The organism is Streptomyces sp. NPDC054813, assembly GCF_053611365.1.
Map to the genome: position 1 here is coordinate 121,390 of NZ_JBSHAF010000016.1, position 111,985 is coordinate 233,374.

The 111,985-nt window shown below is 70.2% G+C and carries 95 protein-coding genes, 8 pseudogenes and 1 riboswitch; of the genes and pseudogenes, 38 read left to right on the forward strand and 65 right to left on the reverse strand.

Going from position 1 to position 111,985, the window contains the following annotated elements:
* Both ACWGJB_RS29740 and ACWGJB_RS29745 read right to left on the reverse strand, forming a co-directional pair.
* A pseudogene (locus tag ACWGJB_RS29740) lies at positions 1–256 on the reverse strand (hypothetical protein); the annotation flags it as partial.
* Positions 257–324: 68 nt separating this feature from the next.
* Positions 325–963: an HD domain-containing protein gene (locus tag ACWGJB_RS29745; RefSeq protein WP_453383144.1), complete on the reverse strand. Its 639-nt coding sequence runs from the start codon at positions 961–963 to the stop codon at positions 325–327.
* Between the two features lie 136 nt (positions 964–1,099).
* Here ACWGJB_RS29745 and ACWGJB_RS29750 point away from each other — a divergent pair.
* A pseudogene (locus ACWGJB_RS29750) lies at positions 1,100–1,931 on the forward strand (GlxA family transcriptional regulator).
* 413 nt (positions 1,932–2,344) lie between these two features.
* Here the strand turns inward: ACWGJB_RS29750 and ACWGJB_RS29755 are convergent.
* The 5 genes from ACWGJB_RS29755 to ACWGJB_RS29775 form a co-directional block, all read right to left on the reverse strand.
* A complete protein-coding gene (locus tag ACWGJB_RS29755) occupies positions 2,345–2,989 on the reverse strand; it encodes an RraA family protein (protein WP_453383145.1) in 645 nt (214 codons plus the stop codon).
* Between the two features lie 12 nt (positions 2,990–3,001).
* On the reverse strand, positions 3,002–3,610 hold the full coding sequence (locus ACWGJB_RS29760; RefSeq protein WP_453383233.1) for an IS3 family transposase: 609 nt from the start codon (positions 3,608–3,610) through the stop codon (positions 3,002–3,004).
* A 136-nt stretch (positions 3,611–3,746) separates the two neighbouring features.
* Positions 3,747–5,105: a MocR-like pyridoxine biosynthesis transcription factor PdxR gene (gene pdxR, locus ACWGJB_RS29765; RefSeq protein ID WP_453383234.1), complete on the reverse strand. Its 1,359-nt coding sequence runs from the start codon at positions 5,103–5,105 to the stop codon at positions 3,747–3,749.
* A 125-nt stretch (positions 5,106–5,230) separates the two neighbouring features.
* A complete protein-coding gene (locus ACWGJB_RS29770; protein ID WP_453383146.1) occupies positions 5,231–5,614 on the reverse strand; it encodes an MmcQ/YjbR family DNA-binding protein in 384 nt (127 codons plus the stop codon).
* Positions 5,615–6,456: 842 nt separating this feature from the next.
* Positions 6,457–7,128, reverse strand: a complete 672-nt coding sequence (locus ACWGJB_RS29775; protein ID WP_453383147.1) for a TetR/AcrR family transcriptional regulator — start codon at positions 7,126–7,128, stop codon at positions 6,457–6,459.
* A 396-nt stretch (positions 7,129–7,524) separates the two neighbouring features.
* Here ACWGJB_RS29775 and ACWGJB_RS29780 point away from each other — a divergent pair, with 396 nt between their 5' ends.
* Positions 7,525–9,537 (forward strand): SpoIIE family protein phosphatase, encoded by a 2,013-nt coding sequence (locus tag ACWGJB_RS29780; protein ID WP_453383148.1) that lies wholly within the window; start codon positions 7,525–7,527, stop codon positions 9,535–9,537.
* 98 nt (positions 9,538–9,635) lie between these two features.
* Here the strand turns inward: ACWGJB_RS29780 and ACWGJB_RS29785 are convergent, their stop codons facing one another.
* Entirely contained in the window at positions 9,636–10,253 is a 618-nt protein-coding gene (locus tag ACWGJB_RS29785; RefSeq protein ID WP_453383149.1) for a TetR/AcrR family transcriptional regulator, read from the reverse strand.
* A gap of 959 nt (positions 10,254–11,212) precedes the next feature.
* Here ACWGJB_RS29785 and ACWGJB_RS29790 point away from each other — a divergent pair.
* The 5 genes from ACWGJB_RS29790 (at position 11,213) to ACWGJB_RS29810 (ending at position 16,317) form a co-directional block, all read left to right on the forward strand.
* The gene (locus ACWGJB_RS29790) at positions 11,213–11,734 is read left to right on the forward strand and encodes a carboxymuconolactone decarboxylase family protein (RefSeq protein WP_453383150.1); all 522 of its coding nucleotides are present in this window, start codon (positions 11,213–11,215) and stop codon (positions 11,732–11,734) included.
* A 295-nt stretch (positions 11,735–12,029) separates the two neighbouring features.
* Positions 12,030–12,854 carry an isocitrate lyase/PEP mutase family protein gene (locus ACWGJB_RS29795; protein WP_453383151.1) on the forward strand — a complete coding sequence of 275 codons (825 nt, stop codon included), beginning with the start codon at positions 12,030–12,032 and terminating at the stop codon, positions 12,852–12,854.
* A gap of 60 nt (positions 12,855–12,914) precedes the next feature.
* Entirely contained in the window at positions 12,915–13,562 is a 648-nt protein-coding gene (locus tag ACWGJB_RS29800; protein ID WP_453383152.1) for a nitroreductase family protein, read from the forward strand.
* Between the two features lie 450 nt (positions 13,563–14,012).
* The gene (locus ACWGJB_RS29805; RefSeq protein WP_453383153.1) at positions 14,013–14,912 is read left to right on the forward strand and encodes an alcohol dehydrogenase catalytic domain-containing protein; all 900 of its coding nucleotides are present in this window, start codon (positions 14,013–14,015) and stop codon (positions 14,910–14,912) included.
* Between the two features lie 463 nt (positions 14,913–15,375).
* Positions 15,376–16,317 (forward strand): NADP-dependent oxidoreductase, encoded by a 942-nt coding sequence (locus ACWGJB_RS29810; RefSeq protein WP_453383154.1) that lies wholly within the window; start codon positions 15,376–15,378, stop codon positions 16,315–16,317.
* Between the two features lie 405 nt (positions 16,318–16,722).
* On the opposite strand, the gene ACWGJB_RS29815 is transcribed toward ACWGJB_RS29810, so the two are convergent.
* The 3 genes and pseudogenes from ACWGJB_RS29815 to ACWGJB_RS29825 form a co-directional block, all read right to left on the reverse strand.
* On the reverse strand, positions 16,723–17,181 hold the full coding sequence (locus ACWGJB_RS29815; RefSeq protein ID WP_453383155.1) for an SMI1/KNR4 family protein: 459 nt from the start codon (positions 17,179–17,181) through the stop codon (positions 16,723–16,725).
* A gap of 129 nt (positions 17,182–17,310) precedes the next feature.
* Positions 17,311–18,045, reverse strand: a pseudogene (locus tag ACWGJB_RS29820) (IS5 family transposase).
* A gap of 162 nt (positions 18,046–18,207) precedes the next feature.
* Positions 18,208–18,973 (reverse strand): annotated as a pseudogene (locus ACWGJB_RS29825) (transposase).
* 28 nt (positions 18,974–19,001) lie between these two features.
* On the opposite strand from ACWGJB_RS29825, the gene ACWGJB_RS29830 reads away from it, so the two are divergent.
* Both ACWGJB_RS29830 and ACWGJB_RS29835 read left to right on the forward strand, forming a co-directional pair.
* Complete coding sequence (locus ACWGJB_RS29830; RefSeq protein ID WP_453383156.1) at positions 19,002–19,202, forward strand: hypothetical protein; 201 nt, start codon at positions 19,002–19,004, stop codon at positions 19,200–19,202.
* Positions 19,203–19,346: 144 nt separating this feature from the next.
* Positions 19,347–21,053, forward strand: coding sequence for an IS1182 family transposase (locus tag ACWGJB_RS29835; RefSeq protein ID WP_453383157.1), 1,707 nt, complete (start codon positions 19,347–19,349; stop codon positions 21,051–21,053).
* Positions 21,054–21,087: 34 nt separating this feature from the next.
* On the opposite strand, the gene ACWGJB_RS29840 is transcribed toward ACWGJB_RS29835, so the two are convergent.
* Both ACWGJB_RS29840 and ACWGJB_RS29845 read right to left on the reverse strand, forming a co-directional pair.
* Positions 21,088–21,693, reverse strand: a complete 606-nt coding sequence (locus ACWGJB_RS29840) for a hypothetical protein (protein ID WP_453383158.1) — start codon at positions 21,691–21,693, stop codon at positions 21,088–21,090.
* Positions 21,694–21,707: 14 nt separating this feature from the next.
* Positions 21,708–22,922: a helix-turn-helix domain-containing protein gene (locus ACWGJB_RS29845; RefSeq protein ID WP_453383159.1), complete on the reverse strand. Its 1,215-nt coding sequence runs from the start codon at positions 22,920–22,922 to the stop codon at positions 21,708–21,710.
* A gap of 454 nt (positions 22,923–23,376) precedes the next feature.
* Here ACWGJB_RS29845 and ACWGJB_RS29850 point away from each other — a divergent pair, with 454 nt between their 5' ends.
* Positions 23,377–24,594 (forward strand): IS256 family transposase, encoded by a 1,218-nt coding sequence (locus tag ACWGJB_RS29850; RefSeq protein WP_453383235.1) that lies wholly within the window; start codon positions 23,377–23,379, stop codon positions 24,592–24,594.
* 163 nt (positions 24,595–24,757) lie between these two features.
* Here ACWGJB_RS29850 and ACWGJB_RS29855 read toward each other — a convergent pair.
* The 5 genes and pseudogenes from ACWGJB_RS29855 to ACWGJB_RS29875 all read right to left on the reverse strand — a co-directional run bounded on the left by ACWGJB_RS29855 (position 24,758) and on the right by ACWGJB_RS29875 (position 29,368).
* Positions 24,758–26,186 (reverse strand): annotated as a pseudogene (locus ACWGJB_RS29855) (IS1182 family transposase).
* Between the two features lie 135 nt (positions 26,187–26,321).
* The gene (locus ACWGJB_RS29860; RefSeq protein ID WP_453383160.1) at positions 26,322–26,954 is read right to left on the reverse strand and encodes a flavin reductase family protein; all 633 of its coding nucleotides are present in this window, start codon (positions 26,952–26,954) and stop codon (positions 26,322–26,324) included.
* Between the two features lie 362 nt (positions 26,955–27,316).
* Positions 27,317–27,682 carry a nuclear transport factor 2 family protein gene (locus tag ACWGJB_RS29865; RefSeq protein WP_453383161.1) on the reverse strand — a complete coding sequence of 122 codons (366 nt, stop codon included), beginning with the start codon at positions 27,680–27,682 and terminating at the stop codon, positions 27,317–27,319.
* Positions 27,683–27,736: 54 nt separating this feature from the next.
* Positions 27,737–27,976 (reverse strand): annotated as a pseudogene (locus ACWGJB_RS29870) (alpha/beta hydrolase); the annotation flags it as partial.
* Positions 27,977–28,159: 183 nt separating this feature from the next.
* Positions 28,160–29,368 (reverse strand): RNA-guided endonuclease InsQ/TnpB family protein, encoded by a 1,209-nt coding sequence (locus ACWGJB_RS29875; RefSeq protein WP_453383162.1) that lies wholly within the window; start codon positions 29,366–29,368, stop codon positions 28,160–28,162.
* Positions 29,369–29,580: 212 nt separating this feature from the next.
* On the opposite strand from ACWGJB_RS29875, the gene ACWGJB_RS29880 reads away from it, so the two are divergent.
* Complete coding sequence (locus tag ACWGJB_RS29880) at positions 29,581–29,760, forward strand: hypothetical protein (RefSeq protein WP_453383163.1); 180 nt, start codon at positions 29,581–29,583, stop codon at positions 29,758–29,760.
* Between the two features lie 13 nt (positions 29,761–29,773).
* Here the strand turns inward: ACWGJB_RS29880 and ACWGJB_RS29885 are convergent, their stop codons facing one another.
* Positions 29,774–30,514, reverse strand: coding sequence for an SDR family oxidoreductase (locus ACWGJB_RS29885; protein WP_453383164.1), 741 nt, complete (start codon positions 30,512–30,514; stop codon positions 29,774–29,776).
* A gap of 349 nt (positions 30,515–30,863) precedes the next feature.
* Here ACWGJB_RS29885 and ACWGJB_RS29890 point away from each other — a divergent pair, with 349 nt between their 5' ends.
* Both ACWGJB_RS29890 and lnt read left to right on the forward strand, forming a co-directional pair.
* Complete coding sequence (locus ACWGJB_RS29890) at positions 30,864–31,349, forward strand: nuclear transport factor 2 family protein (RefSeq protein ID WP_453383165.1); 486 nt, start codon at positions 30,864–30,866, stop codon at positions 31,347–31,349.
* A gap of 76 nt (positions 31,350–31,425) precedes the next feature.
* Positions 31,426–33,006, forward strand: coding sequence for an apolipoprotein N-acyltransferase (gene lnt, locus ACWGJB_RS29895; RefSeq protein ID WP_453383166.1), 1,581 nt, complete (start codon positions 31,426–31,428; stop codon positions 33,004–33,006).
* Here lnt and ACWGJB_RS29900 read toward each other — a convergent pair.
* Positions 32,924–33,835 (reverse strand): Gfo/Idh/MocA family protein, encoded by a 912-nt coding sequence (locus ACWGJB_RS29900; RefSeq protein ID WP_453383167.1) that lies wholly within the window; start codon positions 33,833–33,835, stop codon positions 32,924–32,926. The two genes, lnt and ACWGJB_RS29900, sit on opposite strands and share 83 nt — an antisense overlap.
* 95 nt (positions 33,836–33,930) lie before the next feature.
* On the opposite strand from ACWGJB_RS29900, the gene ACWGJB_RS29905 reads away from it, so the two are divergent.
* Together ACWGJB_RS29905 and ACWGJB_RS29910 are read left to right on the forward strand one after the other, a co-directional pair.
* A complete protein-coding gene (locus ACWGJB_RS29905) occupies positions 33,931–34,443 on the forward strand; it encodes a DinB family protein (protein ID WP_453383168.1) in 513 nt (170 codons plus the stop codon).
* Between the two features lie 112 nt (positions 34,444–34,555).
* On the forward strand, positions 34,556–35,023 hold the full coding sequence (locus tag ACWGJB_RS29910; RefSeq protein ID WP_453383169.1) for a hypothetical protein: 468 nt from the start codon (positions 34,556–34,558) through the stop codon (positions 35,021–35,023).
* A 135-nt stretch (positions 35,024–35,158) separates the two neighbouring features.
* On the opposite strand, the gene ACWGJB_RS29915 is transcribed toward ACWGJB_RS29910, so the two are convergent.
* The 8 genes from ACWGJB_RS29915 to ACWGJB_RS29950 form a co-directional block, all read right to left on the reverse strand.
* Positions 35,159–35,662, reverse strand: coding sequence for a hypothetical protein (locus tag ACWGJB_RS29915; protein WP_453383170.1), 504 nt, complete (start codon positions 35,660–35,662; stop codon positions 35,159–35,161).
* Positions 35,663–35,866: 204 nt separating this feature from the next.
* Positions 35,867–36,553 carry a uracil-DNA glycosylase gene (gene ung, locus ACWGJB_RS29920; protein ID WP_453383236.1) on the reverse strand — a complete coding sequence of 229 codons (687 nt, stop codon included), beginning with the start codon at positions 36,551–36,553 and terminating at the stop codon, positions 35,867–35,869.
* 92 nt (positions 36,554–36,645) lie between these two features.
* On the reverse strand, positions 36,646–38,223 hold the full coding sequence (locus tag ACWGJB_RS29925) for an ABC transporter substrate-binding protein (protein ID WP_453383171.1): 1,578 nt from the start codon (positions 38,221–38,223) through the stop codon (positions 36,646–36,648).
* A gap of 232 nt (positions 38,224–38,455) precedes the next feature.
* Positions 38,456–39,217 (reverse strand): SDR family oxidoreductase, encoded by a 762-nt coding sequence (locus tag ACWGJB_RS29930; RefSeq protein WP_360493238.1) that lies wholly within the window; start codon positions 39,215–39,217, stop codon positions 38,456–38,458.
* Between the two features lie 53 nt (positions 39,218–39,270).
* The gene (fabG, locus tag ACWGJB_RS29935; protein WP_351706229.1) at positions 39,271–40,032 is read right to left on the reverse strand and encodes a 3-oxoacyl-ACP reductase FabG; all 762 of its coding nucleotides are present in this window, start codon (positions 40,030–40,032) and stop codon (positions 39,271–39,273) included.
* A 152-nt stretch (positions 40,033–40,184) separates the two neighbouring features.
* Positions 40,185–40,601, reverse strand: coding sequence for a DUF3037 domain-containing protein (locus ACWGJB_RS29940; RefSeq protein ID WP_453383237.1), 417 nt, complete (start codon positions 40,599–40,601; stop codon positions 40,185–40,187).
* 32 nt (positions 40,602–40,633) lie between these two features.
* On the reverse strand, positions 40,634–41,407 hold the full coding sequence (locus tag ACWGJB_RS29945) for a HipA family kinase (protein WP_453383172.1): 774 nt from the start codon (positions 41,405–41,407) through the stop codon (positions 40,634–40,636).
* Positions 41,408–41,851: 444 nt separating this feature from the next.
* Positions 41,852–42,229 (reverse strand): aquaporin, encoded by a 378-nt coding sequence (locus ACWGJB_RS29950; protein ID WP_453383173.1) that lies wholly within the window; start codon positions 42,227–42,229, stop codon positions 41,852–41,854.
* Positions 42,230–43,323: 1,094 nt separating this feature from the next.
* On the opposite strand from ACWGJB_RS29950, the gene ACWGJB_RS29955 reads away from it, so the two are divergent.
* The gene (locus ACWGJB_RS29955) at positions 43,324–43,827 is read left to right on the forward strand and encodes a Rieske (2Fe-2S) protein (protein ID WP_453383174.1); all 504 of its coding nucleotides are present in this window, start codon (positions 43,324–43,326) and stop codon (positions 43,825–43,827) included.
* An 8-nt stretch (positions 43,828–43,835) separates the two neighbouring features.
* On the opposite strand, the gene ACWGJB_RS29960 is transcribed toward ACWGJB_RS29955, so the two are convergent.
* The gene (locus ACWGJB_RS29960) at positions 43,836–44,480 is read right to left on the reverse strand and encodes a cysteine hydrolase (RefSeq protein ID WP_453383175.1); all 645 of its coding nucleotides are present in this window, start codon (positions 44,478–44,480) and stop codon (positions 43,836–43,838) included.
* A 78-nt stretch (positions 44,481–44,558) separates the two neighbouring features.
* Between ACWGJB_RS29960 and ACWGJB_RS29965 the strand changes: the two genes are divergently transcribed.
* Positions 44,559–45,023, forward strand: a complete 465-nt coding sequence (locus ACWGJB_RS29965) for a pyridoxamine 5'-phosphate oxidase family protein (protein ID WP_450763314.1) — start codon at positions 44,559–44,561, stop codon at positions 45,021–45,023.
* A gap of 12 nt (positions 45,024–45,035) precedes the next feature.
* Here the strand turns inward: ACWGJB_RS29965 and ACWGJB_RS29970 are convergent, their stop codons facing one another.
* Positions 45,036–46,223 (reverse strand): MFS transporter, encoded by a 1,188-nt coding sequence (locus tag ACWGJB_RS29970; protein ID WP_453383176.1) that lies wholly within the window; start codon positions 46,221–46,223, stop codon positions 45,036–45,038.
* 99 nt (positions 46,224–46,322) lie between these two features.
* On the opposite strand from ACWGJB_RS29970, the gene ACWGJB_RS29975 reads away from it, so the two are divergent.
* Positions 46,323–47,408 carry a DUF5937 family protein gene (locus ACWGJB_RS29975; protein ID WP_453383177.1) on the forward strand — a complete coding sequence of 362 codons (1,086 nt, stop codon included), beginning with the start codon at positions 46,323–46,325 and terminating at the stop codon, positions 47,406–47,408.
* 51 nt (positions 47,409–47,459) lie between these two features.
* Here ACWGJB_RS29975 and ACWGJB_RS29980 read toward each other — a convergent pair whose 3' ends face one another.
* On the reverse strand, positions 47,460–48,362 hold the full coding sequence (locus ACWGJB_RS29980) for a LysR family transcriptional regulator (protein WP_453383178.1): 903 nt from the start codon (positions 48,360–48,362) through the stop codon (positions 47,460–47,462).
* 139 nt (positions 48,363–48,501) lie between these two features.
* Positions 48,502–49,836: an aminotransferase class I/II-fold pyridoxal phosphate-dependent enzyme gene (locus tag ACWGJB_RS29985; RefSeq protein WP_453383179.1), complete on the reverse strand. Its 1,335-nt coding sequence runs from the start codon at positions 49,834–49,836 to the stop codon at positions 48,502–48,504.
* 36 nt (positions 49,837–49,872) lie between these two features.
* Between ACWGJB_RS29985 and ACWGJB_RS29990 the strand changes: the two genes are divergently transcribed.
* The gene (locus ACWGJB_RS29990; RefSeq protein ID WP_453383180.1) at positions 49,873–50,571 is read left to right on the forward strand and encodes a pyridoxamine 5'-phosphate oxidase family protein; all 699 of its coding nucleotides are present in this window, start codon (positions 49,873–49,875) and stop codon (positions 50,569–50,571) included.
* 91 nt (positions 50,572–50,662) lie between these two features.
* Here ACWGJB_RS29990 and ACWGJB_RS29995 read toward each other — a convergent pair whose 3' ends face one another.
* Together ACWGJB_RS29995 and ACWGJB_RS30000 are read right to left on the reverse strand one after the other, a co-directional pair.
* The gene (locus tag ACWGJB_RS29995) at positions 50,663–51,634 is read right to left on the reverse strand and encodes an EamA family transporter (protein ID WP_453383181.1); all 972 of its coding nucleotides are present in this window, start codon (positions 51,632–51,634) and stop codon (positions 50,663–50,665) included.
* 52 nt (positions 51,635–51,686) lie between these two features.
* On the reverse strand, positions 51,687–52,262 hold the full coding sequence (locus tag ACWGJB_RS30000; RefSeq protein WP_453383182.1) for a Clp protease N-terminal domain-containing protein: 576 nt from the start codon (positions 52,260–52,262) through the stop codon (positions 51,687–51,689).
* A gap of 199 nt (positions 52,263–52,461) precedes the next feature.
* Here ACWGJB_RS30000 and ACWGJB_RS30005 point away from each other — a divergent pair, with 199 nt between their 5' ends.
* Together ACWGJB_RS30005 and ACWGJB_RS30010 are read left to right on the forward strand one after the other, a co-directional pair.
* Entirely contained in the window at positions 52,462–52,656 is a 195-nt protein-coding gene (locus ACWGJB_RS30005) for a hypothetical protein (RefSeq protein WP_360493190.1), read from the forward strand.
* Between the two features lie 115 nt (positions 52,657–52,771).
* On the forward strand, positions 52,772–53,200 hold the full coding sequence (locus tag ACWGJB_RS30010) for a type II toxin-antitoxin system Rv0910 family toxin (protein ID WP_453383183.1): 429 nt from the start codon (positions 52,772–52,774) through the stop codon (positions 53,198–53,200).
* Between the two features lie 75 nt (positions 53,201–53,275).
* On the opposite strand, the gene ACWGJB_RS30015 is transcribed toward ACWGJB_RS30010, so the two are convergent.
* Positions 53,276–53,872, reverse strand: a complete 597-nt coding sequence (locus ACWGJB_RS30015) for a PadR family transcriptional regulator (RefSeq protein WP_453383184.1) — start codon at positions 53,870–53,872, stop codon at positions 53,276–53,278.
* Between the two features lie 155 nt (positions 53,873–54,027).
* Between ACWGJB_RS30015 and argG the strand changes: the two genes are divergently transcribed.
* Together argG and ACWGJB_RS30025 are read left to right on the forward strand one after the other, a co-directional pair.
* Positions 54,028–55,476, forward strand: coding sequence for an argininosuccinate synthase (argG, locus tag ACWGJB_RS30020; protein ID WP_453383185.1), 1,449 nt, complete (start codon positions 54,028–54,030; stop codon positions 55,474–55,476).
* Between the two features lie 379 nt (positions 55,477–55,855).
* The gene (locus ACWGJB_RS30025; protein WP_453383186.1) at positions 55,856–56,668 is read left to right on the forward strand and encodes a PhzF family phenazine biosynthesis protein; all 813 of its coding nucleotides are present in this window, start codon (positions 55,856–55,858) and stop codon (positions 56,666–56,668) included.
* On the opposite strand, the gene ACWGJB_RS30030 is transcribed toward ACWGJB_RS30025, so the two are convergent.
* Positions 56,658–57,398: a CPBP family intramembrane glutamic endopeptidase gene (locus ACWGJB_RS30030; protein ID WP_453383238.1), complete on the reverse strand. Its 741-nt coding sequence runs from the start codon at positions 57,396–57,398 to the stop codon at positions 56,658–56,660. The genes ACWGJB_RS30025 and ACWGJB_RS30030 overlap by 11 nt on opposite strands.
* 559 nt (positions 57,399–57,957) lie before the next feature.
* Positions 57,958–59,478, reverse strand: a complete 1,521-nt coding sequence (locus ACWGJB_RS30035) for a glutamate--cysteine ligase (RefSeq protein ID WP_453383187.1) — start codon at positions 59,476–59,478, stop codon at positions 57,958–57,960.
* Positions 59,479–60,036: 558 nt separating this feature from the next.
* Between ACWGJB_RS30035 and ACWGJB_RS30040 the strand changes: the two genes are divergently transcribed.
* Positions 60,037–60,621: a hypothetical protein gene (locus ACWGJB_RS30040; protein WP_453383188.1), complete on the forward strand. Its 585-nt coding sequence runs from the start codon at positions 60,037–60,039 to the stop codon at positions 60,619–60,621.
* Between the two features lie 350 nt (positions 60,622–60,971).
* Entirely contained in the window at positions 60,972–61,178 is a 207-nt protein-coding gene (locus ACWGJB_RS30045; RefSeq protein ID WP_089105610.1) for a DUF5999 family protein, read from the forward strand.
* Between the two features lie 107 nt (positions 61,179–61,285).
* Here the strand turns inward: ACWGJB_RS30045 and ACWGJB_RS30050 are convergent, their stop codons facing one another.
* The 12 genes and pseudogenes from ACWGJB_RS30050 to ACWGJB_RS30105 form a co-directional block, all read right to left on the reverse strand.
* Positions 61,286–62,338: an endo-1,4-beta-xylanase gene (locus ACWGJB_RS30050; RefSeq protein ID WP_453383189.1), complete on the reverse strand. Its 1,053-nt coding sequence runs from the start codon at positions 62,336–62,338 to the stop codon at positions 61,286–61,288.
* Positions 62,339–62,370: 32 nt separating this feature from the next.
* A complete protein-coding gene (locus ACWGJB_RS30055; RefSeq protein ID WP_453383190.1) occupies positions 62,371–63,204 on the reverse strand; it encodes a carbohydrate ABC transporter permease in 834 nt (277 codons plus the stop codon).
* Positions 63,201–64,196, reverse strand: a complete 996-nt coding sequence (locus tag ACWGJB_RS30060) for a carbohydrate ABC transporter permease (protein WP_453383191.1) — start codon at positions 64,194–64,196, stop codon at positions 63,201–63,203. Before ACWGJB_RS30060 ends, ACWGJB_RS30055 begins: the two co-directional genes overlap by 4 nt.
* Before the next feature lie 8 nt (positions 64,197–64,204).
* Positions 64,205–65,500 carry an extracellular solute-binding protein gene (locus ACWGJB_RS30065; RefSeq protein ID WP_453383192.1) on the reverse strand — a complete coding sequence of 432 codons (1,296 nt, stop codon included), beginning with the start codon at positions 65,498–65,500 and terminating at the stop codon, positions 64,205–64,207.
* 148 nt (positions 65,501–65,648) lie between these two features.
* Positions 65,649–67,115, reverse strand: a complete 1,467-nt coding sequence (locus tag ACWGJB_RS30070) for a glycoside hydrolase family 43 protein (protein ID WP_453383193.1) — start codon at positions 67,113–67,115, stop codon at positions 65,649–65,651.
* A gap of 102 nt (positions 67,116–67,217) precedes the next feature.
* Complete coding sequence (locus ACWGJB_RS30075) at positions 67,218–69,035, reverse strand: amino acid permease (RefSeq protein ID WP_453383194.1); 1,818 nt, start codon at positions 69,033–69,035, stop codon at positions 67,218–67,220.
* Positions 69,036–69,162: 127 nt separating this feature from the next.
* Complete coding sequence (gene kdpA / locus ACWGJB_RS30080; protein ID WP_453383195.1) at positions 69,163–70,812, reverse strand: potassium-transporting ATPase subunit KdpA; 1,650 nt, start codon at positions 70,810–70,812, stop codon at positions 69,163–69,165.
* 4 nt (positions 70,813–70,816) lie between these two features.
* Entirely contained in the window at positions 70,817–71,653 is an 837-nt protein-coding gene (locus tag ACWGJB_RS30085; RefSeq protein ID WP_453383196.1) for a potassium-transporting ATPase subunit C, read from the reverse strand.
* 21 nt (positions 71,654–71,674) lie between these two features.
* Positions 71,675–73,821: pseudogene (gene kdpB, locus ACWGJB_RS30090) on the reverse strand (potassium-transporting ATPase subunit KdpB).
* Positions 73,821–73,910 (reverse strand): K(+)-transporting ATPase subunit F, encoded by a 90-nt coding sequence (kdpF, locus tag ACWGJB_RS30095; RefSeq protein ID WP_360493140.1) that lies wholly within the window; start codon positions 73,908–73,910, stop codon positions 73,821–73,823. The pseudogene kdpB (ACWGJB_RS30090) and the gene kdpF (ACWGJB_RS30095) overlap by 1 nt, the downstream one beginning before the upstream one ends.
* Positions 73,911–74,022: 112 nt before the next feature.
* Positions 74,023–75,357, reverse strand: a complete 1,335-nt coding sequence (gene lysA / locus ACWGJB_RS30100; RefSeq protein WP_453383197.1) for a diaminopimelate decarboxylase — start codon at positions 75,355–75,357, stop codon at positions 74,023–74,025.
* Between the two features lie 23 nt (positions 75,358–75,380).
* Positions 75,381–75,728 carry an SAV_915 family protein gene (locus ACWGJB_RS30105; protein WP_453383198.1) on the reverse strand — a complete coding sequence of 116 codons (348 nt, stop codon included), beginning with the start codon at positions 75,726–75,728 and terminating at the stop codon, positions 75,381–75,383.
* A gap of 300 nt (positions 75,729–76,028) precedes the next feature.
* Here ACWGJB_RS30105 and ACWGJB_RS30110 point away from each other — a divergent pair, with 300 nt between their 5' ends.
* Positions 76,029–76,568, forward strand: a complete 540-nt coding sequence (locus ACWGJB_RS30110; protein WP_453383199.1) for a universal stress protein — start codon at positions 76,029–76,031, stop codon at positions 76,566–76,568.
* A 32-nt stretch (positions 76,569–76,600) separates the two neighbouring features.
* Here ACWGJB_RS30110 and ACWGJB_RS30115 read toward each other — a convergent pair whose 3' ends face one another.
* The 7 genes from ACWGJB_RS30115 to ACWGJB_RS30145 all read right to left on the reverse strand — a co-directional run bounded on the left by ACWGJB_RS30115 (position 76,601) and on the right by ACWGJB_RS30145 (position 86,525).
* Entirely contained in the window at positions 76,601–79,141 is a 2,541-nt protein-coding gene (locus tag ACWGJB_RS30115) for an ATP-binding protein (protein WP_453383200.1), read from the reverse strand.
* Position 79,142: 1 nt separating this feature from the next.
* Entirely contained in the window at positions 79,143–79,826 is a 684-nt protein-coding gene (locus tag ACWGJB_RS30120) for a response regulator (protein ID WP_453383201.1), read from the reverse strand.
* Positions 79,826–80,494, reverse strand: coding sequence for a potassium-transporting ATPase subunit C (locus ACWGJB_RS30125; RefSeq protein ID WP_453383202.1), 669 nt, complete (start codon positions 80,492–80,494; stop codon positions 79,826–79,828). The genes ACWGJB_RS30120 and ACWGJB_RS30125 overlap by 1 nt, the downstream gene beginning before the upstream one ends.
* Positions 80,495–80,499: 5 nt before the next feature.
* On the reverse strand, positions 80,500–82,593 hold the full coding sequence (kdpB, locus tag ACWGJB_RS30130; protein WP_453383203.1) for a potassium-transporting ATPase subunit KdpB: 2,094 nt from the start codon (positions 82,591–82,593) through the stop codon (positions 80,500–80,502).
* Positions 82,594–82,622: 29 nt separating this feature from the next.
* A complete protein-coding gene (gene kdpA, locus ACWGJB_RS30135) occupies positions 82,623–84,287 on the reverse strand; it encodes a potassium-transporting ATPase subunit KdpA (RefSeq protein ID WP_453383204.1) in 1,665 nt (554 codons plus the stop codon).
* Between the two features lie 7 nt (positions 84,288–84,294).
* Positions 84,295–84,384, reverse strand: coding sequence for a K(+)-transporting ATPase subunit F (gene kdpF / locus ACWGJB_RS30140; RefSeq protein ID WP_016434100.1), 90 nt, complete (start codon positions 84,382–84,384; stop codon positions 84,295–84,297).
* 299 nt (positions 84,385–84,683) lie between these two features.
* Positions 84,684–86,525: an APC family permease gene (locus ACWGJB_RS30145; protein ID WP_453383205.1), complete on the reverse strand. Its 1,842-nt coding sequence runs from the start codon at positions 86,523–86,525 to the stop codon at positions 84,684–84,686.
* Positions 86,526–86,846: 321 nt separating this feature from the next.
* Between ACWGJB_RS30145 and ACWGJB_RS30150 the strand changes: the two genes are divergently transcribed.
* Positions 86,847–87,365 carry a hypothetical protein gene (locus ACWGJB_RS30150; protein ID WP_453383206.1) on the forward strand — a complete coding sequence of 173 codons (519 nt, stop codon included), beginning with the start codon at positions 86,847–86,849 and terminating at the stop codon, positions 87,363–87,365.
* Between the two features lie 6 nt (positions 87,366–87,371).
* Here ACWGJB_RS30150 and ACWGJB_RS30155 read toward each other — a convergent pair whose 3' ends face one another.
* The 3 genes from ACWGJB_RS30155 to ACWGJB_RS30165 all read right to left on the reverse strand — a co-directional run bounded on the left by ACWGJB_RS30155 (position 87,372) and on the right by ACWGJB_RS30165 (position 92,403).
* Positions 87,372–89,171 (reverse strand): NAD-binding protein, encoded by a 1,800-nt coding sequence (locus tag ACWGJB_RS30155; protein WP_453383207.1) that lies wholly within the window; start codon positions 89,169–89,171, stop codon positions 87,372–87,374.
* Between the two features lie 404 nt (positions 89,172–89,575).
* Positions 89,576–89,908, reverse strand: coding sequence for a hypothetical protein (locus ACWGJB_RS30160; protein WP_453383208.1), 333 nt, complete (start codon positions 89,906–89,908; stop codon positions 89,576–89,578).
* On the reverse strand, positions 89,905–92,403 hold the full coding sequence (locus tag ACWGJB_RS30165; RefSeq protein ID WP_453383209.1) for an ATP-binding protein: 2,499 nt from the start codon (positions 92,401–92,403) through the stop codon (positions 89,905–89,907). The genes ACWGJB_RS30160 and ACWGJB_RS30165 overlap by 4 nt, the downstream gene beginning before the upstream one ends.
* Positions 92,404–92,585: 182 nt before the next feature.
* Between ACWGJB_RS30165 and ACWGJB_RS30170 the strand changes: the two genes are divergently transcribed.
* A complete protein-coding gene (locus tag ACWGJB_RS30170; protein WP_453383210.1) occupies positions 92,586–94,145 on the forward strand; it encodes a Na+/H+ antiporter in 1,560 nt (519 codons plus the stop codon).
* Between the two features lie 7 nt (positions 94,146–94,152).
* Here ACWGJB_RS30170 and ACWGJB_RS30175 read toward each other — a convergent pair whose 3' ends face one another.
* Positions 94,153–95,694 carry a hypothetical protein gene (locus tag ACWGJB_RS30175; RefSeq protein ID WP_453383211.1) on the reverse strand — a complete coding sequence of 514 codons (1,542 nt, stop codon included), beginning with the start codon at positions 95,692–95,694 and terminating at the stop codon, positions 94,153–94,155.
* 187 nt (positions 95,695–95,881) lie between these two features.
* Between ACWGJB_RS30175 and ACWGJB_RS30180 the strand changes: the two genes are divergently transcribed.
* The 5 genes from ACWGJB_RS30180 (at position 95,882) to ACWGJB_RS30200 (ending at position 100,962) form a co-directional block, all read left to right on the forward strand.
* Positions 95,882–96,121: a hypothetical protein gene (locus tag ACWGJB_RS30180; protein WP_453383239.1), complete on the forward strand. Its 240-nt coding sequence runs from the start codon at positions 95,882–95,884 to the stop codon at positions 96,119–96,121.
* 361 nt (positions 96,122–96,482) lie between these two features.
* Positions 96,483–97,292, forward strand: coding sequence for an SDR family NAD(P)-dependent oxidoreductase (locus ACWGJB_RS30185; RefSeq protein ID WP_453383212.1), 810 nt, complete (start codon positions 96,483–96,485; stop codon positions 97,290–97,292).
* A gap of 448 nt (positions 97,293–97,740) precedes the next feature.
* Entirely contained in the window at positions 97,741–99,696 is a 1,956-nt protein-coding gene (locus tag ACWGJB_RS30190; protein WP_453383213.1) for an APC family permease, read from the forward strand.
* 115 nt (positions 99,697–99,811) lie between these two features.
* Positions 99,812–100,333 (forward strand): hypothetical protein, encoded by a 522-nt coding sequence (locus tag ACWGJB_RS30195; protein ID WP_453383214.1) that lies wholly within the window; start codon positions 99,812–99,814, stop codon positions 100,331–100,333.
* A gap of 233 nt (positions 100,334–100,566) precedes the next feature.
* Complete coding sequence (locus ACWGJB_RS30200) at positions 100,567–100,962, forward strand: TOBE domain-containing protein (protein ID WP_453383215.1); 396 nt, start codon at positions 100,567–100,569, stop codon at positions 100,960–100,962.
* Positions 100,963–101,038: 76 nt separating this feature from the next.
* Here the strand turns inward: ACWGJB_RS30200 and ACWGJB_RS30205 are convergent, their stop codons facing one another.
* Positions 101,039–101,209: a PucR family transcriptional regulator gene (locus ACWGJB_RS30205; protein ID WP_453383216.1), complete on the reverse strand. Its 171-nt coding sequence runs from the start codon at positions 101,207–101,209 to the stop codon at positions 101,039–101,041.
* Positions 101,210–101,345: 136 nt separating this feature from the next.
* On the opposite strand from ACWGJB_RS30205, the pseudogene ACWGJB_RS30210 reads away from it, so the two are divergent.
* Positions 101,346–102,040: pseudogene (locus tag ACWGJB_RS30210) on the forward strand (xanthine dehydrogenase family protein molybdopterin-binding subunit); the annotation flags it as partial.
* Here the strand turns inward: ACWGJB_RS30210 and ACWGJB_RS30215 are convergent.
* Positions 101,955–102,443 (reverse strand): molybdopterin-dependent oxidoreductase, encoded by a 489-nt coding sequence (locus ACWGJB_RS30215; protein WP_453383217.1) that lies wholly within the window; start codon positions 102,441–102,443, stop codon positions 101,955–101,957. The pseudogene ACWGJB_RS30210 and the gene ACWGJB_RS30215 overlap by 86 nt on opposite strands.
* A gap of 207 nt (positions 102,444–102,650) precedes the next feature.
* Between ACWGJB_RS30215 and modA the strand changes: the two genes are divergently transcribed.
* Genes modA through ACWGJB_RS30230 form a run of 3 tightly spaced genes read left to right on the forward strand, consistent with a single transcriptional unit; the run spans position 102,651 to position 105,534 of the window.
* On the forward strand, positions 102,651–103,478 hold the full coding sequence (modA, locus tag ACWGJB_RS30220; protein WP_453383218.1) for a molybdate ABC transporter substrate-binding protein: 828 nt from the start codon (positions 102,651–102,653) through the stop codon (positions 103,476–103,478).
* Positions 103,475–104,323, forward strand: a complete 849-nt coding sequence (gene modB / locus ACWGJB_RS30225) for a molybdate ABC transporter permease subunit (RefSeq protein WP_453383219.1) — start codon at positions 103,475–103,477, stop codon at positions 104,321–104,323. The genes modA and modB overlap by 4 nt, the downstream gene beginning before the upstream one ends.
* Complete coding sequence (locus ACWGJB_RS30230; protein WP_453383220.1) at positions 104,320–105,534, forward strand: ABC transporter ATP-binding protein; 1,215 nt, start codon at positions 104,320–104,322, stop codon at positions 105,532–105,534. The genes modB and ACWGJB_RS30230 overlap by 4 nt, the downstream gene beginning before the upstream one ends.
* Before the next feature lie 63 nt (positions 105,535–105,597).
* Here the strand turns inward: ACWGJB_RS30230 and gcvP are convergent, their stop codons facing one another.
* Positions 105,598–108,483, reverse strand: a complete 2,886-nt coding sequence (gene gcvP, locus ACWGJB_RS30235) for an aminomethyl-transferring glycine dehydrogenase (RefSeq protein WP_453383221.1) — start codon at positions 108,481–108,483, stop codon at positions 105,598–105,600.
* A 174-nt stretch (positions 108,484–108,657) separates the two neighbouring features.
* Positions 108,658–108,752: riboswitch (glycine riboswitch) on the reverse strand.
* Between the two features lie 114 nt (positions 108,753–108,866).
* Between gcvP and ACWGJB_RS30240 the strand changes: the two genes are divergently transcribed.
* On the forward strand, positions 108,867–109,247 hold the full coding sequence (locus ACWGJB_RS30240; RefSeq protein ID WP_453383222.1) for a PRC-barrel domain-containing protein: 381 nt from the start codon (positions 108,867–108,869) through the stop codon (positions 109,245–109,247).
* Positions 109,248–109,496: 249 nt separating this feature from the next.
* On the opposite strand, the gene ACWGJB_RS30245 is transcribed toward ACWGJB_RS30240, so the two are convergent.
* Both ACWGJB_RS30245 and ACWGJB_RS30250 read right to left on the reverse strand, forming a co-directional pair.
* Positions 109,497–110,855 carry a DNA polymerase IV gene (locus ACWGJB_RS30245; RefSeq protein ID WP_453383223.1) on the reverse strand — a complete coding sequence of 453 codons (1,359 nt, stop codon included), beginning with the start codon at positions 110,853–110,855 and terminating at the stop codon, positions 109,497–109,499.
* 101 nt (positions 110,856–110,956) lie between these two features.
* On the reverse strand, positions 110,957–111,640 hold the full coding sequence (locus tag ACWGJB_RS30250) for a MerR family transcriptional regulator (RefSeq protein WP_453383224.1): 684 nt from the start codon (positions 111,638–111,640) through the stop codon (positions 110,957–110,959).
* Between the last annotated feature and the right edge of the window lie 345 nt (positions 111,641–111,985).

The window sequence follows — 111,985 nt, forward strand, 5'->3', positions numbered from 1 at the left end:
AAAACTCCCTCGCGCCCTCACAACACCTCCGAGCGGGGGTCGGGTGGGGTGGCGCCCCCCCCCCCCCGGGGCGGCGACCCAGCTGGTCGCTCAGCGATCCGACCATCAGCAGGGCGCCGAGCAGACCCACGACATACACGGCGAAGATCACTGTCAGCATCGTGACCGACAGGCCCCAACGTTCCCGGTACAGCGGGTAGATCGGTGACGGTGCGCTTGCCGTGGCCATCATCACCACATTGGCGCAGGCCAGCACGGCGAAGGCCGCACCTCGCCCGAGACGATGCCCGTCGCGAGGGCCAGTCACACGTTTCATCACGTTGATCAGCTCGGCCAGGGAGCACCCATGATGCGCTCGACCGTGGTCGTGCGCTTGAAACCGGGAATGAAGTGCTCCAGCACATCCGAATTCACGGTTCCGTTCGTGGTCTCCGGGCGGTGCTTGAGTCCGTCGACGAAGGCCTGCAAAAACTCGTTCTTGAAGTCGCCCCGCGGATGGACGGCGGTGATCTCGTCCACCTGGCTGCGATCCAGCTCGTCCAGGCCCAGGCCGAGCACGTCGGTCAGAACCCCGAAATTCGTGATGGCGATCTCCGGGCCCATCCGCCCGGGAATTCCCGGGGTCGTGTGCAGCGCGATCGCCGTCCACACCACGTCGGCGGCCGTGGCCGGGAAACCGCGGTCGAGCATGAACGTGCGTGCATGGTCGGCTCCATCGACCTCGAAACGCTGCTCCACGTCGGAAAACGGCGTCAAGAGGCCGGTGTCGTGGAACATGGCGGACAGGTAGAGAAGCTCCGGGTCGGGCTCCAGGCCGAGCCTGTGAGCATGCATGACGCCGAAGACGAAAACGCGCCGGGAGTGATGGTAGATGAGGGGGCTGCTCATCTCCTGCATGAGACGGGTGGCCTCGGCGACCGCCGCCGTTTCGGGAATCTCCACGCCCGCGATGATCTCGCTCATGACCTCTGCTCCTTCCGATATCGGTGTGTTACGAATGGACGGTGCGTCCGTCTTCCACACTGCCGAGCAGCCCCCGTTCGGCGCTGCCTCGGTCCGGCCATGAGTCACCCGAATCCGGACATGCGGGCAGCGGGGTGTGGGCTCCGCCACGCATAGGGTCACGATCCTCGTCTATGACGGGGTCAAGCTTCTGGACATGGCCGGCCCCGCAGAGGTATTCGCGGAAGCGAACCGGCTCGCTGCCGACTACAAGATCGTGCTGGTGTCACCGACGGCTGGCGGGCCGGGCCGACCGGGTCGCGTCCATCTGCACCGGAGCATTCATCCTCGGCGCCGCCGGCCTCCTGGACGGCAAGCGTGCGACCACGCACTGGAAGGTCACGCACGAGCTCGCCGCCCGCTGCCGGGCCAGCCGCGTCGAACCCGACGCGATCTACGTCCGTGACGGCACCACCTACACCTCGGCGGGCGTGACCGCCGGCATCGACCTGGCACTGGCACTCGTCGAGGAGGATCACGGCCCTGATCTAACCCGCGATGTCGCCCGCGCCCTGGTGGTTTATTTGCAGCGTTCGGGCGGCCAGTCACAGTTCTCCGCCCCACTGCAAGGACCGCCGCCCCGATCTCCGGCCCTCCGCAGAATTACCGACTTGATCACGGCGAATCCGGGGGGAAACCACTCACTCGGCGAACTCGCCCAGCACCTTAATGTGAGCCCTCGGCATCTCACGCGGCTCTTCCATAACGAGCTGTCCACCACGCCAGCCCGGTACGTGGAGATGATCCGGTTCGACATGGCGAAAGCTCTACTCGACCAAGGGCACACCGCAACGCAGACGGCATCCCTTGCCGGGTTCCCGAATTACGAGAGTATGCGGAGAGTTTTCGTGAGGAAATTGTCGCTCAGCCCTGCCGCCTATCAGCGCCGCTTCAGCACAGCGCGCCGAGCCAATACGGAGGAGCAGTAAGGCGAAGTTATCACTGTACGGACACCGATGCGTCATAGGCGGTTGCGCTACCTGGGCGCGATTTTGTTCCACACGACGGGTTCGTCCACCGCATCCGCGGCGCCTCGCGACAGCACAGCTTTCCCAGGCGAGCTCAGGGAGTACGTCCCCCGACTGGCCTGCTCACCAGAGCCCGCGGCGACGGCCGACTGGTCGTCGCGTGCACCGTGACGCTGGGTCCCGACCACTTGGCAGTCTGGGCTTTCGCGAGTGAAGTCGCCGTCGTCGGCACCGCGTGGGCCCTCGTTGCAGCGCCAACGGGACGCACCGGGCCCAGGAGAGGGCGCCCAGCTCGGCAGGGTGCTGATCTCGCATGCGTGGGCACGACGGGAAGGGGGCCTCCAGCAGCCGCCACTTCCCGCGGGTCTGCGCCGCTACTCACCTGGCTGCGCCTGTTCACTTCTGATGCCCTTCGCGGCCTCCGCTTCCTCGGCTGAGATGTCCTCCGCGATGGCAAGCACCCGCCGCAGGCTGGCGGAGGGAATCACGACGCCACCGGCGCTGTCCATGTAGATGTAGTCACCGGGACTCACGCACACACCGGAAATCTCAACAGCCACAGCGCAGGCGTATGGCATCACCGTGTCGCCGCCCCATCGGACCGCCTCCCCCCTGCACCAGGTAGCGAAGCTGTAGCCACGCAACTGGCCGAAGTCACGTAGCCGGCCGTCGGCGAGGACACCGGCCAGCCCGGTGCTGTCTGCCCTGGCAAGCTTTGTGCCCCCGCCGTGGGACACGTCGGCGTGCCCTCCGCTGGAGAGCACGAGCACCTGGCCGGCCCCGGGCGGGTTCCCGAGTGCTCCGTAGAAGTAGTACCGGAAGTCATGGCCCTCTGCTACCAGGTCCTCGCGGTAGGGGAGATAGGAGATGGTGGCTGCAGGCCCGAAGAGATAGCGGAGAGGGTCGGGGCTCGACATGGCGGGTATGTGCGTTCGGTGGCCGTGGACCCGGTTCATGGCGTCGACGAGCGTGGCGCACCCCAGGCGGGCTGCCTTCCGAGCGAGTGTCTCGTCCCCCATCAGCTTCCTCTTTCAAAGGGCCATGGGCTCTGTCCGGCGTACCGCCGGGGCGCCGTCAGGTACCTCGGCTGGGCCGGAGCCGCGTAAAGGCTGCGCGTGCCCGGCTTTCTGCGTGCTGTATGCCAGAGCCTCCGTCCGCCGGGCCGGAACCCGAACCGCCGGCACTCCTCCGCGCTGGCCAGTGACGAATAGGTATGCCAGAGAACTGCGCCCAGCGTGTGAGCCATTCTCACTGTCACTAACCCTTTCAGTGTCGCGTTCACAGGCTTGCAGGGCATCTTGGCCACCGTTCTCGCCCCGCCGCCCTGTCGGGGCCGCGTTGCGTCCTCTTGCCTCTATGTCGATCAGGCTGCTTGCCGAAATGAGTCGTCGTGAGTGCCGATGTGGGCGTCGTTGAGGAGGGCGCGGTAGACGACGGCGGAGAGTGTCGGGCCGGACGGCGGCCCGCGGGTCGGGGATCGTCGTCAGCTGCCGTCGCCTGCGGTGGCGGCCCTGCAGCCCGGCGCCTCGCATCAGTCTGGCGATCCGGCGGCGTCCGCAGCCGTCGCCCTGTCGTAGCAGGACGGCGTGGATAGGCGGGGACCCGTAGGTCCCGCGGGACCGCTCGTGGACTTTGGTGATCTTCTGAGCTGGTCGATCGGCGCCTCGGGAGGAAGCGCGCGACTGTCTCGAAGCCTGCGCAACAGGCCGGCCAGCCTAATCTGCGAGTGCATTCCTGACGGCGCACCCCAGGCTGCTGTGACGTGAGACGTCGCACCTAGAAAGAGACGCCTTCGAGTGCCCGGCCACTTGGGGGCGCGTCAGGAAAGGATCCGCAGGAAAGGATCCGCATGAGCACGGAGAGCGCCTGAGGCCATACAGCGTCGGAGGGCGCCCCGTATCCCACGACGAGGGCATCGGTCATGACGTTCAGGGACCGTTCATGGCGGTATCGAGACAGTCCCGCCACTTTGAGTCCCTGCCTGGTCGCCGACTGAAGGACGCGCTGCTCGGTCCCGGGCGGCAGACTGAGCACGGTATGCAGGCCAGCCGCTGTCCCTGTGACGCGCACCTTCGGGGCGTGCCGGGCCAGGGCTGTGACCAGAGAGTCCCGCCGATCGCGGTAGCGCCGACGGGCAGCACGTACCTGACGGCTGTAGGCGCCGGAAGTGATGAATTCCGCCATGGTCAGCTGGCTCAATACCTCGGACGAGTCGGTCTGTCCCTTGGCCGCGACAGCTTCCTCAGCGAGCACGGGAGGCAGCGCCATCCAGGCCAGCCGCAGGCCAGGAGCAAGGGTCTGGCTGGCGGTACCCAGGTAGACCACGCAGTCTGGAGCGAGTCCCTGGAGCGCTCCGACAGACTGGTGGTCGAACCGGAACTCACCGTCGTAGTCATCCTCCAGGACCAGCCCGCCTGTCCGTCTGGCCCAGTCCACGACGGCCGTCCGGCGATCGCGCTGCAGCGTCGTGCCCACAGGGAATTGGTGAGCCGGCGTGAGCAGGACCGCATCGGTGCCGTCAGGCGGGACCGGGTCGGTCCCGTGAGTATCCAGGGGGAGCGGGAGGGTCTCCAGCCCGGCAGCCGCCAGCAGGCCGCGGTGCCTGTCTGGGCCGTAGGACTCGACGGCGACATTCCTTGCCCCGCGGCCGGCCAGGACTTTGCTCAGGATCTGCAGGCCGTGGGAGATGCCGGCGCAGATCAGTATGTGCTCCGGACTCGTGTATACGCCCCGGGCTCGTGCGAGATGGTCGGCGAGTGCGGCCCTTAGCTCCGGCCGGCCGCGGGGGTCACCGTAGCCGAACGCGTCGTCGGGAGCCGCGGCCAGGGCGCGGCGTGTGGCCTTCAGCCAGGCGGCACGAGGAAACGCGGTGAGGTCGGGGTTGCCTGGGATCAGGTCGTAGCAGGGTTCACCGGACGGCTGGGCGGACGAGTGGACCGGGACCGGTCGAGTGATCGTTCTGTCTGCCACGATTGTGCCCGAGCCTCTGCGGGCGGTAAGCCATCCCTCGGCGACGAGGTCGCCATAGGCGCCAGCCACCGTGTTGCGGGCAAGTCCGAGGTCGGCGGCGAGCTGGCGGGAGGAGGGCAGCCGTGTGCCGGGTGCCAGGCGGCCGCTGCGGACGGCTTCGCGCATGGCTGCGGCCAGCGCGCGTCGCACACCCCGTCCAGCTCGAATCAGATCACTCTCAAAGGCCTGCCGTAGCCGCGCTGGACTGGTCGTACCGCGGGCGGCCAAGGGCTCGACGTGCATGGTGGAGGTCAGGTCCGGTGGCCATAGATGTGCGGATCCACAGGCTGCTCGGATTTGGGAAGTCCGCCGACCACGAGACGGTAGGAGTCGATCACGAGTTCCTTCATGAACTCCTCGTCGACGGTGCCCCCGCCTTCCACCGTGATCCAGTGCCTCTTGTTCATGTGATAGCCGGGGGTGATGTCTGCGTGCCGCTCCCGTAGGGCTGCGGCGTCGTCCGGATCAGCTTTCAGGATCACGACAGGGTGCCCCGGCATGTCGGTCATGAGCATGAAAACCTTGCCGCGCACCTTGTAGAGGTCCCAGTCGGGACCGAAACGATGCTCCAGGTCGGCGCCGGGCAGTTCCACGGTGCAGTCGCCCGCGATCTTCTGCAGCTCCTGTCCGTCCATAGTGATCAACTCCTCTGTCAATCGAGTGCCCCGGCCGACCGGCCAAGGCCCCAAGGTGGGTTCCGGCGACCGCCTGACGGTGCGGCATTGGCGCTCCCGAGGTCCTGGGCGAGAAGGCCCGCCACGGGTGCGAGGCCGTCGGCGCTGCGGGCCTTCCACGCTCTTGCCGTCGCCTCCGTGAATCTGTTCAGGTCCAGAGCGTCCCGTTGGCTCTGCCGTGGGCAGCCCCCGTCGACCAGGCTCAGGGAACTGTTGCTGTGCTCACTCAGTGCCTGTCTGGGGCGGTAGACGTACGCGCGAACGTAACCCGCGGCGGCCGGAGGGGCGTCGCCGCCCGGCACGCGCTCCGCCGGTTTCGAGGCGCTCACCGGTTTGCCTGGCCTGGGCAACAGCGCAGCCAGGACAGCGCGCTGCCTCGGCTGGCCGGCTCCGGCCTCGACCCCCTGTTCGCGTAGCCGGACGGGACCGACCATTGAGAACTGGACGTCCACGTGCATGGTGCTTACCCGCCCTGGAGATCCCTGTGAGGCTTGACTGCTCAGCTGTCCGCGGGAGACCGCTCTCTCCAAACGTACCGCAAGTCGGCTATTTTTTGGGACTAAATAGTCCTCTCCTGGGGAGATGGCCTCCGCTTTTGACTGGAGGATGGGCTACATCACAGGCGCAGATGGGGCTACGCCGGGCACAGAATGGGAGGACAGCCGCCTCGTTCTGACGGCAAACCCCCGTCCGGCCCGCCTATGGATGTCGGGAAGCGGGGAAGGTCCGGCGCCGGAGACTGCGACGTCGACCGCCCGCGGTGCGGCACCAGGATTTCCCGGTGCCGCTCTGCCGCAGACGGCTTAGTGCCCTGAAGGGCCTTCCACCGGCGGACTGGCGTCCTCGGCAGGCACGGCATAGGCCTTGACGTGACCGATCGCCATGTCCAGGGCGATCCTCATGGGTTTGACGTCCTGGGCTGTCTGCGCAAGGAGGTAGCCACCCTGAAGGGCGGCCATGAGGCCGGTGGCCAGCTCTTCGGCATCTGCGTCGGCCCTGAGGACTCCCGAGTCCTTCATTCGCTCGAGCCCGGCCTCGAGTAGTCCCTCCCAGCTGTCGAAGTGCCGGGCGAGCGCCTCGCGTGCCTCTTCGTCCTGATCGGCCAACTCGCTTGCAAGGGATCCGAGCGGGCAGCCGTACGCCCCGTTTCGGAGCCCGTTGTGCTCGATCAGCACGTCCCGCCAGCGTTCCAGCCCGCGGAGGGAGTTGAGCCGCTGAAGTAGCTGGTGCTGACGTTTGAGCAGTTCAGCAGCCTGCAACGCGACAACGTCCCGCACCAGTGCATCCTTGTCGGGGTAGTGGCGGTAGAGCTGGGATTTGCTCGTTCCGCTGGCCGCCCTGACCTCGTCGAGGGTCGTGGCAGACACGCCCCTGACGTACATCATGTCGGCGGCAGCCCTCAAAATGCGCTCCCGAGTCGCCCGCCCGCGCTCAGTCAGCCGGGAGTCGTTTCTGTCGCGCGCCTGTTCCGCCACATAGGCCAGATTACCGCTGTGTAGGCTAGCAGGATTAAAAAGGGACCTCAAGGTCCTTTTTTCTGAACACCTCCCGGGCGGCGGGACCGGCCGGGAGACGCACCCGGCCGAGTGCGCCTGGGTTCCGGACCGGCACTACCGCGGGACGATCCAGGCCCGCGGCGCCGCCTCTGAGGCCGAAGCGGTCCCCGCCCCTCTGTTTGTCCCCTCCCCATTGACCAGGCGCACGGGACCATCGGCAACGTCCCGAACGCGATGACGCCGCCGTCGCCTTCGATCCGACCGAGCGGATCACCGGGAGGACGATCGTCCGCGTTCGTCGATACACGCAGTCGGCCGGTGCCGCCCCAGAGTGACCGGCCGCGTGGACGAGGCCTGCTCTGCGGCAGATAGTTGATGAAGGACGACGAGGTCATATCGCTCGACGATGAGGGTGAGCGGCAAATGGACGCCTCGGACGAACTTCTTCAGACGGCTACACCGTCGGCTCTTTTGACCCTGGACGGAACGATCCGCAGCCTCAACGCGGCAATGGCCAGGACACTGGGCAGGTCCGTGGAGCAGTGCGTGGGTCGTGGCTTCGGTGATCTGTTGCCCGCAAGCCAGCTGACGGCGGTCAAGAGTCTCGTGGCCCACGCCGCCACGACGAAGACGGTTGCGATGCGGGTGCTGGAGTTCCCCGGGCCAGGTACAGCATCTGTCGTCTGCCTTGTCGAGGCACGACCAGTGAATGATCCCGCAGGTGGCGAGTCGCTGGTGTGGGTGCACTCATTGAACGCGGGAAACGACTTGGGCGCCTTGCTGATCCCGTTCCGCCTGGCAGCCAAGGCCGCCAACCTCGGTCTGTGCATGTACTCACCCCAGGAGCGCGAGCTGGAGTGGCTGGGTGGTGCACCCGCCTTGGCGGCGCTGTTCCCGCAGGCCTCCATGTCGCTGTCCGAGGTGGTTCGGCGAGTCCACCCCGATGACCACGGGGCGCTGCGGCGGCTCGTGCGCTCGACGGCCGCCCGGTCCCCCTGGATCAGGTTGCGGTTCCTTACCGAGCGCGATGGCTGGCACCTTCTGGTCTGCCGGGCCCGTCGGATCATTCTGGGGTCTGGCGGCCCTGAGCGGGTCTTCGGAGTGATCCGCGATGACACCAAGAGGGAAGCGCGCAGACGCAGAGCGAAGGACGCGCTGAGTGCTGAGCGTCAGCGCGCCGACGAGATCGCGGCCTTCTCTTCCGCCGTGATGACTGCAGTCACGGAGCAAGAAGTACGGCAGGTCGTCCTGACCCGGCTCGCCGCGACATTCGGTGGTACCGGCGCCGCGCTAGCGTTCCTCACGCAAGGCCGCCTACGCGTTTCCTCCGATGCCGGGATCCCGATACCGGTGGCCGCCCTGCAAGGCCTGCCGCTAGACGCCCCCAGCGCGCTGCCCCATGTGATCCGCACTGGCGAGCCGCAGTTCATTCCCAACAAGGAGGACTACATCCGCCGCTGGCCGCACGGGGCCATGGTGCCCTACTTCGACCAGCTCGACTCCGGCTTCGCCATCTCGATCACCTCCCTCAGCCCGATCGGCGGTCAGCCGCTCGGGGCCTGGCTGGTGACCTACGACAGCGAACATCACTCGTCCCCGGACGAGCGCGCCCTCATGGGTACTCTTGCCGATCTTGCAGGCCAGGCACTGAAACGCGTCAGCTTGCAAGAGGCACGAGTCGAACTGGCCACGGCGCTCCAGCAGACCATGCTCCCCACGCTGCCCGAGCACCTCCCCGGCCTGGAGGTCGCCGCCCGATACCGACCAAGCCGCGATGGGCTCGACATCGGCGGAGACTGGTACGACGCCTTCGTCATGCCCGACGGTGCCATCGCCCTGGAGATCGGCGACGCCCAAGGGCACGACGTGGACGCCGCCGCCTTCATGGGACAGGTGCGCGCATCCATGCGCGCGATCGCCGCCCACGAACCGGGTCCCGCAACCGTGCTGGCGCGCACCAACGAGCTGCTCGTCACGATGGGCTCAGCACGATTCGCCAGCTGCACCATGCTGCGTATCGACCCAGGCGACGGACGGGTCACCGGTGCGAGCGCCGGCCATGTGCCGTTGCTGTACGCACGCGACGACGGCAGCCACAGCATCCACGAGTTGCCGGGAGGCCCGGTGCTAGGAGTCGTGCTCGGCACCGAGTACGGCGAGGAGACCTTCGCATTGCACGAGGACAGCGCGCTGGTCATGGTCACCGACGGCGTGGTCGAAGGACCGGGCCTCACATTGGAGGCCGGACTGGAACGGGCCGGAACACTGGCCGGCGCGGCCCTCCACGACGGGCTGAATGCCGAGGAGACCGCTGACCGCGTCCTCGACGCCGCTGTCGCGGTAGACCACCTCGACGACGTGGCTGTGCTGGTCATCCGGCGCGCATGAGACTCGATGCGTCCGTGCGCCGGGCAAGGTCGTACAGGTAGCTGCTCCAGACAGGTGGCGGCGGAGCCGAACGCGCTCCTCGAACCGCGAAGGTGGGCTCAGTTGCGAGCGAAGAACGCGATGTGGTCCAGCGCCATGTCCAGCGCGACGGCCATCGGCTCGGAGCTGTGCGCGTTCTGTGCAAGCACGTAACCTCCCTGCAGAGCGGCCAGCAGACCCGTGCCCAACCGTTGTGGGTCGGCGTCCTCGGAGAGTACGCCGAGGACGCGGAGCCGGGTCAGTGTCTCGACGAGCATCCGTTGCCAGGCATCGAGTGATGCGTTGAGCGCTTGGCGGGACTGCTCATCGTTGTCGGACAGCTCAATCGACATCGCTCCCAGCGCGCACCCGTACGAGCCGTCCTGCAATGAGTTGGCGTGGACCAGGGCGTCGCGCCAGCGACGCAGACCGGCGAGGGTCTTCACACCGCGCAGGCGCTGTTCCTCGCGGGCGAGGACGAACTTCGACTGCACGTCGATCACGGCGTGGATCAGCGCGCGTTTGTCCTCGAAGTGGTTGTACAACTGCGACTTGCTCGTTCCGCTCGCCAGCCGGACGTCATCGAGCGTGGTGGCGTTGACGCCCCTGACATAAAACAGCTTGGCCGCCGAATCAACGATCCGTGAATGGGTCTGCAGGCCGCGTGGCGTGCGGCGAATATCGCTGGTCGCGGACACGGTGTCTCCCTCAGGCACGTTACTCACTCGTGCTGCTCAGCCGTTCAGCGCATCACAAGCGCGGTGGCCCCGATCTCCAGGCCGATCAGTTGTGGCACCGATACGACCATAAAGGCCGACCGGCGAGAGATGACGCCCTTGTGATTCTTCACGCAGGTGTCGACGACGTCGCGGCCTGTAAGCCAGGACCGGACCTGGCCGACGTCACCCTGTTCCGCGGCCGCCCGCCACGGCGCCCCCGGGGTCCGGGGCTTGCCGGGCCTCCTCGGCGAAAACCACCTGCAGGGTTCCGTCCTGACGCAGCGACGGAGAGGGCCGGCGCGGTGCCGCCCGGGGTCGTGACGCATCGAGGTAGGCGCCGAGGCGGCGCGACACCCTGGCGTCGATGACCTGTGCTGCGACAGCCGTGTCAACCAGTACCTCCTCGTGACGGATGCGAGATGGAGGTGCAGGCAGAGCCGGCAGGTCTTGTCGTTGTTCCTGCCGAGCCCCCACTCAATCATGGACTAAATAGTCCACTCAGTCAATCGGTCCGGATCGAGTCACGCCGACACGAGCCCGCGCGGTCCGACTGACACAGTCGCTCGCAACGAAAGCTCACCTGTGGCTTTGAGCTGCACATTTAATGACGACGCCCGATCTCGACCCGCCCGCAGGAATCCTGGCGGACCCTTCCCTTCCGAGAGAGGGGTTGCACTGACATTTCTGGTCTGTATAGTCCTTTCTATGTGGTGTCCGAGGTGATGAAGAGATCCGCAACTCGGCACCCACGGAGTCACCCGTCTCTACGCAGGCCACCGGGCGCAACCGACGCAACCGTCGAGGTTGCGGCCGGCGCAGGCAGAGCCTGCGGCGGGGCTCCGAAGCACTGCGAGCCCGGCTCGGGCTCGACAACTATTCACACCCTGATCGGAGGTCGATTCGCCATGTCACGACTTAATGGTCCCGCTCCAGAGGACGTGCCTGCCGGCGCACAGCAGATACTCGGCAACGTTGGTGCGCAGCTGGGCTTCGTCCCGAACATGTTCAAGACCCTCGCGGCCAACCCGGCCGTTCTTGAGGTCGTCACGACTCTGCAAGGCACCCTGAGCCGGGTTCTCGACGGAAGGACGCGGCACAGCATCGCCCTGGCCGTGTCGCAGGCCAACGGCTGCAGTTACTGCTTGGCGATGCACACCCACGTCGCGACCGAATTCGGCGGCATGTCGGACGACGACATCAAGCTCGCCCGCCTCGGGAGCTCGGTCGATCCCAAACGTGCCGCGGCCGCCCGCTTCGCGCAGCAGGTGGTCGAGAGCCGCGGGCAGGTCAGCGACACCGACCTCGCGGAGGTACGGGGCGCCGGATACACCGACGCGCAGATCCTCGCCATCGTCGCGGTCGCGGTGCAGTTCCTGCTCACCAACTTCATCAACAACGTCAACCAGACCGACCTCGACATCCCCGCCGTCGACTCGGGCGATACGACCGTGCCCCAGTGAACCCGTGCCCCGGACCGCCGCCCCCCGGCGGCCCGCGGAGAGACCCACCGCCGTGCTGCGGGATACATGGGAACTCCGGTGGGCGAGGGCACGCGCCGGACCCGCCTCGTCGAGTCCGCAGAATCGTCCACGGTCCGCGTCATCGCGTCTGTTGAGGCCCGAGCGGCGTCAGGAAGCGCCACGCGGCCCCCGGCAACGCCCCCGCCCGCCGGTTGTTCTTTGGAACCCTGGACGCGGCCCGGGCACGCAGTCGGCAACCCCCCACTGAGTCAACGATCATTCAGGAAGGCTCGTCATGCCGGGCTCCGAACTCTATGAGCAATTCATGGCGCTGCACACCCGCGACGGTGGCCTCGTCATGCCCAACGCCTGGGACGGACTCTCGGCGCTGATGCTGGCCGATGCCGGCTTCGAGGCGATCGCGACATCGTCCGCGGCGATCGCCGCCACGCTCGGCCGCCTCGACGGGCGTCACCAAGTCACCCGCGAAGAGCACCTTGAGCACGCGCGGCTGCTCGGCCGCCTCACGGGGCTGCCCGTCAACGGAGACTTCGAGGACGGATACGGCGACACGCCTGAGGACGTCGCCGCGACCGTCGAGGCCGCCGTGGAGTTTGGCCTGGCCGGTATCGGGGTGGAGGACACCTCGGGCGATCCCGAAATGCCGATCCGCGACTTCGACGAAGCAGTCAGTCGCGTACGGAGCGCCGTTGACGCTTCGAAGGGACGCATCGTCGTTACCGGCCGCACCGACAACTTCATCCAGGGGCGACCGGATCTCGACGCCACCATTCGGCGTCTGACGGCCTTCGCCGAGGTGGGCGCAGATGTGGTCTACGCGCCGTTCCCACCCGACCGCGACGCACTCGTCGCGATCGTCACCGCGGTCGCCCCGACACCGGTCAACGTCCTGGTGTCTCCGTCGGACAAAGTGCTCACCGTCGCCGAACTGCAGCAGGCAGGGGTCAAGCGCATCAGCTTGGGTCCGTTGCTCTACGCCCACGCGATGGGGGCGGTCGAAGAGGCCGTGAAAGCACTCCTCGCGGGCGACCTCGCCTCGGCGACGACGGGCATGAGCTTCGCCCGCGTCAACGAACTGCTGGCCCACGGCAAGAACTAACCCGATCAGCACGAATCACTGACTCTTCAACTCGTGATCACAAAACAAAGGCAGGATGACATGGATCTCGGCAAGCTCATGAACAAGCACCTCACCAGGTACTTCGACCCCAGCAAGACGATCCCCGAGGAGACACTCCAGCAACTGCTGGGATTCCTGCGCTCGACGCCGTCGTCGACGAACGTGCAGCCCAACCACTTCTACGTCCTCGCCACGCCCGAAGGCAAGGAGCGGCTGGCGGCCAACCTCGGCGAACGATTCCAGGACAACAGCGAGAAGATCCTGAACGCCTCACACACCGTCATCCTCACCACCAGGGCGGATCTTCCCGAAGGCCACCTCCAGGCGGTGTTCGACAAGGAGCGGGCCGACGGCCGGTTCCCCGACCCGGCCAAGCAGGCGCGGTGGGAGTCCATGACCCGCGACTTCCTCAACCTGCGCAACTACGGCTACAAGGACCTGAACCACTGGATGGAAAAGCAGACCTACCTCGCGATGGGTCTGACCATGATGGCGGCTGCTGAGCTCGGCGTCGAAGCCATGCCCCTCGAAGGGTTCGACCCGACCAGCGTCGACAAGGCGTTCAAGATCCGCGAAACCGGACACACCACGACCGTGCTGCTGGCGCTCGGTTACCCCGATCCCGAGAAGGTGTACAGCAGCCCGGTTTCACGCTTCGAAACCGACCAGCTGTTCACGTTCGTCTGACCAACGACGGCACGGGGAACGACCGGGGCCGAAGTCCGCAGGCTGCGGACGCCGCTGGTCCTCGAGGCCGGCTCACCCCGGAGAGCCAGACCGGCGGCCGGCGCCGCCGGTCACCGGTCGGCGCCCCCGGTCGTCGGTGATCCGAATGATCCAGCGGCGTCGGCGGACCTCCGGCTTGCCCGGCAACGGCTTCTCCGACCCGCACCGTGCCGGTTGTCGAACGGCGCAGCGCGAAGCGGCGCGGAACCTGACGTCGGCGGCAACGCTGCTGCCTGAAGCGCTGGGGACCTGGAACCAGTCGGTCGAACTGAGCGCGAGGACAAAGATCTACTCTGAAGACGTGCGGAATGTCCCTATTCGACACCGCCGCCGGATTTAGTTTCCCGGCCCGTACCTCCTGGTCGGCCGGACCGAGTGAGAGGACAAAGATCCACTATGAAGGCGTGCGGAGTGTCCAGGGCAGAGACGGAAGTCGCGCTGCTGGAACTGCCCGAACCGTCATCTCCCGAGCCGGGCCAGATCCTGGTCGCGGTTGAGGCCGCCGGGGTCGGACCGTGGGACCAACTGGAAATCGACGCTCGTTGGGACGTGGGGCTGCGCCTCCCGGCGGCGCTGGGAGTGGAGGGCGCAGGCAAGGTGCTGGCCGTCGGTGCGGGTGTCACCCAGTTTGCCGTGGGTGACCGGGTGCTCGCGCACGAAGCCCCGCTGCCCGGAGGAAGCGGCTTCTGGGCCGAACGCGTTCTGATCAACGCGGATCACGCGGCGGCCTGGCCAGCAGGCTTGGACGCCGCACACGCAGCGGCCCTGCCTGTCAATGGGCTCACCGCGCTGCAGGCTTTGGAGAAGCTGGACCTCAGCCGAGGACAGCGGCTCCTGATCACCAACGGAGGCGGGGGCACCGGAGCCCTGGCCGTCCAACTCGCCGCGGCCCAGGGCATCGAGGTAACCGCGACCGCATCTGCAACCGCTGCAGAGCGTCTGCTCGGTCTGGGAGCGATGGAAGTTGTCGACTACCACGATCCGCACTGGTCGACCGAGGTACGCGGCGGGTTCGACGCTGCCCTCATCATCGCCGCCGGCACCGCGGCCGCAGCCCTGCCTTTGGTGCGTGACGGCGGCCGGCTGTGCTCCCTGACCTCGGACGCGTCTGCGGAGGAACGAGGCATCACGAGTTGGGACCTCTACATCGAGCCCAACGCCGCGCAGCTTGCCCAGCTGGCGGAGCAGGCTGCGGCTGGAACCTTGAAACTCGCACCAGAACCCCTGCCGCTCAGCGAAGGACCGGCCGCATTCACCCGGGTGGTTGCCGGACGGGCCGGCGGTAAGAAGTTCGTGCTCATGCCAGCATGATGCGCCCTGCCACGGAGCGATCCCGATGGTGGGCCACGGTGCGCGCGGGGCACGAGCCGCGAGACTGCGCATCGGCGTGGCCATGCAGTGAGGGGGGACTTGGACGCGTCCCATCTGTCGGCCGCCTCGACCGAAACGGAGCCGTTCCTGCGCCCGCTGCCCACTAGCGCCGGGCAGTAGTGAGCAGCGGCGGGCCGGAGCAGCTACGCACGCGACGGAGTGGGTGGCGATACCGGCGAAGCTCATCACGAGATCGGACCAGCGAGGCCAGCGGCCTCCCAACCACTGCCTGCAGTGGCAGCCGGGCTTTCCCATCGACGCGAACATGACCCTACGGGGTCTGCGCCACGGCCGCGACGACCCTGCCCAACCGGCCGGACACGTTGTGGCGCCCGGCACGCACACCGTTCCCGTCCACATCGCGACGGGAACGGGCAGAGCTTGTACAGAAGGAGAAACACAAATGGAAGCGATCGTGGTCACGGACCCCGCTGCAGGAACCGCGGGGATGACGCTGGCTGAACGGCCCGATCCGGAGACGGCGCGGCTCGCCAGTCTTGACGGCGCGAACTATGGCGACGTCGTCGTCGAAGTTCATGCGTCGGGTTTCACCGGGGACGAGCTGGAGTGGCCCTCGACCTGGGTCGATCGCCTCGGCCGGGATCGGACGCCCTCGATCCCCGGACACGAGGTAGCGGGCGTGGTCACCTCTCTCAGCTATGGAACGGCAGGGCTGTCGGTCGGGCAGCGCGTGTTCGGCCTCACGGACTGGACCCGCGACGGCACCCTCGCGCAGTACGTCGTCGTCGAGGCGCGCAACCTCGCGCCGCTGCCCGGTGACATCGACTTCACGGTCGGCGCGAGCGTCGCGATGACGGGACTGACTGCCTGGCAAGGGCTGTTCGAGCACGGGCACCTCTCGGTGGGGCAGAGCGTGCTCGTGCACGGCGCCGCCGGCGCGGTCGGATCGATGGCGGCTCAGCTCGCGCGGGAGGCCGGTGCGTACGTCATCGGCACCGGACGCGCCGCCCACCGCCAGGGCGCACTCGACTTCGGCGCACACGAGTTCGTCGACCTCGACAACGACACGCTGGAAGACGTCGGCGGCGTCGACTTCGTCTTCGACGTGTTCGGCGGCGACATCGGCGCTCGGTCGGCCCGGCTGGTGCGAGGTGGCGGAACATTCGTGACCGTCACCGGCCCGCCGGAGGTGCGGCCGGCCGACGGCCTGGCGGTCGACTTCGTTGTCGTCTCCGACCGCGCCCAGCTGGGCGAGATCGCCCGGCGGGTACGGGAGGGACGTCTGCGGACGCATATCGGCCAGGTCGCGAACCTCGACGACGCTGTCGCCGCCTTCAACCCGTCCCAGAAAGTCAACGGAAAGACGATCATCCGCATGCAGTGAAGCCGCGGACGACATCTCACGCAAGCCGAGGTGACCGGGGTGTCGTCGCGGGACAGCCCCGGCGACAGCACCCCGAATTGCGTCAGGTTCAGACCGCGCTACCAGCTGTCGCGGGTGCTCTTCATCTCATCGATGCCGTGAGCTGAGGTGGCCGCCCCTGCCCGCGGCGATCAGGTGCCCGGCGCGATCGCGCACGCTGACACGCAGACCCAGGTCCCCCCACGCTTCTGATACGTGTCCGTGTACAGGCTTCTTGCTCAGCTCCATCAGCGAGCACGGTGTACGTGCTGCGGCCATGGATTAGCGCAACGTCACTGAGGATTCGGATCTTGACGTCATGTACCGAAAGATCCTTGAAAGGACGTGGCTTACAACGCCTAACAAAATGGGCGCTGGAGCCTGCGCTTACAGGTATCCCGGATCACCGTCGGTGTTGAACCTTGCCAGGGAGCGCTCCAGCAGCTCCAGGAACTGTCGTAGGTCATCGGCCACCTTGTCGACCTGCGGTTCGTCCAGCGACGCCGTCCGCGTCCGGTAGACGGCCCCATCGGGCCCCGCGACATAGATCAGGCCGCCGCCGTTCGAGCCGATGACCAGGCCATGGGCCTTTTGGTCCGTGCCGACGTCGACAACGCCGTACTCCTGGACCCGCAGCAGGACGTCACCGGCCGGATCGAGGAAGTAGCCGTTGCCGACGTCCGCCCAGGTGACATCGCCGATGCTTTCGTAGAAGGTGACCAGGTCAGCTGGTGTAGGGGTGACTTGGGCGAGCGTGCGAGCCGCGGCTTGATCGTCGTGGTCGGCCGGCCGGACCTGGTTGGTCCCAGGTGGGAAGCCGTGCCGATGCTCGAACTCGCCTGTCATGGCCGTGAGAATCCCGGAGACTCTGTCTGTCCACGAGGCCAGCCAGGCAGGTGAAAGCGATCGGTCACTCATGAGGCCGGATCATGGCATGAGCCATGGACATCCATGGGGTGCCCAGCGTTTCCGGTGTCAGCACAATGCCCTGAGTTGCCGATGGGTGATGAGGCAGCAGGCGAGTTTGAGGAACGCTTCGTGGATGTCGGCTCGCCGTTCCCAGCGGATGCGCAGGCGTCGGAAACCGTGCAGCCAGGCAAAACTCCTCTCCACAACCCAGCGGTAGGTGCCCAGTCCGGTGCCGTGCAGGGTGCCGCGGCGGGCGATCGCGGGCACGATGCCTCGGGCGCGGACCTGGTCGCGGTAGATGTCGTGGTCGTAGCCGCGGTCGGCGAACAGCGAGTCCGGCTTCCGTCGAGGATGACCAACCCGGCCGCGGACCGGCGGGATCGCGTCGAGCAGGGGCAGGAGCTGGGTGACGTCGTTGCGGTTGCCGCCGGTCAGCAGGACCGCGAGCGGGGTGCCGCGCCCGTCGGTGATCAAGTGATGCTTGGAGCCGGCCCGGCCCCGGTCGACCGGCGACGGGCCCGTGTGCTGCCCCCTTTTAGCGCCCTGACGTGCGAGGAGTCGACCACACAGCGGGACCAGTCCAGACGTGCGGCCGCGTTCAGTTCTGCCAGCAGGACCTCGTGCAACCGCTGCCAGACGCCAGCCTCGTTCCAGTCCCGCAGGCGTCGCCAGCAGGTCATGCCCGAGCCGAAGCCCAGCTCCTTCGGGAGGTACTCCCACTGGATCCCGGCCCGGGTACCGGAAGCGCCGTTCACGCTGCGGCAGCAGCGGCTCCAGGCGATCCCACCGCTCATCCGGCACGACCTACGGCGAAGTCCCCACACTGAGCCGAACGCTCAACTCCCGCCCCGGACACGGCAACCGGGGACGATCCACCTCATTGTGTTAGCCGCTGTAAGGGCTGTCCCGTAAATGATCTCTGAGTGGTCTCGGGCATGGCGGGCTGCTGTTTCGGCTGGTGGTCTATTCGGCGAGAGCGAGGTTGTGCATCCGCGATGCCGAGCATGGCGTGGTGCACTCCGTCGCGTTTGAGGCGGCAGTCGCGCAGGATCTTCCAGGTCTTCATGCGGGCAAAGACATGCTCGACGCGGGCGCGGACCTGCTTGTGGGACCTGTTGTGTGCCTGTTTCCAGTCCGGCAGCTCCTCGGCCTTGCGGCGCCGGTGGGGCATCACCAGCCCTGTGCCCGGGTAGCCGCCGTCGGCGATGGTCATGGTCGTGCCGACGGCGTCCTTGGCGCCGGATTCTTCCCATGCCTTGCAGTCGTTGCGGTTGCCGGGCAGGGGCCGGCCGACGACTACGACGAGGCGGGTGTCGGCGTCGATGACGACCTGGTGGTTGGTGGAATATCGGTAGTTCTTCGACTGCTCGGCGACGGTGTGATCGCGGGTGGGCACCAGGGTGCCGTCCACGATGAGCACGGTGTCCTTGGCGAACCGTTTGCGGGGCTGGAGGGCGAGCATCGGCCCGATGTCGTCAATGATCCGGTCCGCCGCTGACTTCGAAACGCCCAATAGCGGGGCCAGTTGGCGCATGGTCAGGTTCGTGCGCCAGTAGGCCGCGACCAGCAGTGCCCGGTCTTCCAGCGGAAGGCTCCACGGCCGGCCCTTGCGGACCGCGTCCGCACCCTCGCGCCGCAGCACCGTCACCAGCTTGCCGAACTGCCGCGGACTCAGTCCGCTGAACGGGGCTATCCAGGAGGGCTCCGACGCCGTGATCACACTAGCCACAACACCATGAAGCCGTACCATCCCGGCCATGACCATCGATGTCCTCGCCGAGGACCTCCAGCCTGGTGACCTCCTGGAGCTCTCGACCGAGTCGGGCACCCAAGTCCTCCGGTTGACTCATGTGGAGCGGCGTACCCGAGGCATCAAGTTCATGGGTCGAAATCACCAGGGGGTTCTCTACTCCAGCGGCATGAAGTACGGCGAACTGGCGCGGTGCGTCCGTCCGTAGACCGTCGCGCGGACTGCCGATGGCAGTTACGGGACAACCCTTAGCTTGACTCTGTCGGGGATCTTGGAGTTGCCCGGTGCGCCGGCGTGATCGGTGGGCATGCTCGGGGTGTTCCGAGAGCCCATGCAGTTGTCGAGGTGTTCGTTGTCGCTCCGTCCTCGTTCCGGTGAGCAAGTCCCGCTTCTGACCGCGCAGATCGCGCGGGCGAGCAACCCGGACGGTACGGCGGCGATGTGGGTGAGAGACCGCCTGGACGGGCTGTGGCGTGACGAGGACTTCGCGGACTGGTATCCGCGTGACGGACGTCCGGGCCTCTCGCCCACCCAACTGGCCACCGTTTGTGTGCTGCAGTTCGTGCTCGGCCTGTCGGACCGGCAGGCCGCCGAGGCGGTGCGCTGCCGCATCGACTTCAAGTACGCGATGGCCATGGAACTGGATGATCCCGGCTTCCACCACAGTGTGCTGGCCGACTTCCGCGATCGTCTCACCGAGGGCGACCGCGCCGACCGCCTCCCCGACCTCGCGCTGGCCCGCCTGAAGGAGGCCGGCCTGGTGCGGGAGCGCACCACACAGCGCACCGACTCCACCCATGTCCTGGCAGCGGTGCGCGACCTGACCCGGCTGGAGTTGGTCACCGAGGCGGTCCGCGCCGCGCTGGAGGAAGTCGCCGGCACCGCTCCGCACCTGCTGGACGGGCTGGTCGACGAGGACTGGGGGCGCCGCTACGGCCGTCCGGTCCGCCTGGGCAAGAACCCCACCAAGCCCAAGACCAGGATTCTCGCCACCGGCGACGACGCCGTCCGGCTCCTGGAGCACCTCTACCGGCACGGGGGAGAGCGCGCGTCGGGCCCTCGTGTCCAAGCCCTGCGCCAGATCATGGTGCAGAACTATCACCGCGACGCCGCGGGACGCCTGCGCTGGCGCACCGCCGAGTCCGAGGACGGACCCGGGCTGCCGCCCTCGTCCCGGGCGATCGTCTCCCCCTACGACACCTCGGCCCGCTATGCCCGCCACGGGCACATCATCAGCTGGAAGGGGTTCTCCGCCCATCTGACGGAGACGTGTGCTCCGGACGGCCCCAACGTGATCACGGACGTGGCCACCACCGCGTCCACCACCCATGACAGCAAGGTCCTGCCCGGCATCCACACCCGCCTGCACCACCGCGGCCTGCTGCCCGCCGAGCACCTGGTCGACAGCGGCTACACCTCCCTGCCCCACCTGGAACAAGCCGCACGTGACCACCAGGTCACCGTCTCCGGGCCACTCCGCAGCAACCCCACCCGGCAACACCGCCGCGGCGAGGGCTTCGCCCGCGACGACTTCCACATCGACTACGACCGCCGACAGGTCACCTGCCCTCAGGGCCAGGTCAGCCAGGGCTGGCACGGCCCCTACCCGACCTCCTCACCCACCGCGGCCCCGCTGATCGTGGCCAGGTTCACCAAGAGCCAGTGCCGCCCCTGCCCGGCCCGCGCCCAGTGCACCACCTCCCGCGAAAGCACCCGCACCGTCGGCTTTCCCCCACGAGAACTCCGCGACCTGCAACTCCGTGTCCGTGCCGAGCAGCAGACTCCCGACTGGAAGACCCGCTACGCGGTCCGCTCCGGAGTGGAGGGTACGGTCAACGAGTTCGCCCACGGCCACGGCATGCGCCGCTGCCGCTACCGAGGACAGAGCAAAGCCCACGTCCAGCACGTCCTGACCGCCATCGCCATCAACATCGAGCGTCTCAGCGGTCTCCCACCGACCGAGGAAGCACCCCCTCGCCGCCGACCGACCGCCTTCCAGAACTACCTCGACCAGCGCGAAATCCCCCGGCCAAAATCCTGGCGCACCCTGGGCACCTGACCTCGGCAACTCCAAGATCCCCGACAGAGTCAAGTTAGGGCTGGCCCACACGTCCCAATCGGCCGGATATGAACTCCCCGGCCGTATAGTCGTTCCCTCGTTCAGCAGTCTGGAGAGCATCGGCGAAATTAACCGCTTTGTCAGCGGCGAGGCGATCACCTTGGCCCATGCGAGCCAGTAGCTTGTGGATGCTGAAGGGCGTGAATTTGTGGTGGAGTGATTCAACGCGTGCGTTGTAGTCCTCGCACAGCATGTACGGGTCCATCTGCTGAAGCCGCTCAGCCATGGCCATGATCACTGACTCTGCCCAGTGTTCCGCCGGGTGTCTCAGGCTCCTACCGCTGCGCATGATGTCCTGAATCTCCACGACCCGCTCCGCCGCGACAAGTTCGTCGGTGTCTACGGGTCCTCCGAGCCAGTCGAGTTGCCGCAGCGCTGCTACCGCCAGGTCTTTGATGCCCGGTGGGCCCTGGCTTGCCAGGCGTTCCAGTTCGCCGACGACGACGTCCAGCAAGACGCGGCGCTGCGATACCAGTTCACCCTGGACCGTCTGGCGCAAGTTGTCATCAGCGGCAAGGGACAACAGCGAGGAGGCGCCGACGAACCACAGGGCAGGCTTGGCGGGCGCGGGAGTCGTCACCGCGCTGGCCGGCGTCAGACGAGCACCTCGGGATCAGCTTCCATCACCGCATCCCACAGAGCATCGTCGTCCTCGCGTTGCAGCAAGGTCGCCACTACGCCCAGGCCCACGTGCTGGTTGCGTGCTGCGTCTACCGCGGCGCTCAAGAGACGCTCGGGCGCGCGGACTGTCTGCCGAACCGTGATCCCCGCACCAGTGGGAGCCACCGAGGCGTGGCGTGTGACGAGATCTCCAACCCTCTGGCTGCGCAGGCGCTTGCTCTGATCGTAGGTGATCAAGCCCATGACGCAGAGCTGGTAGACCAGGGCCGCCAGGGAGACACCGAACTGCTCCATGAGTGCAACCAGGCTGCGCTCGGTGACACGTCCGGCACTTAGCCATTTCAGGGTCTCGCGAATGCCCTCCTCGGGCATCAGCAAGTGGCCCGCAAAGGCGTTGACACGCCTTTCTTGCAGATTGTCCGCGAACATGTCCCGCTCGCCCTCGTTGATGACGTCTCGAGGGTCACCGAGCAGGTGATGGCCCAGTTCGTGGGCGAGGGTGAACCGCACATGACCTTGGGAGAAGTCAGTGCTGGCCACGATCAGGGCCACACCGTCACCATGGATGCACAGCCCATCCGTCTGAGTTCCGAGCGGAGACAACGCTACGTCGACCCCGAAGTGCCGCTCGATCAGTCCGGGCAGGTCACCCAGCTCGTGCGACCCCAGACCAAGTTGGAGTCTCATTTGCTCGGCCAGGTGTTTACCCTGACGCTCGGCCTCGGCCTTGTTGCGCGGACGCTGGGACAGTTCCTTGCGTGCGTAGTCGAAAACCTGCTGCCCTGCTGCGGTCGGCAAGGCGGGAGGCGGCGCCGCGCGCTGAGTCAGAACGTCCTCGACCTCAAGCAACTGCAGGGCGCGGCGCTTGGCGTTGCTGTCCTCGTCTGGGCTGGTGTCGCCTGCCAGCCGGTGAGCCATGGCCAAGGTCGGCCGGGAAGGCTGTCCGAGCAGATGGGCTACCGAGACGCCCAAGACTTCCGCGAACTTCGGCAGCTCCCGGACACCGATCTTGCGCCGACCGTTCTCGATCTTTGAGATTTGGTCCTTACCCAGCCCGACGAGTACACCGAGGGCATCACCCGTCAGTCCACGGCGGGTACGGGCCTGTCCGACTCGGCGACCGACGTCGGCAGGGCTTGCAGTCCGGGTCGAGGACTCTGCAGGAAGCAACGAACCCAGCGCTTCCATGCCTGTCAGTCCGCCTCGCATAGCCGCCTCCCCTCACGCCGTCCATCTCTGCGCTACCAGTGTCGCAACTAATCTCCACTATCGCAACTATTTCTATGCGGAGGTTGCGAATCTGGGCCTGCTGTGACGCACTGGACGCCCGCCAGTGCCGCCACGGCCACTCTCGCACCGAATGAGACCACACGGCATGTCCAGGCCCAAGCCCTGCCGGCAGCATGCTCACAGCGTGATCCAATCGATGTGATGCAGAGTGCAGAGGAGGAGGCCCCCCAGCAAGATCCTCCCGGTCCTCTATTGAGGGTTGCTTGCGGGAGTGTAAATCTAACGGCGGATCCGACGATCATGGGAGAGACGTCAAGTGACTGACACCGCCGTGGAGTTGGAGACCGTGGAGCCTGTCGAGAGTGCCCAGCCTGGGCAGCCTGAGCCCGTGTCCGACGAGCAGCTGGTCGCGATGCTGGTGGAACGGGCCCGGTCGGAGGGACTGCAGCTGACCGGGCAGGGTGGACTGCTGCAGCAGCTGACCAAGCGGGTCCTGGAATCGGCCCTGGAATCGGCCCTGGAAGGCGAGATCACCGATCACCTCGGCTATGAGAAGCACGATGCGGGCGGCCGGGGCAGCGGCAACTCCCGCAACGGGAGCCGGGCCAAGACGGTGCTGACCGACGTCGGGCCGGTCGAGGTCAAGGTCCCGCGTGACACCTCGGGCACGTTCGAGCCGCAGATCGTCAGGAAGCGGCAGCGGCGGCTGACCGGAGTCGACGAGATGGTCCTGTCGCTCTCGGCGAAGGGCCTCACCCATGGGGAGATCTCCGCTCACCTGGCCGAGGTCTACGGGGCGGAGGTGTCCAAGCAGACCATCTCCACCATCACCGACAAGGTCATGGACGGCATGGCGGAATGGCAGAGCCGTCCTCTCGACCGCGTTTATCCCTTTTTGTTCGTCGATGCCATCAACGTCAAGATCAGGGACGGGAAGGTCGCGAACCGTCCCATCTACGTGGTGATGGCGGTGACCGTGGACGGCACCCGCGACATCCTCGGCATCTGGGCCGGCGACGGCGGCGAGGGCGCGAAGTACTGGCTGCACGTGTTCACGGAGCTGAAGAACCGCGGCCTGGACGACGTGCTGATGCTGGTCTGCGACGGACTCAAGGGCCTTCCCGATGCGGTGGAGGCCGTCTGGCCGCGCACGATTGTCCAGACGTGTGTGGTTCACCTGCTGCGGAATTCATTCCGTTACGCCGCCCGCCAGGACTGGGACAAGGTCGCAGGGGCCCTCAGGCCCGTCTACACCGCACCCGGCGAGGACGCGGCGACGGAGCGGTTCCTGGAGTTCCAGGAAGCGTGGGGCCGGAAGTATCCGGCGATCGTGAAGCTGTGGTCGGACGCCTGGGCCGAGTTCGTGCCCTTCCTCTCCTTCGACGTCGAGATCCGCAAGGTCATCTGCAGCACGAACGCGATCGAAAGCGTCAACGCCCGCATCCGCAGGTCCGTCCGCGCCCGCGGCCACTTCCCCAACGAGGCCGCCGCCCTCAAGTGCATCTACATGGCGCTGATGAGCCTGGACCCGACGGGCAAGGGCCGCAAGCGATGGACCATGCGCTGGAAAGCACCCCTCAACGCGTTCCAGATCGCCTTCGAGGGCCGCCTGACCCCGAGCAACAACTGACCACTCAACAACCAAGATCAGCCGTTAAATTGACACACCCGGCCGTGATCCATGGGATCGGTCGCGGTCGCGCCGCTGGCACCTGTGAGGCAGTGGTTGGGGGCCTGCCCGTCGGGTGTTTGGCCTGGTAGGGGTCCGTGGTGGGGCCGGGAGGCCCGGCTGGTCAGCCGGCCAGGGCGGCGAGTCCGGTGGTTCCGGTGTATCGGAAGATCTTGCGGAGGTTGTGGCAGGCGGCGAGCAGGCGCCACTCGCCGCGGGCGCCGTCTTCGCCGCGTAGGAGGAGTTGGCGGCCGTTCTGGCAGGTCACGATCTGGCCGAAGACGGGTTCGACGATGGCTTTGCGACGGCGGTAGGCGGCCTTGCCGGGTTTGGTCCGCAGTTTGCGGGCCATGCGTTCCTTGAGGGTGGCGTTGGTGGGGATGCGTCCGCGTGGTGCGGGCGGGACCTGTTCGTCGTGGGCGAGTCGGCCGGTTGCCATGAACGTTTCGGTGCCGCAGGACAGTTGACGTTCCTTCGCGGCCTCAAGGTTGGTCTCGGAGCAGTAGCCGGCGTCGACCAGTGCCTGCTTGGGGTGGACGCCGGTGTTCGCTGCGGACTGGCCGAGCATCGTGGTGTAGTTCAGCGCGTCCGACGCGTTGCAGGTCACGTCGGCGGCGGTGATGACCTGGGTGTTGCTCGTCCACGACGGCCTGGGCGTTGTAGGCCTGGATGTAGGCGCCGTCGCTGTTCTTCATGTTCCGCGAGTCGGGGTCGGTGAAGTTGGCCTGGGCCTTGGGCTTGGGACGCGCCTTCGCGGCGGCCTTGTACCCGGCGTCGGTGATGGCCTGCTCGTCGCCGGCGCCGGCGCGCTCCTGGCGGCGGCGTTCGATCTCCTTGGCGTGCTCGCGTGCCTTGTCGGCGGCTTCGGCTTCGATCTGCGCGCGGGCTGCCTGCAGCTTGGCCAGGCGCTTCTCGCGGCGGCCGAGCTCGGCGGGCAGGTCCACGTCCTTGGCGTCGATGCCGAACCTCTGGTCCTCGGCGGTGTCGGTGGCCTCGGCGTCGGCCAGCAGGGCGGCGGCCTTGGCCTCCAGGGCGGCGATCTCGGCCTCGACGCGTTCTTCCTTCTCGATCAGGCGGCCGTAGCTCATCGCCTTGTGCTTGGAGGCGTTCGCTTCGAGCTTGGTGCCGTCCAGGGCGACGCGGCCTATCTTGACCATTCCGAGCCTGGTTGCGAGGTGCAGGGACTGGGTGAACAGGTCGGCGAGGGCGTCCACGTGGCGGCGGCGGAACCGCGAGATGGAGCGGAAGTCCGGGGTCTGGTCGGCGGCCAGGAACCGGAACGCGATGTCGTCGGCGCACTTACGCTCGATCGCCCGTGAGGAGCGGACGCCGGTGGTGTAGCCGTAGATCAGCAGACGCAGCATCAGCCGCGGATCGTAGGGCGGGTAGCCGCGCTTGTCGGTGTAGTCCACCAGGACCGGCCCGAGGTCGAGCACCTCGTCGACCAGGTCGGCGACGAACCGGGCCAGGTGGTCCTGGGGCAGCCAGTCGTCCAGCGACGGAGGCAGCAGCAGCACCTGGTGCGGGTCGAACGCCCTGAACCGCTTGTCCACCGCCGCCGGACGCCCCTGCGGCTGCCTCTTCTCGACCGGCTCGACCTCGAACAACCCATCCCCACCACGCATACCGCCATCATCCCCCACGAATGATCACGAACTACGGGTGGGTTGCCGACAAGCGATACCAGCTCAGACGGCCGTCGGCTGGAGTTGATGCGGCATGTTCCAGCCTTCGGCGAGTTTCGACGGGTGCATGTTGTGTCCACCGCCGAAGAACTCGCAGAACTTCATGATGAGCGGGTCCCATCCGAGCGGGTCCACGTAGTGCGTCCCCGGGATGACCAGATCCTCCTCGACGTGGGCGCGAAGGACCTCGACCTCAAAGGCGGTGGCATGAGGGGCTGCGAAGGGGTGAGCCGAGACGACCCTGCACTCCAGCTGGACCGGACATTCCGCGACCCGGGGCGCCCGGACCAGCTCCGATGCCTGCTCGGTCAGCTGCGCGGCCGAGAACTTGTCCGGCTCGTATCGGTAACCCTGCTTCACCTTGTGGTCCGGCACGGTCGATGTCCCGGTGGTGAGCGCGATCCGGTCAACGGCGTCGACCATCGCCGATGACGGCAGGTTGAGCACGCATTCGCGTTCGCGCAGCAGGTTCGCGGTCGTCTGGCCGCTGTTGCCGAGACCGAGCATGCAGGACTGGCCCAGCCACCAGGCGGAGGACATCGGCGCGAGGTTCGCGGTGCCGTCCTCGTTGCGTGAGCTGATCAGCACCACCGGTGTCCCGAAGTACAGCACCTTGAGCCCGGGGACCACGTGCATTCGTTCGCCTTTCGCGGGATGTGAGTCGAAGAGACTCGCCATGCGGTGCACGAGCCGTCCTCAACTCTCCGTGAACCAAGCGAAGGGTGCTGGCGGCAATCGGACATTGCGTTCCGGCAGGTCGGATCGGTAGTCATGGCCGCGCCAACGGAACCGTCGGCCCGGCCACCGTCATCTGACGGGCCCGACCTGCCCCGGGCCGCACCAAGCCGAACCACCGGCTCAACGCCCCACTCACCAGCCGTACCAGGCACTGGCCGGGCCCGCGCGATCGATCACCCCGACCACGGACACCCAGCCAGTTGCCGATTACTGGGACACACTCCTAGCTCGCCAGGCGGCCGGAGTCGGCGGGTCGCTCGTCAGGCGGCCAGAGTGCCCTGGTGGAAGTACATCCGCCAGCCGGTCTCCGTCAGCCGCCACAGGGAGCTGCGCCAGACCCGGCGCCCCTGATTGTCCGCGAAGTACGTCAGGTGGACGATGCCCGGTGCGAGCACGGTCCCGGACATCTCGCTCACCTGGACCGGCGAGTCGGGGGACACCGATCCGCCGCTGGTCACCGTGAGGATCGACACGATGTCCCAGCGGCGGCCGGACGCCCCGATCTCGGTGAACTCCGGGTCGAGAAGCTCCAGGACGAGGTCCGGGGAGGCTCGCACCTCGGGATCGAGAAGCCGCAGCTCTCCGTCGATGGCCGCCTGTACCGCGCGCTCGTCCTGGTCCGTCATGCGGGGAGGCTACGGCCTCGCACCGCCCCGGCACAGCGAATTTCCCCCTCGGGATCAGCCGAGCTTGAGCAGGAGTTCCGCGAGTTCCGCCGGCATGGTGACCATGCAGTCGTGGCCGGTGGGCAGTCGCCACACCTGCTCCGTCGCGGGTACCGGACGGCGGACGATGCCCTCCGGTACGTCGGCCACGCAGTGGATGTGGGTCCGGGGGATGGTCCCTGCGGCCGGGTTGTCCAGCCGCACCGGCTGCTGGAGGCAGCGCACGGACTCGTCGGTCAGCATCGTGCGCAGCCAGGGCAGGGGCGTACCGCAGTCTCCGCGTCGCGACCACCCACCCGGCACATGCCAGGGTGTGGCGCCCCGCCCGCCGTATCGCCCGTGACCAACCCCATACGGTCTGCTTGACTTGCTCCTTGGGCTGAAGCCCGAGGATTCTGGCCTTCTCGACTTGTTGCTGTGCCGCTACGCGGCACGGGGTTAGGTCGGGAATCCGTGGCTTCCTGTTTCTTCGCACTGTGCCGGGATCGCTCCTGGTCTTACCGGCGCTCCGCAGGCCGATACCGCCAGTCCGGCGGCCGTCTTCACATTGAGTGCGGCATTGTGGTCCCGGTCGAGGACGGCGCCGCAGGCGGTACAGGTCCATTCCCGGACGTTGAGGGGTTTGGGTCCGTCCTTGACGCCGCAGGTGGAACAGGTCTGGGAGGTCGGCTCGAACCGGCCAATCTTCACCAGGGTCCGTCCGTACCGTTCCGCCTTGTATTCCAGCATGCTGATGAACGAGGACCATCCGGCGTCGTGCACGGACTTGGCCAGTCTGGTGCGGGCCAGTCCCGCCACCGACAGGTCCTCCACGGCGATCCCTTGGTTCTCGGAGATCAGCCTGGTGGAGAGCTGGTGGTGGAACTCGCGGCGGGCGTCAGCAACTTTGGCGTGGGCGCGGGCGACCTTGAGGCGGGCCTTGGCCCGGTTCTTTGATCCCTTCTGCTTGCGGGACAGCTCCCGCTGGGCGCGTTTGAGCTTCTTCTCCGCCCGGCGCAGGAAGCGCGGGGAGTCGATCTTCGTGCCGTCGGAGAGGACGGCGAAGTGGGTGAGGCCCAGGTCGATGCCGACGCTCTGGTCGGTGTCGGGCATCCGGGCGGCGTCGGTATCCGGGTCGGTGTCGATGACGAACGAGGCGAAGTACCGTCCGGCAGCGTCCTTGATCACGGTGACGGAAGAGGGCTGTGCGGGCAGGGTCCGGGACCACTTCACCTTCACCGCGCCGATCTTGGGAAGGTTCAGCCGCCCGGAAGCGGTGACCGACCAGCGGGCATTGGCCGTGAAGCGGATCGACTGACGGCTGTCCTTGCGGGACTTGAAGCGGGGCGCACCGCTCTTCGCGCCCTTGCGCTCGCCCTTCAGGGACGCGAAGAAGTTCCGGTAGGCGGCCTCGACGTCCCGCAGGGACTGCTGGAGGACGACGGAGGAGACCTCGCTCAGCCAGGACCGGGCTTCGGTCCGTTTCGCCCCGGTGATCAGCCTCCTGGACAGCTCACCGGCAGCCGGGAACCCCTCACCCGCTTCACGGGCGTCCTCACGGGCGCGCACCGCGTCGTTGAACACCACCCGTGCGCACCCGAACGCCTTCGACAGCGCGGTGCGCTGGGCCGTGTCCGGGTACAACCTGAAGGCGTACCGAAGCTGCATGCGAGGATCGTACGAACGAGCCATACCAGCTGTCGCCGGGAACACCCGTTCCCCACCTCACCCCCGGCGACCGCACTGTCCAGCTCCGCCGGAACGACACCGCGACGCTCCGCGACGCAGTCACGAGATCCACTTCCCCCCGGCCTGAAGCGAATGAATCCCGGTAGCCGCCCGGTAGCGCACGGTCAGTTCTTGCCCCTACGCTGTTCGGTATGTCCCCCGACTTCCGAACCCCTGGTTCCGCGCGTTCTGCTGCCGAGGTCAACGAGCACATCCGGGCGCTGTGGCTGCGTGCGGGCGGAACCCTGTCGGCACAGGAACGGGCGGAGTACGAGCTGTTGGTGGTCGAGTGGGCCGAGGCGATCCGCGGGCGGATCATCGCGGCGGCCTGACCGGAGACCGGGTTCAGCGCCCGCCGGAGACCCGCAGCACCGCACCCGTCGTGTAGGAGGCCTCCGGCGACAGCAGCCAGGCGATGGCGGCGGCGATCTCCTCCGGCCGGCCCGGCCGCCCCAACGGCACCGCGGCGCCGATCCGTCGGGCCCGGCCGGGGTCGCCCATCGCCGCGTGCATGTCGGTGTCGACGGCTCCGGGCGCGACCGCGTTGACCCGCACCCCGTCCGGTCCCAGCTCCTTCGCGAGACCCACCGTCAGAGCGTCGACGGCCGCCTTCGTCGCCGCGTAGTGGACGTACTCGCCGGGACTGCCGAGGGTGGCCGCCGCCGAGGACACGTTCACGATCGCCCCGTGCCCCCGTGCGGCCATCAGCCGGGCCGCCCGGCGTGAACACAGCAGCGTGCCCAGCAGATTGACCTCGACGACCCGCCGCAGGTCGGCGCTCTCCGTATCCGCGAGCCGTCCCAACGGCCCGGTCACGGCAGCGTTGTTGACCAGCCCGGTGACAGCGCCCAGTTCCCGTTCCGCCGTGTCGAACAGCCGCTCCACATCGGCTTCCACGGCCGTGTCCACCGCTACGACGGCACAGCGCGCCCCGCCCTTGCGCACGCCCTCCGCGACCGCCTCGGCAGCGCCCGCGTCCCGGACGTATCCGATCACGAGATCATGCCCGTCGGCCGCGAGCCGCAGGCAGGTTGCGGCGCCGATACCGCGGCTCCCACCGGTGACGACCGTGACGGGACGTGCCATACGAGCCTCCTGAGACCGACCGAGCGATGATCTTACGGCGGCTCAGGACACACAGGCGCCTGGCCGACCACCGAGCGCGGCCACTGCGCGGGCAACAGCAGGGCCGCAGGGCCGGCTCCGCCGACCGCACCCTAGGGAATTGATACGGGCCGACGGTCCCCCGTGCGAGGGCGTCCTCGTGTGCTCTGTGGGAATGACCGAGGATTTCGTCGAACTCGTGTTCCTGTCGGGTCCGCTGGTCGTGCACGTGGCCGAGGTCGGGACCGGTTCGGTTCGAACATCGCCGAATATCACCCGCATATCGCCCGCACCCCTTGGCTGTGGTCGCCCCGTGCCCAACACTGAGCCGATGACGCAGCGCGTGGAGCTCGCGACCGTGATGGACCGGCTGGCCGTGGACGGACTGGTCACCGACTACGCGGTGGCCGTCGACGACGGGGACTGGACGGCGTACCGCAGACTGTTCACCGCGGACGGGCGGGCCGACTACCGGTCGGCCGGCGGGATCGAGGGGGATGCCGAGCAGGTGGCCGGATGGCTCTCGGAGAGCCTCACACTGTTCTCGATGCGGCAGCATCTGATCGTCAACCGTCAGGTGCGGTTCGGGGTCCTGGAGCAGGACGCCGGGGACACCGCCCACCTCCAGGCCGACTACATCAACCCCATGCGGTTCGCGGGCGGCGACGGCGCCTCCACCGCCCCGGACTTCGTGTGCGGCGGCCGCTACGCCTTCGCCTTCCTGCGCACCCGGGACGGCTGGCGGCTGCGTCAGGTGGTCGTCGAGGAGAAGTGGCGCAGGATGAGCGACCAACGCGCGGCGGTCGTACCGGACTGACCTCGCGCCCATGCCCCCTGTCGGAGATCCCCGCCGGTCCCGCACACTGGAAGGCCCCGCAGGCAGGAGGCGACGTATGAGGACCGTCGAGCAGTGGCTCACCTCCCCCTGGCGGCGTTCCTGCGTGGCGGCGCTCACGGGTGCGCTGCCCGTACTCGCCTTTCCCGCACCGTCGCTGTGGTGGTTCGCCTATGTCGCCCTGGTCCCCTGGCTGCTCCTGGCGCGCTCGGCACCGACCGGGCGGCGGGCGGCGTACGACGGCTGGAGCGGCGGCTTCGGGTTCATGGTCGCCGTGCACCACTGGCTGCTGCCGAGCCTGCACGTCTTCATCTTCCTGATCGCCGGCCTGCTGAGCGTGCTCTGGGCGCCCTGGGGCATGCTGACGCGCCGACTGCTGGGCGGGACGCCGTCACCGGGGCGGGCCGCGGTCGCGGTGCTGGTGCTGCCGTCGGGCTGGCTGATGGTGGAACTGGTGCGGTCCTGGCAGGGACTGGGCGGCCCGTGGGGCATGCTCGGCGCCACCCAGTGGCAGGTGACGCCCGCGCTGCGGCTGGCCTCCGTTGGCGGGGTGTGGCTGCTGAGCTTCCTGGTGGTGGCCGTCAACGTGGCGCTGGCGGTGCTCGTCTCCGTGCGCGAGGCGCGAGTGCCGGCGGTGGCCTCTCTGGTGGCCACGGCCGCCGCGACCTCCGCCGCCTGGGTCTGGTCACCGCGCCCGGACGTCGACGGTCACGTCCGTATCGCCCTCGTGCAGCCGGGCATCGTCGACGGCACCGACAGCGGCGACCGGCGTTTCGCCCGCGAGGAGCAGCTGACCCGGCAACTGGCCGGGCAGCGCCCCGACCTGATCGTCTGGGGCGAGAGCAGCGTCGGTTACGACCTCGGTGACCGGCCCGATCTCGCCCGGCGGATCGCCGCCCTCTCCCGGGAGACCGGCGCGGACATCCTGGTCAACGTGGACGCCCGGCGCTCCGACCGGCCCGGCATCTACAAGAGTTCCCTCCTGGTGGGCGCGGACGGCCCGACCGGGGACCGGTACGACAAGATGCGGCTGGTCCCCTTCGGCGAGTACATACCGGCCCGTTCGCTGCTCGGCTGGGCCACCTCGGTCGGCAAGGCGGCCGGCGAGGACCGGCGCCGCGGCACCGAGCAGGTGGTGATGAACGTCGGCCACGGGCTGCGGGTCGGGCCCATGGTCTGTTTCGAGACCGCGTTCCCCGACATGAGCCGGCATCTCGCCCAGGACGGCGCCGAGGTGCTGATAGGCCAGACGTCGACCTCGTCGTTCCAGCACAGCTGGGCCCCCGAACAGCACGCCTCGCTGGCCGCCCTGCGGGCCGCCGAGACCGGCCGCACCATGGTCCACGCCACGCTGACCGGCGTCTCCGCGGTGTACGGCCCGGGCGGGGAGCGGCTGGGCCCGTGGCTGGGCACGGACGCCGGCACGGCGCGGGTCTACGAGGTGCCGATCGCCCGCGGTGTCACGCCGTTCGTGCGGTACGGCGACTGGACGGTGGACGGCGCGCTGCTGGTGCTGGCCGGCTTCTGTCTGAGCGAGGGGCTGCGGCTGCGGGCGGTCAGGCTGCGCCGGGGTGTCGCTGAACCTCTCGTACCACCTGCTCGCACAGCTCATGAGTCGCCAGTGCGTCCCGGGCGCTGAGCACCTTGCCGGCGCGGACGGCGTCGAGGAAGGCGAGCACGGCCTGTTCGATGCCGCGCTGCCGGGCGACCGGCACCCAGTCGCCGCGTCGCCGGACCGTCGGCTGCCCCTTGTGGTCGATGACCTCGGCGAGGTTGAGGACCTGGCGCTTGGTGTCCTGTCCGGAGACCTCCAGGATCTCCTCGGCCGAGCCGCTGAGCCGGTTCATCACACCGAGCGCCGTGAAGCCGTCGCCGGCGAGCTGGAGCACCACGTGGTGCAGCAGGCCGTCGGCGACCCGGGCGCGGACGGTCACGTCCTCGACCGGACCGGGGGCCAGGAAGCGCAGGGTGTCGATGACGTGGATGAAGTCGTCGAGGATCATCGCGCGGGGTTCCTCGGGCAGCCCGATGCGGTTCTTCTGCATCAGGATCAGCTCGCGCGGGTGGTCGGCGCACTGGACGTAACCGGGGGCGTGGCGCCGGTTGAAGCCGACGAACAGCGACACGTTCCGCGCCTCGGCGAGCGTCACAAGCCGCTCGGAGTCGGCGAAGCGGTAGGCGAGGGGCTTGTCGACGTACGTCGGTACGCCCGCCTCCAGGAGCCGGGTGACGATCTCGGGGTGGGCGACCGTGGCCGCGTGCACGAAGGCGGCGTCGAGATCCTGGGCGAGGAGGTCGTCGAGGGTCGCGTGCCGGCGGTCGGCGGGCAGCCGGAGGCTGTCGGCGATCTCGGTGAGGGTGGCCGGGGTGCGGGTCTGGAGATGGAGTTCGAGGCCCGGCTGGGCGCCCAGCACCGGCAGATACGCCTTCCGCGCGATGTCGCCGAGTCCGATGCAGCCGACCTTCACTGACGCTCCCCTAGCGGTTGCCTACGTGCCTGTCCGGAAGCATACGGGCCGATAATCCGTGGTGGGATCGGGCAGGGTGGGCGAGGATGCCGGGCATGACGACCGAACGCCGTTCACCCGCTTTCGACGCCGACGAACGCACCATGCTGGAGGGCTGGTTGGAGTTCCACCGGCAGACCCTCGCCACAAAGTGCGCGGGCCTGACCGACGCCCAGCTCGCCATCGCCTCCGTGGAGCCGTCCCCGCTGTCGCTCATGGGGCTGGTGCGGCACATGGCCGACGTGGAGCGGTCCTGGTACCGCAGGGTTCTCGCCGGCGAGGAGGCGCCCCCGCTGTACTGGAGCGATGAAGACCCGGACGGCGAGTTCCATCTCGGCGAGGGGGACACCTGGCAGGACGCGTACGCGAGCTGGCAGGCCGAGATCGGGGCCGCCCGGCGCAACGCGGCCGACTTCGGCCTGGACGACCTCTCCAAGGGCCGCAGCCGGCACACCGGGGAGCAGATCAGCCTGCGCTGGATCCACACCCACATGATCGAGGAGTACGCCCGGCACAACGGCCACGCCGACCTGATCCGGGAGCGCATCGACGGCGCGACCGGCAACTGACGTCAGCCTCGCATCCGCCGGCCCCCCGTACGGGGCACGAGATCACCCGTGCGGGGCACCAAACTCCCGTCGGCGGTGTCAACCTCCGCGCGGACCCAGCAGAGTTGCGCGGGTGCATCGAACGACCACCATCGCAGCGCTTCTGGTCACCGTGACCGTCTCGGCCCTCTCCGGCTGCGTGACGGTACAGCGTCCGGCGGCGCCCGGCGCGCCACCCGGTACGGCGCCCTCGCAGCCGTCGGTGCCCCGCCCGGACGGCACCGCCGAGCCCCGGGTGGTGCAGGCGCCGGTCAAGGAGGCCCTGGAGATGGTCGGCCCGTCCCGCCCGGCCCACCGGGCCGCACCGAGCGCCGCCCACACGCCGGCGCCCCCGCCACCGGCCCACCGCCGTTCGCCCGCCCCGCGCGCTGCCGCCCCGCATCCCCGCCCACATCGGACCCGCAGCCCACAGCCCGAGATCCCCGGCCTCTCCGGGTCCGTACCGAAGCCCTCCGGGGTGTGTGCCCTCGGCAGACAGTACGGCGGCTGGCCCTCGGACAGCCCCGAGGCACAGATCTGCGAGCAGACGTACGGGCGTTGACGTACCGCACGAGAACACGCGCGGCGGAGAGCCGCCCTCGGCGGGAAACGCGTGCGGCACGGGAGCCGTCACGCCGGACACCACGGGACCCGGCGGTGACGGGACCAGCGGTGGCGGTGGCCGGTCGGAGCTGGTCTAGTTCGGCCGTTGCCGCGGTGGGCCCCAGGAGTCGCCGTCCGGTGTGTCGTCCTCGCCCAGCCGCAACTCCAGGCGGCTGATCGCGGCCCGCACCCCGTCGCCGTACCCGTCGTCGCCGAGGGCGGCGGCGGCCGCGCCGCGGGCCCGGCGCAGATGGGTGCGGGCGGCCTCGGTGCGGCCGAGCTTGACGTAGTCGGCGGCGAGGTTCAGATGCAGCGAGGGGTAGAAGCCGCGCAGCCCCTCCGCTCCCTCGGCCTCGTCCGCCGCCGACAACGCCCTCAGATCCCAGGCGAGTTCGTCGGACGGGTCGTCCTGGGTGTCGGCCAGATAGTGGGCCAGGGTGCAGCGGTGCAACGGCTCGCCGTGTTCGCCGAGCTCGGCCCACAGGTCGAGCAGGCGACCGCGGGCCTCCTCACGGTCCCCGGCGTGGTGCAGCATGACGACCTGCCCGATCCGTGTGAGCACGGCATCTGGTGCCGTGCGCTCCTGTCGCTCCGCCACCGCGTCCTCCGAGCTCTCCAACTGTCTCCGACGACGCTAACCGCCACCGGGCCCCGCAGAGCCATCCGACCCACCCGAACCCAACGTGTCCCCGCCCGCCGGCGCACCGCGCGGCCCCGCCCCCGTCGGCCCGATGCTCCCCCGGCGCCGACACCCCCGCCGGCACGGCACCCCCCGTAGGCCCGACGCCCCGGCCGCGCGTGCTCAGCCCAGGTTCGGGATGCGCCAGTCGATCGGCTCGTGGCCCTGCGCCGCCACCGCCTCGTTGATCTGGGTGAAGGGGTGGGAGCCGAAGAACTTCTTCGCGGACAGCGGGGACGGGTGGGCGCCCTGGACCACCACGTGCCGGGTCTCGTCGATCAGGCGGAGCTTCTTCTGCGCGTAGCCGCCCCAGAGGACGAAGACCGCCGGGTCGGGCCGCTCGGCGACCGCGCGGATCACCGCGTCCGTGAACTTCTCCCAGCCCTTGTTCTTGTGCGAGTTGGCCTCACCGGCGCGGACCGTGAGCACCGCGTTGAGCAGCAGCACGCCCTGCTGGGCCCACGGCATCAGATAGCCGTTGTCCGGGGTCTCCTCCCAGCCCAGCTCCCCCTTCATCTCCTTGTAGATGTTCCGCAGGGACGGCGGGATCTTCACCCCGGGACGGACCGAGAAGCACAGGCCATGGCCCTGGCCCTCGCCGTGGTACGGGTCCTGACCGAGGACGAACACCTTGACCTGGTCGAACGGCGTCGCCTCCAGCGCGGCGAAGACCTCCTCGCGCGGCGGGTAGACAGGGCCCTTCGCCCGCTCCTCCTCGACGAACTCGGTCAGCTCCTTGAAGTAGGGCTGCTGCAGTTCGTCGCCCAGAACCCCGCGCCAGGACTCGGGCAGCATGGCGATGTCGGTCACGTCAACGTCCTCACGATGTACGGTCACTTGCAGTTCCTGCCGATGCCCAAGAACCTACAGGCGGCCACTGACAATCGCCCTCGCACGCCGGTTCACCAGCTGGTCTTGCGGTGCAGCTCCCACATCATCATGATCGTCGACGGGTCGAGCGCCTGCTCGCCGCCGGAGATGTCGTCGCTGGCCGCGATGTACTGCCGCCCCTGCCACAGCGGGATCAGCCGGGCGTCGTTGACGAGGATCTGCTGGGCCTCCTCGAACGCCGTGACGACCTCGCCGCGGTCGCTCTGGGTACGCGACTCGGGCAGCAGCTTGCCGGTGATCACGGGCGACGGGTACGGCGTCCCGAGGGCGTTCCGCTCGCCGACGAACGGGGCGATGAAGTTGTCCGCGTCGGGGAAGTCCGGGAACCAGCCGCGCCCGAACACCGGGTACTCGCCCTTCTGGTAGCCGACGACATAGGTCTTCCAGGGCCGGCTTCTGAGGGTGATGGTGAACAGCCCGGAGTCGTCCAGCTGCTGCTTGAGCTCCTGGAACATCCGGCCGGTCTCGGAGCCGTAGCGGTCGGTGGTGTACCAGAAGGTGAGCGGGACCCTATGGGTGATGCCGGCGTCGGCGAGGATCTTGCGGGCCTTGGAGGTGCTGGGGTCCCCGTAGTTGTCGAAGAAGCCGGTGGTGTGGCCGGTGAGGCCCGCCGGGACCATGGAGTAGAGCGGGTCGACGGTGTCCTTGTAGACGGTGTGGGCGATCGCGGCGCGGTCGACGAGCTGGGCGACGGCCTTGCGCACGGCGGGCACCTTCGCCCACGGGTCGCTGGGGTTGAACACCAGGTAGCTGATGTCGGTGCCGGTGCCGTCGACCAGTTGCAGGTCGGTGTCGGTGTGCGCCTCCAGGGCGACGATGTCGGAGGCGGCGAGGCCGCGGTAGGTGACGTCGATGTCCCCGGACCGCAGGGCCTTGACCATGGTGGCCGAGTCCTGGAAGTAGCGGATGGTCACCGCGTCGTTCTGCTGGTCGGCGAAGCCCTGGTAGCGGTCGTTGCGGACGAGTTCGGCCCGCTTGCCGTCGTCGTACGACTTGAGGGTGTACGGCCCGGAGCCGTGCACCGAGTCGTCCTCGCGCAGCGACTTCGCGGGGTAGTCGTCGGGGTCGACGATCGACATGGCCGGGGTGGCGAGCACGAACGGGAAGGTGGCGTCGGCCTTGTCGAGGTGGAAGACCACCTCGCGGTCGCCGAGCGCCTGCACCCGGTCGAGGCTGCCGAGCAGTCCGGCGGGTCCGCTGGGCGCGTTGATGGTCCGGATCCGGTCGATGGAGTACTTGACGGCCTCGGCGTCGAGCGGGTCGCCGTCGGCGAACTTCAGACCGGAGCGCAGTTCGCAGCGGTAGGTGCGGTTGCCGGAGTCCGTGAAGGCGCACTTCTCGGCGGCGTCGGGCTGCGGGGTGGTGGCGCCGTCGGGGTAGGCGAGCAGGGTCTGGTAGATGTTCCGGAACAGTTCCCAGGAGCCGTCCCAGGAACCGGCGGGGTCGAGGGTGCTGGGGGCACTGGTGGTCCCGACGACGATCGGCCCGCTGTCACCCGTACTGCTGCTGGAGAACACTCCACAGCCGGCCACCAGGGCTATGGACGCGACAGCGGCCACTCTTCGAAGGCCTCGGTTCCGGTTGAACACGCGCTCGCTCCTCGATCCGCCATACCAGGGGTCGGCGGCAGACCATACCGCAGCGTTGTCCTCCTTGAACCGCCCCGGAAACACGGGCGTTGATCGAATGTGCTATGACGACGTTGTCATCCAGCTGTGCGGATCTTGTACGGCGGTCCGGGCGTCGTTTCCGTCGTTTCTCGGACGAAATGTCTGTGACGAAGACGACGCCCGGAGGCGGGCCGGACGGCCTGTGCTGCCGTCAGGCCACGCCGGCGTTGAGGAAGATGCCGCCGTCGACCACGAGGGTCTGGCCGGTGACCCAGTCGGACTGCTCCGACGTCAGGAACGCGGCGGCGCCGCCGATGTCGGAGGGCACGCCGAGCCGCTGGAGCGGGTAGCCCGCTGCGGCCTCCGCCTCCCGGCCCTCGTAGAGAGCCTCCGCGAACTTGGTCTTCACGACCGCGGGGGCGATCGCGTTGACCCGGACGCCCGGCGCGAACTCGTGCGCCAGCTGCTGGGTCAGGTTGATCATCGCGGCCTTGCTGATGCCGTACGCGCCGATGAACGGCGAGGCCGAAAGACCGGCGACGGAGGCGATGTTGACGATGGCGCCGCCGTTCTCCTTCTGCCAGGCGTGCCAGGTCTTCTGGGCGAAGCCGAGGGCTGAGACCACGTTGGTCTCGAACACCTTGCGGGCCACGTCCAGGTCGACGTCGGCGATCGGGCCGAACACCGGGTTGGTGCCGGCGTTGTTGACCAGGAAGTCGACGCGACCGAAGGCCTCCATGGTGCGGTCGACGACCTCGCTCTGGTGGGCCAGGTCGTGGGCCTTGCCGGCGATGCCGATGACGCGCTCGGAGCCGAGGCTCTCCACGGCCTCCTTGAGCGCGTCCTCGTTGCGGCCGGTGATGGCGACCCGGTCACCTCGGGCGATCAGCGCCTCGGCGACGCCGTAGCCGATGCCGCGGCTGGCGCCGGTGATGATGGCGACCTTGCCGGAAAGCTCGGGCAGTTCAGTCATGTCCGTGATCCTCGATAGTCCCTGGAGAGTCCCTGGTGAGTCCCTGGCGCCCGCTAGTCCAGCGGTCCGCCGGCCACGTACAGCACCTGGCCGGAGACGAACCCGGCCGCCTCGTTCGTGAAGAAGGCGATGGCGTTGGCGATGTCCTCGGGCTCGCCGACTCGCTGCACCGGGATCTGGGTGGCGGCGGCGGCCTTGAACTCCTCGAAGCCCATCTTCACGCGCTCGGCGGTGGCCTTGGTCATCTCGGTGGCGATGAACCCGGGGGCGACGGCGTTCGCGGTGATGCCGAACTTGCCGAGCTCGATGGCGAGGGTCTTGGTGAAGCCCTGCAGACCGGCCTTGGCGGCGGAGTAGTTGGCCTGGCCGCGGTTGCCGAGCGCCGAGGAGGAGGACAGGTTGACGACCCGGCCCCAGCCGGCCTCGACCATGTGCTGCTGGACGGCCTTGGTCATCAGGAAGGAGCCGCGCAGGTGCACGTTCAGGACGGTGTCCCAGTCGGACGCGGACATCTTGAACAGCAGGTTGTCGCGGAGCACGCCGGCGTTGTTGACCAGGATGGTCGGGGCGCCCAGCTCCTCGACGACCCGCGTGATCGCGGCGGCGACCTGGGCCTCGTCGGAGACGTCGGCGCCGACCGCGATCGCCTTGCCGCCGGCCGCGGTGATCTTCTCCACGGTGTCCTTGCAGGCGGCCTCGTCGAGGTCGATCACGGCGACCGCGCGACCCTCGGCGGCCAGTCGTACGGCGGTGGCGGCGCCGATACCGCGTGCGGCACCGGTGACGACCGCGACCCGCTGCTCTGTGGTGGACATTCCTGTGTCTCCTCGCCCTTGAGAGAACCTGATCGAGTGAGCCCGCTCACGGAGCCCGCCCTGCGGTGAGCGACCGCTTAGTACCTTCAGTAGACGTGACGCTAGAAGCCCTGGCACTCGGTGTCAACGTCACACCGCGCGGGTGTGATCCATTACCTCACCAGGAGGTCCAGCAACCGCTCGGTCTCGGCCGCCGGATCGACGGTGAGCCCGGTGTGCACGGGGCCGGGTTGCACGACCGTCGAGCGGGGGGCGACGAGCCAGCGGAAGCGCCGACCCGGGTCGTCGCCGGCCGCCTGCCCCGCAGCCTTCCCGCCCGCGCAGACGCCCTCGACCGCCCCGAGCGCGGCCCGTACCCCGGCGAGGTCCGCGTCCGGGTCCAGGGCCCGCAGCCGGGCCTCGTCGAGATGGGTGCGGGCACCGACGTAGGCCTTGGCCCGGCAGTAGACGATCACGCCCGCGTTGATGCACTCGCCGCGCTCCACGCGGGGTACCACGCGCAGCAGGGCGTACTCGAAGACATCCCGGTCGCCGCCCTGGCCGGACCGGGTGATGTGGCGCTCGACCACATGTCCGGCCACGTGGATGTGGGTCTGGCTCACTATGCTCCCTTGGTGAAGGGCTCGACGCCGGTGATGCGCTCATGGATGACGGCGGCCCGGGCGAGCAGCGGCCGGGCGTAGGTCCGCCGCAGGTCGTCGGGGGTGTCGAAGCCGGGCTCGTCGGCGAGCCAGACGTCGGGGATCTCGGCGGTGACCTCGGCGAGCAGGTCCTCGGTGACCCGGGGCGCCAACTCGGCGGCGGCCGCCCGGACATCGGGGGCGAAGCCGCTCAGCGCGTGGTCGGCGGCGTCGTACGCGCGGGCGGCGGAGGCCTCGGCGGCGGGCCAGTTGTGCTGCCAGATCATGGTGGCGCCGTGGTCGATGAGCCACAGGTCGCCGCGGTGCACCAGCAGGTTGGGGTTGCGCCAGGAGCGGTCGACGTTGTTGATCAGCGCGTCGAACCAGACGATCCGCCCGGCCTCCTCGGGGCTCACCGCGAAGGCAAGCGGGTCGAAGCCGAGGGCGCCGGAGAGGAAGTCCATGCCGAGGTTGGTGCCGCCGCTGCCCCGCAGCAGGTCCTGCACCTGCTGTTCGGGTTCGCCGAGCCCCAGCACGGGGTCCAGTTCGACGGTGACCAGACGGGGCATCCGGAACCCGAGTCGGCGGGCGAGTTCACCGCAGACGACCTCGGCGACCAGCGTCTTCCGGCCCTGCCCCGCGCCGGTGAACTTCATGACGTACGTCCCGAAGTCGTCGGCCTCGACGAGCCCCGGCAGCGAACCGCCCTCACGCAGGGGCGTGATATAGCGGGTCATGGTGACCTCTTTCAGCACTTTCCCAGGCCACCCATCTCTTCAACCTTGCGATCAACGACCGACTTGGCGGGGGCTCAGCAGCGGGAATCATCCGTCAACGGGCCTGGGGAGAATCTGGGGAGTTTCGGCCGGCCGGCCGATCTCTCCGCTCCCCCAGCAGTCCGTCGATGGCGGTTGCGCCCCTTGCTGCCGGCCTCCGACATGAAGTGAGCATAGTAACCGAGGGTGATCGCGGTCGAGGAGTGCCCGAGCCACCGCGCCAAGGTCACCCAAGACTCTCCCGTCGCCAGCAGCCACTGCAGTCTCGTATGCGCCGCGATGCCTTCTCCGCGGCGGCGAAAAGGCCGCTGTGCTCCCGCCGGCGGTGCGGGGCCAGGCTCGCCGGCGGTGCGGGGCCAGGCTCGCCGGCGCCGCCTGCGCGGGAGCGGTCGGCGCACCTCACCAGGATCGGGCGATGTGTGTTCACCAAGCCGCGTCGGAGGCTGGTGTGTCGACCACGGCGGCGGCCGCCTCGGTGTGCCCGGACAGCGTCAAGGTCCTGACCGTCACGGGGTTGACCACCGCGCGGGCGATGATCCCGGCGACGACGCCGGCGACCACCTGCGCGACCACGTACGCGGCCGCGTCCCGGACTCCGATCCGGCGGCGGACCAGCGCCGCCAGTGTCACCGCCGGGTTGTAGTGGCCGCCGGAGATGTGCCCGCCGGCGTAGATCATGACCATCAAGGTGGCGCCCGCCGCCAGCGGCACGAACACACTGCCGCTCAAGGCGGCGACCGCGACCGCGAACGTCAGGAAGAACGCGCCGATGAACTCGGTGACGTATTTACGCGCCGCCACCCCGTACTGCGGGAGAGGAACCGCATAGGTGACCGCTCCCTCTCATGTGACTGCTCCTGCCATGGTGGTGCTCCCTTTCTTGCTGTTCGGCCTGCCCGACGTCCTCAGCCTCCTGTCCGCCCTGGTGAATCGACATCACATGGTTTTTGCGGTTTTCATGGCATATGTCCGTATCGCAGGCTGAGCCGCCCGCCGGCGAAGGCGACGACGAATGCCCTGCGGACGGGCCGACGGCCGGTCGAGCCTTGGTGAGGCATGCGTCACACGAACTTGGTGAGGTCGGAGGGCACGGCTTGCCAGCAGGGGCCCGTCGTTCTCGCGCTGCGTCCGATTTGATCGCATGATCCCGGGGCCACCAGTGGCCGGTGGGGATCGAGGGCACGGTGTCGCAGCGCGGCGGCGATGTTGTCGAACCCCGACAGCCGCAGCATGCCGATCGCCAGGTTCCGCAGCGAGCCCATGGCCCGCGGGCTGCCGGTGCGGACCTTCGAGGCGTCTTCGGCGAAGGTGATGCCACGCGCGTGGCGGGCCCGGCTTTCGATGGCCCGGTGTCGGCGAACCCGTCCGGTCAGGTCGGCGGCTGGGTGAGCCCCTGATCCCGGCGTCGGGGCGGGCGGCCCTTCGTCCCTCGTTCCCCGGGTGGATCCGTCACGCCGGCGTGGACGGGCACCATCGTCCGCATCAAGGCGATGGGCACCAAGGCGGCCGTCGCCGGTGAACTCGCCGACGGCTGGGGCATCGAGATTCGGCCCGGCCGCCCGCTTCGCCGGCACCCCCGGGGAGGCGGCCACCCGACTCGGCCACGCCCTGACCGCCGACGACCCGGACCGCCGGACACGCGTACGCCGCCCGCCGCACCCGGCGCGCCGCGGCCCGCCGGCATCTCGGCATCTACCGCTCCCTCGGGGCGACACGGGCCGTCTCGTCCTGAATCGGGCGCCGGCCGCGGACGCCGACAGGGAACCGACAGCGCTCTTTCACCGGGCGCTCATGTCCGGGTGGTCACTATCGGGGATGCCGTCTGAACAGGTGCGGCCCGAAGACCGTACCCCTGGACGGATCAACGAGAAGCTCCGCGGAAGGGAACCCCTCACATGACCAGCGCATCGTTCAACCCCTCGGCCAAACCGGCCCGCCGTACGATCGTGGCGGCGGCCGGAGCGGCGGGGCTCGCCGCCGCGCTGACCGCCTGCGGGTCGTCCGACGACTCGTCGAGCTCGACGACCACGAACAACGCGGGCGGTGGCTCCACCACCCAGGACAGCAACGGCTCGGGCGGCTCGACCGACACCTCCACGGCGGCGGCCGGTGGCGCCGCGCTCGCCAAGACCACGGACATACCCGAGGGCGGCGGCACGATCTACAAGGACCAGGCCGTGGTCGTCACCCAGCCGGCGTCGGGCCAGTACAAGGCGTTCTCGACGAAGTGCCCGCACGCGGGCTGCGCGGTGTCGAGCATCGCCAACGGCGCGATCGTCTGTCCCTGCCACGGCAGTGAGTTCGCCATCGCCGACGGCAGCGTGAAGAAGGGCCCGGCGACGACGGGTCTGACGGCCGCGAACATCACCGTCTCCGGTGACCAGATCACGCTGGCCTGACCCTCGGCTCAGGCCCGCCCGCGCGGGTTCTTGAGGCAGCCGAGCACCTCGTCCGTGGTCGCGACCGTAGCGACCAACGCGAGGGTGTTGCGGATCATCGCGGGGGTGTACTCGGAGGGCACTCCCGCGATGGCGTCGGCCGGGACGACGGCCGTGTAGCCCCGGTTCACCGCGTCGAACACGGCGTTGGGGACGGCCACGTTGGCCGAGACCCCGGTGACGATCAGGGTGCGGCAGCCGAGGTTGCGCAGCAGCGGGTCGACGTCGGTCCCCTGGATCGGCGACAGGCCGTGCAGCCGCCGTACCACCAGGTCCTCCTCCGAGACCTCGATGGGGGGCGCGACGCGGACCGCCGCGGTGCCGGATAGCTGCTGGACGGGCAGCCGCTCGGCGGCCCGGAACAGGCGGGCGTTGCGGTTCGCGCCCCGGCCGTCGGGGCGGCGTTCGGCGAGCGCGTGGATCACCTGGACGCCGGTGTCGTGCGCGGCGGCGACCAGCCGGGCGATGTTGGCGAGGGCGCCCGACGCCCTGGCCTCGTGGGCGAGTTCGGGCAGCGCGCTCTGCGGGCCGACCACGCCCTGCTGGCACTCCACGGTGAGCAGGACGGTGCTCACGGGGTCGATGAGCTCCGCGAGCCGTTCGTACGACGGCATGTGACGCCCCCTTCCGCCTTGGTGCGGGGCGGGCGAGACTAACCAGCATTGCGCGGGAACGGAAGAAGAGGGGGCCGCATGACCGACACGCAGCGCCGGGGCCGGAAGATCATGATGACGCCCGGTGAGCTGGACGAGTTCCTCACCACACAGCGCACCTGCCGGGTGGCGACCGTGTCGGCGTCCGGCGCCCCGCATGTGAGCGCCCTGTGGTTCGCCTGGGACGGCAAGTCGCTGTGGCTGTACTCGGTGGTGCGCAGCCAGCGCTGGAAGGACCTGAGCCGCGACCCGCGGGTGGCGGTCGTGGTCGACTCCGGTGAGGAGTACGACCAGTTGCGCGGTGTGGAGCTGAGAGGGACCGTCGAGTTCGTGGGCGAGGTGCCGCGCACCGGTGAGCTGGTCGCCGAACTCGACTACGTCGAGACGCTGTTCGCCCGCAAGAACTTCGGCCTGGACGAGATGCCGCACGACGGCCGGCACGCCTGGGCCCGGCTGACCCCGGCGAAGATCGCCTCCTGGGACTTCCGCAAACTGGGGAGCTGAGGAGCGTCGCGCCTACTCGGTGGCGACGGCCGCGGCGGACAGCAGGGTCGCCGCGGCCAGAGTGCCCCAGAGGGCGGCCGGGCCGCGCGCCGCGAGCGTGGTGATGACCGCCGGGGAGACCGCGAGGCCGAAACCGGTGGAGAGCTGGAACCGGGCCAGGGCCCGGCCCAGGACATGGGCCGGGGCGAGATGGGTCACGAGCGCGGTGGCGCTGCCGGCGTAGCCGATCTCGCCGAGGGTGCAGACCACGGACACCGCGGCGAGGGCCGGGGCGCCCCACCCGGGTCCCGCTCCGGCGACCGTGAGAAAGCCGAGGTAGGACGCGGTGAGCACCAGGCCGGCCAGGGCGAGCCCGGTCCGCCGGGAGAACCGGGACATCAGGACGGTGACCGGCACCTGGAGCACGACCACCAGTACCGTGTTGGCCACGAAGATCACGGCCGACCACGCCGGGGGCGCGTGCAGCTGCGTCACCAGGACCAGCGGGAGCGCGACTTCGGGGACGTTGAGGCAGAAGACGTAGACCACGTTGGCGATCAGCAGCGCGCGCATCCGGGGCGCGGGCCGGTCGTCCCCGTCCTCGGCCGGGACGTCGGCCGGCTGCGCATGGATGCGGACCGACCAGGCCAGGGCCGCGGCGACGCAGTAGGCGAGCCCGGTGCCGGCCGCCAGGGCCCGGAACGCGGTGCTGCCGCCCGCCAGGCAGGCGGTGGCGACGAGTGCGCCGACGCCCATACCGGCGTTGCGCAGAGCGCGGCCCGCCGCCAGGGCCGCGTCGCGGTCCCGGCCGTGGGCGACCGTGGCCACGAGGGCGGCGTGGGCGGCCGGCCAGGCCTGGTTGCCGATGCCGAGGAAGAGCGACGCCGCCACGAACAAGGAGACGTGTCCCGCCGGGGCCGCCAGCAGCAGGACCACGCCCACCACCCGCACCAGCATCGAGGCCGCCACGGCCGAGCTCCGGGCGCCCCGGTCCAGCCAGCGGCCCACCGCGGGCATGCACACCAGACCCGCGACGATACCGACGGTCATGGCGGCGCCGGTGACGGGCGCGGACAGCCGCAGCACCGTCACCCCGTAGAGCAGCAGAAAGGGCCGCAGCAGACCGGTGCCGAGCGCGTCCACGGCGAGGGCGAAGGCATATCGGGGGCCTCCCGAGGCCCGGACGAGGGTGCGGGGCCGGATGCCGGTGGTGGTTGTCATGGCCCCCAAGCTGCGGTCATCCGCCGTGCGGGGCGCGCCGGTTGACGGATACCGTCAACCGGCGTCGTCGTCCACCGTCCGGCCGGGGATGATGACCGGATGACGCTTCGCATCGACATCAGCGGGCCGCCGGCCGAGCGGCTGCGGTTCGCCGCCTCGCCGCTGGCCGAGCTGACCGCGATGCTGCATGTGCTGGCCGAACCCGGGCATCATCCGCAGCTGGCCGGCTGGGCCGCGGACGTCTGGGCCGGGCTGCGGCCGGAGCTGGCCGAGCGGCTCCGGGAGGCGGACTTCCTCTGGCGGTCCTCACAGGCGGACTTCCTGATCCCCGCCCGGCCCCGGCCCACCCTCGCCGAGGAGCTGGACGACGTGGACCGGATCGACGACGAACGGTATGTGACCGCCGCGCTCGTCACCACGTGCGGCAGCAGCCGGGTGCACTTCGCCACCCGGTCGCCGCTCGCCGACCCGGCCGCACGCGAGCGGGCCCTGGATCTGGCGCAGGCCCGCGGCGCGTCCCAGGAGGCCTTCGCGGAACGGCTGCTCGCGGACCCGGCCGCGGTGCGGGCCCGGTTGCGCGACACCCTCGAACAATGTGCCGAGGCGTTCTTCGACGCCGCCTGGACGGGTGGCGCGGTGCGGCTCGCCGCCGATCTGCGGCTGAAGAACACGGTGCTGAAACGCCAGGGCGTCGGCGCGGCGCTCGCCTCGGTCTCCGGGGCGGTCACCCTGGCACCGGACGGCGACTGCATCATCGTGGACAAGCTGCAGGACAAGTCGACCACGGCCCAGGGCACCGGGGTCACCTTCATCCCGACCGTCTTCGGCCGCCCGCACCTGGTGGCGGTCCACACACCCGGGTGGCAGCCGGTGGTGCAGTACCCCGTGGCCGAGCCGGGCCCGTCGGAGCCGGTGCCGCTGGAGACGGTCACGCTACGGCTGGAGGCACTCGCGCATCCGGTACGGCTGCGGCTGCTGCGCACGCTGGCCCGGGGCCCGCACACCACCCGCGAGCTGGCCCACGCCTGGGAACTCTCGCCCCCCGAGGTCTCCCGTCACCTCGCCGTCCTGCGCCGCGCCGGCCTGCTCACGACCCGGCGCCAAGGCCGGTACGTCCGCTACACGCTCAGCCTGCCCGACCTGACGGCGCTGGGCAGCGACCTGCTGGCGGCCGTACTGCGCTGAACGGCCGTGGTCCGCCCCCGGACGATCGGCCGGCGCTCGGCGCGGGGTGGTTCAGGAGATCGTCTCGGCGGCGCCCCGCAGGGCCTGTACCGCCGCCCGGATCGAGGGGCGGCGGTCGGCGTCGGCCCGCCAGACGACGTACACATGGCGGCGCACCCGCTGCTTCAGCGGCACCGTCAGGATGCCCTCCGGCACCGGGTGGCGGCCCAGCAGCGGGACGATGCAGACCCCCAACCCGGCGGCCACCAGGTTGAGTTGGGTGTGGGTCTCGGCCGCACGGTGGCCGATGAGCGGTTCGATGCCGCGGGAGCGGAGCGTGAACATCAGCCACTCGTGGCAGAACTCGCCCTCGCCCCAGGTGATCCACTCGTCGTCGGCGAACTCCCCCAGGTCCACTTCGTCCCGTCCGGCCAGCCGGTGCCCGGCCGGCAGGGCCACCTCGGCGGGGTCGTCCATCAGCGGCGCCTTGACCAGCCCGTCGGGCAGCGGCATCGGCTTGTTGTACCAGTCCAGGACGACGGCGAGGTCGAGGTCGCCGCGCACCACCCCGGCGACGCCGTTCTCCGGTTCGAGTTCGCTGGAGCGCACGCGCAGCGCCGGGTGCTGGGCGCGCAGGGCGGCCAGTGCGGTCGGGAACAGGCCGCGGGCGGCCGTCGGGAACGCCGCCACCCTGAGCTCGCCGACGACCTGACCGCGGTGCGCCTCCAGGTCGGACTGGGCCAGCTCCACCTGGGAGAGGATCCGGGTCGCGTGCTCGGCGAGCAGCCGGCCGGCGTCGGTGAGCCGCACCCCCCGGCCGTTCCTGGCGAGGAGCTGCTGGTCCACCTCGCGCTCCAACTTGCCCATCTGCTGCGACACCGCCGACGTGGTGACATGCAGGGCCTCGGCGGCCCCGCTCACCGAGCCGTACCGGGCGAGGGCGTCAAGGGTGCGCAGGCGCTCCAGGTTCAACATGTAAGCGATCCTAAGAGGTACCGACCGGGAAGCCTCAATTGCGCTACGACGTTGGTGCCGGTGTCCGCAACGCGACCTCGCCGCCGTGGGGAAGCGTCTCCCCTGGCTGGGCCGGCCCTGGGCCTGCTCCAGGCCGGCCCTAGGCCTGGATGCGCCCCCTCGCCGGTGTGACCGCTGCCGCCACGGCCGCCGCCAGCGGACGGGTCTCCTCGGGGGTCAGTGTCGAGACCGTGATCCGGATGCCGGGCGGGGAGGCCAGGCGGTACACCGCCCCCGGGGACACCGCCCACCCCTCGTGCAGCAGCCGGGACACCGCGCCCGTCTCGTCCGGGACCGGGACCCACACGTTCATGCCACTGCGGCCGTGCGCCTCGATGCCGTGGTCCGCGAGCGCGTCGATCAGCAGCTCGCGGCGGGCCCGGTAGGCCGCCGCCACCTCCGGGCCGTGCACCGCGCCGTCCGCCCGCATCCGGACCACCGTGCGCTGGAGCAGGCGGCTCACCCAGCCCGGTCCCAGCCGCTGCCGGCCCCGTACCCGGTCGACGGTGACCTCGTCGCCGGTCATGACGGCCAGCCGCAGGTCCGGGCCGTAGGCCTTCGCGACCGAGCGGACGAAGGCCCAGTGCCTGGTGGCGCCCACCAGAGGATGCAGGGGGAGGTCGACGATGCCGTGGCCGTGGTCGTCCTCGATCAGCAGGGTGTGCGGGTGGTCGCGCAGCACGGCGCGCAGCGCACGCGCGCGTGCGGCGCTCACCGCGGCGCCGGTGGGGTTGTGCGCCCGGGCGGTGACGATCAGGGCGCGCGCCCCGGACTCCAGCGCCCGGCGCAGGCTGTCGGCGCGCGGTCCGTCGTCGTCGACGGCCACCGGGACGGTGCGCAGCCCGAGCGCGGGGACGAGATCGAGGGTGCGGCCCCAGCCGGGGTCCTCGACGGCGACCGGGTCGCCCGGCTTGAGGTGTGCCAGCAGAACCCGCTCGACGGCGTCGAGGGAGCCGGAGGTGACGGTGAGCGGCCCGTCGGGCACGCCGTCGGTGGCGAGTTCGGCGCGTGAGATCCGCTCCAGCTCCGGCTCGACGGGGTCGACGCCGTAGAGGACCGGGGCGCGGTCGCCCTCGTCGGCCGCCATCGCCGCCAGGGCCGGTGCGAGGGCGGGGAGCAGCGTGGGGTCGGGGTTGCCGGAGGACAGGTCACGCACGCCGGCCGGGACGTCGACCCGGATCTGGTCCCGCCCGGTGGTGGCCGGTTTGGACCGGACACGGCTGCCCCGCCGGCCTGCGGTCTCGATGACCCCGCGCTCACGCAGGGTCCGGTAGGCGGCCGCGACCGTGTTGGGATTCACCCCGAGCCGGGCCGCCAACTCCCGCATCGGCGGCAGCAGTCGGCCCGGTTCCAGCTCGCCCGCACCTACCGCGCGCTCGACGCTGGCGGCAATCTCCGCTGCGCCCCGGCCTTCGATCCGATATTCTCCTAGCACAAAGCAGATTATGCACTAGTGCAATGGAGATCCGCAATGGAGACCGCCGAGCCCGCCGTGCAGGGGACCGTCCCGACGCAGTCCGCCGCCTACACCCCGACCGACCGCAGCGTCCCGACGCGCTCCGCCGAGAGGGCGTCGTACGACAAGGAAGTGGTGCACTCGATCCTCGACGAGGGGTACCTCTGCCACCTCGGCTTCGTGCGCGACGGCGCGCCGGTGGTGCTGCCGACGCTGTTCGCCCGGGTGGGCGAGGTGCTGTACCTGCACGGCTCGACGGGCTCGCGCCCGCTGCGGATGACCGGCCAGGCCGACCCCGGGCTCCCGGTGTGCGTGACGGTCACCCATGTCGACGGCCTTGTGCTGGCCCGCTCCGCCTTCCACCACTCGATCAACTACCGCTCGGTCGTGGTGCACGGCATCGCCCACCAGGTCACCGACCCCGAGGAGAAGCGGCTCGCGCTGGACGCCCTGGTCGACCATGTGGTCCCGGGCCGCTCGGCCGACTCCCGCCCGGCGGACAAGAAGGAACTGGCCGCGACGGCGGTGATCCGCCTGGACCTGACCGAGGTCTCGGCCAAGACCCGCACGGGCGGCGCCCACGACGAGCCCGAGGACCTGGACCTGCCGTACTGGGCGGGCGTGGTGCCGCTGCGGAAGGGCTACGGCACTCCGATCGCCAACGGCGACCTGGCGGCGGACGTCCCGGTTCCGTCGTACGTGAAGCACGCCTGACGCACGTTCCGGCAAGGGCCGACGCGCCCCTTCCTCAGGGGCGCGGGGCCGTGGCGTGACAAGCCTCCGCCGCACCCGCCGGCGGGGCGGGTCACCCCGCGGACGTCGGGGCGACCCGCCCCTCCACCGCGCTCCGGTCCACCACCGGCTCCTTCGCCGGAGCCGACGACTGCGCGATGAACGCGCCCAGCAGCACCACGGCCCCGCCCAGCATCTGCGGCGCCGCCAGCCGCTCCCCCAGCAGCACCCAGGCCAGCACGGTCGCCACGACCGCCTCGAGACAGGCCACCACCCCGGCGACCTGCGGAGACAGCCGCCGTACCGACACCACACCGGTGACGTAGGCGATGACCGTCGCGACCAGCACGATCCACACCAGCAGGGCGGCCGCCGGCACCGTCGTCCCGTTCATCCGCGCGGAGCCGGCCAGTACCGACCAGTCCATCGCCCACGGCCGCGCCACGACCGTCAGCGCCCCGGCACCCACCAGCAGCCCGTACGCGATGACGCCCAGGGGATCCACGCCGTCTCCGCCACCGTGATCGGCGAGCACAAAGTACCCCACCTGACAGCACGCCGCCGCCAGGGCCAGCGCCAGCCCCAGCGCGTCGAAACTCAGTCCCGCCCACACCTCCACGACACAGGCGAGGCCGCCGGCCGCGAGGACGACACCGAGCGCGGCGGCGCGGGTCACCGGCCGGCGCTGGACGAAGCGGACCCAGCCGAGCACCAACGCGGGGGCGAGGTACTCCACGAGCAGCGCCACTCCCACGGGTATGCGGGAGATCGCGGCGAAGTAGCAGGCCTGGACACCCGCGACGGCGAGCAGTCCGAACCCGGCGAGCAGCGCGGGCCGGCGGCGCGGCAGGTCACGGTGGCGGACGGCGAGCGGCAGCATCACCAGGGCGGCACCCGCCACCCGCAGCCACACCACGTGCAGCGGGTCGAGCCCGGCCTCGATCAGGGGCTTGGCCGCGACGCCGGAGCCGCCGAAGGCGAGCGCCGATCCGAGGGCGAGGGAGAGCCCGAGGTCCCTGCCATGGCTGCTGTCAGTGATACGCACCGGCACATGATGCCAGGGGACGACATGAGCGTCACGCCCTTTGACCCCTGTCTCAACGGCTGGACGTGCGGCTTTCCGTCTCCGCGTCCCACACTCCGCCGTCCCCGTCGACCCGCACGGCCAGGGCACGGGCGGCCACTCCGGCCCGCTCCAGCACCTCCACGGCCCGGGACTCCGGGTCCACGACGAGGCCCGCCAGCAGATCGGTGCCGTCGGCCTGGTCCGCGGTGCGGCGCCGGGCACGGCTGCGGGCGTACTCCAGGGCGGCCGCGGCCACCGGCGACCAGGCCCCGTCACCCTTCGCCCCGGCCCGCGGAACGGCCGGCAGCGCGCCGGAGTCCTCGATCCCGCTCTGCCAGCGCAGGCCGTAGCCGATGCTGCGCTGCACGAGATAGCCGAGCAGCCGGGCGAGTTGCGGGGCGTCGCCGATGACGGCGCGGACCTCGGGGTCGTACTCGATCAGCGAGTGCAGCAGATGGGCGGTGTCGACCTGTCGGTCCCCGTCCCGCACCGCCCTCCGGCGGGCACCGGCGACCACCGCTGCCAGCTCGGCACCGAGCCCGGCATCGTCGTCCGCTTGGATGCTGCCCTGGTCCTGGACGGGCTGGCGGGGAATACGGGGTTGCACATCCCCTACCTCATCAACCGCAAGCGCTTGAGTCATCGCCAAGGGGAAGCATCTTCGCGTCCCACGGAGAGTGGACGGCGACGGCCGGAATCTCCTCCTTACGGATGAGATCAGGCCGATTCCCCCGCGAGGGCGCGCGCCGTCTTGCCGTGCGCCCCGTACGCAACCGCCGCGCACCGGTCGCACGTCTCTCGTCGTCGTGGAGAGCGGGTGCGGTTGCTGGCTGGTCGCGCTGCCTGCGGTCGACGGCAGGCAGTACGTGTACCGGGTGTACGCACCCGAGGACGCGCTGCCCGCGGACCTGTTCTGGGATGCGTGGCACTGTCACGACGAAAGCGCGTTCCCGCGGGCCTGGGACCTGTTCGACGCGGCGGAGATACGACGGGTGGGCTGAGGCTCCGGGCGCGACCGGGGATCCCCACATTTCCTGACGGTTCATCAGTATTGAATGTTCGAGGCCCTGCGGCTACGTTCCGCGACACCGTAGCCCGATACGAAGGGGTGGTCGCATGGCCGAAGTCAGCGCGGAGGCACGCATCCAGGCACCGGCCGAGAAGGTGTGGGCACAGCTCACCGACTGGCCGGCGTACGGGCAGTGGAACGCGACCCACACCAGTTTCCCCAAGGGCGGCCCGGAGAACCTGGCGGTGGGCGGCACCTTCCAGGAGAACATGAAGCTGATGGGCTTCCCGGCGGAGGTCGAGTGGACCATCGAGGAGCTGGAGCCGGCGCGGGTGCTGGCGATCCGCGGCAAGGGCCCGATGGCGGTGACCGTCGCGACCCGCTACACGCTGACCCCGGACGGGGACGCGACCGGGGTGCGGATCGACGGTGAGTTCACGGGCGCGGCGGTGTCGCTGATGGCGGGCAAGCTCAAGGACTCGGCGACGGCGGCCCTGAACGAGTCGCTGCGCAAGCTGGGCGGGCTGGTGGCCTGAGCCCTGCCCCGGGCAGCCGGAAGGGCGCCCCGCGGATCAGTCCACGGGGCGCCCTGTTCGCCGTGCCCACGAGGGTCAGTCCTCGTCGGCGAGGATGAGGTACAGCTTCTTGCGGGTCTCGTTGATGACGGCCAGCGCCTTCTCGCGCTGCTCCTTGGTGCCGGTCTTCCAGACCTGCCCGAAGGCCTCCATCAGACCGAAGCCGGCCTGCCGGATCTCACCGAGGGCTTCGAAGTCGACCCCACGGGAAGCGTCTTCCCAGGGGGCGTCCGGGCCCTCGTCGGCGGTCGTACGGCCACTGTCGGTGAGGGAGAACAGCTTCTTGCCGCCCTCGCTCTCGCTGGTGATCAGGCCCTCGTCCTCCAGCAGCTGGAGGGTGGGGTAGACCGAGCCGGGGCTGGGCTTCCACGCTCCGCCGCTGCGCTCGGCGATCTCCTGGATCATCTCGTAGCCGTGCATCGGGCGGTCCTTCAGCAGGGCCAGGATCGAGGCCCGGACGTCACCGCGCCGCGCCCTCCCCCTGGGACCTCCACGCCCTCGCGGCCCCCAGTGCCCCGGACCGAAGCCGGGCCCGCCGGGGCCGAAGCCGGGGCCGCCCGGGCCGAAGGGCCCGAACGCCGCACGGCGTCCCTGTCGCTGTCCATGTCCACGCTCGTGTCCGTGGGAACGCATGACAATCACTCCATTCCATCGTTGATCTGTCGCGTATCGTTCGCGATGTCTCAACGATATATCGGGAGTGTTCGGATGACAACCCTCTTCCGGTCACCCCTTCGGCTGCGAACTGCGGCGTTGCATGACCATGCGTTGTGATGCATACTCTTCCTATGTCCAAGGTCCTCACCTCCCTTCCCGCCGGCGAGCGCGTCGGCATCGCCTTCTCCGGCGGGCTCGACACCTCGGTCGCGGTCGCGTGGATGCGCGACAAGGGCGCCGTCCCGTGCACCTACACCGCCGACATCGGCCAGTACGACGAGCCCGACATCGCCTCGGTGCCCGGCCGCGCGCACACCTACGGTGCCGAGATCGCGCGCCTGGTCGACTGCCGGGCCGCGCTGGTCGAGGAGGGCCTGGCCGCACTGACCTGCGGCGCGTTCCACATCCGCTCGGGCGGGCGGGCGTACTTCAACACCACCCCGCTGGGCCGTGCCGTCACCGGCACGCTGCTGGTGCGGGCCATGCTGGAGGACGACGTCCAGATCTGGGGCGACGGCTCGACCTTCAAGGGCAACGACATCGAGCGGTTCTACCGGTACGGTCTGCTCGCCAACCCGCACCTGCGGATCTACAAGCCCTGGCTGGACGCGGACTTCGTCACCGAACTCGGCGGCCGCAAGGAGATGTCCGAGTGGCTGCTCGCGCACGGGCTGCCGTACCGGGACAGCACCGAGAAGGCGTACTCCACGGACGCCAACATCTGGGGCGCCACGCACGAGGCGAAGACCCTGGAGCACCTGGACAACGGCATCGAGACCGTCGACCCGATCATGGGCGTGCGCTTCTGGGACCCCGAGGTCGAGATCCTCCCCGAGGACGTGACGATCGGCTTCGACCAGGGCCGTCCTGTGACGGTCAACGGCAAGGAGTTCGGGACCGCCGTCGAGCTGGTCATGGAGGCCAACGCGATCGGCGGCCGGCACGGGCTCGGCATGTCCGACCAGATCGAGAACCGGATCATCGAGGCCAAGAGCCGCGGGATCTACGAGGCGCCGGGCATGGCGCTGCTGCACGCCGCGTACGAGCGGCTGGTCAACGCGATCCACAACGAGGACACGGTCGCCCAGTACCACAACGAGGGTCGGCGGCTCGGCCGGCTGATGTACGAGGGCCGGTGGCTGGACCCGCAGGCGCTGATGATCCGCGAGTCGCTGCAGCGGTGGGTCGGCGCGGCCGTCACCGGTGAGGTGACGCTGCGGCTGCGGCGCGGCGAGGACTACTCGATCCTCGACACCACGGGGCCGGCGTTCAGCTACCACCCCGACAAGCTGTCGATGGAGCGCACCGAGGACGCGGCGTTCGGTCCGGTGGACCGGATCGGCCAGCTCACCATGCGCAACCTCGACATCGCCGACTCCCGCGCGAAGCTGGAGCAGTACGCGGGCCTCGGCCTGATCGGCTCCGCCAACCCGGCGATCGGTGCGGCGCAGGCCGCGGCGACGGGCCTGATCGGCAGCATGCCGGAGGGCGGCGCCGAGGCGATCGCGTCCCGCGGGGAGGCCGCGCCGGACGCCGACGAACTGCTGGACCGGGCGGCGATGGAACTGGGCACGGACTGAGCGTGCCGCTCAGAGGGGCCGACTCGTCAGGGGTCGGCCCCTTTTCCTGTGGGGGGGCGAAAGCGGGCACGACCGCCGTTCGGGTTGGCGACCGGATGGCCGGTGCGGCACCGTCGCACGGTTTCGCGCAGTTCCCCGCGCCCCCCAAGAACGCGCCATCCTGGCCCGCGACCGGACAGCCCGTGCGGGCCCTGTGCAACCCTCTCGGCTCTCGATCTCCGGTGGGTCTCGAAGCCCCCTTCGGCCCCGTCTGTCCGCCTCAACAGCGTTCAGCCATGGCGGCGTTGTCAGGTGATGCAGGGATCGGGACCGGAAATCGGTCCAGTAGGACCGGATTGGCCTTGGGCGGTGGTCTCGTGGAAGCCCTAGCGTCTGGTCCATGCGGATTCGAATCGTCGATGCTTTTGCCGAGCGGGCCTTCGCCGGGAACCCGGCCGGGGTCGTGTTGCTGGACGGGTTTCCCGATGACGGTTGGATGCAGAGCGTCGCCATGGAGGTGAACCACGCCGAGACCGCGTTCGCGCACCCCCTGCCCGAGGGCGCGGACGCCGACTGGGCGTTGCGGTGGTTCACCCCGGTCACGGAGGTCGCGATGTGCGGGCACGCCACGCTCGCCACCGCCCATGTGATCGGTACGACGGGGGCACAGGCAGGGCCCGTGCGGTTCGCCACCCGGAGCGGGGTGCTGATCGCGACGCCCGGCACGGACGGGACGATCACCCTCGACTTCCCCACCGCCCCGCTCACCCGCGTCGACATCCCCGCCGGTGTCGCCGGCGCGCTCGGCGCCGAACCCGTCGCCGGCTTCGACACCGGACCCAACATCGGCGACCTGCTGCTCGAACTCGCCGACGAGAAGACCGTGCTCGGCCTCTCCCCCGACCTCAGGGCCCTCGGCGCCCACTCCACGCGCGGGATCATCGCCACCGCACGTGCCGAGGACCCGACGAAGGGCTACGACTACGTCTCCCGCTGCTTCTTCCCCAACGTCGGTATCGACGAGGACCCGGTGACCGGCAGTGCGCACACCGCTCTCGCCCCGCACTGGTCGGCCCGGCTGGGCAGGACAGATCTGACCGGCCTCCAGGCCTCCCGTCGTACCGGCTTCGTCCGCACCTCGCTGCGCGGCGACCGCACCCTGCTCACCGGCCGGGCCACCACCGTGATCGACGGGGAACTGCTCACGCCGTAGGCAGCCAGCCCACCTTGCCCGCCAGCAGCGCGTAGCCGACGAACGCGCCGATGTCGAGCAGGGAATGTGCCACCACCAGGGGACCGACCCGGCCCCACCGCCGGTACAGGTAGACGAAGACCACGCCCATCGCCATGTTGCCGACGAAGCCGCCGATCCCCTGGTACAGGTGGTACGACCCGCGCAGTACGGAACTGGCCACCAGGGCCGTGCCCGCGCTCCACCCCAACTGGTCCAGCCGGCGCAGCAGATAGCCGACGACGATGACCTCTTCGAGGATCGCGTTCTGCATCGCGGAGAGGATCAGCACGGGGTACTTCCACCACACGTCCGGCAGCGCCTCCGGCACCACCGTGAGGTTGAAGCCGAGGCCGCGTGCGGCCAGGTAGAAGGCGATTCCGGTGCTGCCGATCACCGCCGCGATCCCCGCCCCGCGCCCGAGGTCGGGCCAGGGGCGGGTGCGGTCGAAGCCGAGCGTGCGCAGGCTCGCGCCCTCGCGCAGGAGGAGGTGGGCGACCAGGAGGACGGGGACCAGTGCACTCGCGATGCCGAACAGCTGCCAGGCGAGATCCAGCCAGGGGCGGCCCGGCGCGGCGGACGCGTTGAGGGTGGCCGCCTGGTCCTTGAGGCCGCCCGGTTTGGTGACCGATCCGACAAAGCTGATCAGGGCGGACACCCCACTCGCGCCGAGCGAAAGCCCCAGAACGAGCAGCGTCTCATCCCTGAACATGCGCTGCGAGGGCCGCTCCAGCGGGTAAGCACCGGCCACCTGATCCGCCTCCACCTGCACTCCTGCCTCCAGTTGAGCAATCCCGCCCCATGCCCATCTTGGCCCCGCCACTGCCTCGAAAGCAGTTACGGGCAAGACCGTGCGTGCCGGGCTGCCGGGAGGACAGGGAGGGCACCACCACATGAGACGTCACAGCTTGCCCGATCAACCCCACGCGGGCGCGGCCGCCCCCCGTCGCCGGGCCCGCCGTCGCACGGGCGCCATGGCGACGGCCCTGGTCCTGATCGCCGCCGGGGGCAAGGAAAGGCAACGGCCGCCCAAGCCAAGGGCAGGTTCAACGCCCTGGTCCTCCTGACGGACGGCGCGAACAGGACCCCGGCGGCGCCTTCCGCACAGCAGCGTTCACAGCAACGCGGTCAGGGGTGCGGGGTACTGCGCGACCAGCCGCGACGGCGCCGCGCCCGGTACCCCGTCGCACCACCCATGGCGCCGGACCCGGAACCCCATCGCGCCACGCACGGCGACAACCCCACGGCGCTCTCCCTCGCCCCTCAGCCCATCAGCCCATCAGCACCGGCTCCAATAACCCCACCGGCCACGTATGCACCGGCTCCCCCTCATTCATCAGCTCCGCATAGCGCCGCGTCATCGCGGCCAGCGCCCCGTCCCGCGGCAGCCCCCGCTCCATCGCCCGATGGAACGTCGCCGCCTGCCAGGACGCCCCGTTCACCCGTCGCCGGCACCGCTCCTCGATCACGCCCAGGTAGAAGTCCCGGTCGGCGGCCTCCACCCCCCACGCGTCGAGCCCCGCCGCCGCCAGCGGCAGCAACTCGTCGCGAACCAGGGTGACCGCGTCCACCTCGGTCGTACCGCCGCCGTACCGGCCCTTCCTCGGCCACACCAGCCGCGCGTCGATGCCGTGACGGCACGCCGCGTCGAAGTTAGCCTCGGCCGCGGCGAACGGGAGCCGGGTCCACACCGGTCGCGACTCCTCCGCGAGGGCACGCACGAGGCCGTAGTAGAACGCCGCGTTGGCGATGACGTCGGTGATGGTCGGGCCGGCCGGCAGGACCCGGTTCTCGACGCGCAGGTGCGGGACGCCGTCGGCAATGCCGTACACCGGCCGGTTCCAGCGGTACACCGTGCCGTTGTGCAGGACGAGTTCGGCGAGCTTCGGCACGCCGCCCGCGTCCAGCACGGCCAGCGGGTCCTCCTCGTCGCAGATCGGCAGCAGCGCCGGGAAGAAGCGCAGGTTCTCCTCGAAGAGTTCGTACGCGGAGCTGATCCAGCGCTCACCGAACCAGGTGCGCGGCCGTACGCCCTGCGCCTGGAGTTCGGGGGGCCGGGTGTCCGTGGCCTGGAGGAACAGCGGGGGCCTGGACTCCCGCCACAGTTCACGGCCGAAGAGGAAGGGGGAGTTCGCGCCCACGGCGATCTGCGCGGCGCACGCCGCCTGCGCCGCGTTCCACACGTCGGCGAAGCGGGCCGGAGTGACCTGGAGATGCAGTTGCACGGAGGTGCAGGCGGCCTCCGGGACGATCGACTTCGACGTGCACCTGAGATGCTCGACACCCTCGATGTCGAGCACGAAGTCCTCACCCCGGGCGGCCACGATCTGGTCGTTGAGCAGGGTGTACCGGTCGACCTCGGAGAGGTTCGCGGAGACCAGGTCGTCCCGCTCCAGCGTGGGCAGAATGCCGATCATCACGATCCCGGAGTCCACCTCGCCCGCCTTGCGGTCGGCGTACGCCAGCGAGGTCCGGAGTTCTTCGTCGAGCCGGTCGAATACCCGGCCGCCGAGCCGGTGTGGAGCTATGTTCACTTCCAGATTGAACATGGCGAGTTCTGTTTGGAAATCTCGGCTCGCGATACGTTCCAGTACCTGTCCGTTCAACATTCTCGGCATGCCGTCCGCACCGGCGAGATTCAATTCGATCTCGACGCCCATGAGGTTCTTGGGGCGGTCGAACCGCTTCTCCACCAGCAGTCGCTCCAGCCCCGACAGACAGTCGCGGAGCTTTTCACGGTAGCGCTGGCGATCGGACAGGTCGAACCGGCCCGCCACGACCTTCTCCCCCATCGAAGCGTCCCTCCTCGAATGGGCGGGCCGAGGTTCCGGCCGCCGGTGGTCCCGGGTCCAGGTGGGATGATGCCCACCGGAAGCGATCGATAACGTCGCGCGCGGCACGGGTAGCCGCTAGTCTGTTGGAATGTGTCCTGCGGCACATTCACGGGGCATGGGGCATCATGCAACTTCGGGTTCCCCGATGTCCTCGTGAAAAACGCCGACGACATTCGGCCGACCGCGAGAACCCCGTATTCCGAGGTCAGCACGGTCGCGGCAGGCCGGAAATCGGGAGGATTCCGTACGTATCAACGGCCGAATTGCGCCTTGTTCTGTTCTGTGAAACGACCCGGTGAAACACCGTCTGAACAGGCGTCGTATAAACTCCGCGAACAAGGCAGAAGGCTGGCGCCCACGGTCTGGTTCCTGCCCTCTGAATGACGTGCGGCAGACAACGCCCGCACCTCTCTTCACCGAGCCGGGCCCCCGCCTCTCTGACCCCCCTGTGAGCTGACAGCGCCGTCCGCCCCTGCCCTCGCGCCGCCGCGCCTGTCGAACGAGAGGCGACCCACCATGCCGCTGCACTTCCCTCCTGCCCCCGCGCCAGCCCTGCGTTCCGTCCTCACCGCCCTCGGTTCCCCCACTGCGGTCCGCGAGGCCCGTACCCCTTCCCTGCGCACCGCCCAGGGACCCGCGACCCCCGAACTCCCTCTGCCTGTGCACGTCATGGACCGGATCACCCCGGAGGGCCTGTCCGCCACCCGGCTGGCCGGCTGGCGCTTCCTGATCCGCTGCGGCGACCGCGCGGTGGCCGCGGCCGAGACGATGCTCACCCCGGACGGCTGGGCCTTCTCGCACTTCTTCGAGGGGCCTTACATCTCCTCCACCGAACGGGCCCTGCACCAGGCCGAGGCCCTGCCACAGACCTACCAGCCACGCCTGTTGTCCCTGCCCGGCCTCTACATGCTCAACCTGTGGCTGCACGGCGACCGCACGGCGGACGGCGCCGAGGGCCATCCGGCGGCCAACGACCTGCTCGTCCCGCTCGCCCCGGCCCCGCCCGGCATCGCGGCCCACCGGCCGCACCAGGTGACCGAACTGCTCCCCGTGCTGACCCACCGGGCCACCGCGGCGCCCCTGTTGATCACACCCGCCTGAGACCGTCACCCGCCGTACCCCGTCACCTTTGAACGAGTGACGGGGTACGGTCGTATTTCCACAAGTCAATCCGTGGGACATCGGAAGCCGCTCGTACGAGCAATTAGCTGCTCCTAAGAGCCCGATAACCCTCCTCCGCCGACCTGACTAGCTCCATCCGGCCATGCGGAACCATCCGAATTGGCAGCCCGGTCGAGATGAACCGTCCGCGCGAGTGACGCGTCTCCAATCTGTGAGAAGCGGTGCGGCTAAATCCCTGCGGAACATCGCCCGGAGGGCAACACTGGTTTCCGACCGACTCATCACCACGGGGGACCGAGATGACCACGACAGAGCGAGAGACCCCACTCATGTGCCAGCACCAGCCGCCGTGCCCGACAGCAGAGTCCGCCGACCGGGAGTCCGCCCGCCTGACGGCGCACCACCCGGAGCAGGGATGGAGCCTGCTGTGCAACGGCGTCCTGCTCTTCGAGGACACCGGTGAGCTTCTGCCCGACGGCCAGATCATCGCGCCGCACCGCCCGCTCGGTGCCGGCCGCGTGGTGACCGCCGCCTGACAGACCACCGCACCACCCCGGGCGGCCCCGCCGCTCCGCCCGGTGACCAGCAGGGGCCGGACGCACACATATGGTGCGCACCGGCCCCGACGTGCGTCCAGGGGTGGTTACCCCCTGTAGCCGAGCGCTTGGCGCAGCGCGAAGTAGGCCGGTTTGGGAGCGAGTTGCTCGTCCCAGGGCAGGGCCGCGCCCTCGCCCGGGAAGAACGCCGGGATCCACGAGTACTTGTCCGTGTAGTCCCAGACCGTGATGCCCACGCAGTGCCGGACCGCCAGGCAGGCCTTGGTCAGATCGGCGTACCAGGTGGCCTGCTCGGCCAGCTTCTCGTCCGTGGCCGGCAGCTGCATCCGGACGTCCACCTCGGTGAGCGCGGTGTCCAGGCCGAGCCGGGAGAAGCGGCGGAGGTTCTCCTCCAGGGTGGCCGGATAGCCGTACTGGAGGGCGAGATGGGCCTGGAAGCCGATGCCGTTCAGCGGCACGTGCGCCGCCTTCAGCTCCTGGGCGAGCGCGTAGTAGGCGTCGCTCTTCGGGCCGGTGGCCTCGATGTTGTAGTCGTTGAGGTAGAGCCGGGCGTGCGGGTCGGCCTGGTGGGCCCAGCGCAGCGCGTCGGCGATGTAGCCGGGGCCTAGCGTCTGGTACCAGAGGGTCTCGCGGTAGCTGCCGTCCTCGTTGAAGGCCTCGTTGACGACGTCCCAGGAGTAGACCTCGCCCCGGTAGTGCCGTACCTCGGTCTGGATGTGCTTCTTCAGCACCGCCCGCAGTTCGGTGGCCGTCCACTCGCGGGAGGTGAGCCAGTCGGGCAGCTGGCTGTGCCAGACCAGGGTGTGGGCGCGCACCCGCTGGTGGTTCCTGCGGGCCGAGTTGACGATCTGGTCGCCGTTGGTCCAGTCGAAGACGCCCTGTCGGGGCTCGGTGGCGTACCACTTCATGCCGTTGCCGGGCGTGATCATGTCGAACTCGGTGCCGAGGGTCTTCGTGTAGGCGGTGTCGGTGAGTTCGGGGTTGTCGGTGGCGCTGCCGAAGTAACGGCCGTGCCGCTGGGCCAGTTCGGCGAGGGTGGGCGGCCGTCCGTGGGCCTGGGCGGCGGGGCCGGTGGCCACCCCCGCCGTCACCAGCAGGGCCGCGAGGGCACCGGCGAGTCCGAGACGTGTGCGGGACATCGTGCGACTCCGATCAAGTAGGGAGTGCGGATTCAGCCCTTGGTGGCGCCTGCGGTGAGGCCGCCGACGAGCTGGCGCTCGGCGACCGAGTAGAAGGCCAGGGCCGGGACCATGGCGAGGACCAGATAGGCGAAGACCCGGGCGTACTCGGCGGAGTACTGGCCCTGAAACTGCTGGACGCCGATGGGGATGGTCCACCAGGTGGAGTCGGTGAAGACCAGCAGCGGCAGGAAGAAGTTGTTCCAGCTGGTGACCACCGCCAGCACGGAGACCGTGCCGAGGGCGGGCCGGGCCATGGGCAGCAGGATCCGCCAGAAGAAGGCGAACGGCCCGCAGCCATCCAGGGTGGCCGCCTCCTCCAGCTCGCCCGGGATCTCCCGGAAGAAGCCGCGCAGGATGATGATGGTCATCGGCAGCCCGAACGCGGCCTGCGGGAGGATCACGCCCAGCGGGTTGTCCAGCAGGTGCATCGAGCGCAGCAGCAGGAACAACGGCAGCGCCGCCACCGCGAACGGGAACATCAGCCCCATCGTGAACACCGTGAACAGCACCTCACGGCCCCGGAACGCGAACCGCGCGAAGGAGAAGGCCGCGAGCGCCGACGCCGCGACCACCAGCACGGTCGTGCCCACCGCGATCAGCGTGCTGTTGCCGACCAGTCGCCAGAACGCGCCGGATCCGAGGATGTCGGTGTAGTTGGAGACGATCCAGGAGTCGGGCAGCCCGACCGGGTTGCGGGACAGCTCGTCGGTGGACTTGAACCCGGAGAGCACCGCGTACAGCAGGGGTACGACCATCACCGCGCCGACCACGACGAGGACCAGGTGCAGGGGCAGGTTCCGGACGGTCGTCCTACGGCCGCTCATGCGCCGTCTCCCCTCATGTTCGTGGTGGCGCCCGCGAGGTCCCGGCGGAGCACGAACCGCTGGTAGGCGAGGCCGAAGACGAGGCTGATGGCGAACATGACCACGCTGATCGCGCTGGCGTAGCCGACCTGGTAGCGCTTGAAGCCGTACTGGAACATGGTCACGGCCATGGTCTCGGAGTGGTGGTCGGGGCCGCCGGCGGTGATCACCCAGACCAGGTCGAAGAGCTGGATGGAGCCGATGACGGACAGGAAGACACTGATCCGCAGGGTCGGGGCGAGCAGCGGCAGCGTGACATGGCGGAAGCGCTGCCAGGGGTTCGCGCCGTCAACGGTCGCCGCCTCGGTCAACTCGGCCGGGATGGACTGGAGTCCGGCCAGGTAGAGCATCATGTGGAAGCCGAAGTACTTCCAGGTCATGACCAGGAAGAGGGTGGCCATCACGGTGGAGGGGTCGGAAAACCACTCCCCGCCGAGGCCGTCGAGCCCGATGGCGCCCAGCACATGGTCGGCGAGCCCCTGGTCGGGGGCGAAAATCATGCCGAACAGCACACCGGTGATCGCCTCGGACAGCACGTAGGGCGCGAAGAACAGCATCCGGTAGACGGCCCGGCCCCGGATCCTCTGGTTGAGCAGGACCGCCATGGCGAGCGCGAACGGCAGTTGCAGCGCCAGTGAGAGCAGCACCAGGAGCAGACAGCGCCAGAGGTCGCCGAGGAAGACGTCGTCCTGGAAGAGCCGGGTGAAGTTGTCGGTGCCGGTGTAGTCGGACGGCATGCCGAAGCCGCCCCAGCGGAAGAACGAGGCATAGACCGCGAACAGGATCGGCAGCAGGACGAGCACGCCGAACAGCACCAGGGCGGGCAGCTGGAAGCCCATCGCGGTGAGCCAGTGCAGCAGCCGGCGCCGCGAGCGGGTCCGGCCGGAGGACGGGGGCGGCTGGGCCGGGGCGTCCGGCCCGGACCGCATGTCGGACAGGTAGGTCGAGGTCATCGTCCGGCCTACTGCTCTTCCTTCGCGGTCTTGGTGATCGCCTGGGTGACGTCCGCGGGCGACTTGGACCCGGCGATCAGCCCTGCGACGCTGTCGTTGACCTGCTGGCCGACGGCGGGTGCGTAGGCCTGGTCGAGGTAGAGCTGGAAGCCGGTGGCGGCCTTCAACTGGGTCTGTACGAGCTTCAGGTTGGCGTCGGTCAGCGCGCTCTCCGCGGCGGGGACGACGGGCAGTACACCGGTCTTCTTCACCAGTTCGGCGTCCGTGGTCTCGGAGGCGAAGAACTTCAGGAAGTCGAGGGCCTCCTGCGGGGCGTCGGCGCGCAGCGCGTGTCCGCCACCGCCTCCGAACACCTCCGTGATGGTGCCCTCCCCGCCCTCCACGGCCGGGAACGGGAAGAAGCCGAGGTTGGCGCCGACGCCCTTGCCGGCGTCGGCCTCGACGACCGGGGCCCACTGGCCCATCAGCTCCATCGCGGCCTTGCCGTTGCCGACGGTGGCGGCCTGGCCGGTCGGGCTGGAGTAGGCGGCGCCCAGGAAGCCCTTCTGGAACGGCTCCAGGGCGACCAGGTCCTTCAGGTGCTGCCCGGCCTGCACGAACCCGTCGCCGGTGAAGTCCTTGTCGTCGTCGGCCTTCTTGAGGGCGGCGATCCCGGCGGTGCGCATCGCCAGGTACGCCCAGTAGTACATGCCGGTCCAGCTCTCCTTGCCGGCCAGCGCGAGCGGGGTGACACCGGCGGCCTTCAGCATCTTCACGGCGTCGAGGAAGGCGCTCCAGGTGGTGGGGGGTGTGCTGACGCCGGCCTTCTTGAAGAGCGCCTTGTTGTACCAGAAGCCGACCATGCCGATGTCGAACGGGACGCCGTACGTCTTGTTGTCGAGGAGGTACGGCTCCTTGGCGACCGGGAGCAGCCCTTCGGCCCAGGACTTGGTGGGGCCGGTGAGGTCCTTGACGAGCCCGGCGTCGACCTGTTGCCGGAGGACCCCGCCACCCCAGGTGTGGAAGATGTCGGGGAGCTTCCCGGAGGCGGTCAGGGCCGTCATCTTCGACTTGTATGCGTCGTTCTCCAACTGCACGATCTTTACCTTGACCTTGGGGTTCTGCGCCTCGAACTTCTTGGCGAGGGCGGCCCACACGCCCTTGGTCGGGTTGGTCGTGGAGATGTTCCACCACTCGATGGTGGTGTTTCCCCCCGACGAGCCTCCGTCCGAGTCGCCGCCGCAGCCGCTGAGGGCGGTCATGCCCAGTCCGGCGGCCGCGGTGGCCGCCAGGAATCCGCGTCGGGACAGTGCCGGGTCGCCCATGATGCGCTCCTTGGGGTACGGGACGACCGACGCCGTCCTGGTTCGGTGGTGCTCTCGGGTCGCCGTTTTCGAAACATTCGGTATTTTCACCGAACGTTCCGAACGGCGACTCTAGAAAGGCGCATCAGGAGCGTCAAGGTGTCGCGCATCAGCTCATGGGCACGTATTCGAACCAGTCGAAGGCGGCCCGGCCATCGGTGACGTACATGCCGATGACCCGGCCGGTGAACCCGCCCGCCACCTGCGTGGAGAGATACCGCCCGTCGAGTTCGGCCAGCCGAACGACACCGCCGGACGTTTCGATCGAGAGGGTCACGGCGTCGGGCCCTGCGCGGTCGCCCCCGGTCGTGCCGGTCTCGACGACGAGGGTCACCGGCCCTGGTGGCACGGGGTGCTCGGAGATCGTCTGCCGCAGCGGCCCGATCCGGGCGACCGCACGCACCGTCCCCCCGTTCACCTCCAGGTCGTAGTGGTGGGCCTCGTCGATACGGACCGAGAGACCCGCGCGCGCCGAGCCCGGGTCGAGCAGCGCGGCGGCACGGCAGTCCGGGTGCTGCTGGCGGCGGCCGACGAAGGTGTGCCCGGCCCGGTCGAGGCTGTCCCCGGTGGCCGTGAGCGTCAGCCACCCGGGCCGTTCGGACAGCGACCAGCAGCCGTCCGGCCGGCCGCGCGGGGAGATCCAGTGCGGCGCGAGGGCGGCGGCCGTGAAGTCGTCCCGCACGGGCGGCTGTTCGACCGGGTGCCAGACCGCCGGGGCCTGCTCCCGCTCCCGCACCCGCCCCATGCGCGGCCAGCCGTCCACCCACTCCACCGGAGCCAGGAAGGTCTCCCGGCCGAGGACATGGAACTCCGGGAACCAGCCGCGCGGCCGGGTGCCGAGCAGCACCGCCCACCAACTGCCGTCGGTGGCCTGCACCAGGTCGGCGTGGCCGGTGCACTGGACCGGTTCCAGGGTGCCCCGGTGGGAGACCAGCGGGTTGCCCGGCGCCGGTTCCCAGGGCCCGCGCGGCGAGCGGGCCCGCGCCACGGACACCCCGTGCCCGAGCGCGGTGCCGCCCTCCGCGACCAGCAGGTACCACCACTCCCCGACCCGGTACAGGTGCGGCGCCTCGGGGTCGCGCAGCCCGGTCCCGGACCACATCGGCAGCGGCCCCTCCAGGACCTTCCCGGTCCGGGTGTCGATCCGGGCCACCGCCACCCCCGCCACGGCACACCAGCAGTCGCCGTTCTCGTCCCAGGCGAGGTCGGGGTCGATGCCGGGGACGTCGATCCACACCGGGTCGGACCAGGGCCCCTCGGGCCGCTCGGCGGTGACCAAAAGGTTGCCCCCCGCGCTGACATTGGTCGTGACGACGTAGAAGAGCCCGTCGTGGTGCCGGATCGTCGGGGCGTACACACCGCCGGAGGCCTGCGTCCCGTCCGGCAGCGCCAACTGGCCCGGCCGGTCCAGCACGTTGCCGAGCTGCCGCCAGTGCACGAGGTCCCGGCTGTGGAAGAGCGGGACGCCGGGGAAGTACTCGAAGCTGGAACAGACCAGGTAGTAGTCCTCCCCCACCCGGCACACGCTCGGGTCGGGGTGGAAGCCGGGGATGACCGGGTTGTCGTACGTCCGCATGTGTGTGCCCCTCCGCAGCCGTCGCCGAAAGTTTCGGCGAGGTCGGCGAACATTACGAGGCGCACTGTAAGGGGCTGTCCCGGGCCCGACAAGGCGGGTGTACTACAGCTTCAGCCGGTACGGGAGCAGGCAGACCACGACGTCGGTGCGGGCCCGCAGGACGGTGGCGAGGAGCAGGCCGCGCTGGTTCTGGAGGATCTCGTAGCGGCGGTGTTTCGGCTCCACCTCGGGGATGAGGACGGCGACCTGGCGGCCGTCCTCCGCCGCCCGCTGCACGTAGTCGACGATCGGCTGCACCAGCGAGTGGTGCGGGCTGTCGACGATGTCGAGGCGCACTCCCGGGTTCCACCGCTCCCAGGCCTCCTCCAGCGCACGGGACCTGACCGGGTCGGCGTGCACCGCGACGGCGACCACCTCGTCGCCGAGGGCGAGGGCGGCGCCCAGGGCGTGCCGGGCGAGTTTGCTGACCTCGCCGATCGGCACGATCACCAGGCTGCCGGTGTGCCGGACCGGGGGCTGCGGGGTGCGGCCGAGGCCCAGTTCCTGGCCCACGGCGGTGTAGTAGCGCTGGATGCGGGCGAACAGCAGCATCAGCAGCGGCACGGCGAGCACGACCACCCAGGCACCGCCGAGGAACTTGGTGACCAGCAGGATGACCCCCGCGAGGGTGGTGAGCAGGGCGCCGGTGCCGTTGATCAGCGCCCGGCGTTTCCAGCCGTGCGGCCGCTGCGTCGCCCAGTGCCGGACCAGACCGGTCTGACTGAGGGTGAAGCCGATGAAGACGCCGATGGCGAAGAGCGGCAGCAGCCGGTGGGTGTCGGCGTCGGTGGCGATCAGCAGCAGTGCGGCCAGCAGGGCGAGAGCCAGCACGCCGTAGCGGTAGACCGGGCGTTCGGCGCGCAGGCCGAAGAGGTGGGGCAGCCGGTGGTCGCGGGCGAGCAGGCTCATCAGCACCGGCAGCCCGCCGAAGCTGGTGTTGGCGGCCAGGCCCAGGACCAGGGTGACGAGGAGATTGGTGACGTAGTAGGGCCAGCCGGTGCCGTAGGCGCCCGCGGTGAGCTGCGCGAGGACGGTCACCCCGCCGCGCGGGGCCACATGGTCGCGGTGGATGAGGATCGCCAGGCCGATCAGCATGATCCCGAGCAGCCCGCCGAGCATCAGTTCGGTGCGCTGGGCGCGCCTGACGCTGGGGGGCCGGAAAGTCGGCACGGCGTTGGCGATGGCCTCCACGCCGGTCAGGGCCGAGCAGCCGGACGAGAACGCCTTGAGGATCACCAGCGCGCCCAGCGCCTCGGTCGCGTGCACGGGCTGGTCGGTGCCGACGGCGGCGACCGGGTGCGAGCGCAGCAGGCCGAGCAGGATCACGCCGAGGATCGCCACGATGAACAGGAGGGTCGGCAGCATCAGCACCCGGGCGCTCTCGGCGATGCCCCGCAGGTTCACGGCCGCCAGCAGGGCCAGGCCGATCAGGCAGACGAGCAGCTTGTCGTGGCCCAGGGACGGGAAGGCCGAGGCGAGCGCGTCGGCGCCGGCGGCGAGGCTGACGGCGACGGTGAGCACGTAGTCGACGACCAGGCTGGCGGCGGCGAGCAGGCTCGCGGTGCCGCCGAGATCCGTCTTGGCGACGGCGTAGGCGCCACCGCCGTCCGGGTGAACGGCGATGACCTGGCCGTAGGAGACGACCAGCGCGGCGAGCAGAAAGGTGATCGCCAGGGTGATGGGCAGGGTGGCGGTGAGTGCCCCGGTGCCGGCGACCACCAGGGCCAGCACGATCGCCTCGGGACCGTACGCCACCGAGCTGAGTGCGTCCAGGGAGAGCGCGGCCAGCCCTTCCAGGCTGGTCAGACCGTGCTTGTCGCCCTCGCCCGGGCGCAGCGGAACCCTCGGTCTCAGTTCACGACGTGCCAGGCCATACGCCATCGGGACCCCATCACGGCCGGTGGGACGGTCGACAACAGTGTCCGCCGTGCCCGGCCGGCCCGCCCCGTGACGGGCCCGGACGGGCCGGCCGGCGTGAGTGAGGGATGGCCGGCCCGTCCGGGAGTCTCTAGAGGAGCCCCTCCGCCAACGGGCCGAGGGACAGCGCGGGCAGGAAGTTGAGCAGCGCCAGGATGAGCGCGGCCCCGGTGGCCAGGGCGACGAAGTTGACGCCACGGGCCTGGAGGGTGCCGACGGTGACCACACCGGGCTGCTGGCGGGCCAGTCGTCCTGCCAGGGCCAGCAGGAACACCATGGGCACATAGCGGCCGACGAGCATCGCCGCCGTCATCAGCAGGTTGTGGAAGTCGGTGGCGCCGTTGAAGCCGGCCATGGCGCTGCCGTTGCTGTTGACGTTGGAGGTGTAGGCGTACACCAGCTCCGTCAGGCCGTGCGGCCCCGGGTTGCCCATGGACGACTGCCCGTCGCCGAGCGCGACCGCGAGGGCGGCGCAGCCGAGGACGGCGGTCGGGGCGACCAGCGCGTACAGCACGACGTACCGCATCTCCGGGAACCCGATCCGCTTGCGCAGGTACTCGGGGGTCCGGCCGACCATCAGTCCGCCCACGAAGACGGCGATCAGCACCGCCATGATCAGGCCGTACAGTCCGCTGCCGGTGCCGCCGGGCGCGATCTCGCCGAGCATCATGGCCGACAGGAGCACCCCGCCGCCGAGGCTGGAGAAGCTGTCGTACGACGCGTTCGCCGCGCCGTCGGCGGAACCGGTGGCGGCGATGCCGAAGAGGGTCGAGCCGGGGACCCCGAAGCGGGTCTCGGTGCCCTCGTACGGTCCGCCGACGGCCTCGGTCACCGTGCCGGTGTGGGCGTTCTGGGCGAGGCTGCCGGCCGCCAGCAGCAGGCCGAAGAGGATGCCGACGACCGTGAGCAGCGTCCAGCTCTGCCGCAGGGAGCCGATCATGCGGCCGTAGGTGCGGACGAAGGCGGTCGGAATCAGCAGCATGAGGACGATCTCGATCGCGTTGGTGAACGCGGACGGGTCCTCGAAGGGGTGCGCGCTGTTGGCGTTGAAGATGCCACCGCCGTCGCCCGACATCAGCTTGAGCGGCTCCCAGGAGCCGACCGGGCCGCCGAGGATGGTCTGCTGTCCGCCCGCGACGGTGGTGACGGTGTGCGGGCTCACGAGGTTCTGCGGGACACCGAGGGCGATGAGGATGATCCCGGAGACGATCGACAGCGGGAGGACGACCCGGAAGATCGTACGGATCAGGTCCACCCAGAAGTTGCCCAGCCGGTCGGTGTCCCGGCGGACCAGGCCGCGGATCAGGGCCAGCGCGGCGCAGATGCCGACGGCCGCCGAGGCGAACGCCTGCACGCCCAGGCCCGCCATGACCGCGAGGTGGCCGGTGGTGGACTCGCCGGCGTAGTTCTGCCAGCTGGTGTTGGTGGTGAAGCTGACCGCGGTGTGCAGCGCGAGCCGCCAGGGCATGCCCGCGTGCCCGGTCGACCAGGGCAGCCCGCCCTGGAGGGTGAACAGGGCGAACAGGGCGGCGATGCTCACCAGGCTGAAGGCGAGGAGGGCGAACAGGTAGTGCCGCCAGTCCTGTTCGCGGTCCGGGTCGACGCCGCAGACCTTGTAGAGGGCCCGCTCGGCGCGGTGGTGCCGGCCGCCGTCGAGGGCGCGGGCCAGGTAGTCGCCGAGCGGGACGTGCAGTCCTACGACGACGGCGAGGACGAGGGTGGCCTGAAGCCAGCCGTACATGGGGTCAGGCTCCCTTCACGGGATGCGTGCGGTCGAGGGCCGCGTTCAACTGGACGACGTTCACGGCGGGTTCGCCGAGGATGCCGAGGGCCCGGCCGCTGGTGTACTTCCCGACCAGCTTGCGTACGGCCGCCTCGGTCATGCCACGTTCGCGGGCGATGCGGGGCGTCTGGAGTTCGGCGTACGCCGGGCTGATCTGTGGGTCGAGGCCGCTGCCGCTCGCGGTGACCGCGTCGGCGGGGACCTTCGGACGGGCGGTGGCGTCACCGCGGACGGGGGTGACGACGGCCGCGCCGTAGTCCTCGCCGGCCTGGGCGCACTCGACGGTCACGCCTTCGTAGGCGGCGAGGAACGGCTTGGCGGGACAGGCCTGGTTCAGGCTCACGACCCGGGTCGCCTTCCCGGTCGTACCGCCCTCGCGGAACACACCGAGGACGGCGCCGACCCCGTCCGGGGTGCAGTACGGCCGGGAGCCGTCGACGTGCTCCAGTTCACCGACCGCCTTGCTGCGGGCGCAGACCTGGGTCAGCAGGCTCTGCTTGCCGTCGGGGCCGAGGACGTCGACGGTCGACTCCGGGCCGAGGTTGCCGGCGGCGGAGGCCGAGGCGTCGTAGCCGGTACCGGCGTTGGAGGGGCGGGACTGGAAGTAGTACGGGATCGGGTCGCCCTTCTTGTCGAGGAAGGACTGGCCGATCAGGGAGGTACGGCCCTGTGCGTTGTCCCGTAGGCCGGGGACCTGCGCGATCGCGGTCATGGCCAGGGGGTAGGCGAGGCCCAGCACCACGGTGAGCACGATGACCACCCGGATCGCCGCCACATGGTGGCCGATCCAGGAGGGCATTCTGGAGACGAAGATCATGAGTCAGAGCCCCGGGATGAACTGGACGACGGCGAAGTCGATGAGCTTGATCGCGAGGAAGGGCAGCACGAGCCCGCCCACGCCGTAGATCCACAGGTTGCGGGTGAGCAGCGCGTCGGCGCTGCTGGGCCGGTAGCGGACGCCCCGCAGGGCCAGCGGGATCAGCGCGACGATGATGACCGCGTTGAAGATCACCGCGGACAGGATCGCGGAGGCCGGCGAGTGCAACCGCATGATGTTGATCGCGTCGAGGGCGGGATAGACCCCGCCGAACATCGCCGGGAGGATCGCGAAGTACTTGGCGATGTCGTTGGCGATCGAGAACGCGGTCAACGCGCCCCTGGTGATCAGGAGTTGCTTGCCGATCTCGACGATGTCGATGATCTTCGTGGGGTCGGAGTCGAGGTCGACCATGTTGCCGGCCTCCTTGGCGGCCGACGTACCCGTGTTCATCGCCACGCCGACGTCCGCCTGGGCCAGGGCCGGCGCGTCGTTGGTGCCGTCACCGGTCATCGCGACCAGCTTGCCGCCCGCCTGTTCCTTCTTGATCAGGGCGAGCTTGTCCTCGGGGGTGGCCTCGGCGAGGAAGTCGTCGACGCCCGCCTCCTCGGCGATGACCCGTGCGGTGACCGGGTTGTCGCCGGTGATCATGACCGTGCGGATGCCCATCCGGCGAAGCTCGGTGAAGCGTTCCCGCAGGCCGGGCTTGACGACGTCCTTGAGATGGACGACGCCGAGCAGCCGGGCCGGGCCGTCACCGGAGGCCTCGGCGACCGCGAGCGGGGTGCCGCCGGACGCCGAGACCTGCTCGACGCAGGCTTCCAGGGCGACCGGTACCGTGCCACCGTTCTCCGCGACCCAGGCGGCGACCGCGGTGGCCGCGCCCTTGCGCAGCCGTCGGCCGGACGGCAGGTCCACCCCGGACATCCGGGTCACTGCGGAGAAGGCGACCCACTGGGCGCCCTCGGGTTCGGTGGCCGCGATACCGAACTGCCCCTGCACGTACTCGACGATCGAGCGCCCCTCGGGCGTCTCGTCGGCCAGGCTCGACAGCAGCGCGGCCTCGGCGACGTGGCGTCCCAGCACGGAGCCGACCGGCAGCAGGGCGCTCGCCCGCCGGTTGCCGTAGGTGATGGTGCCGGTCTTGTCGAGGAGCAGTGTGTTGATGTCGCCCGCAGCCTCCACTGCGCGGCCCGACATGGCGAGCACGTTGCGCTGCACCAGCCGGTCCATGCCGGCGATGCCGATCGCGGAGAGCAGTCCGCCGATGGTGGTCAGCAGACCAGCAGGGAGACCAGGACGATACCGGTGACGCCGTCGGCGGTGAGCGCCTGGGTGTCGGGCGCGGCCGACATGAACTCCTTGGAGAAGATCGCCATCGGTTGCAGGGTGAGGACCGCGACCAGGAAGACGAAGGTCATCATCACGAGCAGCAGGTTGAGGGCCAGCTCGTTCGGGGTCTTCTGCCGGTTGGCACCCTCGACCAGGGAGATCATCCGGTCCAGGAAGGACTCGCCGGGCTCCTGGGTGATCCGCACGACGATCTGGTCGGACAGCACGCGGGTGCCGCCGGTGACGGCGGAGCGGTCGCCACCCGACTCCCGGATGACCGGTGCGGACTCGCCGGTGATCGCCGACTCGTCGATACTGGCCACGCCCTCGACGACATCGCCGTCGCCGGGCACCAGCTCCCCCGCCTCGACGACCACGAGGTCACCACGCCGCAACTGGCCCGCGCCGACGCTCTCTTCGGCGTACGGACCGTCCGCCGGGCCGGTGAGCCGGCGGCCGACGGTCTGGCGGCGCATCCCGCGCAGGGTGTCGGCCTGGGCACGGCCCCGGCTCTCGGCGACCGCCTCGGCGAGGTTGGCGAAGACGACGGTCAGCCACAGCCAGACGGTGATCAGCCAGCCGAACCCGGACGGGTGGGCGATCGCGAGCCCCGTGGTCAGGGCCGCGCCGATCTCGGTGACGAACATGACCGGGTTGCGGGCCAGGGTCGCCGGGTTCAGCTTGCGCAGGGCGGCCGGGAGGGCCCGCCACAGCTGCCGGGGGTCGAGCAGTCCGGCGCCTATCCGGCGGCCGGTCTCCACGTCGGGCGGTCGTACCGTGCCGACGGGTTTCTCGCGTACGGGTGCGGGCGCGGTCATCAGAAGCGCTCCGGCTTGATCAGGGCCACCACGAGGTAGGCCAGCAGACCGACCGCGACGATCAGCCCGACGATGTTCTCGATCGTCACAGGGACCTCTTCTTCAAAAGTTCAGGCGTGGTACGGGGACTTGGGATGGGACACCTCCGGGCGAGGACCGGGCCGTCGCTCGCCCGGAGGTGGATCGGGGGGACGGGCCGGGTTACAGCCCGACGTCCCGGCGGCGGATGTCCTCCAGGGACTCGCGGCGGACCAGCAGCCGGGCGTGGCCGTCCCGGACCGCGGTGACCGGCGGTCGGCCGACCAGGTTGTAGCCGGAAGCCATGGAGAGGTGGTAGGCACCGGCCACCGGGACCGCGAGCAGGTCTCCCGGGCGCAGGTCGGAGGGGAGTTCGACGTCGGCGGCCAGGATGTCCCCCGCCTCGCAGTGCCGCCCCACGACGGTCACCGGAGCCGGCGCCGCGCCGCTCGTGCGGCCGACGAGCCGGGGCGCGTACCGGACGCCGTACAGAGCGGGCCGCGGGTTGTCGCTCATCCCGCCGTCGACGGCGACGAACGTGTGGTCACCGGTCTTCTTGACGGCGAGGACGCGGTACACGGCGATCCCGGCCGGTCCCACGATCGCCCGGCCCGGCTCGATGATCAGGCGGGGCACCGGCAGCCCGGCGGCCGCGCACGCCTCCGTCAGCTCGGCGCGTACCTTACGGGCCAGGGCGGTGAGGTCGAGAGCCTCCTCGCCGGGCCGGTAGGCGATGCCGTGGCCGCCGCCGAGGTCCAGCTCGGGCAGCACCAGTCCGTGCTGCTCGTGCAGGCGGGCCATGAGGCCGACCATCCGGCGCACCGCGGCGAGATACGGCTTGACGCTGGTGATCTGGGAGCCCAGGTGGCAGTGCAGTCCGGTGAGTTCCAGCTGCGGCTGGTCGAGTATCCGGGCGATGGCGTGCTGCGCGTACCCGTCGGCGATGGACAGCCCGAACTTCTGGTCGTCCGTGCCGGTGCGGATCTTCTCGTGGCCGCCCGCGCTGATGCCGGGCACCACCCGCACCATCACCTTCTGGTGCCCGTCGGGCCCGACAGCGGCGGCCAGCCGGGCGATCTCCGACGGACTGTCGATCACGATCCGTCCCACGCCCAGCCGCAGCGCGGCCTCCAGGTCCCGCGGGGACTTGGCGTTGCCGTGCAGGACGATCCGCTCCGGCGGGAACCCGGCGGTGACCGCCAGTTCCAGTTCACCGGCCGAGCAGACGTCCAGGCCGAGGCCCTCCTCCTCGGTCCAGTGGACCATCGCCCGGCACAGGAACGCCTTGGCGGCGTAAAGGACTTCGGCGTCGGGGAAGGCATGGCGGTAGGTGCGGCAGCGCTCGCGGACCTCGTCCTCGTCCAGGACGTAGACGGGGGTGCCGAAGCGGTCGGCGACCTCTGCGAGCGGGACACCGCCCACGGCCAGGTCGCCGGGCCGGGGCTCGGTGGTGGAGGCGGGCCACACCGACAGATCGGCGGGCGTGGTAGTGACGACGGGTTCGTGCAGGGTGGTCATCGACCGCTCCCCTCTCAGACGATTCAGGCGGCTCGGGCGATCCGCGAGGACACGGCGACCGGCGCGAGCGGTCCTACCGGCGTCGGAGCCGGCGCGGACAGCTGGGGGTCGACCGTGACGGTGGTGACGCCGAGCGGTGCGGTCAGGGCACGCAGCGCGGGTTCGGCGAGCCGGATCCAGGCCTGGTCGGGGCCGAGCGTGGCGGCGAGTTGGCGGGCCGAGGTGAAACCGACCGCGGTTCGCTCGCCCAGGGGAGTGCGGAACAGGCGGGCCGCACATCCCGCGGGTCCCGGCCGGACAGGTACGAACAGAGGTCCGGCCGGGGAGCGATCGGAAGGTTCCGGATCGTCACCGCACAAGAGTTCTGGCATGGGATGCCTCCTGGTACAGGAAAGAGCTGGTGCCCCGGAAGCGGGGAGGCCGACCGGGGCTCGCCCAAGAAGCTATGCCCGCCCCCGGCGGTCCTCCGATGGCTCATGACGGGACGCTGACGGTGATCGCGTCGACGTTGACGGGACGCTGACGGAGGGGCCGTCGATGCTGGTCGCGGGCGTCAGAGGCGTGCCAAGAAGCGGCTGCGGGGCTGGCCCGCGCCCGGCTCCGGGGAGTGTCATGGAGGCGGTCCGTCCCCGGGACACGCCCGGGGTCCGCTGCTGAAGTACGGTGGATAGATGTCCGGTTACGACACCTGCACATCCGGTCGGGTCGTTGTCGGTGTGAGCGGTTCGCTGGGCAGCGTCACGGCCCTGCGCCGCGCGGCGGCGGAGGCCCGGCGGCGCGAAGCCGAGCTGTGGCCGGTGCTGGCCTGGGAGCCGCCCGGCGGTGAGCTGGCGGCGCGCCGCTCCCCCACCCCGCCGGCGCTGGTCGAGGAGTGGCAGCGGCTGGCCCGGGAGCGGCTGCTGGTCGTACTCTGCGAGGTCTTCGGCGAGGCGGCGCCGGCCGGCGTCCCGCTGCACGGTCTCGTCGTCCGCGCCACCCCCGGCCTGGCCCTGGTGGAGACGGCGGACCGGGACGACGACATCCTGGTCGTCGGCGCGGGCCGGCGCGGCTGGCACCGCGCGTTCTCGGGCCGCGTCACCCGCTACTGCCTGACCCACGCGCACTGCCCGGTCCTCGCGATACCGCCGTCCCCGCTGGAAGACGCGCTGACGTCGGCGCACCGCCGCAACAGCTGGCATCTTCCCCTGAACGTACGGCAGTTGTCGTCCTGATACGTGAGGACGTCAGCGGGGCGGACCGGACCCTACGACGTCACCGCGGTCGAGAGATCCGGCCGCTCCGGTCTCCGCCCCGGTGCCGGCGGCAGGCTCAGCACCATCGTGAGCCCCCCGCCCGGCGTGTCCTCGGCCGTGAGCGTGCCGCCCATCGCCTCGGCGAACCCCCGGGCCACGGCCAGACCGAGACCGACCCCGGCGCCGCGCGGCGAGTCGCCGTACCGCTGGAACGGCTCGAAGATGCGCTCCTTGGCCTCGTCCGGGACGCCGGGCCCGCGGTCCACGACCCGCACCTCCACCCGGTCGGCCATGGAACTGGCCCTCACCAGCACGGGGGTGTCCGCGGGGCTGTACTTGACGGCGTTCTCGACCACGTTGGCCACGACCCGCTCCAGCAGCCCCTTGTCGACGTGCACCATGGGCAGCGTCTCCGGGATGTCCAGCTCGACGCTGTCCTCGGGGACCCCGCCCAGCGCCATCGGCACCACCTCGTCCAGGTCGGCCTCGCGGACGATGGGCGTGACGGTGCCGGTCTGCAGACGGGTGATGTCGAGGAGGTTCCCCACGAGGTGGTCGAGCCGGTCGGCGCCCGCCTCTATGGCCTCCAGGAGCTCCCCCCGGTCCTGCTCGGACCACTCGACGTCGTCCGAACGCAGTGATGACACCGACGCCTTGATCCCGGCCAGCGGGGTGCGCAGATCGTGGCTGACGGCGGCGAGCAGCGCGGTACGGATCCGGTTGCCCTCCGCCAGCTCCTTGGCCTGGTCCGCCTCCAGCTGGAGCCGCTGCCGGTCGAGCACGACGACGGCCTGGGCGGCGAACGCGGCCAGCACCCGCCGGTCGGAGGCCGGCAGCACCCGCCCGGAAAGGGCGAGGGTCATGTGGTCGCCGACCGGCATGTCGACGTCCGCGTTCTCCGGTTTCTGACAGGGCCGAGGCCCGACGCTGCCGGCGCAGGTCCACGGCGCCACGTCGTCCGTCCGCTCCAGCAGCGCCACCGACTCCATGCCGAAGGTCTCCCGCACCCGCTCCAGGAGCGCCTCCAGGCTGGTCTCCCCTCTCAGCACGCTGCCGGCGAGGAAGGACAGGATCTCCGACTCGGCGCGCAGCCGGGTCGCCTGCTGGGTGCGCCGGGCCGCCAGGTCCACCACCGACGCCACCGACACCGCGACCCCGACGAAGATCGCTATGGCGACGATGTTCTTGGGGTCGGCGATCGTGAAGGTGTGCACGGGCGGCGTGAAGAACCAGTTGATCAGCAGAGAGCCGACGACCGCCGAGGTGAGCGCCGGGAGCAGTCCGCCGAGCAGGGCCGCGGCGACCGTCAGGGCGAGGTACAGCAGCATGTCGTTGGCCAGGCCCACCTCCGGTGCGACGCCGGTCAGCAGGCAGGTCAGCAGGACCGGTCCGAGCACGCCGGCCAGCCAGCCCCAGATGATCCGGGACCGGCCGAGCCGCGCCGAACGCGCCAGCGGGAGCCGCCCCTTGCCCGCCTCGTCGTGTGTGATGAGGTGGACGTCGAGATCGGGCCCCGACTCGCGGGCGACCGTGGCGCCGACGCCCGGCCCGAAGACGTACTGCCAGCTGCTGCGCCGGGAGACGCCGAGGACGATCTGGGTGGCGTTGACCCCGCGGGCGAAGTCGAGCAGGGCGCTCGGGACGTCGTCGCCGAGGACATGGTGGAAGGTGCCGCCGAGGTCCTCGACCAGGGTGCGCTGGACGGCGAGTTCCTTCGGGGAGGCGGAGGTGAGGCCGTCGCTGCGCGCTATGTAGACGGCCAGCACCTCACCGCCGGCGCCCTTCTCGGCCAGCCGGGCGGCCCGCCGGATCAGGGTCCGCCCCTCCGGGCCGCCGGTCAGGCCGACCACGATCCGCTCCCGGGAGCCCCAGATCTTCGAGACCTGGTGCTCGCTGCGGTACTCGTTGAGATACTCGTCGACCCGGTCCGCGACCCAGAGCAGCGCGAGTTCGCGCAGGGCGGTGAGATTTCCCGGCCGGAAGTAGTTCGAGAGAGCCGCGTCGACCTTGTCCGACTTGTAGATGTTGCCGTGCGCCATGCGCCGGCGCAGCGCCTGCGGTGACATGTCGACCAGCTCTATCTGGTCCGCGCGCCGTACCACCTCGTCGGGCACGGTCTCCTGCTGCCGTACCCCCGTGATGGACTCGACGACGTCACCGAGGGACTCCAGGTGCTGGATGTTGACGGTGGAGACAACGTCGATCCCGGCCGCCAGCAGCTCCTCGACGTCCTGCCAGCGCTTGGCGTTGCGGGAGCCGGGGATGTTGGTGTGCGGGAGTTCGTCGACCAGGGCGACCTGGGGGCGGCGCGCGAGGACGGCGTCGACGTCCATCTCGGTGAACACCGCACCCCGGTACTCCAGTTCCCTGCGCGGGATCTCCTCCAGGCCGTGCAGCATCACCTCGGTGCGCGGCCGCCCGTGGTGCTCGACGAACGCGACGACACAGTCGGTGCCCCGTTCGATCCTGCGGTGGGCCTCGGAGAGCATCGCGTAGGTCTTGCCCACGCCGGGAGCCGCGCCGAGGTAGATCCGAAGCCTGCCGCGTGCCATGTCATCCTTCGAAGCGGTAGCCCATGCCGGGCTCGGTGATCAGGTATCGGGGGTGGGACGGATCCGCCTCGAGCTTGCGGCGGAGCTGGGCCATATAGACCCGCAAGTAGTTGGTCTTGTTGCTCTGCGACACCCCCCACACCTCCTGCAGCAGGTGCTTCTGGGTGACGAGCCGGCCGGGGTTTGTGACCAGGATCTCCAGCAGATGCCACTCGGTGGGGGTGAGGCGTACGTCGTGGCCGGCCCGTACGGCCTTCTTGGCGAGCAGGTCGATGGTGAAGTCGGGCGTCTCCACCAGGGTGGTCTCGGGGGCGAGCGGGACCTCCTCGGTACGGCGGACCGCCGCCCGCAGCCGGGCGAGGAGTTCGTCCATGCTGAACGGCTTGGTGATGTAGTCGTCGGCGCCCGCGTCCAGCGCGGCGACCTTCTCGTCGGAGGCCTGCCGTGCCGACAGCACCAGGATCGGTACACGGGTCCAGCCGCGCAGCGCCTTGATGACGTCGACCCCGTCCATGTCGGGCAGTCCGAGGTCGAGCATCACCACGTCCGGCTGACGCGCGGCCGCCAGCCGGAGGGCCGTGGCGCCGTCGGGCGCCGCGTCCACTCCGTACTGGCGTGCCTGCATATTGATCACGAGTGCCCGTACGAGCTGTGGGTCGTCTTCCACGACCAGCACTCGGGTCATCAGCTGCCCTTGATCAGTTCCTTCAGCGCGATGTTGAGTTCGAGGACGTTCACCCGGGGCTCACCGATGAAGCCGAGGGTCCGGCCCGTGGTGTGGTCGTTCACCAGCTTCTCCACCTGGTCGACGGAGAGGTTGTTCTTCGCCGCGACGCGGTGGACCTGGAGCTCGGCGTAGACCGGGGAGATGTCCGGGTCCAGGCCGGAGCCCGAGGAGGTGACGGCGTCGGCCGGCACCTGGGCGGGCGTGACCGTGTAGCCGGGCACCGAGTTGTCCTTGACGACCGCGGCCTTGGCGTCCTTCACCTGCTGGATCAGCACCTTGTTGTCGGCGGCGAGGTTGGTCGCACCCGAAAGGATCAACGTGTACTTGGTGTTGATGCTGTTGCTGCCGAGCCCGTTGGCCGGACGGCCCTGGAACCACTGCAGGGCCGCGTCCGGGGTCTCCTGCCCCTTCTTCAGCGGCAGGTTGTACGACTGCCCGATCAGGGACGAGCCGACGACCTTGCCGTCCGCCTTGACCTCGGAGCCGTTCGCCTTGTTGCTGAACGCGGCCTGGGCGATGCCGGTGACGACCAGCGGGTAGATCACGCCCGTCACCAGGGTCAGCACGAGGAGGGCGCGCAGGCCCGCCCAGAGCAGCCGGGCGGTGTTGCTTACGGAGTTGTTCATGGCCTTCAGCCGATTCCGGGGATGAGGGAGATGAGCAGGTCGATGATCTTGATGCCGATGAAGGGCGCGATCAGGCCGCCGAGGCCGTAGATCCCGAGGTTGCGGCGGAGCATCTTGTCGGCGCTGACCGGCTTGTACTGGACGCCTCGCAGCGAGAGCGGCACCAGCGCGATGATGATCAGCGCGTTGAAGATGACCGCGGACAGGATCGCGGAGCTGGGCGAGGACAGGTGCATGATGTTGAGCTTGTCCAGGCCCGGGTAGACCACCGCGAACATGGCCGGGATGATCGCGAAGTACTTCGCGACGTCGTTGGCGATGGAGAACGTGGTCAGGGCACCGCGCGTGATCAGCAGCTGCTTGCCGATCTCGACGATCTCGATGAGCTTGGTCGGGTTGGAGTCGAGGTCGACCATGTTGCCGGCCTCCTTCGCGGCCGACGTACCCGTGTTCATCGCCACGCCGACGTCCGCCTGCGCGAGCGCGGGCGCGTCGTTGGTGCCGTCACCGGTCATCGCGACCAGCTTGCCGCCCGCCTGCTCCCGCTTGATGAGGGCCATCTTGTCCTCGGGGGTGGCCTCGGCGAGGAAGTCGTCGACGCCCGCCTCCTCGGCGATCGCCTTGGCGGTCAGCGGGTTGTCACCCGTGATCATGACGGTCTTGATGCCCATGCGGCGCAGTTCCTCGAACCGCTCCCGCATGCCCTCCTTGACGACGTCCTTGAGGTGGATGACGCCCAGGATCCGGGCGCCCTCGGCGTCCTCGACTGCGACGAGGAGCGGGGTGCCGCCGGCCTCGGAGATGCGGTTGGCGAGGGTGTCGGCGTCCTCGGCGACGGTGCCACCCTGCTCGCGGACCCAGGCGATGACCGAACCGGCCGCGCCCTTGCGGATCTTCCTGCCGTCGACGTCCACACCCGACATCCGGGTCTGGGCGGTGAAGGCGATCCACTCGGCGTGCGCCAGCTCGCCCTGGTGCCGCTCGCGCAGCCCGTACTTCTCCTTCGCCAGGACGACGATGGAGCGGCCCTCGGGGGTCTCGTCGGCCAGCGACGACAGCTGGGCCGCGTCGGCGACCTCGGCCTCGGTGACCCCGCGTACCGGCAGGAACTCGGAGGCCTGGCGGTTGCCGAGGGTGATGGTGCCGGTCTTGTCCAGCAGCAGCGTGGAGACGTCACCGGCGGCCTCGACCGCACGGCCCGACATGGCGAGCACGTTGCGCTGCACCAGGCGGTCCATGCCGGCGATGCCGATCGCGGAGAGCAGCGCGCCGATGGTGGTCGGGATGAGGCAGACCAGCAGGGCGACCAGCACGACCATCGTCAGGTGGGTGCCCGCGTAGTCCGCGAAGGGCGGGAGGGTGGCGACGGCCAGCAGGAAGACGATCGTCAGCGAGGCGAGCAGGATGTTCAGCGCGATCTCGTTCGGCGTCTTCTGCCGGGCCGCGCCCTCGACGAGGCTGATCATCCGGTCGATGAAGGTCTCGCCCGGCTTCGTCGTGATCTTGATGACGATCCGGTCCGACAGCACCTTGGTACCGCCCGTGACCGCGGACCGGTCACCGCCGGACTCGCGGATGACCGGAGCCGACTCACCGGTGATCGCCGACTCGTCGACCGACGCGACACCCTCGACGACGTCACCGTCACCCGGGATGATGTCGCCGGCCTCACAGACCACCAGGTCACCGATTTTCAGCTCGGTGCCGGGCACCTGCTCCTCGGTGTCACCGACCAGTCGCCGGGCGACGGTGTCGGTCTTGGCCTTGCGCAGGGTGTCGGCCTGGGCCTTGCCTCGGCCCTCGGCGACCGCCTCCGCGAGGTTCGCGAAGATCACGGTCAGCCACAGCCAGGCGCTGATGGTCCAGCCGAACCAGTCGCCCGGGTCCTTGAAGGAGAAGACCGTGGTCAGGATCGAGCCGACCCACACCACGAACATCACGGGCGACTTGATCATGACCCGCGGGTCGAGCTTGCGGCAGGCCTCGGGGAGGGACCTGATCAGCTGCTTGGGGTCGAACAGGCCCGCGCCGACGCGGCCTTCGGCGGGCTTGTGCCCGGTCGGCGCGTCCTGGTGGGGCGCAAGGGTGGGTGTGGACATGGTGTCCTCGTGGGCTTCCGTTCGGGTTTTCACGACGCCAGCCCCTCGGCCAGCGGGCCCAGCGCCAGGGCCGGGAAGTAGGTCAGACCGGTGATGATCAGGATCGCGCCGACGAGCAGGCCGGTGAAGAGCGGCTTCTCGGTGCGCAGGGTGCCGGCCGTGGCCGGGACGGGCTTCTGCTCGGCGAGCGAGCCGGCCAGCGCCAGCACGAACACCATCGGCAGGAAGCGGCCGAACAGCATCGCGAGTCCGGTCATGGTGTTGTACCAGTCGGTGTTCGCGTTCAGGCCGGCGAAGGCCGAACCGTTGTTGTTGGCCGCCGAGGTGAAGGCGTACAGCACCTCGGAGAAGCCGTGCGCTCCCGGGTTGAGCATGGAGTGCGGCGGGGTCGGCAGGGCCATGGAGGCCGCGGCGAACACGAGCGCCAGCGCCGGGGTGATCAGGATGTAGATCGCCGACAGCTTGATCTCGCGGGCGCCGATCTTCTTGCCCAGGTACTCGGGCGTGCGGCCGACCATCAGACCGGCGATGAACACCGCGATGATCGCCATGATCAGGATGCCGTAGAGGCCGGAGCCGGTACCGCCGGGGGCGATCTCGCCCAGCATCATGCTGAGCAGGGTGATACCGCCGCCCAGGCCGGTGAACGAGGAATGGAAGGAGTCCACCGCGCCGGTCGAGGTCAGGGTGGTCGACACCGCGAAGATCGACGAGGAGCCGACGCCGAAGCGGACCTCCTTGCCCTCGTACGCGCCGCCCGCGAGCTGGAGCGCCGGACCGTGGTGGGCGAACTCGGTCCACATCATCAGGACGGTGAAGCCGAGCCAGATGGTGCCCATGGTGGCGAGGATCGCGTAACCCTGCTTCACCGAGCCGACCATCACACCGAAGGTGCGGGTCAGGGAGAACGGGATCAGCAGGATCAGGAAGATCTCGAAGAGGTTGGTGAAGGGCGTCGGGTTCTCGAACGGGTGGGCGGAGTTGGCGTTGAAGTAACCGCCGCCGTTGGTCCCGAACTCCTTGATGGCCTCCTGGGAGGCGACCGCGCCGCCGTTCCACTGCTGGGAGCCGCCCATGAACTGGCCGACCTCGTGGATGCCGGAGAAGTTCTGGATGGCACCGCAGGCGACCAGGATGATCGCGGCGAGCACGGAGAACGGCACGAGGATGCGGATGACACCGCGCACCAGGTCGGACCAGAAGTTGCCGATCTCACCGGTGCGCGAGCGCGCGAACCCGCGCACCAGCGCCACGGCGACGGCGATGCCGACGGCCGCGGAGAGGAAGTTCTGCACGGCCAGACCGGCGGTCTGCACGACGTGACCCATGGTCTGCTCGCCGTAGTACGACTGCCAGTTCGTGTTGGTCACGAAGGAGACGGCCGTGTTGAACGACTGCGCCGGGTTGACCGAATCGAAGCCGAGCGAGCCGGGCAGGATGCCCTGGAGCCGCTGCAGCAGGTAGAGGAAGAGGACGCCGATGAAGGAGAAGGCGAGGACACCGCGCAGATAGGCGGGCCAGCGCATCTCGGTGTCGGGGTTGGCGCCGATGCCCTTGTAGATCCACTTCTCGACGCGCCAGTGCTTGTCGGAGGAGTAGACCTTGGCCATGTAGTTGCCGAAGGGGATGTAGCAGAGCGCCAGCGCGCCTATGAGCGCGACCAGCTGGAGCACGGCGGCGGTTACGGGACCCATGTCTGTCTCAGAACCTCTCCGGGAAGATCAGGGCGAGGACGAGATAGCCCAGCAGGGCGACGGCCACGACGAGGCCGACGATGTTCTCGGCGGTCACAGCTTGGTCACCCCCTTGGCGACAAGGGCCACCAGCGCGAAACCCGCGAGCACGGTGACGACGAAGGCCAGATCGGCCATCGTGAACTCCTGGATGAGATTCGGGAACGGACTTGGACTGTTAGAGGAAAGCGTCTTTCTGGCCGGATTCAGCCACCGTTGACGGGTCCCTTACGGCGGTGTTCGCCCCTTTGACGGGACTCTTACGCGGCCTCGACCAACCCGCGACCGGACAGCGCCATTCGGCCGCCGAAACCCCCCTGAACTGGGGGAACGCCGGCCTCGGGCGTATCAGGCGTATCAGGACAGGCGGAACCGCAGACGGCAGATCACCGCGTCGGTCTCCCGGCGCACGGCGTGCGCGACGACGGCGCCGCGCTGGTTCTGCAGCAGCCGCTGCCAGAGCCGCTCGGGCTCGGTCTCCGGGATCAGCACGGTCACCTGGGTGGCCGGCTCGGCGGCGGTCACCTCACGGACGTACGCGGCGATGGGACGGCCGAGGGTGCGCCGCTCACAGCTCAGCCTCACCAGCGGCACCCCGGGGTCCCACTCGGCCCAGGCGCGCTCCAGGGCGTGCAGCTGGGCCCGGTCCTCGAGGTCGGGATGGCAGACGGTCACGGCACGGACCTCGTCGCCGAGGGAGGCGGCCGCGGACAGGGCATGGGAGGTGAGCCCGGACAGGGACGACACCGGCACGATCACGACCGACCGCTCGCGGTGCGGCGGCTCGGGAATCCGCCCGAGCCCCAGCCGCTCACCGATCCGCCCGTAGGCACGGTGCACGGCGCCGAAGGCGGCGACGAGCAGCGGCAGCATCACGACGACAAGCCAGGCGCCGTCGGTGAACTTGCTGGCGGTGACGACGACGGTCGCGACACCGGTCAGGACCGCCCCGAAGCCGTTGAGCAGCGCCTTCCCCCGCCAACCGGGCCCGCGCTCCAGTCTCCAGTGCTTCACCATGCCCACCTGGGCGATGGTGAAGCCGACGAAGACACCGATGGCGAACAGCGGCACCAGCGTGTTGGTGTCGCCGCCGGAGAACACCAGCAGCGCGGCCGAGACCAGGGCCAGGGCGAGCACCCCGTGCCGGTGCACCTGTCGGTCGGCCTTGAGCGCGAAGACGTGCGGCAGGTAGTTGTCCCGGGCGAGCAGCTTGAGCAGCACCGGAAGTCCACCGAACGAGGTGTTGGCGGACAGGGCCAGCAGGATCATCGTGGCGAACTGGATGACGTAGAAGCCCCAGTTGTGGCCGAGCGAGGCGTCGGCGAGCTGGGCAAGTACGGTCACGCCCGCCACGGGCTGGAGGTGGAACCGGGAGATCAGCACCGAAAGCCCGATCAGCATCGCTCCCAGCACGGCCCCGAGGGCGACCTCGGCGTGCTGGGCCCGCTTGACGCGCGGCACCCGGAAGGAGGGCACGGCGTTGGCGATGGCCTCGACGCCGGTGAGCGCGGCACAACCGGAGGCGAAAGCTTTCAGCAGGAGCAGGGCGCCGATGGTGGAGGCGTTGTCGGCGAGGACGGAGGCGTGCCCGGCGGCGGTGACGGTACTCGCCGGCGACGACCGGAACAGCCCCACGATGATCAGCACGAAGATCGCCCCGACGAACACGACCGTCGGCACGATGAACGCCTTCGCCGATTCGACGATGCCGCGCAGGTTGACGCCCGTGATCAGCACCAGCACGGCCAGGCAGATCCACAGCCGGTGCGGGTAGAGGGCCGGGAAGGCGGACGTGAGCGCGGCGACACCGGCCGTGACCGCGACGGCGACGTTGAGGACGTAGTCGAGCACCAGGGACGCGGCGGCCACGAGACTGGTCCGGGCACCGAGATGCGTCCGGGCCACGGCGTACGACCCTCCCCCGTCCGGGAAGGCCGCGATGACCTGTCGGTACGAGGCGACGAGCACCCCCAGCAGGGCCGCGATGGCGAGGGTGACCGGCAGCGTGAAGCCGAGCCCGTGCGCACCGGCGGCGGCCAGCACCAGCACGATGGCCTCCGGTCCGTACGCCACCGACGCCATGGCGTCCAGCGACAGCGCGGCGAGGCCGGTGACGGCGGTGAGCCGGTGCCGCTCGTCGGTATCGGGCGGCTCCTCACCGGCGGGCACGGCGCCCGGTTCGGCGGTCAGTACGGACATGGGAGGGTGCTCCTTAACGAACGGGATATGCCTTCACGCGCGGTAGTACCGCGCGCGATGCGACTAGGTTCTGTCCCGTCCCGGCCAGGTCCGCCAATCCCTTGCGCGTTCTTCGCGCGGGAGGGTCCGACTTTGACGCCTTCTTGACAAGGTCGACTGCAGCGCGCCCCAAAGGGGCGCGGGGCTGTATCGATGTGCGGCTACCGCCGCGTGGGCGCGACCAGCCCCCACGGGGCCGCACGGACCCACGACCGTCAGTGTCCCATCAAAGACATGCCGCACCTGCTGACGCCGTGCTCCACCGCTCCCTACCTTCACCCCATGCAGCACGGCGAAGAAGCCCGTCCCGCCGAGGACCACCGCTGGTCCAAGGACCTCCACGCATCGGCCCGTTGCGCCGGCGCGCTCCTCGTCCTTCTCCTCCTGGTCGACTGGGCGGCGGCCTCCTTCACCTGGTGGCGCGCCGCCCTGTGGACCGCGCTCGCCCTGCTCCTCTTCGCCGCCCTCTGCCCCGCCAGGGTCCGCGTCGGCGACGGCTGGCTCACCTCCCGCCGGCTGCTGCGCACCCGCAGGGTCCGCACGGACCTCCTGGTCTCCGTCCGCTGCCTCGACGGCATCTCCCCCCGGCTGCTGCTCCGCGACGCCTTCGGTGAACGGTTGGCAATCGACCCTCAGGTTCTCGTCGCCAACCCCGACCTGTGGTTGCGCGTGGACGAGGGCGCCCGCAAGGCCGCCGCGGCCGGCACCCTCACGTGCGGTTCGATGGCGCTCAGCCGACTCGGCGAACAGGTCGAACGCGAGAGCGCCCGAGCCGTCTTCAAGGCGTCGGGGCTGGAGTAGGCCTTCTCAGCCCTGCCCCACCCCCGTCATCAGCACGTCGAGCCCTCGCCGAGTGGTCACCATCACCACCCGGTCCCCCGTGTGCAGTACCCGCCCCTGCGGCGGTCGCCAGTCGAAGGCCCCCGCCCGTCCGGCGGCGGGCCCCACCGCCAGTACCCGCCACTCCCGCCGCCGGAACGCCTGGTGCACCGACCGTCCCTCCAGCTCGGGATGCCCGGCCACATCCACGCAGGTGAACAGCAGCGACCCCCGCTCCACCGGCATCACCCCCAGCACATGACGTCCCATCATCGCCGCCGCGAACGACGGCGCGGCCAGTGCCGAAACGCTTCGGCTCCGGGTGAGCGCGTCCGGGTACGACGCGTGCAGGGTGCGCTGGACGGTCGCGGCGAAGTCGTCGTCGTACAGCCGGATCACCACCCGTACCTCGGGGTTGGCCTCGCGGACGGCCATGACGATGTCGAGGTTCTGGCCGTCGTCGCGGGTGAGGACGAGGAGCGAGCCGCTCTGCCGGACCCGGGCCAGGTCGAGTACGCCGGGTGCCGTGGCGTCCTCCAGGATCAGCGGGACGCCGAGTTCGCGGGCGAGGGTGACGCCACGGGCCTGCGGGTCCCGCTCGATGACCACGACCCGGTGGCCGGTGGTGCGTAACCGGTCCAGCACACGCATGCCCACCATCCCGAGGCCGACCAGGACGATGTGACCGCTGACGTCGTCCTCCGGCGGATGGCTCGCGGAGGCGGTACGGAACGCCTCCGTGGCGGTCATGGTCGCGGCGACGACGAGGGGCAGCACGGCCAGCCCGACGAAGCCCGCGAGGAGCTGGAGGATGCGGCGGGCCGGCGACTCCTCGGTGGCCGGATCGCCCATGGTGAAGATGTCCAGGAGGGGCAGATAGACGTTCTTCCACCAGGGGTGCTCATCGGCGAAGAGCGCGGTGGCAGTGGACAGGGCGACCACCACGGCCGCCAACGAGCCATAGACGGCCGCCAGTTGGTGGGAGAGGAAGACCCGCCACGGCAGATGGGAGAGCCGTGCCCGCACCCAACGCACCGGCTGGACGCGCCGGGCCCGCCGGGCCGGTGCGGCGGTGTGGTGGTGGGTGACCTCCTCGAGCATCAGCCTCCCGTGCGTGAACTGCCGGTGGTACGCCGTGTGGTCGTCCGGCAGCAGGTGGGTGCCGTCGTCGCCGGGTGTCTCCGCACTGTCCTGGCCGGCCGGGTCGTCCTCGTGGGCGCCGGAGAGCACCGCGAGGGTGGCCAGATCGGTGGCCCGCGACGGTGTGCCCGCGGGCCGTACGACCCCGCGGAAGACCCTGTCCTCGACCTGGAGAGTGTGGCCGTAACCCACGGCGGCCGCCGCGACCAGTTCGGGTACGGCGGTGTCGGCGTCGGAGAGCACGGTGGTGGAGGTGTCCGACGCCAGGGTGTCGGACAGGCCCGCCGCCCGGTCCAGGAGCCTTTCCAGATGGCTGCCGCGTTCCCTGTTGAACATCCGCACGACCAGCCGTACGGAGGGATTGATCGTGCGCGCGAGCAGGGCAGCCGTGAGGTTGACCTGGTCGTCGCGGTAGATCAGGGCAAGCGCGGCGGCCCGTTCGACACCGGCCGCGCGCAGGGTGGTCTCGTCCGGGCGGGCGGAGACATGCAGTCGGACGGCGGAGGCCGGGTCGCGGTGCAGGGCCGCTACCTGGGCGCCGCGCTCGTCGTCGGCGGACGGCAGGACGACGGTGACGGCCTCGCCGCACACGGCGTCCAGTTCGACGGCGAGCCGGTGCGCGAGTCCGTCGTCACCGCAGATCACCATGTGTCCGGTTCGCTCTCCGGATGCCGCTGGTACGAGCAGAGTTGACGTCACATCAGCCAGAACGGCAGAGGCGACGCGACCGGTTCCGGCCGGAACGCGACCTCCGTTCAAGAATTCGCCAAGAGCATGCCAACGTGCCGGTTGGGCCCGGGCCGGGGGCCCGGCCCCCCTGCGCTGGTCAGCCCGCGCTGACCGGCCCCGCCGTGTCCAGCGCCGCCCCCGTCTGGTCGGCCAGCGTCACCGCGACCAGCCGCGCCTGCAGCGGAGGCACCGGCCCGGATCCCGGCGTGAGCATGAACCGGCCGAGGTAGTGCCCGTTGCCGTACGGTCCTTGCCCAGCCGGGCCGGCTGTCCCAGCAGGGTGCCGTACTCGAAGCGGCAGCCGGACAGGCCGAGCAGGCCGGTCAGTTCGCCGCGCACGTGGTCGACGACGGCGTCGGCGGACTTGACGGACCGGACCAGGTCGGCGGTGGCGTGGATGCGGGCGAGGTAGCCCGCGTCGGTCTCTCCAGGTCCCAGGTCCGCCGTCCGACGGTGATCCCGCCGGCGGCCACGGCGACGACTACCACGACCAGGACCAGCGCCGCGTTGGTATGGGACAGGTCGGTGCGGAAGGGGACCAGGACGAGGGTGACCAGGAAGGGGAGGGCGAGGCCCGCGGCGAGCGCTGCCCCGTCCCTGGTGGGCACGGGCCACCTGAAGGTCGCGTGTGCCATACCGGCGGGTGTGCTGCTCATGAGGCACCTCCTACGCTCTGCGGCGTCCGGAAGGGTTGGGTCCGATCGGCCAGGGGCAGCGAGACGACCATGGTCAGTCCGCCGCCCGGGGTGTCCTCGGGGGTCAGGGTGCCGTCCATCGCCTCGGTGAGCCCGCGGGCGAGGGCGAGGCCGAGGCCGAGGCCGGTGGTGTTGTCGGTGTCGCCGAGCCGCTGGAAGGGCTCGAAGAGGCGGTCACGGCCGCCCGCGGGCAGGCCGGGGCCCCGGTCGATGATCCGGAGTTCGGCGCGCCCGGCCAGCGCGCTCGCCGTCACCAGCACCCGCTTGCCGGGCGGGCTGTAGCGGGCCGCGTTGCCGACCAGGTTGGCGATCACACGCTCCAGCAGCGGCGGGTCGGCCAGCAGCGGTGGCATGTTCTCCGGCTCGCCGTGCACGTCGACCGTCGGCGTGTCCGCGAGGGCCGCCGGGAGCACCTCCTCCAGGGCGGTGGCCCGGAGGTTGAGGGTGAGGACGCCGGCCTCCAGACGGCTGAGGTCGAGGAGGTTGTCGATCAGCCGGCTCAGCCGGGCCATGGACTCCTCGGCGGTGGCGAGGAGTTCGTCCCGGTCCTCGGGGGAGAACTCCACCTCGCGGCTGCGCAGCGAGGTGACCGCCGCCCAGCCGGCCGCGAGCGGGGTGCGCAGGTCGTGGCCGACGGCCCGCAGCAGCGCGGTGCGCATGCGGTCGGCGGCGCGTACCGGTTCGACCTCGGCCGCGGCCTGCGCGAGCCGGGCCCTCTCCACCGCCGAGCCGACGTGCGCGGCGAAGGCGCCGAGCACCCGCCGCTCGGAGGCGGAGGGGGTACGACCGCGCAGGACCAGGTAGTTGCCGGGGCCGGCCGGCACGGTGGTGACGTCGGCACCGTCGGGCGGCTCGTCGACGAGCACGGCGGAATCCATGCCGAAGGTCTCGCGGGTGCGTTCCAGCAGGGCCGGGATGGTCTGGCCGCCGCGCACGATGCTCCCGGCCAGCGACGACATGGTCTCCGCCTCCGCGGCGGCCCGGGCCGCGCGCCGGGACAGCCGCAGCGAGCGGTCTACGACCCCGGCGACGGTGGCGGCCACGACCGCGAACACCCCGAGCGCCAGCAGGGCGTTGGGATCGTCGAGGGTGAACTGGCCGACGGGCGGTATGAACCAGTAGTTGAGCAGCAGGGACGCGGTGACGGAGGCGATCACGGCGGAGGTGACCCCGCCTATGCAGGCCACGCCGACCACCGCGAGCAGGAAGAGCAGGGCCTCGCTGGTCAGGTTGACGGTGCCGCGGACCTGGGCGAGGGCGCTGGTCAGCAGCACCGGGAGCACCAGCCCCGCCACCGGTCCCGCGATCAGGCGGCGGGGGGAGAGCGTACGGCGCCGGGAGGGCAGCAGCGTGCCGCGGCCGGCGCGCTCATGGGTGACCCGATGGACGTCGATGTCACCGGAGAGCGCGGTGACGATCTCCCCCGTTCCCGGTCCGGTGAGGAAGCGTTCGAGGCGGCCCCGGCGGCTGGTGCCGAGGACGAGCTGGGTGGCGTTCTCGGCGCGGGCGAACTCGACCAGGGCGGCGGCCACGTCGTCGCCGACCACCGAGTGGTAACTGCCGCCGAGGTCCTCGACCAGCCGGCGCTGCCGGGCCAGCGAGGCGTGCGAGACACCGGCGGCCAGGCCGTCGCTGCGGGCCACGTGCACGGCGAGCAGGTCGCCGCCCGCCGACCGGTCGGCGATGCGGGCGGCCCGTCGTACCAGCGTGTCGCCCTCCGGACCGCCGGTCAGCGCGACCACCACCCGCTCCCGGGTCTCCCACACCCCGCCGATGGCGTGCTCGGCGCGGTAGGACTGGAGCGCCTCGTCGACGCGGTCGGCGACCCAGAGGAGGGCCAGCTGGCGCAGGGCGGTGAGGTTGCCGGGGCGGAAGTAGTTGGCGAGGGCCGCGTCGACCTTCTCGGGGGCGTAGATGTTGCCGTGCGCCATGCGCCGGCGCAGGCCCTCCGGCGGGATGTCCACGAACTCGATCTGCTCGGCCCGCCGGACGACCTCGTCGGGCACCGTCTCGTGCTGCGGCACCCCGGTGATCTTCTCGACGACGTCCTTGAGGGATTCCAGGTGCTGGATGTTGACGGCGGTGATCACGTCTATGCCGGCCGCGAGCAGGTCCTCGACGTCCTGCCAGCGTTTGGGGTGCCGGCCTCCGCCAGGGATGTTGGTGTGGGCGAACTCGTCGACGATCGTCACCTTCGGGCGGCGCGCCAGCACGGCCGCGACGTCCATCTCCTCGAACTCACCGCCCCGGTAGTCGCAGCGCAGGCGTGCCACGACCTCCAGGCCGTCGATCATGGTCTCGGTCCGGGGGCGCCCGTGGAACTCCACGAACCCCACCACCACGTCCGCGCCCCGGGACGCGTGGCGCTGAGCCTCGTCGAGCATGCGGTAGGTCTTGCCGACCCCTGGGGCGGCCCCGAGGTAGACCTTCAGTCGTCCGCGCGGTACGTCGTTCATCACCTCAAAGAGAAGCGCTGCGCAGGGCCCGTGATCGGCTTCTTGACGCGTCTCTGGCGCCACTGACGAGGACGTTGACACTGTCTTGACGGCTGCGCTCCGGGATAGGGTGAAGGCGGTGTGCCGGGAAGTCTGGTCGGCGGGGAGTCACAGTGGCTCCTGTACAGCCCCAGGGGGACGGCATGCGCAGTGTGGGTACGGTTCTTTCACTCGTGGTACTGGCCACGGTGGTGGCGACCTTCGCCCGCCGGTGGCGGATTCCCGCCCCCTCCCTCCTGGTGGTCGCGGGCCTTGCCGTGGCCCTGCTGCCGGGCACCCCGACGATCCAGATCAGCCCGGACGTCATCGGCCTGGTCGTCCTGCCGCCGCTGCTCTACGCCAGCGCGGAGGAATTGTCCTGGCGCGAGCTGCGTGCGGTCTGGAAGCCGGTCGGGGTGCTCGCGGTGGGCCTGGTGCTGGCCTCCGCCGCGGCCGTCGGCATGGTCGCCTCCATGGTCACCCCGCTGTCCTGGCAGATGGCGCTGGTCCTCGGCGCGATCCTGGCCAGCACCGACCCGGTCGCGGTGACCGCGCTCGGCCGCCGGCTCGCGCTGCCGCCGAAGGTGCAGATGCTGGTCCAGGCGGAGAGCCTCTTCAACGACGCGACCTCCCTGGTGCTCTACCGGGTCGCGGTGAGCGTCGCGGTGGCATCGGCGGCGGCGAGCTGGGGGGCGGCGGGCGGCGAGTTCCTGGTGCTGGCGGGCGGCGGCACCCTGATCGGCGCGGTCCTGGCCGGTGTCGTCGCACTGATCCGGCGGCGCACCGAGGACCCGGTCCTGGAGACGGTGATCTCCCTGGTCACCCCGTACGCGGCCTACGTCCTCGCGGAGGCGGCCCACACCTCCGGGGTGACCTCGGTGGTCGTGGCGGGCGTGGTTCTGGGCGGACGTGGCGACCGGCTCACCAACGCCCGCATAAGGCTCCAGCTGCACGCCGTCTACGGCACGGTGGTCTTCCTGCTGGAGAGCGTGGTCTTCAGCCTGATAGGGCTGGCACTGCCAGCCCAGGTGCGGGCGCTGTCCGACGGGGACAGGGCGTGGCCGCTGTACGCGCTGGCGGTGGCCGGCACGCTGATCGCGGTACGGCTGCTGTGGCTGGCGCCGCTGTCGGCGGTGGTGCAGCGCAAGGGCGGCATCCAGCGGCCGAACTGGCGGGTGCCGGTGGTGCTCACCTGGGCCGGCACCCGGGGTGTGGTGCCGCTGGCGGCCGCGCTGTCGATCCCGGTGGTGGCGAAGGACGGCTCGCCCCTCACCGAGCGCCCGCTGGTCCTGGTCCTGACCACCTCGGTCGTCGTGGTCACCCTCGTCGTGCAGGGCTTCTCCCTGGCCTCCGTCGTGCGCCGCTCCGGCATAGCCCTGGAGCCCGACCACACCGAGCGCGAGGAGGCCGCCGCCCGCTGCCGGCTGGCCGACGCGGGCATCCGCCGCCTGGAGGAGCTGTCCGAGCTGGAGGCCGTGCCCGAGGTGGTCCTCGACCGGCTCCGGCGTGGCCTCAACGCCCGCCTCGACGACGCCCGGGACCGCCTCGCCGAGAGCACGGTCGAGTCCGCCGACCTGGTCTACCGGCAGTTGCGCCGCGACCTGATAGCGGTGGAGGCGGCGGAGCTGCGGCGGCTGTACGACGAGCACACGATCAGCGACACCACCCGAAGACGACTCCAGCGGTCCCTGGACCTGGAGGAGGCTCGGCTGGCGGACGCGTGACGTCCCGTCACCGGAACTCCGCCAGCCGGGGCCGCAGCCCCAGCCCGGTCAGCCCCACGGCCAGCAGCAACAGCGCGCAGGCCCAGGGAAGCCGGCCGGTCAGCTCGGCGCGGCCCGCCGCCACGGACGAGGTGAAGTGGGCGCGGTTGATGTCGGTCACCTGGTCCAGTGCGGTCATCCACGCGCCGAAGTGCGCGTTGGACGTGCCTGCCTCCCAGCCCATGCAGAACTCCACCGCCTGCCGTTCCTCGCCGGCGGCGAGCAGCGCGCGGATCTTCCGGTCGTCCTGCTCGTAGACGGCGTACGCGTCGACCGTCTTCTCGGCCGCGGCCCGCTCCCCGGGGAAGGTGATGTTGTCCAGTTCGCGCCGGAACTCGCCGGTGAAGCGCAGGTCGGTGGCATCGGCGCGGTAGTCCTGCCAGGTGGACGCGAGTCCGGCGTCGTACGTCGACAGTGTGGCGCCCTCGATGTCGTACAGCTCCTGGGACCTGGCGAGGAAGGAGTCCGCGTACCGGCTGCGGCGCTGCGGGTCGAGGAGGTAGCGGCTCTCGTCGGCGTTGGCGTCGTAGGCGATCGCGCGGGCGCGGGAGAGGGCGACGACGGAGTCGAAGGCGTCGTGCCGGGCCACCTTCAGATGCGTGGCCGAGGAGGAGAGGAGTTGGGCGCCGAGGACGACGGCGGCCAGGGCGCACACGGTGGCGGCCAGGAGGGCGGGGTTGAGGATCCGGCGGAAGCGGCGGGCCAGGTACCACTGCACGACGCCGAGGACGGCCAGGAGCAGCAGACCGAGGACGAGGACCGCGACGAGCTGGGCGGACAGTGCCGAACGGGCCGCCGCGTACCGGGAGTCGAAGGCCGTGTCGTTGGAGGAGACCAGCTTGCGCGCGTCCGGCAGGAGGCTGTCGCGCAGCAGGTCGGTGGCGTCGCGGTAGTCGGCGATCGCGTCCGGTTTGCCGCCGGCCCGGCGGTCGTTCTCCAGGGCCCGGCCGATGAGTTCCTGGTACTCGGCGAAGTTGTCGGTGATCGACTCGACGGTCTTCTCGTCGGTCCGGTCCCCCTGGGCGGCTGCCGCGAGGGTGCGCAGGTCGTGTCCGATCTCGCGGCGGGCGTCGCCGTACAGGGTGACGGCCTTGGCGTGCGGGGTGACCAGCTCGCCCGTCCCGCCGTTCCCGCTGGACAGCAGGATGTTGGCGGCCTGGGCGTCCATGTCGTTGAGGGCCAGGTCGAGGTCGGCGGCGCTGGTGGTGCGGGGCGCGTCACGGCCGGCCACGTCGTCCCAGGTGCCGTTCGCGGCCAGTCCGGCGACGAGGAGCAGGATCCCCAGGGCGACGGCGAGCAGGACCGTGGCCGCGCGCAGAAGGCGCAGCCGGGCCGGCACGGTCGACCGGAAACGGCGGCGCAGAGCGGCCCGCGCGGCCACGCTCCGCCGGCCCGGGCGCCGCTTCCGCGGCCCCCGGGCCGGTACGGGTGGCGGGACGACCATGGCCTGCCGTGGCTCTTCGACAGCCTCCTTCGGAGGTCTGTGTGCTGTGCCGGCCGTGATGGTCACGGTCCCCTCCCAGGTACCCGCCATGGACGGTTTCCCGTCCCCCGTACCGATCGAGTCTGCGACCGGATCCGGCCAGGAACGGGCGGCCTTGATGCGCCCCTGACGACCCTTCAGGCAGCTTTGACGGGACCTTGACGGCGTACTCGCAGCGCCCGTACGGGATCCGCAAATTCCGCGCTGAGCAGGCGTGATCGGCACCCGCCCAGGGATAGATTCACGGTCGGCCGCCCGAGGAGGCCGCGGGCGTCAGCGGCCTCACGGCGCGCTGATCCCGCTCGCGCTGCGCGGAGTCCGCTACACGCCCTCGTCGGCGCACGACCTGCTGCGCCGCAACCTGCTGGTGTACGGGCTCGGCGGGCTGGTGCTGCCGTTCGCGGGCATCAAGCTGATCGACCTTGTGATCTCGGCGGTGCCCGGGCTCGGGTGAGCCTCGCCCGTTCGGCCGAACAGGCCGTCAAAGACCCGTATGCGCACGTCAGAGGCGTGTCAGAGAACGGCACTGCGGCTTGTCCGGGATCTGCGGAACCGCTTGCATGGAACCCGTGAACAGCGCCTGGCTCCTCTTCGACCGGCCGCCGAGTACCGCTTGGCCGTCCCGTCGTCTGCCGCGCTGCCCGGAAGCCCTCGCGTCCCGCTGACGCGGCTTCCGTGCCCCACGGGGCGCCGGCCCGCGCCCTCTCGCCATGGGACCTGACCCGGTCCGGCGCCCCCTCTTTCCTTCCTTACACCCCGCACGCCCGCCGCCCCGCCGGGGACCGTGCCGCGTGCCCGCACCCCCGGATGGGATCATGCCCGAGTCCACCTTTTCGTCCCGTACCGTCCTGGTCACCGGAGCCACCTCCGGCATCGGCCTGGAGACCGCCCGGCTGCTCGCCGAGCGGGGCGCCACCGTGCTGCTGCACGGCCGCAGTGCCGAGGAGGCGCGCGCCGCCGCCGACCGGCTCGTCGCGACCGCCGGGATCGACGCCGACCGGCTGTGCACCTACGCCGCCGACTTCGCGCGTCTCGACGATGTCGAGAGCCTCGCCCACAAGGTGGTCACCGAGCACCCGCACCTGGACGTCCTCGTCAACAACGCGGGCATCGCCGCACCCGAGCGGCACACGGTGACCGCCGACGGCAACGAGATCGCCTTCCAGGTCAACTTCCTCGCCCACTACCTGCTCACCTGTCTGCTGGAACCGTCCCTCACCAGCGACCCCGGCGGCCGCGTGGTCAACGTCTCCTCCGCCCTGCACCGCACGGCGTCCATCCAGTGGTCCGACCCGAACCGCGCCCGCCGCTACTCCCGGCTCGCCGCCTACGCCCAGTCGCAGCTGGCGCTCACGGTGTTCGCGGCCGACCCGCGCGTCACCGCCGTCTCCGTGCACCCGGGTGCCTGCGACACCGCGCTGCTCCCGCTCTACGCCCACGAGGGCGGGACGGCTACCGAGGGCGCCGCACACGTGGTCCGGCTCTGCGACCCGGCCGTCGAGATCGTCAACGGCGCCTACTACGACCGCGACGCCCGCATCGAACCGGCCCCGGCGGCGACGGACGACCGCACGGTCAGGCGGCTCAACAGGCTCGCCGACCTGCTGGTCGGCCGCGCCGCTTGAACGCTCCATTTCCGGAAGGGAGTTGACACACATGTCCAAGCGAGCCCGCAAGAAGAGGGCCCGTCGCGGGAAGAAGGCCAACCACGGCACCAAGGCCGGTCAGGGCTAGCGCCGCCGCCGATACGGCCGGGGCCGGGGACACTCCCGTGTCCCCGGCCTCCGTGCGTCAGGCCCCTCCCACTCCTGAGGGATAACGCTCGGTGTCCGGCCCCGCGCACCCGCCCGCCGTCCCCCGTACAGCCGAACGCCCCGTTACGGCCTACCGGCACCCTCTTTTTGATGCTGCACCGCCGCCTGCCAGGCGATTCTTAACGCAAGTTTGACGCCCAGCGCCCGCTGATCCGTGGGCCCACGCGTCACTCTCTGCATACGCTGGTGCCGCCGTCCGCGTGATGGCCGGAATCGAACTGCCCCGCACTCAGCGCGCCGGACACCAGGAGCCCGACCGATGGCCACGACCGAACACCCCCCTCCCAGTCGCCTGCGCGCCTGGATGCTGGAGGGGCTGTCCGACATGGGCAAGAGCGGCGGCCACACCGGGCCCCACGCGCAGCCCGAACCCGCGCACAAGGGCCAGCGCTGGTGGCGGGTGATGTGCCTGACCGGTGTGGACTACTTCTCGACCCTCGGTTACCAGCCCGGCATCGCGGCCCTCGCGGCCGGACTGCTGTCGCCGATCGCGACCATCGTGCTGGTCATCGTCACCCTGGCCGGCGCCCTGCCGGTCTACCGGCGCGTCGCCGAGGAGAGCCCGCACGGCGAGGGCTCCATCGCCATGCTGGAGCGGCTGCTCTCCTTCTGGCAGGGCAAGCTCTTCGTACTGACCCTGCTCGGCTTCGCCGCCACCGACTTCCTGATCACCATCACCCTGTCGGCCGCCGACGCCTCCACCCACCTGGTCGAGAATCCGCATCTGACCGATTTTCTGCAGGGCAAGCAGATGATCATCACGCTGATCCTGGTGGCCCTGCTCGGCGCGGTCTTCCTCAAGGGCTTCCTGGAGGCGATCGGCGTCGCGGTCGCCCTGGTCGGCGTCTATCTCGCGCTCAACGTCGTCGTCGTGATCGTCGGCTTCTACCACGTCATCACCGCCGAGCATGTCATCACCGACTGGACCAGCGCCCTGACCGCGGAACACGGCAACGTCTTCGTCATGATCGGTGTGTCCCTGATCGTCTTCCCGAAGCTCGCCCTGGGCCTCTCCGGCTTCGAGACCGGCGTCGCGGTCATGCCGCACGTCGAGGGCGACGCCAGCGACACCGAGCAGCAGCCCACCGGCCGGATCCGGGACACCAAGAAGCTGCTCACCACGGCCGCCCTGATCATGAGCTGCTTCCTGATCGCGACCAGCTTCATCACCACGCTGCTGATCCCGGAGCAGGAGTTCAAGTCCGGCGGCGACGCCAACGGCCGTGCGCTGGCCTACCTCGCGCACGAGTACCTCGGCAACGCCTTCGGCACGGTGTACGACGTCTCGACCATCTGCATCCTGTGGTTCGCCGGTGCCTCCGCGATGGCCGGCCTGCTCAACCTGATGCCGCGCTACCTGCCCCGCTACGGCATGGCCCCGCACTGGGCGCGCGCCGTCCGCCCGATGGTCATCGTCTTCACCCTGATCGCTTTCCTGGTGACCTGGATCTTCGACGCCTCCGTCGACGCGCAGGGCGGCGCCTACGCCACCGGTGTGCTGGTGCTGATCAGCTCCGCGGCGATCGCCGTGACCATCGCCGCCCGCAAGGCCGGGCAGCGCAACTGGGCCATCGGCTTCGGGGTCATCTCGGCGGTGTTCCTCTACACCACGGTCGTCAACGTCATCGAGCGCCCGGACGGTGTGAAGATCGGTGCCTGCTTCATCGTCGGCATCATCCTGGTCTCGCTGCTGTCCCGGCTGGCCCGCGCCTTCGAGCTGCGCGTGACGAGTGTGACGCTCGACGACATGGCGGAACGGTTCATCAGAGACATGGCCAGCCGCAAGATGCGGTTCATCGCCAATGAGCCGGACGCCCGCGACAAGGCCGAGTACCGCGACAAGATCGAGCAGATCCGGGCCGACAACGACATGCCCGAGCAGGAGGACTTCGTCTTCGTCGAGGTCACGGTCACCGACCCCTCCGAGTTCGAGGCGGGCCTGACCGTGCGCGGCGAGGTCCTGCACAACCGCTACCGCGTCCTGACCCTGGAGTCGGCCTCCATCCCCAACGCCCTGGCCGCGCTGCTGCTGCACGTCCGTGACGACACCGGCTGCATCCCGCACATCTACTTCGAGTGGACCGAGGGCAATCCGTTCGCCAACTTCCTGCGCTTCTTCCTCTTCGGCCAGGGCGAGGTCGCCCCGGTCACCCGGGAGGTACTGCGCGAGGCGGAACCGGACCGCGACCGACGGCCACGCGTCCACACGGGCTGACCACTCACGCCGAAGAGACCCCCGCCGTAAGGATCCCGTCAATAACCGCTCGGTCCGTATAAGAACCCCGTCAGGCGCCGTCCCCGAGCGCCCACCGGCCCCTACCGTCGGCCTCATGGAGGACAGAAGACGAGGGGGCCGGGCAGCCGGTGACCGCACCTGGCGCGGCAGCGCACGCCTGGCCGTCGGCTGTGCCCTCGGCTTCGGCGGCCTGACGCTCCTGGTGGACTGGGACGCCGGCACCCTCAGCCCGGTCCGCGCCCTGCTCTGGGTCACCCTGTCGGCGGCCATCCTCGTCATGCTGCTGCCGGCCCGGGTCACGGCGGGCCCCGGCTGGCTGGCCGTTCGCGGGCCCCTGCGCCGGCGTACCGTCCGTACCGACTCCCTCGTCTACGTCGGCCGGTACGGCGACGTCTCCGCCCATCTGGTGCTCCGTGACACCGCCGGCAACCGGCTGGAGCTCGACCCGAACGTCCTGCACGCGAATCCGCTGCTCTGGCACGAACTGGACACCGGCGTCCGTCGCTCCGTGGCCCGCGGCACCCTGCGCCGGGGCACCGAGGTGCTCACCCAGCTCGGCCACCAGATCGACGACACCAACGCGCGCGCGGTCCTCAAGGCATCCGGCCTGACCTGACCACCACCGGGCGCGGGAGCATCGTGGCGGGTAGAGCAGTTCCGCGCGCCCCTTCGGGCCGGACCACTGCCACCCCCTGAGGGGCGCGAAGAACTGCGCGGCAAGCCACGACGGCGCCGCACCCGCGTTTCATCGTCACCCGGATCGTCCGAGAGACCGATGCCGGCGTCGCGCAGCGGGAACCGGGGGACACCTGGTCCGCCGGCCCCGCCGACCGGCCCTATCGTGACCCCATGCAGTCCTACACGATCGGCCAGGCGGCGCGGCTGCTCGGCGTCAGCCCGGACACCGCCCGCCGCTGGGCCGACGCCGGCCGGGTGACCACCCATCGCGACGAGGGCGGCCGGCGGCTCATCGACGGCAAGGACCTCGCCGCGTTCTCCGTGGAACTGGCCAGGGGCGGCACCGTCGAGGAGGACGCCTCCTACACCTCGGTCCGCAACGCCTTCCCCGGCATCGTCACCGCGATCAAGCTCGGTGACGTCGCCGCCCAGGTCGAGATCCAGGCCGGACCACACCGCCTCGTCTCCCTGCTGACCCGCGAGGCCGTCGAGGAACTGGGCCTGGAGGTGGGCATGGAGGCCACCGCCCGGGTGAAGTCGACGAACGTGCACATCGACCGCGTCTGACCCCGTCAGCGGCGACCGCCTCCGACGTCCTCACCGACGACCCCCGCCGCCGTCACCGGCGCCCGCTCCGACCCCGTCAGCGGCACATCAGCGCCGCCCACAGGTCCAGCCGGTCGCTCAGCCGGGACAGATCGCGCCCCGTGAAGTGCTCCACGCGCTGCATTCGGTAGCGCACGGTGTTGACGTGCAGGTGCAGCGCCTCGGCGGTCCGGGCCCAGGAGCCGTCGCAGGCCAGGCTCGACGACACGGTCCGCTACGTCGGCCAGCAGGTCGCGGCGGACGTGGCGGACAGTGAGGCCGCGACGGCGGAGGGCTGCCGCCGCGTCGAGGTGACGTACGACGTCCTGCCCGCCGTCCTCGACCCGGAGGAGGCGATACGCCCCGTCTACACCCACACCGTCCCGGCGGGCGCCTTCCGCGGCTACGGCCTCGGCCAGGTGCTGTTCGCCGTCGAGTCCGCCCTCGACGAGCTGGCCCGCCGACTCGGCCTGGACCCCGTCGACTTCAAGGCGTGCAACTTCATCGGCCCGGGGAGCTGTACGCCGCCGCCCGCGCGGTCGGCGTCGAGCTCACCGCGGACGGCCACTTCGACGGCACCCCGCGCTCGGTCGCCTTCAACGCGCGGTGGTTCCGGGTGGCCGTCGACCCCGGCACGGGCGAGATCCGCATTCTGCGCAGTGTGCACGCGGCCGACGCCGGCAAGGTGATGAACCCGATGCAGTGCAGGGGCCAGGTGGAGGGCGGGGTAGTACAGGCGCTCGGCGCCACGCTCCTCGAGAACGTACGGCTGGACGCGCGCGGCGCGGTCGAGACGGCGGCCTTCCGCCGCTACCGGCTCCCGCAGTACGCGGACATCCCGCGGACCGAGGTGCACTTCATGGAGACCGCCCACGCCATCGGCCCGCTGGGCGCCAAGTCGATGAGCGAGAGCCCCTTCAACCCGGTCGCCCCGGCGCTGACCAACGCCCTGCGGAACGCGACCGGTGTGCGGTTCACGGAGTTGCCGCTGACGCGTGACCGGGTGTGGCGGGCGCTGGACGCCAGCCGCCGTACGCCCCGTCCACCCGGATCGCCGTGATGCCGCTGATGTGCCGGGCCCCGCACCGGTCCTGAGGCAGGACCAGTTGCGGGCCCGCCAGGTCCAGCGGGGTGTCGTCGATACCGACGGCGAGCAGCACAGGGGCGTGGGCGAAATCCGGGTCGATCTCCGCCCAGGAGAGCAGCGCGTGGTGCCCGTCGGCGCCGCTGACCGCGATGAGGAACCGCAGGCGGTCCTTCCGCCGGGCGGGGTCGAAACCGGGGCCCGCGTCGCTGAGGACGTCGTACAGCAGGGGTCCGGTGAAGCCGTGGCGCTGCACGCCGCTGGTGGCGCAGTCGAAGCTGACCCGCACCCGGTGCTGGGGCCAGCGCAGGAGGTCGGACACGGTGAGCCGGGCCGGCCGTGCCAGGTCCCCGGTGAGGTCGAGTTCAGCGAGTGTCATGTGCGGCCTCCTCCCGGATGACGGTACCCGCGGCGCACCTCCGTACAAACGCACATGCCAGGCTCAAGTCATAAGTGTGCAGCTCATGCGATGCGACAGAAGACTTACGCCTTGCAGGTGCGGCAGTATCATCGCGTGGCGGCTGATAGACAGGTCGCAACAGGGCGCGACAGCTTTTTCATCTGGATTCAGAGGAGTTCACTCGTGATGACCCGTTCCGCGCGCCGGACCCGGCGGACGCTTCAGGTGGCCGGTGCCGCGGTCGCGGCCCTGCTGGCCCTGAGCGCTTGCTCCTCCTCGGACGACGACTCGTCCGCGACGACGAAGTCGGACACCTCGTCCTCGGCGTCGCCCAAGCTGTCGGGCTCGATCACCGTGTTCGCGGCGGCCTCCCTCAAGGAGAGCTTCACGGTGCTGAAGGCCGACTTCGAGAAGGCCCACCCGGGGACGAAGGTCAACTTCAGCTTCGGCGGCAGTGACACCCTCGCCGCGCAGATCACCAGCGGGGCCCCCGCCGACGTCTTCGCCGCCGCCAGCCCCAAGACGATGGCGATCGTGACGGACAAGAAGGACACCGCCACCACGCCGGCCACCTTCGTCCGCAACCAGCTGGAGATCGCCACCCTGCCGGGCAACCCCGACAAGGTCGCCTCGCTCAAGGACCTCACCAAGTCCTCGCTGAAGGTGGTCCTCTGCGACAAGACGGTGCCGTGCGGCGCCGCCGCGCAGAAGGCGTTGGACGCCAGCAAGCTCAAGCTGACCCCGGTCTCCTACGAGGAGGACGTGAAGTCCGCCCTCAACAAGGTGGTCCTCAAGGAGGCCGACGCCGCGGTCGTCTACAAGACCGATGTCAAGGCCGCGGGTGACAAGGTGGAGGGCGTGGAGTTCCCCGAGTCCGCCGACGCCATCAACGACTACCCGATCACCCTGCTGAAGAACGCCCCGAACCCGACGGTGGCCAAGGCGTTCATCGCGCTGGTGCAGTCCGCCGAGGGCCAGCAGGTCCTGAACCAGGCCGGATTCCTCAAGCCGTGACGAAGGCCGACGAGCCGGACGCCGGGGCCGTCGCCGCCACGGGCGGCCCACGGCGCCGGCGCGTCCGGTCGGCCGTGCCGCTACCGCTCCTCCTCCCCGGAGCGGTAGCCCTGGCCTTCCTCCTCCTGCCCCTGCTCGCGCTCCTCCTCCGCGCCCCCTGGGGCAGCCTCCCGTCGCTGCTGACCAGCACGGAGGTGTGGCAGGCCCTCCAGCTCTCGCTGCTCAGCGCGACCGCGGCGACGGCCGTGAGCCTGGCCCTCGGCGTCCCGCTGGCCTGGCTGCTGGCCCGCACGGAGTTCCCCGGCCGGGGCCTGGTACGAGCACTGGTGACGCTCCCCCTGGTCCTCCCGCCGGTGGTCGGCGGTGTGGCCCTGCTCCTCGCCCTGGGTCGCAACGGGGTCGTCGGGCAGTGGCTGGACTCCTGGTTCGGGATCACGCTCCCGTTCACGACGACCGCGGTGGTGATCGCCGAGTCCTTCGTGGCCATGCCCTTCCTGGTGATCAGCGTCGAGGGCACGCTGCGCGCCGCCGACCCGCGCTACGAAGAGGCGGCGACGACCCTGGGCGCCTCCCGTTTCACGGCGTTCTGCAGGGTCACGCTCCCCCTCATCGCCCCGGGTATCGCGGCCGGCTCGGTACTGGCCTGGGCCCGCGCGCTCGGCGAGTTCGGCGCGACGATCACATTCGCCGGCAACTTCCCGGGCCGCACCCAGACCATGCCGCTCGCGGTCTACCTGGCCCTCCAGGACGACCCCGACGCGGCGATCGCCCTCAGCCTGGTCCTGCTGACCGTCTCGATCGCGGTACTGGCAGGCCTCCGCGACCGCTGGATGACAGCCTCATGACCCACCACGACCCCACACAACCACCGCACACACCACCCGCGGCCGCCGACGGCGCACAGCCCCCGCAGGGGCCACCCGCACCCGACACTGATACCCGCACGGGCGGTGCGGGTGGGAAAAACAACCCGGCCGGAGGCCGGGCGGCCCCCACGCACCCGCACCGCACCGACGGCCTCGACGCCCACCTCGTCGTCACCCGTCCCGCCTTCCACCTCGACATCACCCTCACCGCCGCCCCCGGCGAGGTCGTCGCCCTCCTCGGCCCGAACGGCGCCGGCAAGACCACCGCCCTCCGAGCCCTGGCCGGCCTCACCCCCCTCAGCGCCGGCCATCTCCGCCTGGACGGCACGGAGTTGGACCGTACGCCTCCCGAATCCCGCCCGGTGGGCGTCGTCTTCCAGGACTACCTCCTCTTCCCCCACCTCACGGCCCTCGACAACGTCGCCTTCGGCCCCCGCTGCCACGGCGCGACAAAGGCCGAGGCCCGCGCCCAGGCGGCCGCCTGGCTGGACCGCATGGGCCTCGCGGACCACACCGGCGCCAAACCCCGCCGCCTCTCCGGCGGCCAGGCCCAGCGCGTCGCACTGGCCCGCGCCCTGGCCACCCACCCCCGCCTGCTGCTCCTGGACGAGCCCCTTGCCGCCCTCGACGCCCGCACCCGCCTGGACGTGCGTTCCCAACTCCGCCGCCACCTCGCAGAGTTCGAGGCCGTAGCCGTACTGGTCACCCACGACCCGCTGGACGCCATGGTGCTGGCCGACCGCCTGATCGTCATCGAGCACGGCAGGATCGTCCAGCAGGGCACCCCCGCCGACATCGCCCGCCACCCGCGCACCGACTACATCGCCCACCTGGTCGGCCTCAACCTCTACCGCGGCCGGGCCGAGGCCGGGGGCCACCTGGTCAGGCTGGACACCGGCCCCGCCATCGCCACCACGGAGGACCTCGCCGGCGACGTGTTCGTTGCGTTCCCGCCGAGCGCCGTCACCCTCTTCCGAGACCGCCCCACCGGCACCAGCGCCCGCAACCTGTGGCGCTGTGAGGTCGCCGGCCTGGAGATCCACGGCGACCAGATCCGCGCCGACCTGACCGGCGGACTCCCCCTCGCCGCCGACCTCACCACGGTCGCCGCCGCCGAACTGGACCTGCACCCGGGCACCCCGGTCTGGGCGACGGTGAAGGCGACCCAGACCCACGCGTACCCGGCGTAGAGCCATACGCGAGAGGCCCCGCCGAAGCGGGGCCTCTGCCACTCACATCCGTACTACGGCGGATCAGTCCTCGTACGCGTCCAGCGGCGGGCAGGAGCACACCAGGTTCCGGTCACCGAAGGCCTGGTCGATCCGGCGCACCGGCGGCCAGTACTTGTCGGCGGCGGACACCCCGGCCGGGAAGACAGCCTCGGCACGCGAGTACGCGTGCTCCCACTCCCCGCCGAGCGCGGCGGCCGTGTGCGGGGCACCCCGCAGCGGGTTGTCCTCGGCGGGCCACTGCCCCGCCCCGACCTTGTCGATCTCCGCCCGGATGGCGATCATCGCCTCGCAGAACCGGTCCAGCTCACCGAGGTCCTCGGACTCGGTCGGCTCGATCATCAGCGTGCCGGCCACCGGGAAGGACATCGTCGGCGCGTGGAACCCGTAGTCGATGAGGCGCTTGGCGACGTCGTCGACGCTCACCCCGGTCGCCTTGGTCAGCGGACGCAGGTCGATGATGCACTCGTGGGCGACCAGCCCGCCGGGGCCGGTGTAGAGCACGGGGTAGTGCGGCTCCAGCCGCTTGGCGACGTAGTTGGCGCTGAGCACGGCCACCTGGGTGGCGCGCTTCAGCCCCTCGCCGCCCATCAGCCGGACATACGCCCACGAGATCGGCAGGATCCCCGCGGAGCCCCACGGCGCGGCCGAGATCGGTCCGACGCCGGTCGCCGGCCCGGCGGCCGGCTGGAGCGGGTGGTTCGGCAGGTACGGCGCAAGGTGAGCCCGGACGGCCACCGGACCGACGCCCGGGCCGCCGCCGCCGTGCGGGATGCAGAAGGTCTTGTGCAGGTTCAGGTGCGAGACGTCGCCGCCGAAGTGCCCCGGCTTGGCGACCCCGACCAGGGCGTTGAGGTTGGCGCCGTCGACGTACACCTGGCCGCCGGCCTCGTGGACCTGACCGCAGATGTCCGCGACATGCTCCTCGAACACGCCGTGTGTGGACGGGTACGTGATCATCAGCACGGCGAGCTGGTCGCGGTACTGCTCGATCTTCGCCCGCAGGTCCTCGACGTCGATCTCACCGTCCTCGGCCGTCTTCACGACGACGACCTTCATCCCGGCCATGACGGCGCTGGCGGCGTTGGTGCCGTGCGCGGAGGAGGGGATCAGGCAGACGGTGCGCTGCTCGTCGCCGTTGGCGCGGTGGTAGGCGCGTACGGCGAGCAGCCCGGCCAGTTCGCCCTGCGACCCGGCGTTGGGCTGGAGCGACACCTTGTCGTAGCCCGTGACCTCGGCGAGCCGCTCCTCCAGCTCACGGATGAGCGTCAGGTAGCCCTGCGCCTGCTCGGCGGGCGCGAAGGGGTGCAGCTGGCCGAATTCGGGCCAGGTGACCGGCTCCATCTCGGTGGTCGCGTTGAGCTTCATGGTGCAGGAGCCCAGCGGGATCATGCCCCGGTCCAGCGCGTAGTCACGGTCGGCGAGCCGGCGCAGGTAGCGCAGCATCGCGGTCTCGGACCGGTGGTCGTGGAAGACGGGGTGGCCCAGGTAGCCGTCCTCGCGCAGCAGCGCCTCGGGCAGCGTGTCCGCGGCGACCGCGTCCAGCGCCTCGACGTCGCCCTCGACCCCGAACGCCGTCCACACGGCACCCAGCTGGGCCCGCGTGGTGGTCTCGTCACAGGCCATGGAGACGTGGTCGGTGTCCACGAGCCGCAGGTTGACACCGCTCTGCCGGGCGGCCGCGACGACCTCGGCGGCCTTGCCGGGCACACGCGCGGTGAGGGTGTCGAAGTAGGCGCCGTGCACGACCTCGACCCCGCCGGCCCTGAGCCCCGCGGCCAGGATCGTGGCGTAGCGGTGGGTCCGCCGGGCGATGGCCCGTAGCCCCTCGGGTCCGTGGTAGACGGCGTACATGCCGGCCATCACGGCGAGCAGCACCTGCGCGGTGCAGATGTTGCTGGTGGCCTTCTCCCGGCGGATGTGCTGTTCACGCGTCTGCAGCGCGAGCCGGTAGGCCTTGTGCCCGTCGGCGTCCACGGACACGCCCACGAGCCGGCCGGGCAGGCTGCGCGCGAACTTCTCCCGCACCGCCATGTAGCCCGCGTGCGGCCCGCCGAAGCCCATCGGCACACCGAACCGCTGGGTCGTACCGACGGCGATGTCGGCGCCCAGTTCGCCCGGCGAGGTCAGCAGGGTCAGCGCAAGCAGGTCGGCGGCGACGGTGACCAGCGCGCCCAGCCCGTGCGCCTGCTCGACGAGCGGCCTGATGTCGCGTACGGCGCCGGAGGCGCCGGGGTACTGGACGAGCACGCCGTTGATCTCACGCGCGGCGAGGTCCGCCGGAATCCCCTCGCTCAGATCCGCGACGACGACCTCGACCCCGGTCGGTTCGGCCCGCGTCCGGATCACGGCGACGGTCTGCGGCAGGGCGTCCGCGTCGATGACGAAGACGCCCTTCTTGTTCTTGCCCATGCGCAGCGACAGGGCCACGGCCTCGGCGGCGGCCGTGCCCTCGTCGAGCAGCGAGGCACCGGAGGTGGGCAGTCCGGTGAGGTCGGCGACCACGGTCTGGAAGTTCAGCAGCGCTTCCAGCCGTCCCTGGGAGATCTCCGGCTGGTACGGCGTGTAGGCCGTGTACCAGGCGGGGTTCTCCATCACGTTGCGCAGGATGACGGGCGGCGTGAAGGTGCCGTAGTAGCCCAGTCCGATCATCGAGTCGAGCACCTGGTTCCGGTCGGCCAGCGACCGCAGCTCGGCCAGCACCTCGGCCTCGGTGCGCGCGCCCGGCAGTTCCAGAGCGTCGGTGTTCTTGATGACGTCCGGCACGGCGGCGGCGGTCAGCTCGTCGAGCGAGCCGTACCCGACCTGGGCGAGCATCTTGGCCCGGGCCTCGTGGTCGGGCCCGATATGGCGCTGCTCGAAGGGGATTCCCTGCTCTAGCTCGGAGAGCGGAACACGCTGGGCGGTCATTGCGGAGGCCTCCTGGTCTGACGCGACCTTCGAGGGGTACCCCGGCACGGGCACCCCGACGGCCTCCCCCTCTGTCATCTCAACCTGAGAGCTTCGCCGGATGCCCAGAGGATCCGGCTTTCACCGTCGGTGAGAGCGGACGCCATCGACGCCCGCCCTGCTTTCCAGAGTGACCTCGTCCGTGCGGTACGTGAGCCTGAGAGATTCCGGGGAGGATTTGCTCCTTCGGCGCCTCCGGTCTGTCCGGAGGACTCTCCCGCACGGGGTCAGCAGCCGCTTGCCAGCCTACCAGCGAGGGCAACGCACGGGTCTTCGAGTGGCCGCCTCCTTCAATGTGCTCTTTTGTAGTGCTTACGGATGAGTTGCGACCAAGTGGAGGGCCCGTGCAGACCGACATCGATCCGCGCAACCTGATCGGCCGCAAGGCGTTCGACCGCAACGGCACGAAGATCGGCACGATCGACGAGGTCTACCTCGACGACGCGACCGGGGTGCCGGAGTGGGCGGCCATACGCACCGGCCTGTTCTCCCGGGACGCGTTCGTGCCCCTGGAGCCGAGTGAGCTGGTCGAGGGCACCCTCCAGGTCCCCTTCGAGCGCACCCTGATCAAGGACGCTCCCGACTTCGGGGTAGGCCGCCACCTCTCCCCTGAGCAGGAACTCCAGCTCTACCACCACTACGGCCTTGACACGACCGCCCCACCCCCCGACCACCCGGACCACCACTTCGGGAAACTGGCGGGAACGGAGGACACGGGGGCGTAGGGCCGCCGCCGGGGTTCGCCCACGCTTCGACCGCGGGCCGGTGGGGGTTGCTCGCGCCCCGCGGCGGCGCCGCAGATCGGTGCAGCCCCGCGCCCCTGACGGGGCGCTGCACTCACGTCGGCGACGCAGCTACGTGGCTGCGGGCAATCGTGCCGCAGGGCGGCACGGGTGGGCGCTGGGGGTACCCCCTCTGGGGGAGGCACCTGCAAGCGCCGGCAAGCGAAACCCCAGCCCCGCCCCGCCCTGGGGTCACGCACCCACCCCGTCCGCGGGAACCACCGGCACCAACGGCAACGGATCCACCGGCTCCAGCTCAGGGTCGTCCACCCGAAACGTCCGCACTCTCCCCGGCACCAACGCCCCCGGTGTCTCGAACCTCACCGTCACCCGCCCCAGCCCACTCCCCTGCACCCATCCGTGCCCGTACCCGGCATGCCGGACATCGTGCCCCGCGGGCCATCTCCGCTCGGCGACCACCTCCTGCTCGGCGACCGGCTCGGCCGCGTCCTCCTCCGCCAGGATCTCCGCCGCCTCACCCGCCGCCTGCGCGAACAGATCCTCCTGGGTGTAGTCGGCGAGCCCCGACACGCCCACGCCCAGCAACCGCACACCCCCCGTCGTGTCCACCGAGTCCAGCAGCCGCGCGGCCGCCTCCCGCACCACCGCCGGGTCGTCGGTCGGCCCCCTGAGCGTCTCCGACCGGGTGAGCGTCGAGAAGTCGTACCGCCGTACCTTCAGCACGATGGTCCGCCCCGACAGCCCGGCCCCCCGCAGCCTGCGCACACACCGGTCGGCCAGCCGCTGCACCTCCATCCCCACCCGCATCCGGTCATGGATGTCCACGTCATAGGTGTCCTCGACGGACACCGACTTGGCCTCCCGCTCGGCGACCACGGGCCGTTCGTCGTGCGCCAGCGCCATCGCGTACAGCGCGTGCCCGTGGGCCTTGCCGAGCAGCCGTACCAGCTCGTCCTCGCCCGCCTCGGCGATCTCGTCGACCGTGGTGATCCCGGCCCGCCGCAGATGGTCCCCGGTCGCCGGCCCCACGCCCGGCAGGGTCCGCACCGACATCGGCCCGAGCATCGCCCGCTCCGTGCCCGGCTCGATCAGCACCAGCCCGTCCGGCTTGGCCTGCTCGGAGGCGATCTTCGCAAGCATCTTGGAGGCGGCGAGCCCGACCGACCCGGAGAGCCCCGTGGCGCTCCGTATGTCCGCGCGCAGCTTCTCCCCCACCAGTCGCGCCGACCCGCCGTCCCAGGCCACCTCACCCGCCTCCAGGTCCACGAACGCCTCGTCCAGGCTCAGCGGCTCCACCAGCGGCGACAGCTCGTGCAGCAGCGCCATCACCTGCTCGCTGATCGACCGGTACAGCCCGAAACGCGGCACGAGATACGCAGCGTTCGGCGCCAGCCTGCGCGCCTGCGCCATCGGCATCGCGGAGTGCACCCCGAACACCCTGGCCTCGTACGACGCGGTGGCGACCACACCGCGCGGTCCGAGCCCGCCCACGACCACGGCCTTTCCGCGCAGACTCGGCTTGGATGCCTGCTCCACCGAGGCGTAGAAGGCATCCATGTCGAGATGCAGGATCGTGGGCGCGTTTCTCACATCTCCGATGCTGCACCACACCACTGACAATGCCCCGGCACGCAACCGTGCCGGGGCATCACAGAGGGCTCAAGAGGCTCGAGAGAGGTCGGGCCAGGGCCTCAGACCGCCTTGTTGCGGCGTCGGGCCAGCTCGTCGGCTGGGTTGGGCCCGATCAGGGTCTCGCCGGTGTCGACGCGCTCGCCGTGCAGCTGGGAGAGCGCGCTCTCCACGTCCCGCCAGACCACGCCGACCGCGATCCCGAAGATGCCCTGACCGCCCTGGAGCAGCGCGTGGACCTCGTCGGGCGAGGTGCACTCGTAGACCGTGGCGCCGTCGCTCATGAGGGTCATGCGCTCCAGGTCGCGGAAACCGCGTTCCCTCAGGTGCTGGACGGCGGTGCGGATGTTCTGGAGGGAGACCCCGGTGTCCAGGAACCGCTTGACGATCTTCAGAACGACGACGTCCCGGAAGCTGTACAGGCGCTGGGTGCCCGACCCGTAGGCGGGCCGCACGCTGGGCTCGACCAGGCCGGTGCGGGCCCAGTAGTCGAGTTGCCGGTAGGTGATGCCGGCCGCCGCACAGGCCGTGGGCCCCCGGTAGCCGATCTCCTCGGTCGTCATGGACGCCGCCCCTCCGCCGCTCGGCACTGCCGTCGGCCGCTGCGGAGCGTGACCGGCAGTGCTGCCGTGCTGGGGGTCCCCCCAACTCGAACGAAGTCGAGAGCTTGGGGGAGGGTACGGACCGCTCTCCCCGAGACCGCGTCCCGGGGCACCCCCAGCCATACCGTCGCCGCTGCTTCTCACGCCGACCTCCGTCCTTGACCTGCCTTCTCGACGGTAGGCAGTCACCAGGGGTGCGTCAACGATCGCCACACTCGGCACGCCGAGTGATAATCACCCTAGGAGTGGTTTCCCGTGCCCCACCGCGGGGAAAGGCTAGCCGAATGCTCTGGCGGGAAGGCGTAGGACGCTCTCAGTGGCCGCTGGCAATTGCCCATGAGTTTCGACCGTGACCAGCAGTGAACCGGGGCCGCCCCCCCCCCCCGGGGGGGGGGGGGGGGGGGCGGCGGGGGGGGGCGCGCGGGGGGGGGGGGCGCGGCGGGGGGGGGGGTTGGTGGGGGTAGAGCGGGACTGTTTACCCACAGCCGC

Coding starts and splice junctions, on each gene's coding strand:
- ACWGJB_RS30035 (WP_453383187.1), bottom strand. CDS start 59,478: ATGGGGGAGAAGGTCGTGGCGGGCCGGTTCGACCTGTCCGATCGCCAG.
- ACWGJB_RS30065 (WP_453383192.1), bottom strand. CDS start 65,500: ATGGGCGACCCGGCACTGTCCCGACGCGGATTCCTGGCGGCCACCGCG.
- argG (WP_453383185.1), top strand. CDS start 54,028: ATGTCCAAGGTCCTCACCTCCCTTCCCGCCGGCGAGCGCGTCGGCATC.
- lnt (WP_453383166.1), top strand. CDS start 31,426: ATGAGGACCGTCGAGCAGTGGCTCACCTCCCCCTGGCGGCGTTCCTGC.
- ACWGJB_RS30155 (WP_453383207.1), bottom strand. CDS start 89,171: ATGGTGATCTGCGGTGACGACGGACTCGCGCACCGGCTCGCCGTCGAA.
- ACWGJB_RS30050 (WP_453383189.1), bottom strand. CDS start 62,338: ATGTCCCGCACACGTCTCGGACTCGCCGGTGCCCTCGCGGCCCTGCTG.
- ACWGJB_RS29885 (WP_453383164.1), bottom strand. CDS start 30,514: ATGGCACGTCCCGTCACGGTCGTCACCGGTGGGAGCCGCGGTATCGGC.
- ACWGJB_RS29865 (WP_453383161.1), bottom strand. CDS start 27,682: ATGACGGACCAGGACGAGCGCGCGGTACAGGCGGCCATCGACGGAGAG.
- ACWGJB_RS29845 (WP_453383159.1), bottom strand. CDS start 22,922: ATGGAAGCGCTGGGTTCGTTGCTTCCTGCAGAGTCCTCGACCCGGACT.
- ACWGJB_RS30070 (WP_453383193.1), bottom strand. CDS start 67,115: ATGCGGACGTACGACAACCCGGTCATCCCCGGCTTCCACCCCGACCCG.
- ACWGJB_RS30200 (WP_453383215.1), top strand. CDS start 100,567: ATGCAGTCCTACACGATCGGCCAGGCGGCGCGGCTGCTCGGCGTCAGC.
- ACWGJB_RS30160 (WP_453383208.1), bottom strand. CDS start 89,908: ATGAGCAGCACACCCGCCGGTATGGCACACGCGACCTTCAGGTGGCCC.
- ACWGJB_RS29955 (WP_453383174.1), top strand. CDS start 43,324: ATGACCAGCGCATCGTTCAACCCCTCGGCCAAACCGGCCCGCCGTACG.
- ACWGJB_RS30230 (WP_453383220.1), top strand. CDS start 104,320: ATGACCCACCACGACCCCACACAACCACCGCACACACCACCCGCGGCC.
- ACWGJB_RS29830 (WP_453383156.1), top strand. CDS start 19,002: ATGACCATCGATGTCCTCGCCGAGGACCTCCAGCCTGGTGACCTCCTG.
- ACWGJB_RS29755 (WP_453383145.1), bottom strand. CDS start 2,989: ATGGGGGACGAGACACTCGCTCGGAAGGCAGCCCGCCTGGGGTGCGCC.
- ACWGJB_RS30185 (WP_453383212.1), top strand. CDS start 96,483: ATGCCCGAGTCCACCTTTTCGTCCCGTACCGTCCTGGTCACCGGAGCC.
- ACWGJB_RS30115 (WP_453383200.1), bottom strand. CDS start 79,141: ATGGCACGCGGCAGGCTTCGGATCTACCTCGGCGCGGCTCCCGGCGTG.
- ACWGJB_RS30010 (WP_453383183.1), top strand. CDS start 52,772: ATGGCCGAAGTCAGCGCGGAGGCACGCATCCAGGCACCGGCCGAGAAG.
- ACWGJB_RS29850 (WP_453383235.1), top strand. CDS start 23,377: ATGCTGGTGGAACGGGCCCGGTCGGAGGGACTGCAGCTGACCGGGCAG.
- pdxR (WP_453383234.1), bottom strand. CDS start 5,105: ATGCGCGAAGCCGTCCGCAGCGGCCGCCTGGCACCCGGCACACGGCTG.
- ACWGJB_RS29880 (WP_453383163.1), top strand. CDS start 29,581: ATGTCCCCCGACTTCCGAACCCCTGGTTCCGCGCGTTCTGCTGCCGAG.
- ACWGJB_RS29780 (WP_453383148.1), top strand. CDS start 7,525: ATGAAGGACGACGAGGTCATATCGCTCGACGATGAGGGTGAGCGGCAA.
- modA (WP_453383218.1), top strand. CDS start 102,651: ATGACCCGTTCCGCGCGCCGGACCCGGCGGACGCTTCAGGTGGCCGGT.
- ACWGJB_RS30060 (WP_453383191.1), bottom strand. CDS start 64,196: ATGACCTCGACCTACCTGTCCGACATGCGGTCCGGGCCGGACGCCCCG.
- ACWGJB_RS29810 (WP_453383154.1), top strand. CDS start 15,376: ATGGAAGCGATCGTGGTCACGGACCCCGCTGCAGGAACCGCGGGGATG.
- ACWGJB_RS30125 (WP_453383202.1), bottom strand. CDS start 80,494: ATGAACAACTCCGTAAGCAACACCGCCCGGCTGCTCTGGGCGGGCCTG.
- ACWGJB_RS29975 (WP_453383177.1), top strand. CDS start 46,323: ATGACGCTTCGCATCGACATCAGCGGGCCGCCGGCCGAGCGGCTGCGG.
- ACWGJB_RS29930 (WP_360493238.1), bottom strand. CDS start 39,217: ATGACTGAACTGCCCGAGCTTTCCGGCAAGGTCGCCATCATCACCGGC.
- ACWGJB_RS30165 (WP_453383209.1), bottom strand. CDS start 92,403: ATGAACGACGTACCGCGCGGACGACTGAAGGTCTACCTCGGGGCCGCC.
- ACWGJB_RS30105 (WP_453383198.1), bottom strand. CDS start 75,728: ATGCCAGAACTCTTGTGCGGTGACGATCCGGAACCTTCCGATCGCTCC.
- ACWGJB_RS30040 (WP_453383188.1), top strand. CDS start 60,037: ATGCCGCTGCACTTCCCTCCTGCCCCCGCGCCAGCCCTGCGTTCCGTC.
- ACWGJB_RS29795 (WP_453383151.1), top strand. CDS start 12,030: ATGCCGGGCTCCGAACTCTATGAGCAATTCATGGCGCTGCACACCCGC.
- ACWGJB_RS30015 (WP_453383184.1), bottom strand. CDS start 53,872: ATGCGTTCCCACGGACACGAGCGTGGACATGGACAGCGACAGGGACGC.
- ACWGJB_RS30145 (WP_453383205.1), bottom strand. CDS start 86,525: ATGTCCGTACTGACCGCCGAACCGGGCGCCGTGCCCGCCGGTGAGGAG.
- ACWGJB_RS30195 (WP_453383214.1), top strand. CDS start 99,812: ATGGAGGACAGAAGACGAGGGGGCCGGGCAGCCGGTGACCGCACCTGG.
- lysA (WP_453383197.1), bottom strand. CDS start 75,357: ATGACCACCCTGCACGAACCCGTCGTCACTACCACGCCCGCCGATCTG.
- ACWGJB_RS30170 (WP_453383210.1), top strand. CDS start 92,586: ATGCGCAGTGTGGGTACGGTTCTTTCACTCGTGGTACTGGCCACGGTG.
- ACWGJB_RS29965 (WP_450763314.1), top strand. CDS start 44,559: ATGACCGACACGCAGCGCCGGGGCCGGAAGATCATGATGACGCCCGGT.
- ACWGJB_RS29815 (WP_453383155.1), bottom strand. CDS start 17,181: ATGACAGGCGAGTTCGAGCATCGGCACGGCTTCCCACCTGGGACCAAC.
- ACWGJB_RS30045 (WP_089105610.1), top strand. CDS start 60,972: ATGTGCCAGCACCAGCCGCCGTGCCCGACAGCAGAGTCCGCCGACCGG.
- ACWGJB_RS29970 (WP_453383176.1), bottom strand. CDS start 46,223: ATGACAACCACCACCGGCATCCGGCCCCGCACCCTCGTCCGGGCCTCG.
- ACWGJB_RS30150 (WP_453383206.1), top strand. CDS start 86,847: ATGCAGCACGGCGAAGAAGCCCGTCCCGCCGAGGACCACCGCTGGTCC.
- kdpA (WP_453383195.1), bottom strand. CDS start 70,812: ATGTACGGCTGGCTTCAGGCCACCCTCGTCCTCGCCGTCGTCGTAGGA.
- gcvP (WP_453383221.1), bottom strand. CDS start 108,483: ATGACCGCCCAGCGTGTTCCGCTCTCCGAGCTAGAGCAGGGAATCCCC.
- ACWGJB_RS30055 (WP_453383190.1), bottom strand. CDS start 63,204: ATGAGCGGCCGTAGGACGACCGTCCGGAACCTGCCCCTGCACCTGGTC.
- ACWGJB_RS29990 (WP_453383180.1), top strand. CDS start 49,873: ATGGAGACCGCCGAGCCCGCCGTGCAGGGGACCGTCCCGACGCAGTCC.
- ACWGJB_RS30025 (WP_453383186.1), top strand. CDS start 55,856: ATGCGGATTCGAATCGTCGATGCTTTTGCCGAGCGGGCCTTCGCCGGG.
- ACWGJB_RS29980 (WP_453383178.1), bottom strand. CDS start 48,362: ATGTTGAACCTGGAGCGCCTGCGCACCCTTGACGCCCTCGCCCGGTAC.
- ACWGJB_RS30075 (WP_453383194.1), bottom strand. CDS start 69,035: ATGGCGTATGGCCTGGCACGTCGTGAACTGAGACCGAGGGTTCCGCTG.
- ACWGJB_RS30110 (WP_453383199.1), top strand. CDS start 76,029: ATGTCCGGTTACGACACCTGCACATCCGGTCGGGTCGTTGTCGGTGTG.
- ACWGJB_RS30190 (WP_453383213.1), top strand. CDS start 97,741: ATGGCCACGACCGAACACCCCCCTCCCAGTCGCCTGCGCGCCTGGATG.
- ACWGJB_RS29745 (WP_453383144.1), bottom strand. CDS start 963: ATGAGCGAGATCATCGCGGGCGTGGAGATTCCCGAAACGGCGGCGGTC.
- ACWGJB_RS29890 (WP_453383165.1), top strand. CDS start 30,864: ATGACGCAGCGCGTGGAGCTCGCGACCGTGATGGACCGGCTGGCCGTG.
- ACWGJB_RS29905 (WP_453383168.1), top strand. CDS start 33,931: ATGACGACCGAACGCCGTTCACCCGCTTTCGACGCCGACGAACGCACC.
- ACWGJB_RS29960 (WP_453383175.1), bottom strand. CDS start 44,480: ATGCCGTCGTACGAACGGCTCGCGGAGCTCATCGACCCCGTGAGCACC.
- ACWGJB_RS29875 (WP_453383162.1), bottom strand. CDS start 29,368: ATGCAGCTTCGGTACGCCTTCAGGTTGTACCCGGACACGGCCCAGCGC.
- ACWGJB_RS30030 (WP_453383238.1), bottom strand. CDS start 57,398: ATGTTCAGGGATGAGACGCTGCTCGTTCTGGGGCTTTCGCTCGGCGCG.
- ACWGJB_RS29800 (WP_453383152.1), top strand. CDS start 12,915: ATGGATCTCGGCAAGCTCATGAACAAGCACCTCACCAGGTACTTCGAC.
- ACWGJB_RS30120 (WP_453383201.1), bottom strand. CDS start 79,826: ATGACCCGAGTGCTGGTCGTGGAAGACGACCCACAGCTCGTACGGGCA.
- ACWGJB_RS29770 (WP_453383146.1), bottom strand. CDS start 5,614: ATGGACGGACAGGAGCTGCAGAAGATCGCGGGCGACTGCACCGTGGAA.
- kdpB (WP_453383203.1), bottom strand. CDS start 82,593: ATGTCCACACCCACCCTTGCGCCCCACCAGGACGCGCCGACCGGGCAC.
- fabG (WP_351706229.1), bottom strand. CDS start 40,032: ATGTCCACCACAGAGCAGCGGGTCGCGGTCGTCACCGGTGCCGCACGC.
- ACWGJB_RS30085 (WP_453383196.1), bottom strand. CDS start 71,653: ATGCCCTCCTGGATCGGCCACCATGTGGCGGCGATCCGGGTGGTCATC.
- kdpA (WP_453383204.1), bottom strand. CDS start 84,287: ATGGGTCCCGTAACCGCCGCCGTGCTCCAGCTGGTCGCGCTCATAGGC.
- ACWGJB_RS29860 (WP_453383160.1), bottom strand. CDS start 26,954: ATGCACGTGGTCCCCGGGCTCAAGGTGCTGTACTTCGGGACACCGGTG.
- ACWGJB_RS30215 (WP_453383217.1), bottom strand. CDS start 102,443: ATGACACTCGCTGAACTCGACCTCACCGGGGACCTGGCACGGCCGGCC.